At 40.5% G+C, this 115,343-nt stretch carries 96 protein-coding genes, 1 other RNA gene and 1 pseudogene (2 of these 98 cut by a window edge); 63 read left to right on the forward strand and 35 right to left on the reverse strand.

All coding sequences use genetic code 11. The features are described 5' to 3' along the window. The 8 genes from BC349_RS01450 to BC349_RS01485 all read right to left on the reverse strand — a co-directional run. A protein-coding gene (locus BC349_RS01450) for an Eco57I restriction-modification methylase domain-containing protein (protein ID WP_187254974.1) crosses the window boundary here: on the reverse strand, nt 1–2,779 show its 5' portion. 2,726 nt of this gene lie to the left of the window's left edge; 2,779 of the gene's 5,505 nt are visible here — the first part of the coding sequence; it begins with the start codon at nt 2,777–2,779; the stop codon falls past the left edge of the window. Beyond that, complete coding sequence (locus BC349_RS01455) at nt 2,751–3,233, reverse strand: hypothetical protein (protein WP_187254975.1); 483 nt, start codon at nt 3,231–3,233, stop codon at nt 2,751–2,753. Before BC349_RS01455 ends, BC349_RS01450 begins: the two co-directional genes overlap by 29 nt. Nucleotides 3,234–3,244: 11 nt before the next feature. Next, the gene (locus tag BC349_RS01460; protein WP_187254976.1) at nt 3,245–3,565 is read right to left on the reverse strand and encodes a DUF4134 domain-containing protein; all 321 of its coding nucleotides are present in this window, start codon (nt 3,563–3,565) and stop codon (nt 3,245–3,247) included. 100 nt (nt 3,566–3,665) lie between these two features. Further along, nucleotides 3,666–4,124 carry a hypothetical protein gene (locus BC349_RS01465; RefSeq protein ID WP_187254977.1) on the reverse strand — a complete coding sequence of 153 codons (459 nt, stop codon included), beginning with the start codon at nt 4,122–4,124 and terminating at the stop codon, nt 3,666–3,668. 123 nt (nt 4,125–4,247) lie between these two features. Continuing rightward, nucleotides 4,248–4,481, reverse strand: a complete 234-nt coding sequence (locus tag BC349_RS01470; protein ID WP_187254978.1) for a helix-turn-helix domain-containing protein — start codon at nt 4,479–4,481, stop codon at nt 4,248–4,250. A gap of 345 nt (nt 4,482–4,826) precedes the next feature. Continuing rightward, the gene (locus BC349_RS01475) at nt 4,827–6,038 is read right to left on the reverse strand and encodes a hypothetical protein (protein WP_187254979.1); all 1,212 of its coding nucleotides are present in this window, start codon (nt 6,036–6,038) and stop codon (nt 4,827–4,829) included. Nucleotides 6,039–6,163: 125 nt separating this feature from the next. After that, a complete protein-coding gene (locus BC349_RS01480; RefSeq protein WP_187254980.1) occupies nt 6,164–7,144 on the reverse strand; it encodes a helix-turn-helix transcriptional regulator in 981 nt (326 codons plus the stop codon). Between the two features lie 15 nt (nt 7,145–7,159). Beyond that, a complete protein-coding gene (locus tag BC349_RS01485; protein ID WP_187254981.1) occupies nt 7,160–7,729 on the reverse strand; it encodes a GNAT family N-acetyltransferase in 570 nt (189 codons plus the stop codon). Between the two features lie 553 nt (nt 7,730–8,282). Here BC349_RS01485 and BC349_RS01490 point away from each other — a divergent pair. The 12 genes from BC349_RS01490 to BC349_RS01540 all read left to right on the forward strand — a co-directional run bounded on the left by BC349_RS01490 (nt 8,283) and on the right by BC349_RS01540 (nt 25,973). After that, the gene (locus BC349_RS01490) at nt 8,283–8,672 is read left to right on the forward strand and encodes an HYC_CC_PP family protein (protein ID WP_187254982.1); all 390 of its coding nucleotides are present in this window, start codon (nt 8,283–8,285) and stop codon (nt 8,670–8,672) included. A gap of 89 nt (nt 8,673–8,761) precedes the next feature. After that, nucleotides 8,762–9,643, forward strand: a complete 882-nt coding sequence (locus BC349_RS01495; RefSeq protein ID WP_187254983.1) for a DUF3347 domain-containing protein — start codon at nt 8,762–8,764, stop codon at nt 9,641–9,643. 65 nt (nt 9,644–9,708) lie between these two features. Next, nucleotides 9,709–11,982 (forward strand): multicopper oxidase domain-containing protein, encoded by a 2,274-nt coding sequence (locus BC349_RS01500; protein WP_187254984.1) that lies wholly within the window; start codon nt 9,709–9,711, stop codon nt 11,980–11,982. Between the two features lie 94 nt (nt 11,983–12,076). Next, nucleotides 12,077–12,394 carry a DUF6660 family protein gene (locus BC349_RS20215; RefSeq protein WP_379802208.1) on the forward strand — a complete coding sequence of 106 codons (318 nt, stop codon included), beginning with the start codon at nt 12,077–12,079 and terminating at the stop codon, nt 12,392–12,394. Between the two features lie 227 nt (nt 12,395–12,621). Continuing rightward, nucleotides 12,622–16,941 (forward strand): CusA/CzcA family heavy metal efflux RND transporter, encoded by a 4,320-nt coding sequence (locus tag BC349_RS01505; protein ID WP_187254985.1) that lies wholly within the window; start codon nt 12,622–12,624, stop codon nt 16,939–16,941. 10 nt (nt 16,942–16,951) lie between these two features. Continuing rightward, nucleotides 16,952–18,160 carry an efflux RND transporter periplasmic adaptor subunit gene (locus tag BC349_RS01510; protein WP_187254986.1) on the forward strand — a complete coding sequence of 403 codons (1,209 nt, stop codon included), beginning with the start codon at nt 16,952–16,954 and terminating at the stop codon, nt 18,158–18,160. A 217-nt stretch (nt 18,161–18,377) separates the two neighbouring features. After that, a complete protein-coding gene (locus tag BC349_RS01515) occupies nt 18,378–20,507 on the forward strand; it encodes a heavy metal translocating P-type ATPase (RefSeq protein WP_187254987.1) in 2,130 nt (709 codons plus the stop codon). Between the two features lie 55 nt (nt 20,508–20,562). Further along, a complete protein-coding gene (locus tag BC349_RS01520; RefSeq protein WP_187254988.1) occupies nt 20,563–21,237 on the forward strand; it encodes a response regulator transcription factor in 675 nt (224 codons plus the stop codon). A gap of 3 nt (nt 21,238–21,240) precedes the next feature. Next, nucleotides 21,241–22,512 (forward strand): sensor histidine kinase, encoded by a 1,272-nt coding sequence (locus BC349_RS01525; protein ID WP_187254989.1) that lies wholly within the window; start codon nt 21,241–21,243, stop codon nt 22,510–22,512. Nucleotides 22,513–22,830: 318 nt separating this feature from the next. Continuing rightward, nucleotides 22,831–24,333, forward strand: coding sequence for a trypsin-like peptidase domain-containing protein (locus BC349_RS01530; protein WP_187254990.1), 1,503 nt, complete (start codon nt 22,831–22,833; stop codon nt 24,331–24,333). 352 nt (nt 24,334–24,685) lie between these two features. Then, the gene (locus BC349_RS01535; RefSeq protein ID WP_187254991.1) at nt 24,686–25,189 is read left to right on the forward strand and encodes a hypothetical protein; all 504 of its coding nucleotides are present in this window, start codon (nt 24,686–24,688) and stop codon (nt 25,187–25,189) included. A 223-nt stretch (nt 25,190–25,412) separates the two neighbouring features. Next, complete coding sequence (locus tag BC349_RS01540) at nt 25,413–25,973, forward strand: MFS transporter (protein WP_187254992.1); 561 nt, start codon at nt 25,413–25,415, stop codon at nt 25,971–25,973. A 4-nt stretch (nt 25,974–25,977) separates the two neighbouring features. On the opposite strand, the gene BC349_RS01545 is transcribed toward BC349_RS01540, so the two are convergent. From BC349_RS01545 to BC349_RS01575, 7 genes are all read right to left on the reverse strand, one after another. Further along, nucleotides 25,978–26,727 (reverse strand): polysaccharide deacetylase family protein, encoded by a 750-nt coding sequence (locus BC349_RS01545; RefSeq protein WP_187254993.1) that lies wholly within the window; start codon nt 26,725–26,727, stop codon nt 25,978–25,980. A gap of 237 nt (nt 26,728–26,964) precedes the next feature. Beyond that, nucleotides 26,965–27,537, reverse strand: coding sequence for a LysE family transporter (locus tag BC349_RS01550; RefSeq protein WP_187254994.1), 573 nt, complete (start codon nt 27,535–27,537; stop codon nt 26,965–26,967). A gap of 48 nt (nt 27,538–27,585) precedes the next feature. Next, a complete protein-coding gene (locus BC349_RS01555; RefSeq protein ID WP_187254995.1) occupies nt 27,586–27,912 on the reverse strand; it encodes a hypothetical protein in 327 nt (108 codons plus the stop codon). Continuing rightward, on the reverse strand, nt 27,909–28,763 hold the full coding sequence (locus BC349_RS01560) for a sterol desaturase family protein (RefSeq protein ID WP_187254996.1): 855 nt from the start codon (nt 28,761–28,763) through the stop codon (nt 27,909–27,911). Before BC349_RS01560 ends, BC349_RS01555 begins: the two co-directional genes overlap by 4 nt. A gap of 8 nt (nt 28,764–28,771) precedes the next feature. Further along, nucleotides 28,772–29,224, reverse strand: a complete 453-nt coding sequence (locus tag BC349_RS01565) for a DUF2147 domain-containing protein (RefSeq protein WP_187254997.1) — start codon at nt 29,222–29,224, stop codon at nt 28,772–28,774. 19 nt (nt 29,225–29,243) lie between these two features. Further along, nucleotides 29,244–31,811 (reverse strand): DUF5686 family protein, encoded by a 2,568-nt coding sequence (locus tag BC349_RS01570; protein ID WP_187254998.1) that lies wholly within the window; start codon nt 31,809–31,811, stop codon nt 29,244–29,246. Nucleotides 31,812–31,947: 136 nt separating this feature from the next. Further along, nucleotides 31,948–32,826 (reverse strand): DUF4382 domain-containing protein, encoded by an 879-nt coding sequence (locus BC349_RS01575; RefSeq protein ID WP_187254999.1) that lies wholly within the window; start codon nt 32,824–32,826, stop codon nt 31,948–31,950. Nucleotides 32,827–33,061: 235 nt separating this feature from the next. Between BC349_RS01575 and BC349_RS01580 the strand changes: the two genes are divergently transcribed. The 26 genes from BC349_RS01580 to BC349_RS01705 all read left to right on the forward strand — a co-directional run bounded on the left by BC349_RS01580 (nt 33,062) and on the right by BC349_RS01705 (nt 63,781). After that, the gene (locus tag BC349_RS01580) at nt 33,062–33,640 is read left to right on the forward strand and encodes an RNA polymerase sigma factor (RefSeq protein WP_187255000.1); all 579 of its coding nucleotides are present in this window, start codon (nt 33,062–33,064) and stop codon (nt 33,638–33,640) included. Between the two features lie 11 nt (nt 33,641–33,651). Next, nucleotides 33,652–35,220 carry an outer membrane beta-barrel protein gene (locus tag BC349_RS01585; RefSeq protein WP_187255001.1) on the forward strand — a complete coding sequence of 523 codons (1,569 nt, stop codon included), beginning with the start codon at nt 33,652–33,654 and terminating at the stop codon, nt 35,218–35,220. A 53-nt stretch (nt 35,221–35,273) separates the two neighbouring features. Then, nucleotides 35,274–35,693, forward strand: a complete 420-nt coding sequence (locus BC349_RS01590) for a hypothetical protein (protein WP_187255002.1) — start codon at nt 35,274–35,276, stop codon at nt 35,691–35,693. Between the two features lie 86 nt (nt 35,694–35,779). After that, on the forward strand, nt 35,780–36,415 hold the full coding sequence (locus BC349_RS01595) for an HD domain-containing protein (RefSeq protein ID WP_187255003.1): 636 nt from the start codon (nt 35,780–35,782) through the stop codon (nt 36,413–36,415). 66 nt (nt 36,416–36,481) lie between these two features. Next, nucleotides 36,482–38,764, forward strand: coding sequence for a TonB-dependent receptor (locus tag BC349_RS01600; RefSeq protein WP_187255004.1), 2,283 nt, complete (start codon nt 36,482–36,484; stop codon nt 38,762–38,764). A gap of 10 nt (nt 38,765–38,774) precedes the next feature. Further along, nucleotides 38,775–39,680, forward strand: coding sequence for a DUF4249 domain-containing protein (locus tag BC349_RS01605; RefSeq protein ID WP_187255005.1), 906 nt, complete (start codon nt 38,775–38,777; stop codon nt 39,678–39,680). A 13-nt stretch (nt 39,681–39,693) separates the two neighbouring features. Further along, a complete protein-coding gene (locus tag BC349_RS01610; RefSeq protein ID WP_187255006.1) occupies nt 39,694–40,506 on the forward strand; it encodes a phosphatase PAP2 family protein in 813 nt (270 codons plus the stop codon). Between the two features lie 21 nt (nt 40,507–40,527). Continuing rightward, a complete protein-coding gene (locus BC349_RS01615) occupies nt 40,528–41,439 on the forward strand; it encodes a phosphatase PAP2 family protein (protein ID WP_187255007.1) in 912 nt (303 codons plus the stop codon). A 76-nt stretch (nt 41,440–41,515) separates the two neighbouring features. Next, complete coding sequence (locus BC349_RS01620; RefSeq protein ID WP_187255008.1) at nt 41,516–42,583, forward strand: serine hydrolase; 1,068 nt, start codon at nt 41,516–41,518, stop codon at nt 42,581–42,583. Nucleotides 42,584–42,692: 109 nt separating this feature from the next. After that, a complete protein-coding gene (locus BC349_RS01625) occupies nt 42,693–43,124 on the forward strand; it encodes a PepSY-like domain-containing protein (protein ID WP_187255009.1) in 432 nt (143 codons plus the stop codon). A 98-nt stretch (nt 43,125–43,222) separates the two neighbouring features. After that, nucleotides 43,223–43,666: a PepSY-like domain-containing protein gene (locus BC349_RS01630; protein ID WP_187255010.1), complete on the forward strand. Its 444-nt coding sequence runs from the start codon at nt 43,223–43,225 to the stop codon at nt 43,664–43,666. Between the two features lie 145 nt (nt 43,667–43,811). Further along, nucleotides 43,812–44,618 (forward strand): phosphatase PAP2 family protein, encoded by an 807-nt coding sequence (locus BC349_RS01635; RefSeq protein WP_222840045.1) that lies wholly within the window; start codon nt 43,812–43,814, stop codon nt 44,616–44,618. Between the two features lie 25 nt (nt 44,619–44,643). Next, nucleotides 44,644–45,171, forward strand: coding sequence for an ion channel (locus tag BC349_RS01640; RefSeq protein ID WP_187255011.1), 528 nt, complete (start codon nt 44,644–44,646; stop codon nt 45,169–45,171). A 27-nt stretch (nt 45,172–45,198) separates the two neighbouring features. Further along, nucleotides 45,199–45,624, forward strand: a complete 426-nt coding sequence (locus BC349_RS01645) for a universal stress protein (RefSeq protein WP_187255012.1) — start codon at nt 45,199–45,201, stop codon at nt 45,622–45,624. 5 nt (nt 45,625–45,629) lie between these two features. Beyond that, entirely contained in the window at nt 45,630–46,319 is a 690-nt protein-coding gene (locus BC349_RS01650) for a VIT1/CCC1 transporter family protein (protein ID WP_187255013.1), read from the forward strand. Nucleotides 46,320–46,447: 128 nt separating this feature from the next. After that, nucleotides 46,448–46,756, forward strand: a complete 309-nt coding sequence (locus BC349_RS01655; RefSeq protein ID WP_222840046.1) for a DUF1003 domain-containing protein — start codon at nt 46,448–46,450, stop codon at nt 46,754–46,756. A gap of 7 nt (nt 46,757–46,763) precedes the next feature. Then, nucleotides 46,764–47,642, forward strand: a complete 879-nt coding sequence (locus tag BC349_RS01660) for a PPK2 family polyphosphate kinase (RefSeq protein ID WP_187255015.1) — start codon at nt 46,764–46,766, stop codon at nt 47,640–47,642. Between the two features lie 19 nt (nt 47,643–47,661). Further along, nucleotides 47,662–50,064 carry a plasma-membrane proton-efflux P-type ATPase gene (locus BC349_RS01665; RefSeq protein WP_187255016.1) on the forward strand — a complete coding sequence of 801 codons (2,403 nt, stop codon included), beginning with the start codon at nt 47,662–47,664 and terminating at the stop codon, nt 50,062–50,064. Between the two features lie 104 nt (nt 50,065–50,168). Further along, on the forward strand, nt 50,169–52,703 hold the full coding sequence (mgtA, locus tag BC349_RS01670) for a magnesium-translocating P-type ATPase (protein WP_187255017.1): 2,535 nt from the start codon (nt 50,169–50,171) through the stop codon (nt 52,701–52,703). A gap of 142 nt (nt 52,704–52,845) precedes the next feature. Beyond that, nucleotides 52,846–53,427: a PepSY-like domain-containing protein gene (locus BC349_RS01675; protein WP_187255018.1), complete on the forward strand. Its 582-nt coding sequence runs from the start codon at nt 52,846–52,848 to the stop codon at nt 53,425–53,427. A 132-nt stretch (nt 53,428–53,559) separates the two neighbouring features. After that, nucleotides 53,560–54,777 carry a TolC family protein gene (locus BC349_RS01680; protein WP_187255019.1) on the forward strand — a complete coding sequence of 406 codons (1,218 nt, stop codon included), beginning with the start codon at nt 53,560–53,562 and terminating at the stop codon, nt 54,775–54,777. A gap of 4 nt (nt 54,778–54,781) precedes the next feature. Beyond that, the gene (locus tag BC349_RS01685; RefSeq protein WP_187255020.1) at nt 54,782–55,714 is read left to right on the forward strand and encodes an efflux RND transporter periplasmic adaptor subunit; all 933 of its coding nucleotides are present in this window, start codon (nt 54,782–54,784) and stop codon (nt 55,712–55,714) included. Between the two features lie 11 nt (nt 55,715–55,725). Beyond that, nucleotides 55,726–58,806, forward strand: a complete 3,081-nt coding sequence (locus tag BC349_RS01690) for an efflux RND transporter permease subunit (RefSeq protein ID WP_187255021.1) — start codon at nt 55,726–55,728, stop codon at nt 58,804–58,806. A 26-nt stretch (nt 58,807–58,832) separates the two neighbouring features. Then, a complete protein-coding gene (locus tag BC349_RS01695; protein ID WP_187255022.1) occupies nt 58,833–59,246 on the forward strand; it encodes an EamA family transporter in 414 nt (137 codons plus the stop codon). A gap of 78 nt (nt 59,247–59,324) precedes the next feature. Then, nucleotides 59,325–61,730: a TonB-dependent receptor domain-containing protein gene (locus BC349_RS01700; RefSeq protein ID WP_187255023.1), complete on the forward strand. Its 2,406-nt coding sequence runs from the start codon at nt 59,325–59,327 to the stop codon at nt 61,728–61,730. An 83-nt stretch (nt 61,731–61,813) separates the two neighbouring features. After that, nucleotides 61,814–63,781, forward strand: coding sequence for an LTA synthase family protein (locus BC349_RS01705; protein ID WP_187255024.1), 1,968 nt, complete (start codon nt 61,814–61,816; stop codon nt 63,779–63,781). Between the two features lie 51 nt (nt 63,782–63,832). Here BC349_RS01705 and BC349_RS01710 read toward each other — a convergent pair whose 3' ends face one another. Continuing rightward, entirely contained in the window at nt 63,833–64,258 is a 426-nt protein-coding gene (locus tag BC349_RS01710; RefSeq protein ID WP_187255025.1) for a hypothetical protein, read from the reverse strand. Nucleotides 64,259–64,310: 52 nt separating this feature from the next. Continuing rightward, nucleotides 64,311–66,008 carry a DUF262 domain-containing protein gene (locus BC349_RS01715; protein ID WP_187255026.1) on the reverse strand — a complete coding sequence of 566 codons (1,698 nt, stop codon included), beginning with the start codon at nt 66,006–66,008 and terminating at the stop codon, nt 64,311–64,313. A gap of 243 nt (nt 66,009–66,251) precedes the next feature. Between BC349_RS01715 and BC349_RS01720 the strand changes: the two genes are divergently transcribed. The 7 genes from BC349_RS01720 to BC349_RS01750 all read left to right on the forward strand — a co-directional run bounded on the left by BC349_RS01720 (nt 66,252) and on the right by BC349_RS01750 (nt 73,927). Further along, nucleotides 66,252–66,758 carry a gamma-glutamylcyclotransferase family protein gene (locus BC349_RS01720; RefSeq protein ID WP_187255027.1) on the forward strand — a complete coding sequence of 169 codons (507 nt, stop codon included), beginning with the start codon at nt 66,252–66,254 and terminating at the stop codon, nt 66,756–66,758. A 594-nt stretch (nt 66,759–67,352) separates the two neighbouring features. Beyond that, nucleotides 67,353–67,751 (forward strand): single-stranded DNA-binding protein, encoded by a 399-nt coding sequence (locus tag BC349_RS01725; protein ID WP_187255028.1) that lies wholly within the window; start codon nt 67,353–67,355, stop codon nt 67,749–67,751. 66 nt (nt 67,752–67,817) lie between these two features. Beyond that, the gene (locus BC349_RS01730) at nt 67,818–68,852 is read left to right on the forward strand and encodes a DUF932 domain-containing protein (RefSeq protein WP_187255029.1); all 1,035 of its coding nucleotides are present in this window, start codon (nt 67,818–67,820) and stop codon (nt 68,850–68,852) included. Between the two features lie 155 nt (nt 68,853–69,007). After that, a complete protein-coding gene (locus BC349_RS01735) occupies nt 69,008–70,057 on the forward strand; it encodes an HNH endonuclease (protein ID WP_187255030.1) in 1,050 nt (349 codons plus the stop codon). 234 nt (nt 70,058–70,291) lie between these two features. Further along, on the forward strand, nt 70,292–70,765 hold the full coding sequence (locus BC349_RS01740) for a JAB domain-containing protein (protein WP_187255031.1): 474 nt from the start codon (nt 70,292–70,294) through the stop codon (nt 70,763–70,765). 217 nt (nt 70,766–70,982) lie between these two features. Then, the gene (locus BC349_RS01745) at nt 70,983–72,479 is read left to right on the forward strand and encodes an SMEK domain-containing protein (protein ID WP_187255032.1); all 1,497 of its coding nucleotides are present in this window, start codon (nt 70,983–70,985) and stop codon (nt 72,477–72,479) included. Next, nucleotides 72,479–73,927 (forward strand): argonaute/piwi family protein, encoded by a 1,449-nt coding sequence (locus tag BC349_RS01750; protein ID WP_187255033.1) that lies wholly within the window; start codon nt 72,479–72,481, stop codon nt 73,925–73,927. The genes BC349_RS01745 and BC349_RS01750 overlap by 1 nt, the downstream gene beginning before the upstream one ends. A 37-nt stretch (nt 73,928–73,964) precedes the next feature. Here BC349_RS01750 and BC349_RS01755 read toward each other — a convergent pair whose 3' ends face one another. Next, on the reverse strand, nt 73,965–74,234 hold the full coding sequence (locus tag BC349_RS01755; RefSeq protein WP_187255034.1) for a hypothetical protein: 270 nt from the start codon (nt 74,232–74,234) through the stop codon (nt 73,965–73,967). 268 nt (nt 74,235–74,502) lie between these two features. Between BC349_RS01755 and BC349_RS01760 the strand changes: the two genes are divergently transcribed. The 8 genes from BC349_RS01760 to BC349_RS01795 all read left to right on the forward strand — a co-directional run bounded on the left by BC349_RS01760 (nt 74,503) and on the right by BC349_RS01795 (nt 83,794). Next, on the forward strand, nt 74,503–74,898 hold the full coding sequence (locus tag BC349_RS01760; RefSeq protein ID WP_222840047.1) for a plasmid mobilization protein: 396 nt from the start codon (nt 74,503–74,505) through the stop codon (nt 74,896–74,898). After that, the gene (locus BC349_RS01765) at nt 74,883–76,163 is read left to right on the forward strand and encodes a relaxase/mobilization nuclease domain-containing protein (RefSeq protein ID WP_187255035.1); all 1,281 of its coding nucleotides are present in this window, start codon (nt 74,883–74,885) and stop codon (nt 76,161–76,163) included. Before BC349_RS01760 ends, BC349_RS01765 begins: the two co-directional genes overlap by 16 nt. 16 nt (nt 76,164–76,179) lie before the next feature. Further along, a complete protein-coding gene (mobC, locus tag BC349_RS01770; RefSeq protein ID WP_187255036.1) occupies nt 76,180–78,147 on the forward strand; it encodes a conjugal transfer protein MobC in 1,968 nt (655 codons plus the stop codon). A gap of 79 nt (nt 78,148–78,226) precedes the next feature. Then, nucleotides 78,227–78,805 carry a protoglobin domain-containing protein gene (locus tag BC349_RS01775; protein WP_187255037.1) on the forward strand — a complete coding sequence of 193 codons (579 nt, stop codon included), beginning with the start codon at nt 78,227–78,229 and terminating at the stop codon, nt 78,803–78,805. Nucleotides 78,806–78,915: 110 nt separating this feature from the next. Continuing rightward, nucleotides 78,916–79,179, forward strand: coding sequence for a DUF2024 family protein (locus BC349_RS01780; protein ID WP_187255038.1), 264 nt, complete (start codon nt 78,916–78,918; stop codon nt 79,177–79,179). Between the two features lie 91 nt (nt 79,180–79,270). Next, nucleotides 79,271–79,777, forward strand: coding sequence for a MarR family winged helix-turn-helix transcriptional regulator (locus BC349_RS01785; protein WP_222840048.1), 507 nt, complete (start codon nt 79,271–79,273; stop codon nt 79,775–79,777). Nucleotides 79,778–80,050: 273 nt separating this feature from the next. After that, a complete protein-coding gene (locus BC349_RS01790; protein ID WP_187255040.1) occupies nt 80,051–83,140 on the forward strand; it encodes an N-6 DNA methylase in 3,090 nt (1,029 codons plus the stop codon). Beyond that, the gene (locus BC349_RS01795) at nt 83,141–83,794 is read left to right on the forward strand and encodes a hypothetical protein (protein ID WP_187255041.1); all 654 of its coding nucleotides are present in this window, start codon (nt 83,141–83,143) and stop codon (nt 83,792–83,794) included. It begins immediately after the preceding gene. Nucleotides 83,795–83,867: 73 nt separating this feature from the next. On the opposite strand, the gene BC349_RS01800 is transcribed toward BC349_RS01795, so the two are convergent. Continuing rightward, nucleotides 83,868–84,968: a PDDEXK nuclease domain-containing protein gene (locus BC349_RS01800; protein WP_187255042.1), complete on the reverse strand. Its 1,101-nt coding sequence runs from the start codon at nt 84,966–84,968 to the stop codon at nt 83,868–83,870. Between the two features lie 251 nt (nt 84,969–85,219). Between BC349_RS01800 and BC349_RS01805 the strand changes: the two genes are divergently transcribed. Further along, on the forward strand, nt 85,220–86,095 hold the full coding sequence (locus BC349_RS01805; protein WP_187255043.1) for a dienelactone hydrolase family protein: 876 nt from the start codon (nt 85,220–85,222) through the stop codon (nt 86,093–86,095). A gap of 34 nt (nt 86,096–86,129) precedes the next feature. Here the strand turns inward: BC349_RS01805 and BC349_RS01810 are convergent, their stop codons facing one another. Continuing rightward, complete coding sequence (locus BC349_RS01810; protein WP_187255044.1) at nt 86,130–87,866, reverse strand: phytoene desaturase family protein; 1,737 nt, start codon at nt 87,864–87,866, stop codon at nt 86,130–86,132. Nucleotides 87,867–87,941: 75 nt separating this feature from the next. On the opposite strand from BC349_RS01810, the gene BC349_RS01815 reads away from it, so the two are divergent. Next, on the forward strand, nt 87,942–88,184 hold the full coding sequence (locus tag BC349_RS01815; protein ID WP_187255045.1) for an acyl carrier protein: 243 nt from the start codon (nt 87,942–87,944) through the stop codon (nt 88,182–88,184). 1 nt (nt 88,185) lies between these two features. Here BC349_RS01815 and BC349_RS01820 read toward each other — a convergent pair whose 3' ends face one another. Both BC349_RS01820 and ppsA read right to left on the reverse strand, forming a co-directional pair. Continuing rightward, complete coding sequence (locus BC349_RS01820) at nt 88,186–88,623, reverse strand: DoxX family membrane protein (protein ID WP_187255046.1); 438 nt, start codon at nt 88,621–88,623, stop codon at nt 88,186–88,188. A 108-nt stretch (nt 88,624–88,731) separates the two neighbouring features. Continuing rightward, nucleotides 88,732–91,149, reverse strand: coding sequence for a phosphoenolpyruvate synthase (gene ppsA / locus BC349_RS01825; RefSeq protein WP_187255047.1), 2,418 nt, complete (start codon nt 91,147–91,149; stop codon nt 88,732–88,734). Nucleotides 91,150–91,359: 210 nt separating this feature from the next. Here ppsA and BC349_RS01830 point away from each other — a divergent pair, with 210 nt between their 5' ends. Beyond that, complete coding sequence (locus tag BC349_RS01830) at nt 91,360–91,956, forward strand: c-type cytochrome (protein WP_187255048.1); 597 nt, start codon at nt 91,360–91,362, stop codon at nt 91,954–91,956. Between the two features lie 95 nt (nt 91,957–92,051). Here the strand turns inward: BC349_RS01830 and BC349_RS01835 are convergent, their stop codons facing one another. The 3 genes from BC349_RS01835 to BC349_RS01845 are packed head-to-tail and all read right to left on the reverse strand — an operon-like array spanning nt 92,052 to nt 94,920. After that, nucleotides 92,052–92,738: a hemerythrin domain-containing protein gene (locus BC349_RS01835; protein WP_187255049.1), complete on the reverse strand. Its 687-nt coding sequence runs from the start codon at nt 92,736–92,738 to the stop codon at nt 92,052–92,054. A 10-nt stretch (nt 92,739–92,748) separates the two neighbouring features. Beyond that, on the reverse strand, nt 92,749–93,534 hold the full coding sequence (locus BC349_RS01840; RefSeq protein ID WP_187255050.1) for a DUF5602 domain-containing protein: 786 nt from the start codon (nt 93,532–93,534) through the stop codon (nt 92,749–92,751). A 45-nt stretch (nt 93,535–93,579) separates the two neighbouring features. Beyond that, the gene (locus tag BC349_RS01845; protein WP_187255051.1) at nt 93,580–94,920 is read right to left on the reverse strand and encodes a glycosyltransferase; all 1,341 of its coding nucleotides are present in this window, start codon (nt 94,918–94,920) and stop codon (nt 93,580–93,582) included. 234 nt (nt 94,921–95,154) lie between these two features. Here BC349_RS01845 and BC349_RS01850 point away from each other — a divergent pair, with 234 nt between their 5' ends. Beyond that, nucleotides 95,155–98,220, forward strand: coding sequence for a ligand-binding sensor domain-containing protein (locus BC349_RS01850; protein ID WP_187255052.1), 3,066 nt, complete (start codon nt 95,155–95,157; stop codon nt 98,218–98,220). A 19-nt stretch (nt 98,221–98,239) separates the two neighbouring features. Here BC349_RS01850 and BC349_RS01855 read toward each other — a convergent pair whose 3' ends face one another. The 4 genes from BC349_RS01855 to BC349_RS01870 form a co-directional block, all read right to left on the reverse strand. Further along, the gene (locus BC349_RS01855; RefSeq protein ID WP_187255053.1) at nt 98,240–99,019 is read right to left on the reverse strand and encodes a LytR/AlgR family response regulator transcription factor; all 780 of its coding nucleotides are present in this window, start codon (nt 99,017–99,019) and stop codon (nt 98,240–98,242) included. A gap of 95 nt (nt 99,020–99,114) precedes the next feature. After that, nucleotides 99,115–100,149: a sensor histidine kinase gene (locus BC349_RS01860; protein ID WP_187255054.1), complete on the reverse strand. Its 1,035-nt coding sequence runs from the start codon at nt 100,147–100,149 to the stop codon at nt 99,115–99,117. A gap of 347 nt (nt 100,150–100,496) precedes the next feature. Beyond that, nucleotides 100,497–101,420: a DUF1338 domain-containing protein gene (locus tag BC349_RS01865; RefSeq protein ID WP_187255055.1), complete on the reverse strand. Its 924-nt coding sequence runs from the start codon at nt 101,418–101,420 to the stop codon at nt 100,497–100,499. A gap of 23 nt (nt 101,421–101,443) precedes the next feature. Continuing rightward, nucleotides 101,444–102,505 carry a saccharopine dehydrogenase family protein gene (locus tag BC349_RS01870; RefSeq protein WP_187255056.1) on the reverse strand — a complete coding sequence of 354 codons (1,062 nt, stop codon included), beginning with the start codon at nt 102,503–102,505 and terminating at the stop codon, nt 101,444–101,446. A gap of 360 nt (nt 102,506–102,865) precedes the next feature. On the opposite strand from BC349_RS01870, the gene BC349_RS01875 reads away from it, so the two are divergent. The 6 genes and pseudogenes from BC349_RS01875 (at nt 102,866) to BC349_RS01900 (ending at nt 107,309) form a co-directional block, all read left to right on the forward strand. Next, on the forward strand, nt 102,866–103,438 hold the full coding sequence (locus tag BC349_RS01875) for a YceD family protein (RefSeq protein ID WP_187255057.1): 573 nt from the start codon (nt 102,866–102,868) through the stop codon (nt 103,436–103,438). Between the two features lie 28 nt (nt 103,439–103,466). After that, entirely contained in the window at nt 103,467–103,661 is a 195-nt protein-coding gene (gene rpmF / locus BC349_RS01880; RefSeq protein WP_039132760.1) for a 50S ribosomal protein L32, read from the forward strand. Between the two features lie 33 nt (nt 103,662–103,694). Then, nucleotides 103,695–104,642 carry a phosphate acyltransferase PlsX gene (plsX, locus tag BC349_RS01885; RefSeq protein ID WP_187255939.1) on the forward strand — a complete coding sequence of 316 codons (948 nt, stop codon included), beginning with the start codon at nt 103,695–103,697 and terminating at the stop codon, nt 104,640–104,642. A 22-nt stretch (nt 104,643–104,664) separates the two neighbouring features. After that, nucleotides 104,665–105,600, forward strand: a complete 936-nt coding sequence (locus BC349_RS01890) for a CPBP family intramembrane glutamic endopeptidase (RefSeq protein WP_187255058.1) — start codon at nt 104,665–104,667, stop codon at nt 105,598–105,600. 162 nt (nt 105,601–105,762) lie between these two features. Beyond that, nucleotides 105,763–106,152: pseudogene (arfB, locus tag BC349_RS01895) on the forward strand (alternative ribosome rescue aminoacyl-tRNA hydrolase ArfB); the annotation flags it as partial. Nucleotides 106,153–106,208: 56 nt separating this feature from the next. Then, on the forward strand, nt 106,209–107,309 hold the full coding sequence (locus BC349_RS01900) for a DNA alkylation repair protein (protein WP_187255059.1): 1,101 nt from the start codon (nt 106,209–106,211) through the stop codon (nt 107,307–107,309). Here the strand turns inward: BC349_RS01900 and rnpB are convergent. The 6 genes from rnpB to BC349_RS01930 all read right to left on the reverse strand — a co-directional run. Next, nucleotides 107,310–107,722: RNase P RNA component class A (rnpB, locus tag BC349_RS01905), an RNA gene on the reverse strand. A gap of 11 nt (nt 107,723–107,733) precedes the next feature. Then, nucleotides 107,734–108,762, reverse strand: coding sequence for a Smr/MutS family protein (locus BC349_RS01910; RefSeq protein WP_187255060.1), 1,029 nt, complete (start codon nt 108,760–108,762; stop codon nt 107,734–107,736). 41 nt (nt 108,763–108,803) lie between these two features. Further along, complete coding sequence (locus tag BC349_RS01915; protein ID WP_187255061.1) at nt 108,804–110,480, reverse strand: amino acid permease; 1,677 nt, start codon at nt 110,478–110,480, stop codon at nt 108,804–108,806. 69 nt (nt 110,481–110,549) lie between these two features. Beyond that, nucleotides 110,550–111,515, reverse strand: a complete 966-nt coding sequence (locus BC349_RS01920) for a polyprenyl synthetase family protein (protein ID WP_187255062.1) — start codon at nt 111,513–111,515, stop codon at nt 110,550–110,552. A gap of 34 nt (nt 111,516–111,549) precedes the next feature. Beyond that, complete coding sequence (locus BC349_RS01925) at nt 111,550–113,169, reverse strand: serine hydrolase domain-containing protein (RefSeq protein WP_187255063.1); 1,620 nt, start codon at nt 113,167–113,169, stop codon at nt 111,550–111,552. A gap of 128 nt (nt 113,170–113,297) precedes the next feature. After that, nucleotides 113,298–115,343: the 3' portion of a carboxylesterase family protein gene (locus tag BC349_RS01930; protein WP_187255064.1), read on the reverse strand. The gene runs 513 nt beyond the window's last position; only the last 2,046 of its 2,559 coding nucleotides appear in the window; its start codon lies off the right edge, out of view; it ends in the stop codon at nt 113,298–113,300.

Raw genomic sequence — 115,343 nt, forward strand, 5'->3', positions numbered from 1 at the left:
CATATTCTCTCAGCACATAACAGTTGAAAGTATCATTGTACAGTTTTTCTAATTCTTTCTTATCAGCATCAGGTAATTCTTTCAGCCAGCCAATAAAACCGTTGCGTATGGATTCTATTTTCTGATGAGCCAATTGTATGGCTTCGCTATCAGGTACTCTTATTGCTTTATCACCTGTTCCAATTTCATAAGTGTAAAGGGGAGTGGTATTTTCTAAAGCATACTCCAATAGTGAATCGCCATAAGTAGTTTTTCCACTCTTTGGGGTTACAGCATATTCCTGGTTTATTTTTGCATTGGTAAGCCTTGCTTTTACTTTGAAAGTGTCTAAAGAAGGAAAATAGTTTACTTCCGTATTCAGTTCAAAAAGCTGTGAAGCAAAACGATTGTAGTAGTCAAGCGGAATCCATCTTTCACCCAGGTTAAAATCGAGCAATTCAAAAGGTATTTTCTCTGGTTGAATCTTTTGTAAACCATGAAGGCTTTTAAGCAGTTGAACATTATCAGGATTTTTCTCAACAACTTCAGTTGCTGCTTTTAATTTGAATACCACATTGCCGCTTAACAACTGGTCAGCAGTTTCCCATTGAAATGTGGAAGGATTAAGATAAATATTGTTGCCTAATGCTTCAATTGTTTCTGCCTCTGTGCTATCGGTGGCGGCTGCAATAAATTCAATATCTACTTTACCCTTATCGTTCAGGCTTTTTGCTAATGCTTCTAAAGGGTTGTCAGTTGTAAATACTTCCTGCTTTGGTACTAAGGACTGTGTAAGTATATCGGCTTTTACAAATTGTTCGCCTTCTTTTCTTTCCAATGAAGAAAGCATGGTTAGCCCAAATGCTTCATCTTTTAAAATCCTTTGCCTGTTAATAGATGAGTTCAGCAAGCCATACCCTTTCGTTAATGATTCATAAGCTTCATTCAGTTCTTTTCGCAAATCATTATGCTCCGTTTGTTCGGTTGTTTCTTTTTCAAACAATTCAAAATAGATATCCCTAACCATAGTGTATTGTTCGTAAAAGCCAAGGTCTTTTTTATCATTGAGGCTGGGCATAAATACAGGCTTGCCATCATCCGATGCCAGGTAGGAAACAAAGCCGACACGGCTATTATGTACAATCAGTGTACCTTCTTTATGTAACGGATTAGAATCTTTTAATGCTTCCAGTTTGTCATCATCTCCCAATGAAATATGAAATACTGCTTCGCCATCATTGTAAAATTGCTGGTCATATTTGTTTAGCCTATTGGTTATGCCAGCCAGTTCATGCTGTAGTAAAGCCGCATTCATCCAGTTAGCAGAGAACTGTAATTCTTCGGCATTTGAGTAAAGCTTATAAACATATTGTTTGAAGGCTGTTGATTTGGCCGTCATTAATACAATCAATTCATGCTCCGGTTTGTCTTTAGTTCGGATGATGTTTAAAATTCTTACCGTCTTTTTATCAACTACTGTAGCATCAGCAGGGTTAATGTAAGCCGCAGCCCGGTTAATGGTATTGGAAGAGCCGGTATCAAACAAACCTAATTGCACAGAAGAATTGTCGGGTTTATTTTCCGGCATATCCGTATAAGTAAGTTGTTTGCCTTTAGGTTTCTCAATTTGCTTACTTACTTGTTTGAGATTTTCTGCATTAAATCTTTTATCAAAACCTTCGCTGATAGTTCTGCTCAATGCAGGTGCAATCAAATTGATGTCACCGGTTTGCCAGATGGTTTCATGTGCCTTGCCGTACTGGTCTTGGCCGGGTTTTATTTGATTACCCAGAATTATTTCAGGATGTAAAACGATGTATTGATTCAATGAATAATTGCCGAATTCGTTTTGCTGTTCGACTGTATTTAGTAACCGTTTTTCTTCTGCGGAAAGTGACTGTTTGGTTTGATTTTTTTGAACAATCAATAAATGGCTTGGAGCTTCTGTGTTGCCCGTTTCCTTCATCAGGTTCTCCGGCATTACATTCAGGCTGATGAAATCTGCATGATTGAAAAGATATTCCCTTGCAGTATGGTTAGATGGACTATTAAGAAAAGCATCGGTTGTTATATAAGCCAGCAAACCACCATCTTTCAACTTATCAAGTCCTTTTGCAAAAAAGTAATTATGAATTCTATCTTTCAGCTCTTTTACCTGTATGCTTTCATCATACACTTTAAAATTGCCAAAGGGAATATTGCTGACCACTAAATCAAATTGTCCATTTTCCGTAGCAGGGGTTTCTTCAAAACCTTTAATTTGAACAGTAGTAGAAACTGAAAATGAACTGCTTAATGCAGTTAACACTTTGCCGGTTAGAAAATCTTTTTCTACTGCGTTGACAGTTTGTAATGATGGGAAGGCCGCCGCCGCTTCTGTTACAAAAACACCTGCACCACTACTGGGTTCGTACATAGCAGTAGGTTCAATGCCCTTTTCTTTGAGAACAGTAAATAGTGATTGCGGAATTATTTCAGGAGTATAGAAAGCGGTGAGGATGCTGTTACGGATTGAATCAATTGCTTGTTTATATTCTTTCTCTGTAAGTCGCTGCTCCAATAATTTATGCAACTCCATTATCTGCGGATGCAGTTTTAAATCTTCTTTTGAAGCGTTTAGTTTCTTCCATTCTTCTTTAGAACTATTTGGAAACAGAACTGCTTTTAACCCACCAAAACCGGCATAGTTCTTTAAAGCAGAAATCTGGTCAGCAGTTAATTGTTTTTCGGCTGACCAGTTTAAGGCAATACGAATAGCCTCAATATTGTCTTTAAGTTTCTGCTGACTGTTGTAACTCATTGCTCACATTTTCATTCACACGGTTACTTTCCACGTATTCACTTACGGCTCCGGTTATGGCATAGCGGATAAATTGATTATCCTCGTTTTCTTCTGCGAATCGTAAATCATCAAAAGTGGAGTTGCAATAGTTAATCATATTGACAACTTCATGCTGAAGCAATCCCGATTGAAAAAGCAGCTTATAGTCAGTTTCAAATTCAGTTTCCAGGATATTCAGTATGTAATTATACCTTGATGGTCGAAGCTCTTTAGTAATCTCTTCAAAGCAGGTTTCTACAATGATATATTCTGGCTGGCTGCCATTCTTCAATTGCTTTATTAGTGGCCCGGCGGTACTTACCTTATCATACAGCCAAACACGGAGTTTGTCTTCTGCTTCTAAAGCAAAGAGTATATCAGGATTGTTATCCCTGATATACTCCAGTAATTTGCCAATTAAGACTTCTTTCATACGCAAAGGTTTTATACACCAAAGAATGAACGGATAACGGTAGCTACAATTACCAGGAATACGCAACTGCCAAACCAGGCCGCAGCTACTTTTCCGGTATCATGGTCGCCACTGTTCCACTTTTGATAAACCTTCACGGCTCCAATCAAACCTACAATGGCGCCTACTGCATACATAAGATTTACCCCAGCGGCAAAGTAGCTTCTTACTTTCGTGTTGGCTTCATTTATACCGGCGTTGCCATCTTGCGCAATAGCTGAAGCAGTAAGGAGCACCAATACAAAGCAGATAGTGCCACTAATCAATTTTCTTCTTGCAATCACTTTTTTCATACACACATTATTTTTGAGAAATGAATAAAAAAAGAATGCTTCATTATACTAACCCATCCGCACTTGATTTTCCTGCACGCAGATAATGAAGCATTACTTTTCAATGCCAGATATATTGGATGTCAGCCATTGTAAACTTTTCAGGAAAATATTGATTTAGCAACCCGGATATTGTAGTTTCTACTTCAGCTTTATTTTCCGTGTTGTTTAAGTCTGGATATTTGTTCAATATTTGCTGAATAGCAAAGCAAATTTTTTCTTTTGGGGCTTGTGGTTTTATTTCAGACAGGTAAGCATTCACTTCATCCCAAAATGGTTGCAGTTTACTATTTACTTCAAAAAGCATTTCCTTTGGTAAAAAATCTGCATGGTTGCTGGCAGTAAACTGTTTTTTTATTTCAGCTACCGGAATGGCTATTGCTTTGTCGTTTATTTTTTTTATACCTATTATGGAAAGTATTTCCCAGCGAAAATATTTGTACGCTACATAAGTGTAATATATAATTATTGATAACAACAGAGTGGAGATGTATTGGCTCCATGATATTGATTGTAACATGACCCGTTAATCTTTAGTGATGAATTTGTATAGTTAACAGGAATACAAAAACACTTCCAAAAACCGAAAAATGGAGATAGGTTCGGTAGGACTACCTTAATGGTGAAAAGTATGAACGGAGTATTATTCGTAATCAGTTTTCAGCAATTCTGACGGAGAAATTTCCAAAGCCTTTGCTAACTGTAAAATTGTAGTAAAAGTTATATTGATTTGGCCTTTTTCTATTTTTGAAATTTTGCTGTTATCAATATCACAGGCATACGACAGTTCCCGGAGACTTAGATTTTTCGCCTCCCGGAGCCTTTTAATATTTGTACCCAGCTTTTTTAGATTGCCTTTGTCGCTTTGCCGAATCATGTTAAACAATGAATTGGCAAGATGACCTAATCAGGCATAATAATTGCGGTCTAATAAGGCCGCACTTTGCAATTACATGAAGATTTTAGCAATGAAATTTGAATTATTCATAAAAAGTCCGCTACAAAATCATCCCTTAACTCCGGGATTTCAGGACCTGTGCCGCCGTCTTTGCTTTAATAATATGGAACAACTGCTTAACTGGCCGGTCAGTCAACTGTTGAAGTTAGATGGTTTTACATACCACCATTATCAGGAACTGTGGAAGTATCTTGATAAGAATAATCTTGTGAAGCTATTGAAATATTGATTTCATTTTTTCAATGTGCCAGAGCATGTGATGTTTTACAATTTGCTCAAAATATGAATCCATTTATGGAGCATATCCTTCATCACATCAATTGTTGCTTTATCAGGTGCATGATATTTTGTTTCTAAACTGCCAAATGAAATTTCTTCCCGCTGCAAAGTGGTGAAAGTTTTAGCAACAGTACGCAGCATCGGGGCAACTGTACGATTAATAACAATTTTATCAACCACCAAAAGCCGGATGAGCAAGCCTAATTTGGCAACAGACAATGTTGTATTGATTTTGTTTTCAGGCTCAGTTCCGGTTGAATTTGCTGCCGGAGTAAAATGGCCAGCCTCACAGTATTTTATTTCTTCTGTTATCCATGTACTTACCTGTTCTTTTAACGAAGGCATATTATCATCGAAATAATAATTTATTCTTACTGGTAATTGATTTATAATTTTTAATTCAGAGCGAAGCATTAATATCTTTTCAGATTTTGTTGTAATTGCTGATAGCAGATTAACCAACCTGTCAAATTCATATATAACAAACGCTGAAGAATTAAAGTTATAGTAGTACAATAACTTTCTGATACTGTCGGTTGCAGGATTCACTTCTTTTGAAAGTTCCCGTAGCAATTCCTTTTCATAAAAATGCAACCGATATGTAACCGGCTGATTTTGATTTTCAAATGAACTTACGAAATGATTATGCAGTGTTTCTGTTAGTAATTGTTCCATTAAACCTGTTGAATTTAATTTAATCCGCAGGGATTCTGACAAGGTATTAATTTCTTTTTTGTAGAATGATATTAATGCATCCGGCACTCTTTCATTTTTATCAAAATAAGTTCCAAAATATTCTTGTATAAAATGAAGTGCCTTTAACAATTCCTGTGTTAACAAACCGGGTTGTTTATCATTTATAGAAATTGAGGAACAGGAGCAGACTAAAGAAACCTTGTCTAATAATTTTGTCAGCATTAATTGAACCATCCTGATGAATTCCTCTTTATCCTTTGCATAGTGCCTGCCAATCATTTCATCTAAAATCAATCGCTGCAGATTTTCGGCGGTATTACTCCACTTATTCAATAGCTCAACAAAAACGCTATTATCCGGTATAACAGAACTGTTATCCGCATCGGCAAAACCGTCAGCAAGTGATAAGTTCCATTGGTGAAGTATTTCTGTGGCAGATGTTAACTCCATTTTCTCGGTTGCTTCTGCAACAGAAGCAATGCCATTCTCTCTTTTTGACATGATGTATAATTTGGTATTACGAATACCAAATGACTATCAAATTATAAACCCTTTGCTATACGCAAAACTTACTATTTCCCTGCGTAAAAATGACTATTTTATTCAATTCAGCCCAGCTACGCATTTTATGCCATATCAAGCTTTCTGCTGAGTTCTAAACGATTAGAAACTTGCGCCTTTTCAAAGATATTCTGCACATGCTTGGCCACCGTTCTTTCCGCTATAAACAGCATCTCGGCTATTTGCTTGTGTGAATAACCTTTGTACACCAATATAACAATTTCAATTTCTCGAGTTGTAAAGCTGTATAGTTTACAGTTTTGTGCCAGCCGTTCTTCCCGGGTTAAATTTTCCAATTCCTGTGTTCTTTTTCTCACCTCTTCCTGAAGTTGCTCATTCCATTTCAGCAATTGGTCTTCAGAATCAATCAGCCGCTGATGCTCAGCTTTTACCTGCGTAATATGCTGCTTTAGCTGCAGGGCAAGCAGCAATAGAAATCCGGTATTGGTAGTAGTTGCTTCAACTGCCTGTCCAAAATTGAAATAATCAATTACTGGTAACCCAACCCACGGCGTAAGGCTCAGGAAAAGAACTGCAACTTCTTCTTTTGCGGCCTTAGTTTTAAAGTTATTTTGATATTTAAACTTTACGGCGCCTGTTAAAGTAACAATGACCCATACAGCATATAGCACAGGAATTATAAGCAGATTTTTTGCCACATCTAAGTTGCCTGAAACAACAAAAAGCAAAACAAAAATCAGGTAAGGAATTACAAGGAAAAGTATGACACCTTTGTAGGCATGAAACCTCATTTTTTGCAGCGAAAAGGCGTTAAAGACATAGTACGGGAAATAACAAGGGGTGATAAACCCGGTTGCATAGGCAATAGATAATTGTACATAGTAAGAGCCGGGGATATTAGGGTCTGGCAGAAAACCGCCTGTGACATTATAGAGAATTAATAATAAAATCAGAATGATGTTGAGGAAAGTTGATTTATCATCCGGCCGTGCCATACGGTAAATGACAAGGTATAAAAGAATAACTGTTTCTATGCAAATGAACAGAAACGTTATAATATGCATTTGGGTACCCGGCAAAAGCATAACCTTGTATTTTTGTTAAGGCGTTTTCATGCAATACAGCTTATATCCGAAGTCTAATTCCCGGTATGTTTTAAAACCATGCTTTTCATACCAGGGTAAGTTTTTAATGGTAGATGTTTCCAGGCAAATTGTTCTGTTTTCTGAAAGACCTTTTTGAATAATTTCATCGAGCAACTTACTGCCAGTACCATGTCCTTGCTTCGAAGGCTCAACGCCTATAAACCATAAATAATAAAGTGGGGCATTAGGGTGTATTTGTTTGATAGCAGATTCACGGCTGATGGCTTTCTTAGTGTTTGAAAGCCCTGTAACTAAAAGGACCAGTTTTATGTCGAGCAATATTGATTTTAGGGTAACTTTTTTTCTATCGGGAACAAGTACCAGAGCACATGCTTCTCTATAATCCGAAATAAAAACATCACCAAATAAATTACAGAAATCGAATGAGTATTCCATCAGGTGTTTCAAACGCTGGTCTCTTTTCCCGTCTTGTTTAATTATGTAATTGACACTTTTATTGTCAATAAAAGACCGGGTTAGTATATCTACCACCAATTGCTTATCGTTTGGTTTGGCCCTAAACATAAATCAAATTATAGCTTCTAAACATTTGATAATCAATTTTTATACCATTATTTAATTTCATGTAATTTGTGATACTATCTTGTTGAAAAACAGCAGGTGTTTTAAACAAGCCGATATAAAAAGTGCTGATAAAAAGTAAAATTTCAATACTTCACCTAACAAAATTCGAAGTCGAATAACCAAATCAGTAAGTGTTTTTACCTATGATGGTATTTATCAAAAATATGGTCTGCAACCGCTGTGTAATAGTCGTAAAGCTGGAATTGGAAAAGCTGGATTTGCTTCCGGCATTGGCATTATAACATTTCTTGCTGGTTTTTATCCCTTCATTAAAAATGTAGTCATATTTGCATTGCTGATGTAAGCTTAGTTGATGTCTTACAAAGCGTATTTAACCAGCATAAAATAAAATATGCCAGTTTAGCAGCAGTTTTGAACCTGCCCGTAGGTATTGTTGCTTTTATAGAAGACACTTTAATGATTAACATGAGTGGTATAATGCTGATAACAATGTTATAAATCCAGTATGTTTTAAAGGTATATCTTTGCAGAGGTGAAAAAAATAGTCGTCATATTGCTCCTGTTAATCTATGGTTCCGCAACAATGGGAGCTACTATTCACCTGCACTACTGCATGAACGAATTTGTTGGATGGAGTTTATGGCATGGTAAAAAGGATAATAAGTGCGGAAGATGCGGCATGAAGGAAAAGAAAGATGGATGCTGCAAAGATGAACACAAGCAGGTAAAGGTTAAAACCGAACATCAAAAAAGTGCAACAGCACAATATATTCAATTTGCAGATGTTCCGGCATTAGTTATTCCCATCACTGATATTAGTTTTAAGGGAATCGAAGTATCACTGCATTTTCCTGTATCAAATGCCCCGCCCAAAATCCCAAGAGAACGGCTTTACATGCTGAATTGCGTTTACTTAATTTGATTTAGTATTAGTTAATTTTTGCCGACACTTTAAAGAAGTGCTTCGGCTTAATGTGCATCTTATAAATCAATAAATTAAATTCAAAAGAAATGAAGTCAATCATATTAATGGTGTCAGTTGGTTTATTTTCAATTACACCGTGCCAGTCTCAAATTAAAAATGCAAAATCAGAAACCATAAAAGTGTACGGCAATTGCGATATGTGCAAGTCAAAAATTGAAAAAGCCGGAACGGAAAAGGGCATTAGTAAAACAGTATGGGATGAGAAAACAGACATGGCAACTATAAGCTATAATTCAAAGAAAACATCAACAGATGCGGTGCTTAAAAAGATAGCCCTTGCCGGTTATGACAGTGATAATTTTTTAGCCCCTGACGGAGCTTATAATGTCTTGCCTGGTTGTTGCAAATACGACAGGGTTAATAAAGTGGCTGTAATTATACCTGTTAAAGACCAGGCGATGGAAATGAACATTAATCACAGTGAACATAACATGAAGATGGACACGGCTAAAATGAATATGCCTTTGCAGGAAGCTAATCAGTTGCAGGCCGTGTACGATAATTATTTTGGCTTAAAAGATGCGTTGGTAAAATCAGATGCCATAACAGCGGCTTCTAAGGCTGCGGCAATATTAACCGCTATTAATGCTGTACAGATGAACAAAATGAAAATGGAAGACCACATGGCATATATGAAAGTGGAAGCTGACCTTAAAAAAGATGCAATTACCATCAGTACAAAAAAGGATATAGCCGTACAACGGGAGGCATTTGCCAATCTTTCAAAAAATATGATAGACCTGATAAAGGGTGTTAAACCAACTGAAGCTGTATATCTGCAGCATTGCCCAATGTACAATGATGGTAAAGGAGCAGATTGGCTGAGTAAGGAAAATGGAATAAAGAATCCTTATTACGGCAACATGATGCTTAATTGCGGTAAAACAGTTGAAACTATAAAGCAATAAAACACATGGCATTGCTGGAATAACAACAGTGCCTTAATTAATCTCACACAAATGAAATTTTTGAAATGGCTATACAGAAAACTATTTATAAAAAAGTGTTGCCGTTAGCAATACTTTTTACATTTCTTATATTAGATTTATTTGCTCAAAAAGTTGTTCGTTACGACTTGTATGTAAAAGACACCATTGTAAATTTTACCGGAAAAGAAAAGAGAGCCATCGCAGTAAACGGGCAAATTCCTATGCCCACGTTAATATTTACCGAAGGCGATACAGCAGAAATTTATGTACACAATTTATTGAAGGAAGAAACGTCATTGCACTGGCATGGCTTATTCTTACCTAACAAAGAAGATGGTGTGCCTAACCTTACTCAAATGCCAATCAAGCCGGGCGCAACTCATATTTACCGTTTTCCGATTATACAGCATGGCACACACTGGTATCACAGCCATTCGGGTTTACAGGAGCAAATAGGGATGTACGGAAGCTTTGTAATGCTGAAAAAAAGTAACGGCACAATACAACGGCCGGGCATTGATGATTTACCCACCGTACCGGTTATATTAAGTGAGTGGACAGACTATAAAGCGGAAAATGTACACAGGATGCTGCATAACGCCAATGATTGGTTTGCCTTAAAGAAAAATGCGGTACAGAGTTATGCAGAAGCAGCAAGAGCCGGGCATTTTAAAACCAAACTGAAAAACGAATGGAAACGGATGCTGGCGATGGATGTAAGCGATGTGTATTATGACAGGATATTGATGAATGGAACGCCTGAATCTGAAATAAAATCGGTTGATGGAAAACAGTTAAACGGTGGTGATAAAGTAAGGTTGAGAATTTCAAACGGCGGGGCATCCTCTTATTTCTGGCTGCGGTATGCAGGTGGTAAAATAACGGTTGTGGCAAATGACGGCAATGATGTGGAACCGGTGGAAGTAGACAGGCTAATAATTGCTGTTTCAGAAACCTACGATATAGTGGTTACAATACCTGTTAATGGTACCGCCTTTGAATTAATGGCTACAACGGAAGACAGAACTAATGCTGCTTCTTTATATGTTGGTAATGGCATCAAGCAACTTATTGAGCCCATGCCAAGATTAAAATATTTTGAAGGTATGAAGATGATGAATGACATGATGAAGATGAATGGCCGGCTTGATGACATGGGAATGAGTATGAGCCTTAACCAAATGGATATGAATGTTGTTATGTACCCGGAAATTACAGGTTGGGAAAAGAAGAAAGGCGACAGCAGCATGAAGGGAATGGATATGAGTAGTGACCCCAACAGGTATAATGCAAATGCTTTAGGTGATATCGTTACGCTGAATTATTCCATGCTGAAAGCTCCTGCAAAAACCACTTTGCCCATAGCCGAAACAAGAACATTAAAATTTGAACTCACCGGCAATATGAATCGTTACGTATGGAGTATGGACAATAAAGTGGTGAGTGAGGCTGATAAAATTCTGGTTAAGAGAGGGGAAAACCTGCGGCTTATTCTTTATAATGGCTCTATGATGCGCCATCCCATGCACCTGCACGGTCATGACTTCAGGGTTGTTAACGGACAAGGAGAATATGCTCCACTTAAAAACATTATTGACATTATGCCAATGGAAACCGATACGTTGGAGTTTAATGCAAATGTTGAGGGTGATTGGTTTTTCCATTGCCATATCTTATACCACATGATGAGTGGCATGGGCAGAGTGTTTAGTTACCAAAATCAGGCAGCCAATCCATTAATTCCAAATCCTAAACTGGCGCAGCGTAAATTATTTGCAGATGACAGGAAAATGCACTTCATGTTTTTAAATGATTTTGCTACAAATGGCAACGATGGTGAAATGATGCTGCAAAACACCCGGTGGAGCATTGGTGGCGAATGGCGGCTTGGTTACAATGATATGCATGGTTATGAAACCGAGACACATATTGGCAGGTATATTGGAAGGATGCAATGGTTTATGCCCTTTATTGGTTTCGATTGGCGGTACAGGAAAACGGCTGCAGGCAAAACAGAAAAAAATCTCTTTGGGCAAAGCAGCACAAAAGATAACAGGGCTTTGCTAAGCGCCGGATTTAATTATACTTTGCCTATGCTGGTTCGCTTGCAGGCCGAAGTATTTACAGACGGTATCGTTCGTTTTCAATTGAGAAGAGATGATATACCTGTTACAAAAAAAGTAAGGGCCTCTTTCATGGTTAATACCGATAAAGAGTATATGTTGGGTGTAAATTATATACTTGGCCGAAATTGGTCACTCAGAACACACTATGATAGTGATATGGGGTTTGGGGCTGGTATAAGTTTTAGTTATTAGTCATTTTGCCGGTTGTTTTAAACACAACCGGCAATACTTTTGCAACCATGTGGCAACCTTCTATTTGTAAACCTTTGTTTCTATATTTGCAGCAGTGAAACCGTTTTTCTTCATACTCAGTTGCTTTATGCTCTACATGTCTTTCTTGCCATGTGGGGATAGTTTGGAGTGTAATGCCAAAACTGAACTGAGTATAAAAGCAAACGACAATCACCAGCAGCACCAACATCAGTCAGAAGCCTGTACGCCGTTTTGTACTTGCTCCTGTTGTGCAGCATCTGCTTTCTATTCTCCGCTCTCAAAAATACAGGCATCAAAAATTGTTTTTCTCTCAGAAAAATATCCATTACTTAATGAAGATGCCGAAACAGATACTTTCTCCTCTATCTGGCAACCGCCCAAATTATCTTAATTACTTTTTGTTGAATTTGTTGCATAACCTTACGGGGTATGTACTGCATTATCCATTTTCAATTATGTAAAATGGCAACTATCAAAAAAACTAAAAAGGCAAAGCCGCCTTTATGGTTAAGAGTAATTAAAATCATTGTTATAGTACTGTGTTGTGCCATTCTTTTAGCAGCCATTGCAGAAAGAATTTATCACTTCTCCAGGCATATAACCAAATAGTAAACCGACATGCTCAATAAAATCATTCATTTTAGTATAAAAAATAAACTCATCATTGGTGTAATGACACTGGCTCTAATTGTTTGGGGTTTGTGGAGTGCCAAACAATTACCGGTTGATGCTTTACCGGATGTTACAAACAACCAGGTGCAGGTTATTACCCGTGCCCCAACGTTGGCTGCACAGGAAGTAGAGCAATTTATAACCTATCCCGTGGAAAGGTCTTTATCCAACATTCAAGGCATTGTGGAAATGCGTTCCTTTTCCCGTTTTGGATTAAGTGTTATAACAATTGTTTTCAAAGAGAACATCAATATCTATTTCGCAAGGCAACTAATTTCTGAAAAGTTAAAGGAAGCTGTGCAACAAATCCCCAAAGGGATGGGAAATCCTGAACTGGGGCCCGTAACAACAGGTCTCGGAGAAATCTATCAGTATGTTATTCACCCCAAAAAAGGCAGCGAACAAAAATATTCTGCAATGGATTTGCGTACCATGCAGGATTGGATTGTTGGCCGCCAGTTAACCGGGATTGCCGGTGTGGCAGAGGTCACTGGTTTTGGTGGCATTAATAAACAATACGAAGTAGCGGTAAATCCAGACAGGCTGAAAGCAATGAATGTTACCATTCCTGAAATATTTACCGCCCTTGAAAAAAACAATGAAAATACTGGCGGCGCTTATATTGACAGAAAGCCCAATGCTTACTTTATAAGAGGTGTGGGTTTGGTAAAAACTTTTGCTGATATAGAAAGCATCGTCATCAAACAACAAAACGGTATTCCCGTATTGATAAGGGATGTGGCAACCGTACAATTTGGTTCACCGCCACGTTACGGCGCATTAACTTACAATGGCGAGAAAGAGGTTGTTGGTGGCATTGTGCTGATGATGAAAGGTGCAAATAGTGCCTCTGTTGTGGAACTGGTTAAGGAAAGAATGGAAACGGTAAAAAAATCATTACCGGAAGATGTAGAGATTGAAGCATTTTTAGACCGCACCAATTTGATTGACCGGGCCATCAATACGGTTAAAACAAACCTTGTTGAAGGTGCGTTGATTGTAATTTTAATCCTTGTTTTATTCTTAGGAAATTTAAGGGCAGGTTTAATCGTAGCTTCTGCAATTCCATTGTCTCTCTTATTTGCATTAGCCTTAATGAATTTATTTGGTGTAAGCGCCAACCTGATGAGCCTGGGTGCAATAGATTTTGGGTTGATTGTAGATGGTGCTGTAATTATTGTGGAAGCAACACTCCATTTTCTGGGTGCAAAGAAAATTACCGGCAAACTAACGCAGCAGCAGATGGATGAAGCCGTTGAGGGAAGTGCGAAAAAAATGATGAGTTCCGCAGCGTTCGGGCAAATCATTATTCTTATTGTGTATTTACCCATTCTTTCTTTACAGGGTGTGGAAGGAAAAATGTTCCGGCCAATGGCAGAAACAGTTGGCTTTGCCATATTGGGCGCATTGTTGTTGTCGCTTACTTATATTCCGATGATGAGTGCTTTATTTCTTTCAAAAAACACCAGCCATAAAAGAAATTTTTCCGACAGGATGATGGATTTCTTTCAGCGGGGATATGCACCGCTTTTACAGGGAGCAATTAAAATTAAATATGCTGTAGTAGGTATGGCAGTAGCCTTATTGGTTGTGTCCATTGTAATATTTAAAAATATGGGCGGTGAGTTTATACCTACTTTAGAGGAAGGTGATTATGCCATTGAATTTGTATTGCCGCAAGGTTCATCCTTATCGCAAACAACAGAAACAGTGATGATGGCACAGCGGATGCTGCGGAAATTTCCTGAAGTAAAGATGGTAGTTGGAAAAACCGGCGCTGCTGATATAGCGACAGACCCTATGCCGCCCGAAGCATCAGACCTGATGGTGATAATGAAACCTAAAAGTGAATGGACAACTACTAAAGATTTTTATGCGCTGGCTGATATAATGAGGGATAAACTCTCTGAGATACCAGGTGTAATAGCAGAGCCAAGCCAGCCCATTCAAATGCGATTTAATGAACTGATGACAGGCATTAGGCAGGATGTGGCCATAAAAATATTTGGAGAAAATTTAGATACATTAGTTGCTTACGCAGATAAGGTTTCAAAAGTCATCAATCCCATAAAAGGAATAACACAGCCACAGGTAGAACGGGTAGATGGATTACCACAGATTACGATTGAGTACGACAGGGCAAGGCTTGCAGGTTATGGATTAAATATTGAAGATGTAAACCATGTTATAAGTACTGCCTTTGCAGGTGAAGTTGCAGGAGTTGTTTTTGAAAACGAAAGAAAGTTTGATTTGGTAGTTCGTTTAGACAGCACCCACCGTTCTTCATTAGAAGATGTTAGCAATTTATATATACCAATGAGAGACGGAAATCAAATCCCCTTATCACAAATAGCAACGATAGCATTTAAAACCGGCCCTGCACAAATAAGCCGGGAAGCTGGCAAGCGGCGGATTTATGTAAGCTTTAATGTAAGTGGCCGTGATGTAAGCAGTGTTGTAAAAGAAGCACAGCAAAAATTAAACGATAAAGTAAAATTGCCACCCGGTTATTATTACACCTATGGTGGCACATTTGAAAACTTGCAGAAAGCATCTGCCAGGTTGATGATTGTTGTGCCGCTTGCATTGCTTCTTATTTTCTTTATGCTATACCTCACCTTCCGTTCAATTAAAGAAGCCTCACTGATATTTACTGCAATTCCTATGAGTGCTATCGGTGGTGTATTTGCATTACTGATAAGAGGAATGCCTTTCAGTATTTCAGCAGGCATTGGATTTATTGCATTGTTTGGCGTTGCAGTGTTAAACGGTATTGTTTTGATAAGCACATTTAATCAATTAGAGAAAGACGGAATGAAAGATATTATGCAAAGAGTGAGAGAAGGAACAAAAATTCGTTTGCGACCAGTATTGATGACAGCAGCGGTAGCTGCCTTGGGATTTATACCAATGGCATTAAGTAGTGGTGCAGGTGCAGAAGTACAAAAGCCTTTGGCAACTGTTGTAATTGGCGGGTTGATAACTGCTACATTTTTAACCCTGGTGGTTTTACCATTACTCTATATAATTTTTTCATCAAAAAGAGAAATGAAAATGAAACCGGTTGCAGCAACCATTGTAATTGCGTTTATCATGTGCATATCGAATAATGTGCAGGCACAGCAGCCTGTAACAAAAAGAGTAAGCAGCAGCGAAGCCATCGCATTGGCAAAAAACAACCTGCAATATGAAGTAAACAATCAACAGGTAAACAAAGGCAAGGCCCAAATTAAAACAGCAACAGCTTTGCCCAAAACAGGTGTGTTTGCAGAAAATGAAGATATGCGGCCAAGTGATAATACTGGTATTTTGAAAATTGGTGTTTCGCAATCACTATCATGGCCGGGTTTGTATAAAGCACAAAAGAATTTGTATGGGGAGCAGTTGAAGTATTACAATCTCGGTGCTGCTGCAATTGATGTACAATTGAAAAGGGATGTGAGAACAGTTTATTACCAGCTTTGGTACTTGCAGGATAAGCAGCGATTGTATCACCGCTTAGACAGTATTTATAAATCACTGAACGCTGCCGCTATACTAAAAGTAAAAACCGGCGACAGCCCCGGCCTTGACAGCATTGCTGCCAATGTACGAATGAGAGAGCTGCAGGCATTAATAACACAGATGAGTAAAGAAATGCAGATACAGCAGCAATCATTAATGCAATTACTCAATACAACAGATGCTTTGCTTCCGCAGATGATACCAATGGAAAAATTGTCCATGCCTGCTATGGCAAGTGATAGCACTCATCCTTTATTGGCTTTGCAATCACAAAACATCAATATAGCCAATGCAGGTATTAGTGTAGTAAAGAATGAAAATAAGCCAGAGTTTTCAGGCCGTTTCTTTTCTCAACGGTTATGGGGAGCTAAAGACCCCTTCACCGGTTTTTCTGTAACAGCAGCCTTTCCATTGTTCGGCGCAAAAGCATACCAGAGCAAAGTAAAAGTGGCACAGGCTGACATGGCAGTACAGCAAAAGCAATATGAGTACGAAACACAGGTACTAAATACACAGAAATTACAAATGCAGCAGGAAGTGGAAAAAAACCGAAGCATGTTGTCATTTTATGAAAGCACCGGGTTAAAGCAGGCGGAAGAAATCATTAAAGCCGCATCATTGGCATACCGTGCCGGTGAAATAAGTTTTGCCGAACTGTCTCAGTTTTTAACACAGGCTATTGAGATACAAAAGAATTACCTCGAAAATCTCAATGCGTACAATCATTCAGTCATTCAATACAATTATTACATCAATCAATAAAAATAAAAAGATGAAGAAGTATTTTATAATAATCACAATTCTCACCATTACAGCAACCTTTGTTTCATGCGGTGGTAAAGACAAAGAGGAAGCAGCCAAGCCAGAAGAAGTTCATACAGATGAACATGCTAACCCAAATATGGCAGTATTGAGTGAAGAGCAAATAAAAAGTATTGGTATAGAGCTGGGCACTATTGAAGAAAAGCAACTAACTGCCGCACTCAAAACAAATGGTGTGCTGAAGGTGCCTAATCAGAACAAAGCAAAAGTGAATTCTATATACAGCGGTGTTATAAAATCATTGCTGGTTCAGCCCGGTAACCTCGTAAGAAAAGGACAAACAATTGCCACTATTGCCAATCCTGAATTTATACAGGCACAAAGCCAATACCTGGGCGTTAATGCAAAAATTTCTTTTGCCGAACTGGAAGTAAAACGGCAAAAGGAATTGAACGAAGGCAATGCAGGGGCATTAAAAAATTTACAATCGGCTGAAACAGAATTAAGAAGTTTACGGACTTTAAAATCAACATTGGCACAGCAAATACAATTAATGGGTATTAATCCTGCACGGCTTAGCAATGGTAAACTAATTTCAGTACTGGCAGTAACAAGCCCTATCAGTGGCGTAATAAGTAATGTAAATGTAGAAATGGGCAGCTATGTAGATGTAACAACTACAGTTGCAGAAATAGTTGACAACAGCCAGTTGCATCTTGATTTATTTGTGTATGAAAAGGATTTGCCAAAATTAAAAAACAACCAGACAATTCACTTTACAGTAACCAATAATCCCGGTAAAGAGTATGATGCACAGATATTTTCACTGGGCTCATCATTTGAAGGCGAAAGCAAAGCCGTTTCGGTTCATGCAATGGTTAAAGGAGACAAAACAGGATTGATTGATGGCATGAATGTTACCGCCATTGTGAGTTTAGACAAAACAACAGTTCCTGCAGTACCCAATGAAGCTATTGTAAGAGTGGATGGACAGGATTACATTTTTGTTTTGGTTGATAATATTGCGACGGACAGTCCTAAGCAGAAGGAAACAAAAGAAAAAACATTTGAAAGGATTCCCGTTGCAAAAGGCACAGCAGACATTGGATACACAGAGATAACATTGATAAAGGAAATTCCTAAAGGAGCTAAAATTGTTACAAAAGGTGCATTTTTTGTTTCAGCAAAAATGACCAATACAGAAGGCCACGAAGATTAACAAGATTTAAACTGCCAGCTATGTATTTTTACATTCATAAAATTTACAAACATGAAAATGAACAGGCTCAATTGCTGGAAGTGTGTAGTAATGCTGGCTTCCGTTCTGGGAATGGTAAGTGCTTTCAGGGCTTAACAAAAAAATACACATTATAGTAAAGGTTGTGGATGGAAACATCTGCAACCTTTTTTATTGTCCATTTCAAATGAACAGAAACATGATAAATAAAACCCCCAATCATAAACATACTTACGATGCACAAGGCAAACAGCTTTGCTGCACACAGGAAGAAAAAATAAACCTGAAAGCAGATGAAAAGTTGATTCAGGAGCATGGCAATGGAGCATGTTGTGTTGTGGATGAAAAAACCCGGCAAAGCCATTTTAAAGGCGATGGACATAACCACGGCATTAGGTTTAAAAAGGAATTAGACCACAATGAACATTCAGACGATGACGGTCATGACCATTCAGGCAGTGAGAACAGCAGCACATTTAAAATGTTTCTACCAGCCATTATCAGCCTGGTCTTATTGTTATCTGCTATTGCATTTGATAACTGGTTTACTCAAACATGGTTTACCGGATGGGTTCGTATAGTTTGGTATGTAATGGCGTATGCACCCGTTGGCTTTCCGGTTATTAAAGAAGCAATAGTGGCTATTGGCAAACGGGAAATATTTTCTGAATTTTTATTGATGTCCATTGCAACAGTTGGTGCCTTTGCCATTGCCCAATATCCCGAAGGCGTTGCGGTAATGTTGTTCTATGCTGTTGGCGAAGTGTTTCAAACATTGGCAGTAAAAAGGGCGAAGGCAAATATTAAATCATTGCTTGACCAGCGGCCTGATGAAGTAACCATTTTAGAAAATAACCAATCCAAAACTGTTAAAGCAGAGAGTGTAAATATTGGCGACATCATACAATTAAAGTCAGGAGAAAAATTAGGATTAGATGGAGAATTGATTTCTGAAACAGCCTCTTTCAACACCGCAGCCCTCACAGGAGAAAGCAAACCCGATACTAAAGTAAAAGGCGAAACGGTATTGGCAGGAATGATAAACCTGAATACCGTTGCACAGGTAAAAGTTACAACTGCTTATACAGATAGTAAACTGAGTAAGATTTTAGAACTGGTACAAAATGCAACAGCACAAAAAGCCCCGACCGAATTATTCATTAGAAAGTTTGCAAAAATCTATACTCCCATTGTGGTTTTGTTAGCAGTACTCATTTGTGTTCTGCCAATGCTGTTTGTAGAAAATTATGTATTCAGTCAATGGCTTTACAGGGCATTGGTGTTTTTAGTTATCAGTTGCCCTTGTGCATTGGTTATTTCAATACCGTTAGGATATTTTGGCGGCATTGGTGCAGCCAGCAAAAACGGAATACTATTTAAAGGCAGTAACTTTTTAGACATCATTGCCAACATTCAAAATGTAGTGATGGATAAAACAGGTACAATGACGGAAGGTGTTTTCAAAGTGCAGGAAGTAAACATAAAGCCAGAGTACAATAAAGATGAAATACTGGCAATGGTTAATGCGTTGGAAAGCCAGAGTACACATCCTGTTGCAACAGCCATTCAACAGTATGTTGGTAATATCAACACCGAAATAAAATTAAATGCAGTAGAAGAAATTGCAGGGCATGGATTGAAAGCAGAAGTTTATGGCAAAGAGTTATTGGTTGGTAATTTTAAATTGATGGACAAATTCTCCATCAAATACGACATTGAACCTTCAACTATTGTTTATACCCTGATTGCAATTGCTTACGATAAAAAATTCGCAGGCTATCTCACTATTGCTGACAGTATAAAAGAAGATGCACAGGGAGCCGTAAACAAACTGCACGACATGAATGTAAAAACCACGATGCTCAGTGGCGATAAATCAACCGTTGTAAAATTTGTGGCAGAAAAATTAGGAATAGATAATGCCTTTGGCGATTTATTACCAGAAGATAAAGTAAACAAAGTAAAAGCCATTAAAGACCGCAATGAAACTGTTGCCTTTGTTGGTGATGGAGTAAATGATGCCCCGGTAGTGGCACTAAGTGATGTAGGCATTGCAATGGGTGGTTTGGGTAGCGATGCAACAATTGAAACTGCCGATGTTGTTATTCAAGACGACAAGCCAAGCCGGATGGCAATGGCCATCAATATTGGTAAACAAACAAAGAAAATAGTTTGGCAAAACATCATCCTTGCATTTGCAGTAAAAGCAATCGTATTAATATTAGGAGCCGGTGGCCTTGCTACTATGTGGGAAGCTGTGTTTGCTGATGTGGGAGTAGCATTGCTGGCAATTTTAAATGCAGTGAGAATACAACGAATGTCATTTTGAAGCATTTATTCAGAATCCCTTCAGAATTGTACCTTTATTTTATGAAAACTTTGAGATGAAATTACTGATAGTAGAAGACGAAAAAGAGCTTAGTAAGAGCATTGTGGCTTACCTTAAGCAGGAGAATTATCTGTGTGAAATTGCTCCTGATTTTAAGACAGCGTTGGATAAAACAGAGTCTTTCGACTATGACTGTGTATTGCTTGATATTACCCTGCCAGACGGAAATGGGCTGAATGTGCTGAAGGGATTGAAAGCCGATAATAAAACGGATGGTGTAATAATTATTTCGGCTAAAAATTCTATTGATGACCGTATTGCCGGTTTAAATCTTGGTGCAGATGATTACCTGGCAAAGCCATTTCATCTTTCTGAACTGAGTGCAAGAATTGCCGCAGTAATCCGGCGCAGAAGATTTGATGGAAATAAAGTACTTGTATTGAATGAACTAACTATTGATACCCTTGCCAAAACAGTTTCGGTAAACGGTAAAGGTGTTGACCTTACAAGAAAAGAATACGACCTGTTACTTTATCTTGTTAGCAATAAGAACCGGGTAGTTTCAAAAAATGCTATTGCAGAACACCTTTCGGGTGATGAAGCAGATGTATTTGATAACTTTGATTTTATTTATGCCCACATGAAGAACCTGAAGAAGAAAATGGTGCAGGCCGGTTGTGAAGATTATATAAAATCCATTTACGGAATGGGCTATAAGTTTGATATTTAACGAATGAAATTACTCAACAAGTCACTGAAGGGACATATTGTATACTCAGTATTGGTACTGTTTGTATCAATGCCGGTTTTCTATTTTGAGCTTACAAGTATTGTTGCTGAAGATGTGGACGAAGACCTTGTAGCCCAGAAGGCTGACCTGGTGGCAAAGATGGAAAAAGTAATTGCAAACAAACCCTTTGAGTATTTCCAGGTTTTTGAACCTGATATTCATATCAAACCTGCCAATACTAAAAGAACAAAAGATTCCATCTATACCATTTCATTTTTTGATTCTATTGCAAAAGAAAATGTACCACACCGTGTTTTAGAAAGCACTGTTGTGCTGAATAGCGAATGGTACAACATCACCATAAGTAAATCGCTGGTAGATAACGATAATTTGATATTCAGCATAGTCATGGTGCAGGCAATAATTTTAGTACTCATAATTATGGGTTTGTTATTTATCACCCGGTATCATTCAAAAAAACTCTGGAAACCGTTTTATGCTACATTAGGTAAACTGCATGAATACAAAATTGAAAGCGAAAAAAGTATCGAACTGGAAAAAACCGACGTTGATGAGTTTGCTGATTTGAATAAAACCATCAGCAATCTAACCAACCGAAATCATGAAGTCTATCTTTCACAAAAGGAGTTTACTGAAAATGCCTCACATGAAATGCAGACTCCATTGGCGGTATTTCAGAGTAAGGTTGAACTGCTGATGCAAACTACACCGCTTACCAGTGACCAGGCAGAACTCATTACAGAACTATCAGAGGCCGGCCAGCGGATGAACCGGTTAAATAAAACGTTGCTGTTACTTTCAAAAATTGAGAATAACCAGTTTACAGATAAAGAATCAGTGAATATTGACAAGGCAGTTCAAAAACTGGCAGAACAATATAAAAATGCACTCAATCAAAAAAGCATATCGCTTCATACAAGAGTGGCTGGTGATGCTATAATAAATGCCAATCAAACATTGATTGAAATTCTGATTGGCAATTTACTGTCAAATGCCATCCGCCATAATGTGCAGGGCGGCAGAATTAATATAATCATTGAACCCAATCAATTTAATATCAGCAATACAGGCAACACAAAACCATTAGATGCATCGCGGCTTTTTCAGCGTTTTCAAAAGCAAACGGCTGATACCAATAGCCTGGGTCTTGGGCTTGAGATTGCAAAGCGGATTTGCAGTTTGTATAAAGCTGACATTACTTATAACTACGCTGATAGTTTACATTCATTCAATGTAAGCTTTAACAATTCATGAATTAAGGTCTTCAGATTCCTTACAGTTTCTAACAATAATTTACAGGTAGTTAATGAGATGCTGCATAGCACAATGTGCAGTACTGCTATTTATTTTCTTGCTGTTGGGTTATTCAATTACAATTCTTAAAATTATTTTCTCAATAGTGTAAAATTTTAGGAGGAAAACCGGAAACCTGATGAGGCTCCAAGAAACGAGCAATCGTTAAAGAAGATGTAAAGCTAAGGTTTCCGCCCCGGCAGCAATGCCGGGGTTTATTTTATTCAGTTTTCTATCAGTATTGCTTTTGAAACTTTATCTAAACAAAAAAATTATACAATGAAAAGTAAAATGAAAATAGCCGCCCTCGCCTTTGGTGCTGTTGCCATCATTGGCGGTTATGCCTTATTTGCCAACAACAGCAAACCATACAACAGTGTGTTACAAAACAACAGTACTGCTTTTGTAAAAACGGCTTATACAGAAACCGGCTCTACCCCAATTGACTTTGAAAAGGCGGCCAGCAGTGCAGTGCCAACGGTAGTGCATATTAAAACTGTTACAAAGTTTAAAGAAACTGCAGGCCGCAATCAGCAGCAGCAGAATCCTTTTGGTGATATGTTTGGCAATGACGATTTCTTTAAAAAATTCTTTGGCGATGGCAGCCGGTCTTTTCAGCAGCCAGAGCAAAAAGCTTCCGGTTCCGGAGTTATCATCAGTAATGATGGTTATATTGTTACCAACAACCACGTTGTGGATGGTGCAACTGATATAACAGTTACATCTAACGACCGGAAGAATTATAAAGCCAAAGTAATTGGCACAGACCCTAACACCGACCTTGCACTTATTAAGATAGATGCAAAGAATCTTCCAGTGATGCCATTGGGTAATTCTGATGATGTTCATTTAGGCCAATGGGTACTGGCAGTTGGCTATCCGCTAAACCTTGATGTAACCGTAACACAGGGAATTGTAAGTGCCAAAAGCAGGAACATTGGCATTAACCGGCAAGGTACTGCACCAGTGGAAGCATTTATACAAACTGATGCTGCAGTAAATCCCGGAAGCAGTGGCGGTGCTTTGGTAAATACAAATGGTGAACTGATTGGTATTAATACAGCTATCGCATCTCCTACAGGTTCATACGCAGGTTACGCCTACTCCATACCCTCTAACCTGATGCAGAAGGTAATTGGTGACATCATGAAATTTGGTACCGTACAACGGGGCTACCTCGGCATAAGCATGGCACCTGAAGATTTAGATAATGCAAAGAAAAAAGAATTAGGTATAAATGATGAAGTAGCTGCTGTGTGGGTTATGGAAACAGACCCTGCCGGTGCTGCTGAAGAAGCCGGTATTATAAAAGGTGATGCCATTATTAAAATTGACAACGCCGCTGTAAATACAGGCGCCCAGTTAGCAGAACAGGTGGCACGGCATAAGCCCGGTGATAAAATAAATGTAACGGTACTCCGTGGCAAAGAAGAAAAAGTATTTGCAGTTACGCTAAAAAATAAAGTTGGAACATTTGCCAGCCAGAAAGCCGCCCTGGTAGAGTCATTAGGTGCTGTGCTGGCTGATGTAAGTAAAGATGATGCAAAGAAAATGAATATTACCGGTGGTGTGCAGGTTACAGAAATTGGCGATGGCATTATTGGTAACGAAACCAATATGAAACCCGGTTTTGTAATAACCAAAGTGGCAGGCATTGTTGTTAAAACAACAGAGGAACTGAGAGATGCCCTTGGTAAAGCAGGAAATAACTTCCAGATTGAAGGGTTATATCCCGGCAGCAGTGAACTGTATTATTATGGTATCAATGATTTTAAAAAATAAAGGAGGAATTCCAAAGATTAGAAAAGCCACATCTTAAGGTTGTGGCTTTTTCATTAGGATAATACGGCCTGATACTGGCTTTACTCAATTAATCTTCATCAGCAGTTTGTTGTCATCTTTTAACAATTCACTCCACTCAATATTCAGAATCCCTGCAGATTGCAGTAATAAATTATTATAGAATTTAATCAACTAAAAAAGTAAATTAATAATCATGAAATGGATAACATTTATGAGCATAATAATGATACCAGTATTGATGGTATCCTGCTCAAGTACATACATCACCTCATCATGGAAAGCTCCAAAAGGTTATAGTGCAACTAAAGACGATAAAATAATGGTATTGGGTATGCTGCCTGATAAAGACCGCAGTATGAGAGAAGCGGTAGAAACTGAAATGGTGAAAGCGTTGCAGGAACAGGGTTACCAGGCTACATCCGCTTTTGAGGCTTACGGCCCTAAATCTTTCCAGGGAATGAATGAACAGGAGGTAATGGCCGATTTAAAAGATAATGGTATTCAGGCCGTAATGACAGTTGCATTGCTGGATAAAGAAAAGGAACAGCAATACACACCGGGAAGAGTGGATTACCAGCCCCGTTTAGGGTATAATCCATTCTGGCGACGGTATGTATATTACTACGACAGAGTGTACACACAGGGCTATTATACCAACAGCACCAACTATTTTGCTGAAGGCAATTTGTATGATGTAGGCAGTAACAGGCTTATTTACTCTGTGCAGTCTAAAACATTTGACCCATCATCCATGGCAAACCTTGCAAAAGATTACAGTAAGGTGGTGGTGAAAGATATGATTCAGAAAAACATTATTTCCAGTCATAAAGGTTAATATAAAAAGTATATTTCGTTTGCTTCCATAGTTAAATGCCGCTTCGTTTTCGGAGCGGCTATTTTATTGCAAGTTGTAAAAAGTAATTTTAGGAATGATTTTAAATCAAGGTCTTTAATTGATTTGCTACCACACTTTTTTCATTGATTTTTTATATTTTTAGTTCCAGTAAAACTGCTCTTAATCTATAAATTTATTTGCAGGCAGAAGAAGCTTTTTCAGAATGAAACTCTCGGGCACAACCAAAATATTATTACTTGGAGCAAACATCTGGTATTTCGCAGAAGGAATGCTGGGGCCATTATTTGCAGTATTTGCACAAAAAATTGGGGGAGATATACTTGACATTACATGGGCCTGGGCAACCTACCTTATTATCACAGGTATCCTGTACATTGTTTTTGGCAAGCTAATTAACGGCAGGGAGAATAAAGAAAAGATTATGGTGCTTGGTTATTTGCTAAACGCCTTTTTTACTTTTGGTTACCTGTTTGTCTCAAACCCCATCCAGCTTTTTATAGTGCAGGCCGGATTAGGTATTGCAGAAGCAATGGGTACACCGGCATGGGACTCATTATATGCAAAAAGTCTTGATGATACAATGGACTCGTATGCCTGGGGACTATCAACCGGCCAGGCGCAAATATTTACAGGTATTGCATTTGCCATTGGTGGACTCATCACTCATTTTATTTCATTTGATGTACTTTTTATTACAATGGGAGTAATTCAAATTATTGCTGCGGTGGTAACAGCACAACTTCTTTTGAATAAAAAAAAGTAAGTATTCATTTTGCAGATATTTCCGAAACGGTATAAAACTTCAATCCAAGTTCTTTTGACCGGTTAACGATATGTAATAATCTTGAAAGCGAAACTTTTAGGTTCGTATCACCTTCTTCAATCCTATGACCTACTAAAACCAAACAATTACGGTTTTCACTTGCAGAATGTAACATCTCATCATACATCCACTCTTTTCTTTTAGAGCTGTTATCCATACCCATTGCAAATAATATTCTTTCATTCATTGATGCAGTAAGGCTTCGGGAAAGATTGGGAGAACCATTAAGGGCCCTTAAACTTTTGAAATACGGTCTTAATGCCTGGTCGGTTTCTTTATTGTGAGAACCGAATGGGTATGCAAATACAACCGGGTTGAAACCATCCTGTTTCATTAAAGAAAGGTCGGGATAGATTTCAGAATGCAGAAGGTCCTTCTCACTATGGTTTTCCAAATATTTTTGAATGTTCTGATGGTTTGTAGTATGATAGGCAATTTCATTGCCATGCTGCATGATTGCTTTTAATTTAGCAATTTGTGTTTGTGATAAATTGTGATAACCTGAAATGTAGAAAGTTGCTTTAACTCCAAGTGAATCTAAAAGCGGAAGGTACTTATACCAATTATCTACATAATCGTCATCAAAAGTCATGGCAATACCGGGTTCGGTTAAGGTTCCGTATTTATCTGTTTTACGACAAGATGCAAAACTTATGATTATGAGAAACAGAGTTACTCTGCTTTTAGTTATCATCGTTAATAGTTTTTGTGACTAGAAGCCAATTTCGAAATAGCTTGTACCCCTTCCTCATTGCCAGAAATCAATATTCAATTAAAATTCAAACCGACGATTTATTCCTGCTCACATAATTTATCATGAATTGTATAAATAATCTTATCTGCTCTTTCAATTGGGTTTATGTATCCGTAACTTTCGGATTAAAATACCTATAGACCTGTATGCCTGCCGTTGCCAGCAGCACAGCTCCAATTATCCTTTAATAATGTATTGGTTTGATTTTATGGAACTGATAAAATAGTCTCCCCCATAAATAAAAATGATGAAGCCCAATAATGAACCAACGCCAATGCCTGCGGTGTAATAATTATAAAAACTGCTTTCAGGAATCAGTATTTTTTTACCCAGCAAAAAACTGCTCCATAAAAACCAGAACGGTATTTTCATAGGGTCAATGGCGCTGATGGTTATACCAGACCAAAATGGGAAATTTATATCGGCTGGCATAGCTGAAGTAAAGCCTGTGTTTTTGTAAGCCGCAATAAAACTATATACCGCAAGTATCAGAATGATGAGTATGGTAATCCATTCCAATGTTTTAAACAACCGTTGTTTACGGCTAATCCACTCCATAGATACTACAGCAAGGCGTACAAAAATTAACTCTGTAAGTATGCAGCCTGCAGCAAATGCAAAGCCTGCAACTGTGCCTGTTGATACCGAGACATAAGTCGTGATTAGGTTTAAAGGCCCCAACGGCAGCGACCCTAAAAAACTTATCAGCAACCCCCAGCTAAATACTCTTATTAATGGCTGTAGTTTCAATGAAGTTCAGTTTTGTGCCGCTATTAGTAAAATACACTTCCTGATAAGCTAATTAAATCTTGTCACCCTGCACATATACTTCCACAATAAGGTTGCAAGGTCTTCCACTGTGGAATAATTATCCATTTGCAAAATCAGGTTGTAAGAGAATTTTACTTTTAGTTCTTTAGCGGCTGCTAATATCAGTTCAATAATATCCCCAACAGAAAAAGGCAGCTCTGTAAACAACCTGGTTTTTACCGTAATTGCAATGTTACAGGAAACTGATTTTTGCTTACACTCTTCTAATACTAATTGGCAAACCACTTCCCGGCCTGCTATATATTCCATTATATCCGGGGTATAAAGCGGCATTATAAATGCTGTGTGTTTCATTTTAAAATAGTTGAAGTAGTATTTTCCTCATCTGCTTTTATTTTACGGTATTTACCAAACGGGAGTTTAACCAGGGAATAAAAATTTCTTGTTTCGTTTTTATCCATGTAAGTATCTACTCCAAAAACAAGTTGCTCGGCCGGTAGTCTTTTCAGTGTACCAAACATCCTGTCCCAAATACTCAATACATCTCCATAATTGCAATCAGTATAGGGCTGTTTGTAATGATGGTGTACCTGGTGCAGGTTAGGCGTTATAAACAGCAGGCTGATTAATTTGTCGGCACTGTCCGAAAAGCGGTAATTCATGTGGGCAAATAAAGTAGTTATTGCCTGTATAATCTGGCGCAGCATCAGCATCCAAAATGCAGTGCCGGTTATAAACACCCATAAAAGGGTAAAAGACATCCTTACTATATTTTCTCCGGGATGCTCCCGTAATGTGGTAGAAACATCCACCACATTATCGCTGTGGTGTACAGCATGAAACATCCACAACCTTTTTACTTTGTGCATCACTACATGATAGCCGTACTCACCAAGGTCGAGTAAAATAAAAGATGCGATAAATACCCACACCGGATTTGTATTTTTTGGCAACAGGTATAAAATGCCGAATTGATGCTGGGTTGTCCATTCAATGGTTTTAATGAATGCTAAACCCAGCAGCAACTGACCGGGAATACTTGTTACAATAAACGGGGCATTGGAAAAAGCATGTTTCCATTTTTTGTAGTTGAACAGTACACCAGCCAGGTTTTCAACATTCCAGATAAATATAAATAGCAAAATAAAAACCCAAAGCTGTACCTGGTGTCCGTTTGCTGCTATAAAATGTTTAATTGATTCCATTTGTTGATTTAGTTAGTTTTTGTAAAACACATATTTTGTCCAAAGATTTCAAAATGCCAATAGCCCCTTACTTTCAGCATTCCTTCAGTAGTAAGCCATGCCTTTGCAGCATACTCCTTACCGCTCGATGGGTCGTAAATATGCCCGCCCTGCCATTCTTCTTCATCTGCATTATAAGTAAGGCCGGTTAATACTTCAAGGCCAAGCAGTTTCCTGTTGCGTAAAGATTTATCCGGATTCTTTGAGTCACATCTTGTTGCCATTGGCCTTGCTTTATCATCACTGTCATCAAACCAAACAATTTTGGCTTTATACTCATTGCCGGATTTATAAATTTGAACGATTACATTTTTATCCTCATTGGCGAGCCACTTGCCTACAATTTTATCAGCATTATACTGCTTCGGAGTTTTAAACGAAGTCATTGAAACAATGATGGCAGCAAGAGCAACGTATTTCATAACTGGCTATTTATTTAGTTTAAAACATAAGGGTTACCCCTACATAAATTCCATCTTTCTTTGCGTATGGATTATTCAGGTAATTCAACCTCCTGTAATATTCAATACTCATTACATGAAAAATGTTTTCGATGCCCACACTGGCTTCCATAAACGGGGCTTTACCAACCAGGTTAAAATTTGAACTCTTGTTATAATCAACATTCGCTTTACTCATATTTCCCCAATAGGAATTAAACGATAACCGTTCCCGCCAGCCCAATTTTCGCAGTAAAGGAACCTTGTCGAACAATGTACCGCCGAGGTATAACCTGGTATGTAGGCTTACATATTTATCGGCAGCAAATTCATACGGTGCCATTGTGTTAAACTGGTATTTGCTTGCTACATAATATTCATTACCTGCCGGAACATTTAATAACAGGTATGGTATAGTACCGAATACTTTGCCTGCTTCCAGTTTATAGTACAGCATCATTTTGGGCGGCAGCCTCAAGCGTTGCTCCATACCGATATTTATCTTGTGATATTCAAACTGTGCTTTGCCCTGTTCAAATCCATAGGTATAGTTTGCATACAGAATAGGAGAAAAAGTGCCGAGCCGTATGTTATCATAATTGAGAATAGTTGTTCGTTCCTTATGTGCATACCGGATTCCTATGGATGCTTCTGCAACCGGAAGTCTTTTGGCAAACACACTATCGTAAGGTTTATCTATTGACGGATTTATCGGCCGGTATTGAAAATCAAACACCGGGTTCAGCTCTTTATATGTTAAAGATGCTTTGGCGGTAAAGTTGGGTGACAGGTATTGCTCATGCTTCAATAAAGCCTGCTTAACATACATTCTTGTAAAAGGAATATTCTTTCTAAACAGGGAGTTGACAATATTGTCTTTATCCAGTTCATCGTCCTGGTCAATAATAAAATCATAATCACTGCCGTAAGAAATGGATGTTTTAGTCCACCTTGCTTCATTCCATACATACTTTAAGCCCAGCATTCCTTTTAGTTTCTGGTCTTTTGTACCGTAAGCACCATAACCGTAAAGGTTTATTTTTTTGCTGATGCCGGGCATGGTCCAAAAGCCTGTGCGGAAACGCCATCCTTCAATTGGGTTGCGGCTTACAAATGATGAATAAGGCCCAATGCGTACATACTTTCCAAAATCCCAATAGCCGGTACCTGCAAATGCAATCAGTTTTACATCCCGTTGAAAACGGTTATTCTCTTTTAAAGAATCCACCATTTTGTAAATATTTTTCTCGTGGATGGTTAATGAATCCGGTCTGTTTTGCACCCAAAACATTTCTGATTTATCCCAATTTGTAGTTTGTTCTTTTTTTATAAGGCTCGATAATACTACTGATGGCTCTGATGTATTTAATTGTATTTTGTCAGTTACGGTTGTATTCTTGATGATAAACTTCATTCCGTTTTTATCTTCGGGTACAGGCAGGCCGAGTAATGCCAATCCACTTTCAAATTTTACTTCGCTGGTAAATTTGTAAGGCATGTACACCAGTTTATCACTGGCACTATCATACACCTGTTTATAATCCTGGCTGTAATTAATATCGTTTACAAAATTCAGGTTGGCAGTTTTGCTCAGGTGCATATCCACGGTTTCCACCGCCAGTGTTTTAGTGTTTATCCATAATGTGCCGCTGAAAGCCCTTTCATAGGCATGTAAAGGTGTAAACCTGATTTGCTGCAGTGTATCGCCATTATCAGAAAGCATGGTGCTGCCTTCAAAATATTTGTAATAAGAAAAAGCATTGGAGTTTAACGGGCTCACATAGGTCTGGTCGAAAATGGGAAGCCAGTCATCATACACATTGAAGAAGAAATAGAATTTGTCTAACTTACTTAACAGATTATCTGTTTTAAGTCCAAGATTCTTTTTGGCAATAATATTTTCCCTGTCAATATTAGGTGAAACGGAGTGGTAACTGTTGGCAAGCCGCTCCGCAAAATAAATGGGCAAGTCTTTATCGTCTTTTGCATTACTGTCGAGTTTGCTGTAAGTTTTTAGCATCAGGCTTTTTAAACCACTGCCCTTCGCTTTTTCATAATCAATATGGTCAATATCCAGTTCATTTCTGGTGTAACGCTGGTAGCTGTAACTACGGAACCTGGAAGGATTGTTATTGGCTTTATGGTCAATTACTTTTTCCATAAAACTTTTACCCGGCTTTTTAGTAACACCAATTACCACTTCCTGCAAAGCATTTGCCTTTGGTTTCATATTTACAGCAATGCCTGATGTGTTTCCTTTTTGCAATGCAATGGTGAAATGCTCAAACCCCACAGAGGTAATTTCAAGGCTGTCGTACCAGTCTGTAATATGCAACCGGAAAGAGCCGTCTATTTTTGATAAAGTACTGTAAGAACTGCCCTTTAAATGAATAGTGGCATTCTGCATGGGTTTATTGGTTCCTTCTTCAGTAATCTTACCTGAAATAATAAAACCGTTTTGTGAGAATGCAGCGGCGGCATTCATTAGCAGAAAGATTATGATTAGATATTTCCTGGTCATGTTGTTGGTGATGTATTGTGTAAAGCGAATGGGTAAAGTTGATGACATTCTGAATTTGTAATCCTGATAAATCTCTTTAACGTTATTTTATTTATCTGCACTTTTATAATTTGAAAAGTTGGGGCAAAAAAATACCGGCTGCGGTTTTGCAACCGGTAATATAAACCACACCCATGCTTGAACCTTATTGATGAAGGGTAATCAGCGGCAACTTCTTTTCCTGCCCTGCTGTTACCTGTATATTATTGATAGTGGTGTCACGGTAGGGAGCTGTTGCTTTGTATAACACTGAGTAAATGGCCGGTTTTAATCCTCTGATTTTATACTCGCCATCTTCTTCCGGTATGGCATAAGCCGTATCTGTTGCGTTATAAACTTTTACCAGTGCTTTTGCCGCCTTCGGTTTTACAACTCCTTCAATTTTACCGGTTGTATTATCACTGTAACTTTTTAATTTAGGTTTCAGGCAATACACTCCGTTTTCAAATTCAATAGATTTTGCCACATCAAAATCTATACGAATCCTAATCTGTCCGCCGGGCAATGTTTCTATACTGTTACTTTTAATTTTTACATACAGGTAAGGGTTATTATCACATAATGGTAATGGATAAGAATGTGTGCTGTCTGTCCATACCGTATTATTGCTGCCCAGCGTAATTCTAACCTTGGTAATTTTTCCGCTGTTTGCATAAGCATTGGCAATAAGTGTATCTACGCCATTCTTCAGCTTCAGCAAATCATAAATTCTTGGTGTAACACTCAATGTATCCCAACGTCCGTAACGGTCATGGTGTTGGTGGTCATCATCGCCATCGTTGTCGCCATTATAATAATCATCATCATGATGTACAGTACCCGTATCAATTTTTACTTCCACATACCTTATGTCCACCAATACTTTTAAAAGATTTGGTACAGGGTCGTCATTAAGATACACAGCTACACTTTGCTTACCAGCCGGGGCTGTGGTACTTGTTGATGTTTCTTTCTTGCAGGATACGATAGCAATAGCTATCAATACAGATAATGCAATTGCTGTTTTAATTTGTTTGGTTTTCATTTTATACAAATGTTTTGTGTGATGAATACTGCTTTTAATAAGCAGGTTACTGATACAGACAACAGCATTCTAAAAAATAGTTGGGTGATAAATGAATTCTAACATCCTGCAAACCTTTGCATAAAGTTTTGGCAAAAAACTAATCCGTGAATCCCGTCAAATTCAGTTTCCCTACAGACTTGCAGGCTATTCTTGATTTTTTTTTTGGGACACCCGTCTAAAATCAATCACCTGTATGTCTATACCAGAAATAAACCAACACTTGGCAGACGGCCACCAGTTATTAATTAAAGGCTGCTTAGCAGGCGACCGGGCTTCCCAGGGAAAGCTTTATGAAAGCTATTGCCGTAAAATGATGGGTATTTGTATGTGGTACGCAAAGAACCGGGAAGAAGCAGAAGAAATATTACAGGATGGATTTATGAGGGTGTTTAAATACCTGAATACTTTTACCGGTGAAGGTTCTTTTGAAGGATGGATGCGGAAAACAATGGTAAGTGCGGCACTCTCCAAGTACAGAAATAAATCAACACACCTGCGGCCCGTTTTAGAATTCAGTACTGACTATCATGATATTTATGAAGAACCAACTTTTATTACACAGTATGATGAACGGGAACTGGTAAAACTGATACAAACATTAAGCCCTGCCTACCGGCTGGTTTTTAACCTGTATGTTTTTGAAGGTTTGAAACACCGGGAAATTGCAGCCTCTTTGAATATTTCGGAAAGTACTTCCAAAAGTAATCTTGCTGATGCAAGAAAAATATTGCAGGCTGCATTGACAGTAAAAAAAAAGACGGCAACCATTTAAAATAAAAGAGTATGGATAAAAATCTACAAAATATTGACGAAGCATTTAACAAGGCTTACCAGTCTTACGAAGATGAGCCATCTGCTGCTACATGGGAAAAACTGAGTGCCGCACTGGATAAAGAAGATGCAGAAAAATATAAACGCCGTTTTATTGGCTGGAAACGGATAGCTGTTGTGTTGCTTTTTCTGCTTTCTGGGTTTTTGATTTATGAAACCGGTGTGGTGATAAAGAGAACGAATGATAAGGAACTGGTAAAGCAAGGAAATGATACAGATTCTGCAATGGTGACAGATAACACCGGCGCAAACAAAGAGAAAACAACTGTTGAGACTGGCACAAAAGAGAGAAAGGAAAATAGTCTTCCTTACGTTTTTGACAATCAGGTACAACAAGCACCTTCTGATGTATTGATTGAAACAAATGAAAAAGAAATTCTTGCGCCAAAATCTAATCAACAAATCATTACTGCCTTTGAACAGTCCGGAATTGATATAAATACATCAAAGATTAAAAAGGCCAATAAGCAATCAGCAATGGATAAAACTAAAATCACCATCAGGCCAGGTGCAATATCTGAAGATGAAATAGGAAGCATTGCTGACAATAATGTACCAGAAAATAAAAAAGGCAGCAGTAAAATAAAAGATGACCAAACGGCAATTGTCTCAGGTATGGAAACGGATTCCATCAGGAAACGTTTTACTTCACCAATCACTTCTATCGCAAGAATTGAAATATCAAAACCCAAAATTTCAGACTTAAAAATTAAGGAACCAGTACTGCCCGTTTTAAACACCACCGCCAGTATCGCTTCATCAAAAAAGAAAAAATCTTCATCTTCATTCAAACCCTTCTGGTCGGTTACCGCATTTGCAAGTAATGATTGGGGGCAATATACAATTGATAATGATGTACACGACAATACCGGCAATCAACAGGATGAGAAAGAAGAAATCAACCGCCGTGAAAAACATGAAGGTTCATTTTCAACAGGTGTATTAGCAACCAGGCAATTCACTAAGCATATTGGTGTAAAAACGGGCCTTATTTACTCCAACACTGCAATAGGTATTTCTCCGCAGGAAATGTATGCTGCAAAGAAAACTGATGGCAGTATTGCTTACAAATACATCACATCATCAGGCTATGGTTTTGTAAAACCAGGGTTTGGTTTGCCGCCTGCAATTGGCGACAGCATAAAATCTACAGAAGCACAACATAACCTGCAGGTGATAAGTGTTCCATTAATGGTATCATACCGGTTTGATAAAAAGAAATTTTCGGTGATACCTGCGGTGGGCTTATCAGCCAATTTCATTACCAGCGCTAATGTAAAAACAGAAGTGACGGATGCACTGAACAAAGAATCCGTTACCATAAATGGATTAGATGGCATGAGGAGTTTTTATACCGGGCTGATGGCTGATGTAAACCTGCAATATAATTATAACAGCAAATGGTCCTTTAGTTTGTTGCCCGGCTTTAGATATGCTCTTACACCTATTACAAAAGGCAATGTGGTAAAAACATTTCCATACAGCTTTAACATAGGTGCAGGCATATCGTATAAATTTTAAAATACTCCCAACTAAAATCAAATAACCTGTTGTCTATTCTAAAAAGTAATATCATGAAAAAAGCAATGTTTTTTACAACCGCACCTTTAGTCATTGTTGCAGCTATTGTTACAATCAGCAGCATGATGTTTTTTGCAAGTTGTTCCAAAGACGGAAAGAAAGATGGCAATGAAAACGAAAATCACTGCCCGATAATTGCAGCAACTGCTGTGCCGCAGATAGTAAAAGATTCTTTTGCTGTCCGATATCCTTCATTAACAGTGGATACCTGGTTTCAAAAAGACAGTATAGGCTACTGTGCTTATTTTATTCAACCGGTAAACCAGAAAAAATTAGCTGAGTTTACAAAAACAGGTTCCTTCATTATGGAAGAGATTGACCTTGACCTTGACGGAAATTTTGAAGATTCAACAGGCCATTCAAATCCCAAGGCTCCGGGTGTTTGCGAATGCGAAATACCAGAGGTAAAATAGTTTTTCATTTGCACTTTTAGGGTAAGCTCCCTGATTTTTTCAGGGAGCTGTTTTAAACCTTATTGGATTAACGAAAATACCAGTACATGACGGACTCCAATTTAAAAATAATCGCCTCTGTAAAAAATGAAGTAACGGCGTTACTCTCCACAAAGCTTGACCCAAAATTTGTATTCCACAACCTTACACATACCATGCAGGTTGCAGAAGCTGTTGAAGGTATTGCTACTTTCTATCAGTTTAGTGAGGAAGAAAAAGCTATTTTAATAATTGCTGCATGGTTTCACGACACAGGTATTATTACCGGCCGTATAGAAGGGCATGAAGCAGAGAGCATCAGGATTGCCGAATCATTTCTCTCCAGGCATTCTATCCGTCAGCCGCTAATTGCTAAAGTGTCAGCCTGCATCCTTGCTACAAAAATGCCACAGCACCCATTAAGCGGAATGGATAAAGTGATATGCGATGCCGACCTCTTTCATTTAGGCTCAAATAATTTCAAAGAAAGAACAGAGTTGTTAAGGTTGGAACTTCAGGATTATTATAACACATCTGCTTCTGAGAAGGAATGGGACATGAACAATATTGAATTCTTAAAATCCCATCATTATTTCACTGGCTTCGGCCAGCAAATGCTGGAACCTGTAAAGCAACAGTGGATTAAGAAAATTGAAAAACCAAAACGTCAAACTTATAACAGGCGAATGCAAATTGTGGTTTGATAATGAACACAGGTCTTTGGTGTTTTCAAAACTGCTTTCTGAAAATAATTTTAAACCGGATAAAGGATGAAGAATATTTCATTGCTGTTTTTGCTGGCCCTCAGCCTGCATAGCACTGCTCAAAAAATTACCATTAGCGGTTATGTAAAAGATGCTGCTTCCAAAGAGGCACTAATCGGCGCTTCTGTGGTGAATGTAAATACTAAAAGTGGCACCAGCACCAATCAATACGGCTTCTTTTCCCTCACTGCCAATGTAACTGACACCATAGAATTGCTGATTAGTTACCAGGGTTATAAAATCAATGCAAAAAAAATTACAGCAAAAGAAAATGTACAGCTTGATGTGCTACTGGAAAACAGTGCAGGCAGTTTAGGAGAAGTGGTTGTAAGTTCTTCAAGAAATAACCGAAACGTACAGAAAGCACAGATGGGAGTTATTGATGTGCCTATTAAAGCGATAAAGAATTTTCCGGTGTTGATGGGTGAAAGGGATGTGATGAAAATTATCCAGTTGCTGCCCGGTGTACAGGCTGGCCAGGAAGGTACGGCCGGCTTCTATGTACGGGGCGGCAATCTGGACCAAAACCTGGTGCAGTTAGATGAAGCAACGGTTTATAATCCCAATCACCTCTTTGGCCTCTTCAGCACATTCAATGTAAATTCTATTAACCATGTACAATTAATTAAAGGCGGTTTTCCTGCTGAATATGGCGGCAGATTGAGTTCAATACTCAACATCACTATGAAGGAAGGAAATAAAACAAAGTACCAGACAGAAGGCGGTATCGGATTACTAAGCACCAATCTTACATTTCAGGGGCCCATTCAAAAGAACAAATCATCGTTTATTGTTAGTGCAAGAAAAAGCTACATTAATTTATTGCTGAAACCAGCCACATCTAAAAGTACCAACTATTCCTTTTATGATTTTAATGCCAAGATGAATTATGAGTTGGGAAAGAAAGACCATATTTTCCTAAGTTTTTTTAAGGGTAACGACAATGCAGGATACACTGGTGCCAACAGTTTAAATTATAAAACAGATTTTGGAAACACCACAGGTACATTCAGGTGGAACCATATTTTCGGGAATAAAATATTTTCCAATACCTCACTTATTTACAATGATTATCATTTAGGGTTGGGTACTACTCAAAACAATTACTACGAAGTGCTTTATACCGGTATAAAAGACCTGAGTGCTAAAACAGATTTTACATTTTCCCCCAATAATAAGCATAAAATAAAGGCAGGGTTCGCTTATACCTATCACACACTCTATCCTTCGGCGGTGTCTTCCAAAGTTCCCCGCCGGGGCAACCAGATAACTATTAATAAGGACAGTATCACAAAAAGATTATCCAGTGAACTGGCTTTTTATCTGAATGACGAGTATGATATTTCAAAAACCTTGTCAATAAATTACGGCGTTCGTATTCCTTACTTCAATGGCGGCGGCGCTTCGTATGCAGGCATAGAACCCAGGATTACAACAAAAGTTTCTCTTAATTCTACTACCTCAATAAAAGCATCGTGGACGTTGATGAACCAATTTCTTCATGCAGTACCAAGCAGTACAGCATCATTGCCTACGGATACATGGTTAAGCAGCAGCAGCCTTATTAAGCCACAAAAAAGTTCGCAGGTAGCTGTTGGATTATTTAAAAACTTTAGTGATAACGGCATTGAGGCAAGTGTAGAAGCTTACTACAAAACAATGGATAACCAGGTGCTTTTTAAAGAAGGCTCTCAGATTGTGTTAAGCACCAACCTCGACAGTATCCTCACTTTTGGTAAAGGCAAATCTTACGGCATTGAATTATTTGTAAAGAAGAATGTGGGAAGGTTGACAGGATGGGTAAGCTACACACTGAGCAAAACAACGCAACAGTTTCCCGAGCTAAACCGTGGTGCAATGTTTCCTGCATCATTCGACAGAAGACACAATTTATCAATTGCAGGAAGTTATGAACTTAACAAACACTGGACGGTATCAGCAGATTTTGTTTTCTATACAGGCCGGGCATTTACTTTACCGGCGGGCCGGGTAACCGTTCCTGTAAATGGTTCATTGTATGATGGAGTTTACTATGATTTCACCAGCCGTAATAATGCAAGGCTCAGGAGCTATCACCGGCTTGATGTAAGTTTCTCCAATAAACAAACAGTAAAATTCTGGGGTAAAAAATATGAACGAGAATGGGTATTTGGTGCTTATAACCTATACAGCCGTCTCAATCCCTACTTTGTATATCTCACCACCAATGCAGATACCAAACAGCCCGAAGCAAGACAGGTATCATTACTCCCGTTTATTCCCAGTGTAAGTTTCAATTTCAAATTTTAACAACAGCAGCATGAAGAAAGTATTTATTTATACAATCATTGTTTTGTCCGCAGGTTTCATTTTTTTATCCTGCGAAAAAACAATTACAATAACTCCGCCGCCTTACACAGGTAAGGTAAGCATTCAAAGTATGCTGGAGCCAGACAGTGTTGCAATCGTTTATTTCAACCGTACCGTTCCTTACTTTGATAAGAAAGTAAGCTTTGCTGATTTGGTAGTTCGCAATGCTGTGGTAAAAATCAGTGATGGCTCAAATACAGACATATTGAAACTTGACAGTGCTTACGACAAACTATACTGTCAATACAATTACTATTATAAGGGCAACACAACTGTGCAATTAAATAAAATTTATACATTAACAATCAGCAGCGGAACAGATACTTACACTGCTACTGCTTCCACAGCAAACCTTTCAAAAGCCACAATAGACAGCACTTCATTTACCCCAGTATTTAAAGATTTATATGGAGAGCATGAAGGGGTGATTGTATATTTTAAAGACATCCCTTCTCAAACTGATTATTACAGGTATGAAATGGAACGGTATGTTGACACCAGCACCCAATTGGCAAGCCAGAAAATTGCCAGTGCCTGCCTGGGCCGGGATAGTGTGAAAGTACATGAATTAGGCCGCTCAGTATATAATGATGCAGGCCAGAACGGTCAGCAATTTAAGGTGGTAATTGAGCCAGCTTATTCTCATAAGCCGGGTACAAAGGGTTGGGTGTACATCCAAACAATTGATAAAAATGCTTTTGATTTTTTTGACCAGTTGGATAAACAAAAACTGGCGCAGTTTAATCCATTTGTAGAGCCGGTGTTTTTGAGAGACGGTCAGTTCGGAAGTAAGGCAATCGGTTATTTTTCTGCGATGGTAAAAAGCAATCCTGTTGTTTATATATATCCTGAATAATAAAACACCGAATATGCAAAAGTTATTTACAATAATGCTGTTTACACTTATTAATTCAGCATTGTTAAATGCACAGGTTTCTGACAGCACCCACCTGAACAATGCACAGGCCCCGGCAAAACCTTTTGAATCATTCAAAACAAGTATGACCGAAATGAATGAAAAGGGTAAGAGAATTAAGTCGTTGCTGATACCAGCCGGGTTAATTACCTATGGATTTGTTGCACTGGAAAATGATGGATTGAAAAATTTTGACAACAGTATCAAAGAAGAAATATGGACAGAAAAACCTCACAAACCCATTACGATAGATAATTACCTGCAGTATGCACCCGCAGCGGCTGTATATGGCTTGAATGCGATGGGTATAAAAGGTAAAAACAATTTCCGGGACAGAACAATGATTTATCTTTTGTCCAATGCCATGATGGGTATTACGGTGCAATCTTTAAAAGCCATAACAAGGGTGCAACGGCCTGACGGCTTTGGCACCAATGCATTTCCTTCAGGCCACACGGCAACGGCATTTGTGGCGGCTGAATTTCTTCACCAGGAGTACAAAGATGTGTCGCCCTGGTATGGAATTGCTGGTTACGCCATGGCTACTACCACCGCCTACCTGCGAATGTATAACAACCGGCATTGGTTCCGGGATTTGGCACCCGGTGCAGGCATTGGCATCATCTCTACCAAGCTGGCCTATTGGATTTATCCTTCCATTAAGCGGACTTTTTTTAAAGACAAGCCAATGAACACAATGGTGATGCCTTACTATCAGAATAAAACTGTTGGCTTTTCACTTGTTCATTCTTTTGCAGGAAAATAATCATAACCCTCTTTTAAATTAATGAAGCAAACAGTCATTTTATTTTTATTTCTGATAGCATGTAGTACATCTTCACTTTCTCAGCACCGTATTCAGCGAAATCAAATTAATGATACAGTTCAGTATTTCTACAAATCTGATACACTCACTTTTTCAAAACCAAATTTGTTCAGGAACCTTGCTAAAGTTCCTGCTGATTTATGGTATATAACAAAGTCGCCAATACAAAAACGAAACTGGATTGGCCTTACTGCGGTTGCAGCCAGCACTGCCATATTTATAGCAAAAGACCAGGAGATAATTAATTGGGTAAAGAACAGAAGTAATGATATAGGATTGAACCCACAGACCGATTATAACATCTTGCTGAAATTCGGTACAACAAAAATTATTAAAATACCCAAAAACCTGAATACTGCATTGTACCAGATTGGGGAAGGCGGTACAAGCATGATGCTTGCCGGTGGCTTATGGATTTATGGAAAAATAAGAAAGGACTGGCGGGCAATTAATACAGCAACAGATTTGGCGGAGACATTTATTACGATGGGAGTAACCACTCAAATTATAAAACGCATCACTGGAAGGGAAAGCCCTTTTATGGCTACACAGAGTGGAGGACGATGGCAACCGTTTCCATCTTTTGGTGACTATCAAAAAAACACCAGTGCTTACGATGCCTTCCCATCGGGGCATCTGTCCACCATGATGGCTACTGTTACTGTGCTGTCTTATAACTATCCCGAAAAGAAATGGATAAAACCTGCTGGATATACATTAATAGGATTATCAGCATTTGCAATGATGAATACAGAAGTGCATTGGGCTGGCGACTATCCGCTGGCTATTGCAATTGGATATCTGTCGGGCAAGGTAACCACCTGGTGGCACAGAACTAAAGCAAAACAAATCAGAAAAGCAATTCCACTATAAAATGAACCGGCACTTTACCATACTAACTTTCTGTTTTTTACTGGCAGTATGCTGCTCCTGTAAAATAATAAAACCGGTGTATTACAATTTGCCCGATGAAAAGGATGCAAAACGTTTCCCTTACCGCACCGTATTACAGGGGCCATATTCTTCCATATTCAATTTTAAAAAAACAAACGATACACCCGATGTGGTAAAGCATATCCGTATCGAAAACAAATCACTTAACGCAACAGGTGTTACCTTAAATCAATTTGTAAAACTGCATAAAACAATTTCTTTTGCTGTTATAAGAAACGACAGTTTATTGTTCGAGTACTATGCTGGCAATTATTCAGCAACCAAAAATGTTACCAGTTTTTCCATTGCAAAAGCATATATCACCATGCTTGTTGGTATTGCAATTAAAGAAGGTTATATAAAAACTGTAAATGACCCAATAACTGATTATATAACTGAATGGAAAGACAAGCCCGGTTATAATTTAATCACCATAAAAGATTTGCTTCGGCACACATCAGGATTAAAATTTACGGAGAGTGTATTTAATCCTGAATCAGACCAGTTACAGTTTTATTATGGCACCACACTTAGAAAAAATATTCTGGCATCAGCCATCAGGGAGCCGCCGGGTTTACATTTCGATTATCAAAGTGAAAATCCATCCTTGCTGGCATTAATACTTGAAAGAACAACTGGCAAAACAGTCAGCAATTACCTGCAACAAAAAATATGGAATCAAATTGGCACGGAAGCCCCTGCATTATGGAGTACAGACAGGAATGACAGTGCCGCCATTGAAAAAGCATTTTGCTGCCTGAATGCCCGGACACTTGATTTTGCAAAATTTGCAAGGTTACTTTTAAATAAAGGGAACTGGAACGGAAAGCAGATAATTCCTCAACAATGGATTGAGGAAAGCATCAACCGCAATACTGAACAGGGGGGCAAAATTTCTTATGGTTATAACATGGGCATCGGGCCTGTGGCCTATAACAGTTTTTATCCAATTGGTTTGTATGGGCAGTTATTGTACATCTACCCGGCAAAGAATATTATTATTGTGCGGTTTGGAAATGCAGATATTAATTACAACCCAAATTACTGGAAAGAAATGATGCTTCAGTTGATAGACCAGTTGTGAGAATATGATTGCATTGCTTTTGATTTTATTTAACATCAATGCTTTTAAAATTCAGTATTTGTACAGTATGCAGGTATAGTTTTATTCTATCAAATTAAATCACAAGGTTATGAAACAATTATTAGCAGTTGGCCTTTTGTATTTTAGTTTAGCTGCGGTGCAGGCGCAAAAAATAACGGATTCAGGAGTGCCGGTAGTCATCAAAGAAGCGTTTGCAAAAATGTATCCCGGCATTAAAAAGGCATCCTGGAACAAAGTGGATACACTTTATATAGCCAGTTTCTCCGACGGTAATTACAAAGGGGCGGTATCATTTAACAATGATGGAAAATGGTCAGAAAGGGAAACAGTCATTTCTGTAGCATCTGTGCCTGCAGGTATAAATAGCTACGTAGAGAAAAATTATAAAAATGAAAAAATAACCGGTGCAGTAAAAATCAGAAAGTCTTCCGGAGAAATCAGGTATAGAGTTGCTGTTGGAAACAAACAAATCCTGTTTACAAAAGAGGGCAACTTCATAAAAGTCAGCCAACCAATTTGAGGAAACGTTAAAATCCTTATTCTGTTAAAATCTACAGTGTTTCTACAGAATTGAAATAAAGCTTTACAATTATATTTTAAAAATTAAAAACAAACAAAATGAAAAAGTATCTTATGCTGATGGTTGCAGCAGCTTCTATTACAACCGCCACTTTTGCACAAAATCATGAAAAAAATGAAAAGAAAGAACATGCAAATGTTCCTGCCGCAGTAAAGCAGGCATTTGAAAAGCAATATCCCGGCACAAAAGCCAAGTGGGATAACGAAGACGGTAAGTACGAAGCTGGCTTCAAACACAACGGGCATGAAATGAGTGTGCTGTACAATGCTAACGGCACGGTGGACGAAACCGAAATGGAGATACCTGTTACCCAATTACCAGCAGCGGCCACCAGCTATGTAACACAGCATAAAATGGGTAAAATAAGTGAAGCTGCAAAAATCACAAAGGCAAACGGCGAGGTGAATTACGAAGCCGAAGTAAAAGGTAAAGATGTGATTTTTGATGCCGCCGGTAAATTCTTAAAAGAAGTAAAAGACTAATTTTTCATGGTTAGGTTTTTCATATACTAAGGTTAAGGGTCAATGGCAAAGGGGTGTAGCAATACATCCCTTTTTATTTACCTTCTTAGTTCTCATTCAGTTTTTGTTCAGAATTCAACTATACGTTTACATTAATTCAATCATCATGCAACACTCTAAATCAACCACTGTTTTTCTAATGTCGCTATTCATATTGGCAGCAAATGCCAATGCACAAGTTACTGATTCTACTGCAAGCAATTTATTTGTAAAGGATTCAACACGGCGAAACCTTTCCTGGCGGCTGCCACCTCACAAAAAATCATTCAACGCAAAGTCTTACATCATACCCGGCTTAATGGTAGCTTATGGTATTACAGCCATTGAAAATGACGGACTGCAAAGATTAAACGGAGAATTTAAAGACGAGATGTATGCCGAACATCCGCACAAACAAATTCATATAGACAACTATCTGCAATTTGTACCGGCAGCAATGGTTTTTGGTTTGGATGCTTTTGGCATCAAGGCAAAGCATAATCTGAGAGACAGAACCATGCTTTTTTTAATGTCGAACATTATAACGAATGGAACAGTCTATTCAATGAAATCAATATCGCACCAATTGCGGCCCGATGGTTCCAAATATAATTCTTTCCCATCTGGCCATACCGCAGAAGCCTTTGCCAATGCCGAATTTTTACGACAGGAATACAAGGATGTTTCACCGTGGTATGGCGTAGCAGGCTATGCAATGGCGGCTACCACCGGCTATTTAAGAATGTATAACAACAAGCACTGGCTGAGTGATGTGGTAGCTGGCGCCGGTGTTGGTATAATTTCTACTAAACTGGCTTATTGGCTCTATCCGAAAATTCAGCACAAACTTTTTAAAGATAAACCAATGAATACAATGGTAATGCCTTCCTATCAGAATGGCAGCATTGGATTGGGTATGGTTCACCGGTTTTAAATATAACAGCATTTTATTTTAGAATATGGGGCACATCAAATCAACATATAAATATTTTACAGTCATCCTTATTGGGCTTTTTATTTTTCTGCTGGATTATTATGGATTAGCTGACCCTGTTACCAATGAAGTATTGCTCTTTGTTCTTAGTATTGCAAAAGCTGCGTACTTTATATTCTTTGTATTTCAAACTATCAAAGAAACTGCCCATAAAGAATTCTTTTTTCATGAATTTATGTCTTTTGTAGTAGTAAGTATCCTTTTAGTAATTGTTTCTTTTGCTATTGATTATTATTGTCTGTTCAGGATAAGTTCCGATTCTTTTGCCGGTACTATTCCAAAAGAAAATATCATTACAGAATTCATCAGCTTTATTTACTACAGCATTTCAGTGTTTACCACCGCAGGTTTTGGAGATATAAAACCCAACAGTACCAATGCACAAATATTTGTTTCTATGGAACTGATGATTGCTTTCTTTTTTACAATACTCGTCATTGCAAATATTACACATATCAGAAGCTCATATTCAAGAACAGTTAAAAAACCATAACAGATGTTTATACTTAAATAACACATTATGAAAAAGATTTTAATTGCAACAGAAGGCGGCCCACTTACAGAAAATGTGGTACAGCACGGCATTGAACTGGCAAAATTGTTAAATGCCGAAATTGGTTTTATATATGCAGCCGATGCTACAGGATTTATAGGTGAAGGTGGTTATACAGCACAGAATTACCTGGAAGATTTACATAAAGAAGCAAGGGAATTATTTGTGAGATTGCAATCGGAATTTGGCATCAAACAGAACTGGACATTTATTAAAGATGGTAAACCTGCCGCTAAAATTGTAGAAACGGCCAATGAGTGGGATGCAGATTATATTGTAATTGGCACCCATGGCAGAACGGGTATATCACATTTACTATTGAGCAGTGTGGCCGAGCATGTTATCCGCCACAGTAAAGTACCGGTATTGGTAATTACTCATGAGCATAAATAAGCGAAATGATACATCCGGAGAGGCATTTAAAGAGTTCTGATTTTATTACAGATATAGTTATCGGCATGAGTGACGGACTTACTGTTCCATTTGCCCTTGCGGCAGGTATTAGCAGTGCAGTGTCAGATAATCATATAGTAACTACAGCAGGTATAGCAGAAATCATTGCCGGAAGTATTGCAATGGGATTGGGTGGTTATCTTGCCGGCCGTACTGAGTGGGACCATTATAAATCAGAAATGGCTAAAGAGAGTTATGAAGTGGATAATATGCCGGAAAAAGAAAAGGAAGAAGTAAGAGAAATATTTGCCGAATATGGCTTTAGTGCAAATGCCCAGACGATGCTTGCCGATGAATTGTCAAAGGATAAAGAGAAGTGGATTAAGTTTATGATGAAGTACGAACTGGGCTTAGAAAAACCGGACTATAACAGGGCAGGTAAAAGTGCTGCTACTATTGGTTTGTCTTATGCTGCCGGAGGTTTAATACCACTACTTCCTTATTTCTTTACGGCTACGCCAGATGAAGGTTTGAAAATCAGTGCAATTGTTGCACTGATTTGTTTATTTATATTTGGTTACTTCAAAAGCAAAGTAACAGGACAACCGGTTTGGCAAGGAGCTTTTAAGGTAATGATAATTGGAGCCTTGGCTGCAGCCGCTGCTTTTGGTGTGGCAAAATTATTTGGAGCTTAAAAAACAAGAAATAGAAATAAAACATAATGAAACCTACCGTTTCTTTAAAAAATGTAAATGAGTACCACAAAAATTCTTTAAGCAGGTCACAACGCTTTGCCTCGTGGATAACCGGGAAGATTGGTACAATGACTTTTTTTTATGTCATTTTTTCCTGGACAGCAATCTGGCTGTTATGGAATTTGATGGCTCCCAAAACCATGCAGTTTGACCCGGCCCCGGATTTTCTGCTCTGGCTTTTTATATCTAACATGATTCAGATTTTCCTTATGCCATTGATAATGATAGGGCAAAACATTCAGGGAAAACATGCAGAGATGTTGGCAGATAACGATTTTGAAGTAAACAAAAAGGCTGAACAGGAAATAAAGGAATTGAAAGAAAAACTGGAATACCTGACGGAACTTATTGAAAAAAGATTGCCAGAACTTAAATAAAAGAATCATGCATGAAAAATTTAAGATAAAGACAGGCGACCACATACGGTTGAGCCAGTTGGAAACAAAGGGCTCTCAACATTTTTTTAAGAGTGAAGCAGAAGCAAAAGAAATGCTGGTGAATGACGTAAAGAAAATGCAGCATCTGCAACAAAAAATGTACGCCGAAGGCAAAAAAGCAATCTTGATTATTTTTCAGGGAATGGATACAGCTGGTAAAGACAGTTGCATCCGTCACATATTTTCCGGTATCAATCCACAAGGTTGTAGTGTAACAAGTTTTAAACAACCAACAGCAGCAGAACTGGCTCATGATTTTATGTGGCGGCATTATGCAGCTTTACCGTTAAAGGGATTTATAAGCATCTTTAACCGCTCTTATTACGAAAATGTGCTGGTTACAAGAGTTCATCCGCAATTACTGTTGAAAGAAAGTTTACCAGGCATCGCTACAACTGATGATGTGAACGCTGAATTTTGGGATAAGCGATTTGAAACCATTAATTCAGTTGAAAAACAATTGACGGCATCCGGTACAACAATTTTAAAATTCTTCTTACATATTTCAAAAAAAGAGCAAAAGAGCAGGTTATTGCAGCGGATTAATGATGATGATAAAAATTGGAAATTTAACTATAGTGACTTAGGAGAAAGAAAATTATGGGATAAATACCAGGATGCTTATGGAAGCATGTTAAGTCATACCTCAGTACACAATGCTCATTGGTATGCCATCCCGGCTGATGAAAAATGGTTCAGCCGGGTTGCTATAAGCCGCATTATTGTACATGCACTGGAGGAAATAAATGTAATTTATCCTGTTGCAGATAGTGATAAAAGAAAACAACTTGTAAGCGCCGCCGCAGCGTTAAATGATGAAACTTAATAAATATGCACTACTAAAGATGCCCGGATATAATAACTATAAAGAAACCAATAAAGAAAATGCTCCGCTTATTTTAGCAACTAAACCTTTAACAGGTTTGTCTGATACTGATGTTGCATCACTCCGTTTGCAATATGGGTATAATGAAGTAAAAGAAAAGCACACATCACCAATTATTTTATTGCTGCGTAAATTCTGGGGCCTGACCGCATGGATGCTGGAAGCTACTATCGTTATTTCATTTCTGCTCCATAAAACTTTTGATGGCTTTGTTATTGCCGGTTTGTTACTATTTAACGGGTTCATTGGCTTTTTTAATGAGCTTAAAGCCGTAAGGACGGTGGCTGCAATCCAGCAGCAATTACAGATAATGGTAAGGGTACTCAGAAATGGGAACTGGAAGCAAATTCCATCAAGGGAACTGGTGCCGGGAGATGTAGTACGTATCCGCATGGGTGATTTTTTAACAGCGGACATGCAACTGCTGGAAGGAGAAATAAGGGCTGATAAATCGGCCCTGACCGGAGAAACAGCGTTGATTGAAACTAAAGAAAACGATATACTTTATGCAGGCTCTGTAGCTAAAGGCGGCGAAGGCACTGCAATAGTTACGTCAATTGGTATTCAAACTTTCTTTGGAAAAACAGCAAAGCTGGTAATGACAGCCAGCCACAAAATGCACATGGAAGAAGTAGTCGCCAAAGTGGTTCGGGTATTGTTCATTGCCGTTATTTCTATTCTTGCCATAACCACAGCAATAGGATTAATTGGCGGGCAAAGTTTTCTTTCCATCCTTCCGCTTATTTTGATTTTACTGGTTTCTGCTGTACCGGTTGGGCTTCCGGCCATGTTTACCATCAGTATGGCAAAAGGTTCAAAAGAACTGGCTGAAAATGGGTTACTGGTAAGCAGGTTAAGCGCAACAGAAGATGCTGCTACCCTTACTACATTATGCATAGATAAAACAGGAACAATAACTAAAAACGAATTAACATTACAGGAAATCATCGCTGCCGGTACTTTTTCAAAGGAAGATGTTTTAACTTATGGTACGATGGCATCGGTAAAGGCCAATGAAGATGTAATTGATATTGCCTTTATTAATGAAGCAGAAAAACAATCACTACTAAAAAAGGCATACAAGCAGGTAAAATTTACTCCCTTTAATGCAATACTAAAACATACAGAAGCGGTAATAGAGACTGATGAAAAAACAATTACTGTTGCAAAGGGGGCATATACGGCAATTAAAAATTTATGCGGAGTAAAGGAATTTTACCTGGATGAAAAAGTAGATGAATGGGCACATAAAGGGTTTAAAACAATTGCAGTTGCTGTGACAGAAAGAAACGACCAATTTGCTTTTGCCGGTATTGCAGCACTGTACGACCCTCCCCGTCCTGATGCCTATGAAATGCTTGCAAAAATAAAAGACTTGGGTATTGATATTAAAATGCTGACAGGCGACGCATTACCGATTGGAAAGGAAATAGCAGAACAGGCTGGTATTGGCAACAATATAGTTTCTATTGCGGATGTACGTTCTCAGTTTGCAAATGACGCTGGCTATTCAGCCATACAAACCCATAACGGATTTGCAGAAGTACTACCCGAAGATAAATTTAACATTGTAAAAAAGCTGCAACTTGAAAAGCAGGTTGTGGGAATGACCGGGGACGGTGTAAATGATGCCCCTGCACTTAAACAGGCAGAAGTTGGAATAGCTGTTAAAAATGCTACTGATGTTGCCAAGCAGGCCGCAAGCATTATTTTATTAAAAGAAGGGCTTCAGCAAATTCTTGAATTAATCAAAGTAGGCCGAAGTATCCATGTAAGGATATCCAATTATACGGTTAATAAAATTGCAAAGACAATACAAACCATTTTATTTGTTTGTGTATCATTTATCGTTACCAAACAATTTGTTGTGGCCACAATTGATATGGTGCTGATGCTTTTTTTAATTGACTTCGTGGTACTGGCATTATCAGTGGATAAAGTAAGCTGGAGCCGCCAGCCGGCCAACTGGAATATAAGGCCATTAATAAAAAAAGGGATTTTTATAGGATTTCTGTTGTTTGCAGAATGCACCGTATGGTTCTTTTTTGCCAAATCATTTTTTAACCTTACTGACACCGGTACATATCACTCTCTGGGTTTCGCCTGCCTGTTTTTTTCAGGTATTATATCTATACTTGTTATTCGCACAGATAAACGTTTTTATAAAGAACGGATTAGTATGACATTGCTAGCAATAATTATTTCTGATATTATTATAGTTTGCATTTTACTGTTATTGGGCTTTAAGGGATTTTCAAACTTGCCTGTTGCTGCAGTTGCTGCAACACTTGGCTTTTTTCTTTTTGCTAACTTAATAGTTAATGATACAGTTAAGCTTATGATGAATAAATCAGTTAAGTAAAATAAACAATTAACGAAACTCGGTTTATTTATGACTAACTTAATTGCAAATACAGAGAAGTCATCAATGAATATCAATAAAATAAAAGTTTTAACTGCATAAATATGAACGTCTCCCCGTATAAAACAACTCAATCATTTTGGTCTTTAAATAGTGATGAAGTATTTCTGGCTTTACAATCAATGAAAAACGGGTTGTCAGATGCCGAGGCTGCAATGCGGTTAAAAATAAATGGACCCAACACCATTAAACAATCCTCCAAAGTTTCGGGGCTGCTGTTGTTTTTATTGCAGTTTAAAAGCCCCCTTACCATATTACTGATGCTTGCAGTCATCTTGTCTATTATTCTGGGAGATAATACAGATGCTGTTATCATCTTCATAATTATTTTCCTGAGCAGCATATTAGGCTTTTGGCAGGAAAAAGGAGCTGCCAATGCAGTGGCTCAATTGCTGAAAATGGTACAGATAAAATGTTCAGTACTTCGTAATGATGTAACAAAAGAAATACCTGTTGAAGAAGTTGTTCCCGGAGATATTGTGCTGCTTTCGGCCGGGGATATTGTCCCAGGCGACGGGCTGCTTATTGAATCAAAAGAATTATATGCAGATGAAGCTGCTTTTACCGGGGAAACATTTCCGGTTGAGAAAAATGCCGGTATCGTAAGTGCAGAGGCTTCTCTTTCGCAACGAAGCAATACTGTATTTATGGGTTCTCATATCATCAGCGGTACAGCTAAAGTGGTAGTAGTGGCCACAGGTAAGCAAACCGAATTTGGAAAAATATCTGCCAGGCTGCTGACAAAGATTCCCGAAACTGATTTTGAGAAAGGTATTCGGCATTTTGGTTATATGCTCATGGAAATTACATTGGTTCTGGTTGTCATCATTTTTGCTGTAAATGTTCTGTTACATAAACCGGTGCTTGATTCATTTCTTTTTTCATTGGCATTAGCAGTAGGCCTCACACCTCAGCTTTTACCTGCAATCATTACTATCAATCTGTCTAAAGGTGCATCCTCTATGGCGAGGAAAAAGGTAATAGTAAAGCGGCTGTCGTCTATTGAAAATTTTGGGAGCATGAATATTTTATGCTCTGATAAGACAGGAACCATTACTGCCGGTAAAGTAAATGTGAAGGATGCATTGGGTATTGACGGGAATCGGTCAGATAAAACAATGTATTATGCATGGCTAAATGCTTCGCTGCAAAAGGGCTTTCATAACCCACTTGACGAAGCCATTTGTAATAGTTACAATGAAAAGAAACCTACAGCACAGGTGCAAACAGAAATTCCTTATGATTTTATCCGTAAACGGCTCACCATTCAGGTGGCAGTTGATGGTAAAATGATGGCCATTACAAAAGGGGCCTTTAATAATATAATGGAAGTTTGCAGTTTTGCAGAAACAGGACCATGTGAAATCGTAGCATTGTCATCTGTAAAAACCGGATTAATTAAGCAGTATGAAAACTTAAGTGCTGATGGATACAGAACATTGGGTGTTGCTTATAAAAATACAGATAACAGAGATTTTACAAAGCAGGATGAAAATGAAATGACCTTTGCCGGTTTTATTACTTTGTATGACCCTCCTAAAAATGAAGCAAAGCAAACTATTGAAAATTTACGAAAGGCAGGAGTATCTTTAAAAATTATAACAGGCGACAATGCCCTTGTTGCAAAAAACCTTGCTCAGCAAATAGGGATGAATGATGCCATCGTCATCACTGGTTCGCAGATTCGGCAAATGAGTGATGCAGCTTTTATCCAGCAAGCACAAACTGCACATATTTTTGCTGAGGTAGAACCGAATCAGAAAGAAAAAATAATATTAGCCTTAAAAAAGGCAGGCAATGTGGTTGGCTTTATGGGTGATGGAATAAATGATGCCCCCGCTTTACATGCGGCAGATGTAGGCATATCGGTAGATACGGCTGTGGATGTTGCTAAAGAAGCTGCAGACATTGTATTGCTCAACCAGGATTTACAAGTACTGGAAGCCGGAATTTTGGAAGGAAGAAAGACATTTGCCAATACCATGAAGTATGTGTTTATGGCAACCAGTGCTAATTTCGGCAATATGTTCAGCATGGCAGGAGCTTCTTTATTTTTACCTTTTTTGCCATTGCTTCCCAAGCAAATTTTACTTACAAATCTGTTAACCGATTTTCCTGAAATGGCAATTGCAAGCGACACGGTTGATACCGAAAGCATAGCTACACCACACAAATGGGATATCCGTTTTATTAAGCGTTTTATGATTGTGTTTGGCCTTATCAGTTCAGTGTTTGATTATTTAACTTTTGGAGTGTTGATATATTATTTAAAGGCCGGAGAAAAATTATTTCAAACGGGTTGGTTTTTAGAATCGGTAATTTCTGCCACATTAATCGTATTGGTTGTACGTACCAGGTTACCCTTTTTTAAGAGCCTGCCGGGTAAATATTTAACTGTAGCAACATTGCTGGTAGTTGCATTTGTATTAGTGATGCCATTTACCCCTTTAGCTAACCTGTTTGGATTTGCTGAACTTCCGCCCGTTTTTTATCTGTGGATGGCAGGTATTGTAACCTGCTATATTATTACGGCAGAATTAGCAAAGAAATGGTTCTATAAAAGATTAATGCCGCATTAATAATAAGGGTTCATTTGTAATACAAACTCTTGGTTATATGAGGGGAAAAGGTATAAATCTTATGTAAACATTCAGATTTTCTTCAGAATTAGTTGTGAGCTTTACTATGTAAAATTATTCTACACCTATAACTTTAAAAGAAATGAAACTGAATAAAATGTTCCTGCCCGCCTTAGTAGTCACTTTTGCTCTTTTTGTTACCAGCTGTGATAATGAGAAAAACGAAAAAGATGAAAAGGATGAAGCTACAGAAACAATGCAACAGGAAAAAACAGAAACTGATAAAAAAGATACAGCTCTTGCAACTACAACTGTTTTACCCGCAGGTGAAATGCCACTGCAAAATTTGCCAGTTGGTATAAAAAAATTTATAGAAATAAATTATAACGGTTATGCAATGACAAAAGCGGTATCTGATCCTCTTTGCCAGGGTGGCGATGCGATAGATGTTGCTGTTACAAAATCGGGGGCACCAAACTTGTCTTTGATTTTTAAACCCGACGGTAGCTTTGTGCAGCAGGAAGAAGATGTGCCGATGAAAACGGCTCCTGATAAAGTAAGGGATGCCATAACCGCAAAATATGCTGACTATAAAGCCGGTGAGCAAATTGAAAAACTGCAACTGGCAGATAAAACTGTGCAGTATCTTGTTGACCTGACTAAAGGAACAACTACCAAAGAGGTTATTTTTAGCAAAGAAGGTGCGATAGTTTGCGACCACTAATTGAGTATTGATAAGTAAAGGATATTTAATGGCAGCTACTGGTGGTTATCGCCATAATTTACCGGTAGCTGCATTTTTTTTATTTTAGCAGGTGGTAAAATGTTTAAGCCAATGGGTAAATATTTTTTAGTAATGTTCATGCTGATAATAGCCGGACATGCCGGGGCACAAAAGACCCTGGATTATTATATTAACTCTGGGCTTCAAAACAGCCCGTTGCTGAAAGATTACCAGTACCAAGTGCAAAGCAATAAGATAGATAGCCAGCGATTGCGGGCAAACTTTCGGCCACTGGTAAATGGCAGTACGGCGGGCACTTACGCACCAGTAGTTAAAAACTGGGGCTATGATGGAGCCATCACGAATATTCATACTTACAACGCATTGGTGAGTGTATCGCAAACGATAGTTGGCAAACAGAATTTAAACAATCAATACCTCGCCATACAATTACAAAATCTGGGCTTGCAGAACCAGGGAAAAATATCGGAGCAGGATTTAAAACGCAGCATCACCCAACAATACATTACCACCTACGGCGACTTGCAACAAATTAATTTTAACCAGGAAATGCTTACCCTGTTAAAAGAAGAAGAAGCCATTTTAAAACGACTGGCAGAAAAAGGAGTTTACAAACAAACCGACTTTCTTTCTTTTTTGGTGAATGTGCAGCAACAGGAATTATTGATAAAACAACTTCGGATTCAATACCAGAATGATTTTGCTACCTTGAATTATATTACCGGGCTTAATGATACAGCGTTTACTGTGTTAAATGCACCGTCCGGTTTAGACATAAACCTGCCTCCAATTGAACAAACTGTTTTCTATCAGCAGTTTCATATTGACAGCCTTAAAATTATTGCTGCAGACAAGCAGATAGATTTTGCTTATAAGCCACGTATGGGTTTGTATGCGGATGGCGGTTATAATTCTTCATTTATCGCCACACCATTAAGAAACTTTGGCATAAGTGCAGGAGTTACAGTTACTGTTCCTATTTATGATGGCAGGCAGCGCAAAATGCTGCATCAGAAAAATAGTATTGCTGAACAGAACCGGCAGAATTACCGTGATTTCTTTTCTAAACAGTATCAACAACAAATTATCCAACTGCAACAACAGCTTTCGCAAACGGAGCAACTGATTGAACAAACTTCTACACAGATAAAGTACGCCGATGGCCTGATTAAAGCACAACGGCAGCAATTAGTAACAGGTGATGTAAGGATAGCTGACTATATAATAGCTATTGGCAACTACCTGAATGCAAAAAATATTATCACTCAAAATTCAATAGCCCGATTGCAGATACTTAACCAAATCAATTACTGGAACAGAAAACAATAGAAACATGCAGGTAAAACTTAAACATATTGGCATATTGTTATCCCTTGCAGGGATGCTTGCAGGTTGTGGCGAAGATAAAGCTGCACCAACAGCTAATGAGATGAATGCAGAAGCAGGTACACCGGTAACAGTAACCAGCATCAGTACTGGTCCGTTAACTGAAAGTATTGAGTTAAACGCCACCTCAGCTTTTCAGTTGAAGACTTTTATAAAAGCGAATGCCACCGGTTATTTACAATCTGTAAATGCCCAGCTTGGAAGGTTTATCAACCGTGGCCAGGAAGTTTTTGTTATTAAAACCAAAGAAGCCGAAGCTCTCGGTAATACTATCAATGTGCTGGATTCATCATTCCGATTTACGGGTATAATTCATATTAAATCACCGGGAACAGGCTATGTAACCACACTTAACTACCGTGATGGAGATTATGTAACAGACGGCGAACAGTTGGCCATTATCAGTGACAAAAATAGTTTCTGTTTTTTATTAGACCTTCCTTATGAATTAAAGCCATTTCTGTCAGGCAACAAAAATGTTTTGTTGAAACTGCCTGATGGTACACAACTAAACGGATATGTAGCTTCTCAAATGCCAACGGTTGACCCCGTATCTCAAACACAAAGCATCGTTATTAAAGTAAACAACAGCCAGCAAATACCCGAAGGATTGATTGCAAAAGTGATATTGGTAAAAAAGAGTAAGCCCAATGCCTTATCGTTACCGAAAGATGCCGTATTGACTGATGAAACGCAAAGTGAGTTTTGGGTAATGAAGTTGATTGACAGTGTTACTGCCGTAAAAGTGCCAATTAAAAAAGGATTGGAAAACAGCAGCAGTGTGGAAGTACTCTCCCCTCAGTTTTCTATGGCAGATAAAATTTTACTTACTGGCAATTATGGTTTAGGTGATACGGCCAAGGTAACTATTCAGCAATAACAAAAAAGGCAATGAAAAATTATTTTGTTTCGCATAAGAACCCCATCACCATCATACTGGCCATCATCATTATGGCTGGCATCTTTTCGTATGGCAAAATGCAGTCTGCATTGTTTCCCGAAATTACCTTTCCTAAAATAAAAATTATTGCAGATGCCGGACAGCAGCCGGTAAATAAAATGATGATTACTGTTACCCGTGAACTGGAAAATGCAGTGAAGCAGGTGCCCGATTTAAAAATAATCCGCAGTACTACCAGCCGTGGCAGTTGCGAAATCAGCGCCTATATGGACTGGAAGGCCAATATGGATGTAAGCCAGCAACGCATCGAATCAAAAATAAGCCAGATAAGAAATATTCTGCCACCAGATGTGCAGATAACAGTGGAGCGGATGAATCCATCTATTCTTCCGGTTATAGGATATACATTGGAAGCCCCTAACCTGTCGCCAATTGAAGAAAAGCTATTGGCACAATATACCATCAAACCTTTCCTGTCGCAGGTGGATGGAGTAAGTGAAATAAGGGTTATTGGTGGTAAGACGAAAGAGTACTGGCTTACCCTGGATGTAGGGAAGATGAGTACCCTCGGTATTACTCCTGATGCCATCATCACCGCACTCAATGCCACTAACTTTATAAAATCCAACGGGTATTTGTCTGACTACCGGCAAATGTATTTGACTGTAACCGATGCCGTGGTTGATACGAAAGCAGAAGTTGAAAAATTAGTTATCAGTAATAACGGAAAACGAATTGTAACGCTGCAGGATATTGCAGCGGTAACAATTCAGGAGGCAAAAGAATATGTAAAAATAAATGCGAACGGACATTCTGCAGTTTTATTGGCGGTAGTAAAGCAGCCCAACGCAAACTTGGTTGACTTATCGGGCAAGATGCAGAAAAAAGTAGATGAATTAAGAAAAGTATTGCCAAAAGGTGTAACTATTTCTCCTTTTTATGTGCAGGCTGATTTTGTAAAAGACTCTATTAAAAGTGTTACAGATAGTTTGTGGATTGGGCTGGCTTTAGCAATAATTGTGGCGATTATTTTTCTGCGTTCACTTAAAGCAAGCACCGTAATTCTTATAACTATTCCGGTTACATTATTGCTTACATTAATCGTACTCTATGCCACCGGGCAAACGTTTAATATTATGACCCTTGGTGCAATGGCGGCAGCCATTGGTTTGATAATAGACGATGCTATTGTAGTGGTGGAACAGATACACCGCACCCACGAGGAACATCCACAGGAGCCAACAGGAACGCTTTTGCAAAAAGCCATTCAATATTTATTTCCGGCAATGGTTGGTTCTTCACTTAGCACCATTGTTATTTTCCTTCCCTTCATATTAATGACAGGTGTGGCCGGAGCTTATTTTAAAGTGATGACCGATACGATGATTATAACACTGGTGTGTTCATTCTTTGTTACATGGTTAGGGTTACCAGTCATTTATTTATTATTAAGCAGAACCAAGAAAAAAGTATTGACTGCTAAACAGCGTTTAAAAAGATTAAAAGAATCCACTCATCCCCACACAGTTCATAATCAAAAATGGGTAGGCTTCTTTATCAAAAAGCCGTACATCAGTGTATTGTTTATGCTTTTACTGGCAGCCAGTATTTATTATGTGCTTCCAAAACTGCAAACAGGTTTTTTACCAGAGATGGATGAAGGAAGTATTGTACTGGATTATAGTTCGCCACCGGGTACATCGTTAGAAGAGACCGATAGAATGTTGAGAGAAGCGGAAAAAATATTTACATCAATACCTGAAGTAGAAACTTATTCAAGAAGAACAGGAACGCAGATGGGCTTCTTCATTACAGAACCCAACCGGGGCGATTACCTGATACAGTTGAAGAAGAAACGAAAGAGAAATTCAAACCAGGTAATAGACGAAATAAGGGCAAAAGTTGAAGTATCGCAACCTGCCCTGCGGATTGATTTTGGACAGGTAATTGGCGACATGCTCGGAGATTTAATGACATCGGTGCAGCCTATTGAAGTGAAAATATTTGGTAACGACCTGAAAAAGCTACAGGAGCTTTCTAAACAGGTAAGCAATGTTGTTACCAATGTTAAAGGCACAGCCGATGTATTTGATGGAATCGTAATTGCCGGGCCTTCTATTTCAATTGAGCCAGATGCTATAACATTGGCACAGTATGGCATTACACCTGCCAGCCTGCAATATCAGTTGCAAACAGCCTTAGAAGGAAATATAGTAGGTACTGTTTTTGATAAGCAACAACTTTCTTCTTTACGGGTAGTTTTTCCAGGCAATAGAAACCTGAGTGTGGAAGATATAAAACGAATGCAGATTTTTTTACCGAACGGTAAGTTGAAACCCATTTCCGATTTAGCTGATATAAAACTGAATCCCGGTGATGCAGAAGTAGAGAGAGAAGATTTACAGTCAATGGGTGTGGTAACCGGCAGGCTTGATAACCGTGACCTTGGCAGTGTGATGAAGGATATACAAAAGGAAGTGGCCGCAAAAGTAGTAATGCCCAAAGGGTATCATATTGTGTATGGCGGTGCCTATGCCGACCAGCAAAAATCTTTCAGTGAACTGTTGATGATTTTAATAACAAGCAGCCTGTTGGTTTTTTGTGTTATCCTTTTTTTATTCCGTGATTTTAAAGTGGCATTGATGATTTTATTGATTGCAGTCTTGGGTATCAGCGGTAGTTATATGGTGCTATATCTTACCAATACCCCGTTAAATATTGGAAGCTATACCGGTCTTATTATGATTGTAGGTATCATTGGCGAAAACGCCATTTTTACTTTTTTGCAATTCAGGGATTCGCTGCTGCAAACAAAGAATGTTGACAAAGCTATTATCTATTCCATCTCTACAAGGTTGCGGCCTAAATTGATGACTGCACTTGGCGCAATAATAGCTTTGATGCCAATTGCATTGGGTATTGGCACCGGTGCACAACTGCACCAGCCGCTGGCCATCGCTGTAATAGGTGGTTTCATTGTGGCGCTGCCATTGTTGCTGATTGTATTGCCCAGCCTGATGCATGTGGCGTATAAAAATAAAAAGTTTGCACCGGATAATGTAGCAGCATAATAATATAAAAACTTAAATCTCATACCATGTGGTGGTTCTACGCTTTATTATCTGCGCTGTTTGCATCTCTTACGGCCATCTTTGCAAAAGTTGGTATTGCAGGAGTAAACTCAAACTTAGCAACAGCTATCCGTACCATAATTATTTTGATAGTGGCATGGGGTATTGTATTGGCAAGAGGCGAAACGAAAGGAATAGCCGCTTTATCAAAACAAAATATCATCTTCCTTATTATCTCCGGCATCGCCACCGGCTTATCCTGGATATTTTATTTTAAAGCATTGCAGATTGGTAAAGTATCGCAGGTAGCACCCGTAGATAAACTAAGTGTGGCACTCACGATTATTTTATCTGTTATATTTTTGGGAGAGGCTTTAACAATAAAAACTGCGATTGGCGCAGTGTTGATTATAGCAGGAACTTTTGTGCTGATACTTTAAAAATTATCTTCGCATAAGCGGATAAATTCAGTTTCTTTTCAGAATCACGGTTATACTTTGCACATAAAAATTTATTTGATGAGATACTTCTTAGCATTGGCATTTGTATGTTTTTCAATAATGGCTTCGGCACAATCCGGTAATGCCGTATTATCCGGTACGGTTAAAAATGGTACTGATAAATCTGCATTGACTTTTGCGAATGTAGTTTTGAAAAAAGCGGCAGACAGCAGCTTTGTGGCCGGTGTAGTAACGGATGAAAAAGGACAGTTTTCTATTCAGAATATAGCAGAAGGCAATTACTTTCTGGAAGTTAGTATTGTAGGTTATGTAACAAAAACTGTCCCCTTTCTGGCAGGTAAACTCAATAAGTTCTTTGATATTGGTATCATCGAATTAGCCCCTCAAAGTGCTGCCTTAAGCGAAGTGGTGGTAACTGCAAAAACGGATGCAGTAACTGATAAAATGGATAAGAAGACATTCAAATTGTCTGACAATATCAGCCAGGCAGGAAGTTCGCTATTACAATCTATGAAAAATCTACCGGGTGTTACCATAGATGAATCTGGAAAAGTATTGCTAAGAGGCAGTAACCGGGTAACTATTCTTATTGATGGCAAACAAACCGCCTTAACAGGATTTGGTAACCAGGCTGCATTGGATAATATTCCGGCATCTGCCATTGAAAGAATTGAAATCATCAATAATCCTTCATCAAAGTATGATGCAAACGGTAACGCAGGCATCATCAATATCATTTATAAAAAATCCAGGCAAAACGGATTCAATGGTAAGGTTGGTATTGCCACAGGTCTTGGTGCATTATGGATGAAGGAGAAAAGCTTTCCGGGCATCAGACCACAATACAGCGGTACGCCTAAAATCAATCCGTCACTAAGTCTCAATTATCGCAAAAATAAAGTCAATGCTTTTTTCCAGGGTGATTATCTGTACAACAAAACCTTAAACAGAAATGATTTTGCGGAACGGTTTTATTCAAACGGAGATACGGTGCGTCAGCAGGTGCAACGAAATCGCATTACCACAGCAGGCACTGTCCGCACAGGTATTGATTGGTTTATCAATAATAAAAACACACTTACTATTTCCGGCCTCTACAGCAGTGAAGCCGTAAAGGACAATGGTGATATTCCTTATTACAACAGCAAGCTTACTGAAAGGAAAAGGCTCTGGCAGTTTTTTGAAGATGAAGTGAACACTGCAGCCACCGCTTCGGCCATTTACCAGCATAAGTTTACTCAGCCAGGGCATGTGCTTAACATGAGCCTGAACTATACTTTTCACCGGGAAGATGAAAAATATTTTTTGACCAATATTATGCCTGCATATACAGGTAAAGATACTTTCATGCTTATTGCCGATGAAAATGTAACCGACTTTACCATTGACTATACAAAACCTTTAAAACATGGACGGTTTGAAACCGGAACAAAGTTCAGGTGGCGGTATATTCCTACCAATATGCGGTTCTTTCCCGGTATTAATTCGCCGTTAGATACAAATGCAGCCGGTTGGGCAAAGTATAAAGAAGTGATACCGGCTGTTTACGGCAATTATATTTATGAATCAAAAAAGTTTGAGTTGGAAGCAGGGCTGCGAATGGAGTATGTCAATCTTCAATACGATGTCAATCCCAATCACAACACCTATAAAAGCGATGGCTACAATTATTTTCAGCCTTTCCCAAGTGTGCGGCTGGGTTATAATTTGAATGAGCATAACAAACTGTCGCTTTACTACAACCGCCGGGTGGACAGGCCTGACGAAGGCGATATCCGCATTTTCCCCAAATATGATGAACCGGAAATTTTAAAAGTAGGTAACCCTGCTTTACGGCCCCAGTTTACACAAACCTTAGAAGCTGGTTATAAGTCGAGCTGGAGCAATGGATTTCTCTATACAGCCCTGTATCACAAATTTTCAAAACAAACTATTACAAGAATTGGTACAACGGTTCCCGGAAGCAATATCATCTATTCTGTATTTCAAAATGCGGATAAGGCATGGAACACTGGTGTGGAGTTAATCGCTAATCAAACTGTGAACAAAGCTTTTAGTTTTAATGTGAATGCCATGCTGTATAAAAATACCATCGGTGCATTTACCGCTGTAAACAAGTACCCGGTTCCTGTTACTTATAGTGCCGCCAAAGAATCAGCATGGTCAGGAAATATAAAATTGAACGGCCTTGTAAAACTTCCTAAAAATACCGACCTGCAGCTTACCGCTATTTACCTGGCGCCGGACATTATTCCGCAGGGCCGAATTGCTCAACGTTTTTCGGTGGACTTCGGTGCTAAAAAAGCCATTCAGAAAAATAAAGGCGAACTCTTTTTAAATGCCACTGATATTTTTAATACCCTTCGGATTAAAAAGGATATTCAAGGCACCAACTTCAGGGTTATCAGCAGGGACTATTATGAAACACAGGTTTTCCGGGTTGGGTACAGTTACAAGTTTTAATTAAAATGGGAGAAGAAGCCCAAAAATTCAGAATTTATTCAGATTGCTGTATGATGTTGCGGTTTTAACCTTAGTTCATCATCATGCTATCAAAATACCTGAAGGGAACATATTCTCTCTTATTCCGTTTTGTGCTTTGTTTTCTTTGTGCTTCATTGCTGCTGCGTTTTGTGTTGCTGTTAATGTCTTTCTCCAAACTGCAGTTGACCTTACCAGCAGTATTGAAAATATTTGGAGAAGGCCTTTTATTTGATTTTGGAGTAGCAGTATTTTTTTGTGTGCCCTATGCGTTGTATTTGCTGCTGTTTCCTGTTAAGTGGAGCAATACCATCATTAATAAAATCATCACCTATACCGCATTTTTTATTGCCGTTCTCATAATCATGTTTTCCTTTTTTGCCGAAATTACTTTCTGGCAGGAGTTTGAAAGCCGTTTTAATTTTATAGCCGTTGATTATTTGATTTACACTTTTGAAGTGATAAATAATATCAATGAATCCTATCCATTGCCAATACTAATTAGCACCATGTTAATTGCCGTTTCAATAATAGTATGGGCTTTTTACAAGAAAAAAATATTTGCAAACACCTTCAATGGCAAAGAAGCTTTTGTAAAACGATTAGTGATAAGTGGAACTGTAATTGGATTAAGTTTTATTTATGCCTTCTTTATAAAAAATTCGTTGGCGGAGAATGGCAGTAACCGTTATCAGGATGAACTTTCAAAAGCTGGTATCTATTCCTTTTTTGCTGCATTTAAAAATAACGAACTCAGCTACGACCATTTCTATAAAACAATTGATAACAGAACGGCATTTAATCTGGCAAGAAATCAATTTGCCGACAGCAATACTGCTTTTGTAAACGATGGATTGTCTGTTGAAAGAAAAATAGGCAACAATGCCAGCCCTCAAATGCCGAATGTAATTATGGTTACCATCGAAAGTTTTAGTGCCGATTTTATGGGCCAGTTTGGAAACACCAATAAACTTACCCCCGTGCTGGATTCATTGGCAGGTGAAGGTGTTTTATTTACCGGCATGTATGCCACCGGCACACGGACAGTTCGTGGCATGGAAGCATTAAGCCTTGCCATACCGCCTACACCGGGCAGCAGCATTGTTAGAAGACTGAATAATGACAACCTTACCACAATCGGTTATATCTTTCAGCAAAAAGGCTACGAAACCGGGTTTTTTTATGGGGGTGATGGCTACTTTGACAATATGAACATGTATTTTGGAAACAACGGTTATGCAGTTACTGATAAGCGGCGCAACACACTGGTAAAAGATAACTTTAAAGCCACCCGTACCACAATCCCGGATTCATTCATTCAATTCAAAAATGCCTGGGGTATTTGTGACGAAGATTTATACGATGCTGTGATAAGAGATGCTGATGCAAAAACAAGCCAGCAGAAGCCTTTTTATGATTTTGTAATGACAACTTCCAATCACCGCCCTTATACTTATCCGGAAGGCAAGATTGATATACCATCCGGAACCGGCAGAGATGGTGCTGTTAAATACACTGATTATGCAATAGGGCAATTTCTAAAGAAGGTAAAACAGAAACCCTGGTTTGCCAATACCGTCTTTATTTTTGTAGCCGACCATTGTGCCAACAGTGCTGGTAAAAATGAAATTGACATAGCCAAATATCATATCCCTGCCATCATCTATAATCTGCCGGCGCAAGCACCTTCAACCATTACGGCAATGTGTTCACAAATTGATTTGTACCCTACACTCTTTCATTTACTCAACTGGAATTATACCAGTAATCTGTATGGTCAAAATGTACTGTCCAATAACTATACACCCCGTATCCTTTTGGGTACTTATCAAAAATTGGGATACCTAAAAAATGATACATTCATTATATTAGACCCACAGCAAAAAGTAGAAGCTTATCAGTATAACAAAATAAAAAACGAACAAGTTCCATTAACAAAATCCCCTGATAACTTAGCAAACGAGGCGATTGCAAATTACCAAACGGCGTATTACTTATTTAAAAATGGTGGGTTGAAGCAGGGAAATAAATAAATGTTGAACTACTCAAAAATCTTGTTGTAAGCATTATTTCACAATCAACCACTAATCTGATTTTATAATAGTGGCAGTTGTTATAAATTCAGAACTTAGTAGTTCTAAAGGATTCTCATCCGGGCAATATCTGTTTGATTCTATCAGGTAAACAATGTTCAGGTTCGTAAGCGGCTGTAACCATATCAGGTACTCCTGCAAATGTTCTGCTATCTGCTTTACTTTTGTGTTAGGCTTTTCCTTAATTACCAGTACCAATACACCTTTTTTCTCATTGCTTAAAAACCTTGCAGCTTTCAGCATTGCACCTAAATATCCTTTTCTGCTGGTTCCGGTATCACATTCCATAATAATGTACTCATTGCCCTTTTGCAATACTGTGTCGGGCTTATATCCTTTAACAAGCTGCCCACCTGAATTGAGTACCGAATAACCTTTTGCATTGTGCAGGAGATTCTTGAATAATTTGTCTTTCATTGCCTCTCTTAAAATAGTTGATTTTAGGTATTAAAACAGCCAATTCCAGAACCTATTTTAAATGGGTTAAAATACAATTGAATATCAGGTTTGCTCTTGCAGTTGCGAAGTCTTCAAATCTGTCCTCTGTCCACAATGTTTCATCAACCGGAATTAAATGCCGCTTTATAAAAGCTGCTTTGTCATCTACATGGCTATTAATCCAATCCTTGAAAGGACTTGCATTCTTCAATCCCCTGTTGGTACTGAAATCTATCAATTGAAAATTTCTGATGCTATTGATTTTGGCTGACTCAATCTTCAGAGATTCTAATAGTGATTTAGGCATGATATGGTCAATGTCATTTATTCGTATGGTCTGCCCTCTGTCGTACATAAGATAATAAACAAATGAACTTTCCAATTCATCGAGATTGCCAATAGTATATGTTCGGGTAAATGTTATCGGATGGTCGGCATAAACCTGGAACAATTCATCGGTTGGAAAATCTTTGTTCTTAAAATACTGCATCTTATCCAGCAACTTACGGATGCCTGTTTTATATGGTATCCACCCTGCACCTTTACTTTTGAAAACTCCATTAATCAGGGAGTGATACATCCATTTCTCCATTTTGGGGTGTTCAGTATTCTTAGCATCAAAATTTGCAAAGAATTTTTCCAATTCTCCATCGCTTATCTGCTTATGAAAAAGATGATAGGCGATAAAAAATAATGGAATAAATGAACGGTTGGCGTCTTTATAATAATAATACAGTTTGCAATTAATGAGAAACTCTTTAAGGCATTTAAGTGTAATTCTTATTCTTTCCCTGTTCTTAATGGCAAACTGTGCATCCGGCGCTTCAATTGCTGCCATCTCTTTCTTATGATTGTCCTGCAACAGAAATATTAACTTGATAAGGTTATCCTGTGTTAATCCTATTTCTTCATAGCTCTTTAATGTTTCTTCCAGAAAGCCTTCCATTTCCCATTCAAAACCTTTGAGTACCGATGCTACCAAATCAAAAGAAGACAACTTGGTGCCGCCATCATTTAATCTTCTAAACAGTTCAACTATTCTTTGTTTGTTGGTTATTTCATCAAATGATTTATTTACAGACACTTTTGAAATGCCAAGACAATCTGCTGTCAATGTATTTTTATAAAAAGCCTTTATATTTTTCTCAACATGCTTTCTTTGAATGGCATCTTGTATATTCTGCGTCTTTATTATCTCCTCTGCTACCTGGTCTTCATCGTTGGTATCTTTTAATCTTTTCAATAATGAACTGGCAAGATACCAGTTATGTTCAGCTATTGTTCTGTCTTCATTTCCTTTTGATTGCCTTGGAAGTTTACTTTCCTCTTTCTCAAACTTAAATTCAAATTCGGTATTATAATCGCTGTACAAATCAAAGTACAACACCTTACCATTGAAACTTCCTTTCAATCCAATATAGAAAGATTGCAATCGCTGTTGCCCGTCAATAACGAAATGCTGCAATTGAGTAAGTGAATCTACTTGCCTTGAATTAATGATGCCACCATCTTTTGTAAAAGAGCGGTAATTAAACAACGGCTTACTTCCTTTTTCTTCCTCAATCACCATTATACCACCAAAGGAATCTCCTTTCAAGAGTGTATCAAACAGTAACTCCATTTTTTCCTCATCCCAAACCAAACGCCTTTGTATTACGGGGAGAACGAATTTTTCTTCTTCTATTTCATTGATTACATCTGATATTTTATACGATTTCCAGATTGCCATAAACAGGTAGTTAGTGAACTGCTAATTTAAACTGATTTTCTCAATTATAAGGGAGACCCGGCACAGTCCTTCTGTCTTTTCAACTATTCTCCATTAATAAAAAGATAACAGAACCACTGTGCCGGACAATGAAAATGGGAATTGAGTTTGGCTATCGGCAGATATACATAACCTGTCCTGCCAAACACAATTCCAGATAACCAAAGAAGCCATGTAGATTTGTATTCTAAATCTGACTGCTATATGTTGATTTTTGCTTACGGCTCTAATATGAATTTAAACAGGCTTACACAAAGGGTTCCTTCAGCAGTGAAAGTTTGTAACGTATTTCTTCCGGGATATAAATTAGTTTGTAATAAGGTTAGCAAGAAAGACGGGTCTGCAAAAGCGAATATTGTAAAGACTGATAATCTTGGTGAATTGGTTTGGGGAGTTTTGTTTTACATTAACAGTAATGAGAAACCTTTGCTTGATAAAGCAGAAGGTTTAGGTATGGGTTACAATGAGGATACATTGACATTTTCTGATGAAACCAATAACCCTTACGTTGCCCAAGTTTATATTGCCGATAGTAAAACGATAGACAATAATTTGCTGCCCTTTGATTGGTATAAAGATTTTATTGTAAGCGGAGCCATTCAAAATAAATTACCTGTTGAGTATATATCTCAACTAAAGTCTATGGGCTTCGTTCATGACCACGACGAAAAAAGGCGAACAGAAAACTATGCTATTCTTTCAGGCAAGTAGTATTTTGTTGTTATCAGCTTTAAATCTTTGTGCATCTTCTGTTGCGACGCTCCGTTCATCGTTCTGTTCTTCTATCATTAATAGAACCGGCGCAATCCTTGCCCGTCCTGTCAGACGGGCTTTCACCGTTTACATAAATCGTTACTCCTTCGTCATAACGAAACGGCGAAACCATTACGCCGGGTAAAGATTATTGGGAATTGAGATTGGCTTTTCTGCCAGATACACAAAAACTAACCTGCCAAACACAATTCCACACATCCAGGTATTCCAGATACTTTAAAGAATCCTTTTCTCATCTCTAAAGAAAGAATCTGCAAATATTATTAACCCGTTTTGTAAGAAAATGGGTAAAAGCGAAAGCGAAGTTATGCGGCTGCGATAATGATTTATCAAAGTGCAAAAAGACTACGGCATAAACAAGCATATCCCACACTACTTAAGATTTTATTTATTCCGTTTCCTTTTTGCTTCCCTGCAGCCGCCTTACTGTAATGCTTTCTTTTTTTCCATTTTTTCTTTTACAAAACATTTTTTTTTCATCATCAGAACACAATTAAACAATCATTTTTTAAACATTTAAAATTTCATGTTATGGAAATCATCGGACGAGTAACAGCAGACGCAACCGTTAGCGAAACAAAAGCAGGGAAAAAAGTGGTGAACTTTTCTATTGCTATTAACGACACCTACAAAACAAAAGGCAGTGATGAGGTACAGAAAATTACAACCTATGTAAACTGTGCTTACTGGATTAATCCGGGCATAGCACCGTATTTAACCAAAGGCTCATTAGTTGAGTGCAATGGCCGTGTTGGTGCAAACGCCTGGACAAACAAAGAAGGCGAAGTAAAAGCCAGCCTTACCTTTCATGTAAACAGTATTAAACTACATGGCAAACCAAACGGCGGCAGTAATACAACTGCACCAGTTGTACCAATGAGCACTGCATCAGCAGCCCTTTCAGAAGTTGCAGAAGACTTACCATTTTAAACAAACAGGCATCCCGTCAAAAGGCGGGATGCTTTTCATTTTTTAATCAACCAAAAATTTACAACTATGGCACACAATATCAATTTTAATGAGCAAACAGGTAAACACAGTTTTTTTTCAGTAAAAGAAAAAGCATGGCACGGTTTAGGGCAGATAGTGCAGGACTATCCCAACAGCGCAGCAGCATTGCAATTTGCAGGGCTTGATTTTGAAGTTTGCAAAAGACCCAATATTCACCGGCTTGATAATGGCAATGAGATTATTTCTACCAGTTCATTTTATACTTACCGCCCTGATACCAACGCAATATTAGGCGACCGTTTAGGGAAAGATTATGAAGTAGTACAAAATGTAGATGCCTTTAGTTTCTTTGATGCGATTGTAGAGGGTGATGGCATACAATACGAAACTGCAGGAGCATTAGGCAAGGGTGAAAAGATTTTTATTACTGCTAAATTACCGGGTTACATTAAAGTAGGAAGTGATGATATGATTGAAAAGTATTTATTTCTTACCACTTCACATGATGGGTTTGGCAGTATAATGGCGGCTTTTACGCCGATAAGAATTGTTTGCAACAACACCCTTAATGCTGCTTTAAAAAGCTGTAGCAATGCTATTAAAATACGCCACACCGCCAATGTAAAAGAACGGCTGGAAGAAGCCCATAAAGTAATGGGCATATCCAACCAGCTTTCTGTACAGTTAGAAGGCATTTTTAACCAATGGGCAAAAGTTAGTATTACAGATAAAGAAGTGCAGAAATTGATACAGCTTGCAATGGTGCCAAACAAAGAAGTGTTGCAGAACATTGAAAAAGGTGAACTGGATGAACTAAGTACCTGCTTTAAAAATATGTGTGAAGAGGTATATGAATACAATATGACCAGCCCATCGCAACAATATGAAACCACAAAGGGAACTGTGTTTGGTACATACAATGCCATTACCGGCTATTTTCAAAATGTGCGACATTACAAAGACGATGAAGCCAAAATGAAATCATTATTGTATGGCGGCACGGCACAGTTAAGAACGCAAAAAGCATTTCAGCTTTGTGAGAGTTTTGTAAAGTGTGAGTTCGCAGGTAACTGGAGTTAATTAAAGTTTAAGGGGCATTGTAAGATGCCCCTTAAACTTATAAAAAAGCTGCCCCGCAACATTATAATAGAGTTTATAAAATGGCGGGGCAGCTTGGTTTTTTTGTAACTTTAGCTAATTTATTTCAGTTAACGCATAGTCTTAAATAAATAAGAATGTTTCGTCTAAAATATACCGAAATACCTGGCAATCCCAGTAAGATAAATAGAGAATTCATAGGAAATCCGACTAATGAATTCACAGAAATGTATGAAAGGTTTACTGGGTTTTATGCAATTAAGAACCTAATTGCCGATGATGAATTACATAGACGGCCTTTAAAACTTAAAAAAGATAGAATATGCAGGTTTTGTAAAGCAAAATATAGCAAAGAAGAAAAATTTAAGTCAAAAGCACACCTGTTACCTGAGTTAATCGGAAATAAATACCTTCTTTCAGATTTTGAATGCGATAAATGTAATAGTCTGTTTGGCAAATATGAAAACGATTTGGCAAATTTTATTGGGGTAAGTCGGGCCTTCAATTTTTCTAATGCGAAAGCAGGTGGCCTTAAATTTAAATCGCCTGATAAAACATTCATAGTGCAAAAAGATTATGAGGCAGCAGATGACATTGCTAAACTAAGAATTGAATCACACGAACAAGAAAATAATCATTTTACTTTAGATGCCGAGAACAAAAAGGTTACTTTTCATACTATACGACCGTCTTATAATCCCAACAATGTTTACAAGTCATTTTTAAAAATGGGGCTGTCGGTTTTGCCTGATGAATTGGTTGATGATTATGAAATCGCTTTTGCAATGCTTCAGTCAAAGAGAAAAAATGAAGAGTCAGACAATCCACTCTATAAACTAAATGTATATGTACATCCAGGCCCAGCATTCCCATCGCCAATGATTATTCTTTTTGAAAAAAAGGAAAAGACAGAGATGGTGCCAATGCATATAGTTTGTATCATGTTTCATAATTATACCTATCAACTAACGCTTCCATTAAACAAAACTGATAAATGGATGTTTGATGGAATAAAAACAGTTACAGTACCTAATATACCGCCATTTATAGATAAGCATTTTGCTGAAAAGTTTGGAATGCCCAAAGGGCATCGTCTCAATTTTAATCTTGATGAACTAAAAAGAAATGAAAAACACGATGTGACGTTTTCATTTGAAGATTTCACAGATACCCGGCTAAGTGAATAGCTAATTAATAAATCCGCAACGCTGATTTAATACTAAAGAAATAGTATTAATTTTTCTTCATTAATTTCCCACAAAGTTCCCCTTTTGTCTCCGTGGCGGCAATGAAATTCCGGCATAAAGAAAACTATTCCTACATAGCTTTAGATACTATTTATTCCGTTGCTTCATTGCCTTGGTCGCCAAAAGGCGGGTGAGGTTCCATAATTAATTTCTAAACCTTTAAAATGAAATGTTATGGAACAGTTAGGAATGAATTTTCCAGAATGGACAAGAGTAGCAGAAGTAGAATTGGTTTATAAAACAACAGTAAAAGCTTCTGAAAGACCAAAGATTAGCAGCGTTAAAGATTGCTATCAATTGCTGAAAGAATTATGGAATGAAAACACCATCGAGATGCAGGAAGAATTTAAAGTGATGTTATTAAACAGAGGCAACAAAGTAATTGGTGTTTATGAAGCATCTGCTGGTGGTTTAACTGGCACAGTAGCCGACCCAAGATTGATACTGGCTGCTGCTATTAAATCTTTAGCTGTGTCAATCATACTTTCTCACAATCATCCTTCAGGAAATTTAAAACCAAGCCGGGCAGATGAAGAATTAACCCAAAAAATAAAAGCTGCTGCTGCATACCACGATATAAAAGTGATAGACCACATTATTATCACCAGCGAAGGATATTACAGCTTTGCGAATGAGGGGCTTTTATAGCCCTTTTTTATGCTCTCGAAATGCTGTAAGTGGTTGAAATTGCCCCTTATAAGCTATATTTACAACTAACTCCTTTAGTAGGATGCCATTAAGCTGGAATGAAATAAAAAGCAGGGCCACCGCCTTCAGCAAAAATGGGGAAATGAAGTAAGCGAAGGTGGTCAAGCAAAATTATTTTGCATGGTTACTTTATCAATTCTTCAACGGGATACAGGATATGAATAGAAAGGATTATATAGATAAAATTGCCAAATACCTTGCAAGATTTGTAGAGGAGGTAAAGTCATATAATGACATGAACCTTTATGATATAAATATTCACTCCGAAAATGCTTTGATACCAATATTAAATGCAGTTTTTGATATAAAGCTTGAAAATGCCAATTCTTCCCACAAAAAAAATTATCCATCTGTTGATTTAATTGATGATGCAAATAAAGTTGCATTTCAGGTTACATCCACTGCAAGTTTAGAGAAGGTGAAAAATACCTTACAGAAATTTGGGGAAAATAATCTCCAGGCAAAATACGAAACGCTTTACGTTTACATTTTAACCCAAAAAGAAGAAAAGTATTCGGAGAAGATTATTAAAGAAAATACTCCTGAAGGTTTTGACTTTAATATTGCTAACCATATTATTGATATTAGTGACCTTAGAAGCAGAATTACCTATATCCAATCATTAGAAAAACTTGAGCACATTGCAAGGTTATGTGAGCATGAATTTTCAGATGTTCAAATAGAATCGAGGAATAAAAAATTCCAATCTGGGTTCTTAAAAAACGAACCCGAAAATCTTCACCTGAATTTTCTTCCAATAGGGTTTCCTGATAAAATGTATGTCGCTGACCTTAATCTTGATGAAGAATTAATTATAGAAAACTTAAATCAATGGAGAGTAGATAAAGGGTTAAGAAAAAGAAATAGTTTTCGGACAGATGAGCTTTTAAGAAATGCAATGATAGCTAAAGAAGTTTATTTGCAAGATTACATTCTTAGAGAAAATAAGCTGTTAACCTTACGGGATTTGTTTGACTCCAAAGACCCTTTGTTTCAGTTTGTAGATAAAGGAACAATAACAGAAATTGACCCAGCAGAATATTATACTTCCAGCGAGGTATATGAGAGAAATTTTAAAAACCTTTTGCGTCAGCACTTAATTGAAAAATGCAAGAGCAGGAATATGGAATGGGTCGGTAAAAAAGGCTTGCTACGGTTTAGAAATAGTAAGGCAAATCCAAATGAAAAGAAGGTAAGATGGAAGGGGAAAAATGAATCAACAAAAACGGCCATTTTCAAAATGATAAATAAAAAGGAGGGCCACGTTATTTGCTTCAGAAGCATGGCATTTAGACCTTCCTTTGAACTGATTGGAAAAGATTGGTTTTTGGTTATTAATCCCACTTGGAGTTTTTCAAATCCTGGTGGATTTAAACCTTCAAGATTTGAAGAAAGTTATTTATCCGGTCTTAAACGGCAGGAGAATAATAATACTGTTTATTATCAGTATCGGTTTTTTGGCTATTATCTGGCTTATCAGGATTTATTTACTGACAGATATCCTTTCATTAAGATAAACAGGCTATCGCCGTTAAGTTTCATTCCAAAATTGGATGATTCCAAATGGTTGCCCCCGAAAGAATTTGTCCCCAAAAATGAGCATGAAATTAATCTGAATCCAGACATAGAACTATCAAAATCATTATTCGATTGATGAAGCTAAGATATATCGAAGAGCCCTCTTTACAGTTCGGGTCAAATCAACATGTTTGTCCCAAAGGTGGTATTGTTTCATATAATCCGTTTGACATCAACAATGTGAGACCTGAGAAGATTGTTTTGGGATTCGTTGGTAAAAGTGAAAGTGTTGATTTGGTAGCAGATTGGGTTAAGTCTTGTAAGTATGAAATTGAAGGCAAGAAACCCAAAAAAGGTAAACGAATTATTACAAATCTTTTTCCTGGATTTTGTGGCTTTAATAAAAATGCTGGTTTCAAAAGCGAAGTAACATTTGATGATACTTATTTACGAAAAATCAATAACTCAGATATTGAAGATATTTTAAAGAAAAATGACAGCCTTGAAAAAATAATTCAGTTAATTGCTGACCTGTATTTAGCAGAAATAAAATATCTATCGAAAAACAAAAGCCCGGATGTTATTCTTTGTGTAATAACAGAGGATTTAGTGAAGCATCTTGTAGAAGCAACTTTTGAACCTCAAACAGATGAAGAACTTATTATTTCGAAAGAAGAAATTGAAGACGATGTAACTGAAAAAGAAAAGAACTTTCGCCGGTATTTAAAGGCTAAAGCGATGCAATACAATATTCCCATTCAGATTGTAAGAGATAGGATTGCAAACCCAACTGCAGAAATGCAAGACCCAGCTACCATTGCTTGGAATTTCTTTACAGCGTTGTATTATAAATCTTCAGGAACTCCGTGGGCTTTGATAAGAAAAGATATGTCCGAAACTACTTGTTACGCTGGAATAAGTTTTTATAAAAGCAGGGATAAAAAGACAACACAAACAAGCATTGCACAAATATTTAACGAATTAGGCAAGGGGGTTATTTTACGTGGAGAAGAGATAGTAAAGCCCAAAAATGATAATATTCCGCACCTGAAAGAAGAGCAAGCTTTTAACTTGCTTGATTTATCGTTAAAAGAATATCACGATGCGGTAAAACAAACGCCGAAAAGGCTTGTACTCCATAAGACTTCAAATTTTAATGAAGCTGAGATAGAAGGGTTTAAGCAAGCTGCAAAAAAGTATTTCATCCATCAGGTAGATTTAATTACAATAATTGATTCGGACTTCAGGCTTTATCGTGAAAATTCATACCCACCTTTAAGGGGAACTCAATTAAGTTTTAGCGATAAACATCATCTGCTTTACACAAGGGGTTCTGTGCCGTATTTTGAAACTTATACTGGCAAGTATATTCCAAGCCCTGTTGAAGTAAGGTTGTATGAGTATGATGAATCACCAAACTTAATTTGTGATGAGATACTTGCTTTAACCAAGATGAACTGGAATAATACTCAATTTGACCGGCGATTACCAATCACTATTGAGTGTGCAAGAAGGGTTGGGGAAATTTTGAAATACTTAGATGAAGGTGATGAAATGGCATTGCGCTACAGCTTTTACATGTAATATTTACTTTCAAATCTTCCAGAAAAAAAAGTTTTTTTTATTGATTATCCATTGCCAATTTTAAAGCCCTTAAAATACTATTATTTCCGTTTGGATTTGCTGCTTCCATATCATACCAATTCCCCTCTTTAGTCTTATGTAATTTGTAATTTTCACCGACAGAACTTGTAATAAAATATTCATCCAAAACAGCAACTGCTGCACCTAAAGTATTGATGATTTCTACCTGCTTTATTGTGTAAAAAAACCGGCTATCATCGTCCAAAACAATCTCCATAATTTCTGCAATTTTTATATCCATTTCCATATGGTAAAAATAACACTTCTGCAGCTAATGAAATCTTAAGTGTTGTCTGACTAAAAATTAGCCAAGCAAACAGCAATGCTGGTACATTTTTTACACATGTTTTACTATGACTTTACAAGGGCATAAGATATTCTCAACGGATAGATTTTACAAAGGCATAATGTGCCGTGTCTTGCACATGGCAAGATGTACAAACGTTATACGTTTGGGTCATCTTGCCCTTCACTCCGGAGTCGCTTCGGGGTATTGAAACAGAAAACGACAAACCATGAAGAAAAGTGAAAAAGAAGTGAGGCGGAAAATGGTAGTGGTGAGAATGAATGAAACTGAATTCAATCAGCTTGAAAAATTTCAACAACAAACTACCGAAAAAGATACCAGCAGTTATCTGCGGAAAGTAGTACTGCAAAAACCTGTTACAGTGAAGTACAGAAATGAAAGCGCAGATGATTTTTTACTGGACATGCTAAGCCTGAAAAAAGAACTCAATGCAATCGGCAATAATTTTAACCAGGCTGTCCACAAACTGCACCTGCTGGATAAGATACCTGAATTCAGGCTGTGGGTGCAACAGTATGATAGCTTACAAAAAGCACTAATCGGTAAAGTGGATGAAATCAAATTACGGATGAACCAACTCTATGAGCAATGGTTGCAAAAATAACCATACCGAAAAGTATTGAAGCTGCACTCAACTACAACGAGAAGAAGGTGCAGAAAGGGAACGCTGTTTGTCTTCATGCAGCCAATTATCTTAAAGACGCAAACGAAATGAATTTTTATCAGAAGCTGGGTGGTTTTCAAAGACTGAATAGTTTGAATGAAAGAGCCACCACCAAAACATTGCATGTCTCACTCAATTTTGACCCATCAGAAAAGCTGCCAGAAAATAAGCTGTTACAGATTGCAAGCGACTATATGCAAAAGATTGGATTTGGTGAACAGCCTTACTTAGTTTACAAACATGAAGATGCCGGACATCCGCACATACACATAGTAAGCACTACTATCAAAGCTGATGGCAGCAGGATTAACACCCACAACATCGGCAGAAACCAGGGTGAAAAAGCAAGAAAGGAAATTGAGCAAACCTATGGATTGATAAAAGCAGAAAGGCAACAGCAATTAAGAAGCCCCGGCATTAAAGCTGTTGATATTGAAAAAGTGATTTATGGAAAGCATGAAACTAAAAGAAGCATTTCAAATGTAGTAAGCGCTGTTTTCAGCAGCTATAAGTTTTGTTCATTGCCGGAGTTTAACGCAGCACTCAAACAATTCAATGTAGTTGCTGACAGAGGCAAGGAAGATGGAAGGATTTACAAGAACCGTGGATTGGTTTATCGGGTGCTGGATGCAGATGGAAACAAAGTCGGTGTTCCTATTAAAGCAAGTTCTATTTCCTGTAAGCCAACTTTGGATAACCTGGAGAAGAAATTTACAGCAAATGAAACAGCAAAAGAAACCCTGAAACCTTTTGTAAAGGTCAAGCTTGATGATTGCCTTGCTCAATCACCGGCAACTATGAAAGACTTGATTGAGCATTTAAAGAATAAAAATATTTACACATTGCTTCGTCAAAATACCGAAGGCAGGTTGTATGGAATAACGTTTGTTGACAACCAAAATAAATGTGTGTTCAATGGAAGTGATTTAGGCAAGGGTTACAGTGCGGCGGCTATTCAAAGCAATCTCTCAAATCCTTCACTTGATAAAACAGTCAGGCAGGAAGAAAAGGAAAGCAGCCATTCCTCAGGCAGTGTTGGTAAGGAAATGTTTGTTGCAAAAGACAAGGAGAAGGCAAATACAATCCCTGCAACTAAAGACAACCTGCTTGATACATTGCTATCAACAAAAGAGCAATTTGGAAACACGCCTTACTCACTGCTGAAAAAGAAACGGAAGAAAAAAAGGAAGAATCCAAATTCATAATTCTAAAATTAGTGTCATGTCAGTTACAGGAGAGAATGAACAGGGGCTGCGGAAAATAATTGACCTCACCAGGTTTGCCAGCATATTTATTTTGCTGCTGCATTTTTATTATTTCTGTTACCGGGCTTTTGAGCAGTGGGAAATCACCAGCACTATTACAGACAGGTTGATGAAAAATATCAGTCAGACAGGATTGTTTAGTGGAGTGTTTGTTTCAAAATTAATTGCGGTGGGTTTGCTTATCATTTCCTTGCTGGGAGCACAGGGCAAAAAAGATGAAAAAATAAACAAGCGAAGTATCGCCGCATATCTGTTGATTGGCTTGCTTCTTTTCTTTGGCAGTAGTTGGTTCTTTCGGTCGAACGAAACGATTGAAATAGTTGCCGTGGTTTACATGGTTGTCACCGGTATTGGTTTTTTATTAATACTCGCCGGAGGAAACTTACTGAGCCGTTTAATCAAACTCAATCTTTCAGATGATGTATTTAACTCACTCAATGAAACCTTTCCGCAGGAAGAACGGTTGCTCACCAATGAATACTCCATCAATTTGCCCGCCAAATACTATTTGAAAAGTCAGATAAGAAAAAGTTGGATAAACATCATCAATCCATTCAGAGGACTTTTAGTTATTGGCAGCCCTGGCGCAGGTAAAAGCTGGTTTGTTATTCAGCATGTCATCAAACAACATATAGAAAAAGGCTTTGCCATGTTTGTGTATGACTTTAAATACGATGATTTGAGCAGGATTGTTTACAACTGGCTGCAGCAAAACAAACACAACTATTCCATTAAGCCATCTTTCTTCGTCATCAACTTCGACAACCTTTCTGTATCACACCGCTGCAATCCGCTTGACCCAAACAGTATGAATGATATTACTGATGCTACAGAAAGTGCCAGAACAATTTTATTAGGGTTGAACAGGGAATGGATTAACAAGCAGGGAGATTTTTTTGTGGAATCACCCATCAATTTTGTCACGGCTGTTATATGGTTCTTACGAAAGTATGCCGATGGAAAATATTGCACCCTGCCGCATGTAATAGAACTGATGCAGGCAGAGTATGATGAATTGTTTCCGGTACTAAACACACAGCCAGAAATTGAAGTGCTGGTAAATCCTTTTATTACCGCTTATCAAAATGATGCGATGGAGCAATTGGAAGGACAAGTAGCTTCTGCAAAAATTGGTATGGCAAGGCTTGCTGCTCCACAGTTGTATTGGGTATTATCGGGTAATGATTTTACGTTGGACATTAACAACCCTAAACATCCAAAAATTGTTTGTGTGGGCAACAACCCGGAGAAGCAGCAAATCTATGGTGCGGTTTTGTCACTCTATGTTTCCCGGTTGGTACGTCAAGTAAACAAAAAAGGGATGCAGAAATGCAGTTTGGTCTTTGATGAATTCCCCACCATCTATTTCAACAATATTGACAGCCTTATTGCCACCGCAAGAAGTAATAAAGTTGCCACCACTCTGGCCATGCAGGATTTTAGTCAATTGAAAAAAGATTATGGCCGGGAGCAAGCTGATGTAATTGTAAACATCACTGGCAACATCATCAGCGGCCAGGTGATGGGTGAAACTTCAAAACTGTTAAGTGAACGGTTCGGAAAAATAATGCAGGACAGGCAGAGTGTTTCCATCAATCGTATGGATACTTCCATCAGCCACAGCAAACAATTGGATGCTGCCATACCTGCCAGCAAAATTGCTGCCCTTTCTTCCGGTGAGTTCGTTGGTATGGTTGCCGATGACCCGTTAGAGAAAATCAAACTTAAAATGTTTCATTCCGAAATTATAAACGACCATGAAAAGCTAAATGCAGAGGTTAGCAACTACCGGGATATTCCTGCTGTTTCCAATGTTACCCAACAGCAGGTGCTGGACAATTATTACCAGGTGAAGATGGATATTAAGCGGTTGATTGGGGAGGAAGTGGAGAGGTTGAAGGCCGAGAAATCTGGTACTAAATAATTGAAGGCAAAAACAAAAAATTTTATTAGTTAGGATTCCTTACTATATTTGTTCTTTCAATAACTAAAAATTTTATACAATGTCAGAACAAATTAAGGGTTATGCCTATGGGCAAGTGGGACAATCACCAGTAAGTATTGCCGATTTAGAACTGCTTAAAAAAACAGTGCTGTTTACCTCTGAAGATGAGAAGAATCTGCGATTGGCGGGGGAAGTATTAAAAGACCAAACCAACGAAGTGCTTGACCTCTGGTATGGCTTTGTTGGTGGCAACGAACACCTGGTTCATTATTTTACCAGGAATGGTCAGCCAAACATGGACTATTTAACTGCTGTAAGGGCAAGATTCGGGCAATGGATTATGGATTTATGCAACCGGCCATACGGCCAGGACTGGTTAAACTATCAACACGAAATTGCTTTGCGGCACCATAGCAGCAAAAAGAATAAAACAGATGGTGTAGATACAGTTCCCATTATTCATTACCGCTATATGGTAGCATTTATATTTCCCATTACAGCAACTATAAAAGGTTTTTTAGCCAAAAAAGGACACAGCGCTGAGGCAGTTGAAGCAATGTATGCTGCATGGTTTAAAGCCGTAACCCTCACAGTCATTCTCTGGACGTATCCGTATATCACTAAAGGTGAATTCTAAAATAACATCATATTTTAAAAGAATAGGAATAGCCGGATTTATTTTCTTCCTGCTAAAGGGGTTAATCTGGCTATTCATCTTTTTATTTTTAAAATCTAAAATTTAGTAAAATGAGAGTTGCTGTTTGGGATACTTATATAACAAGGAAAGATGGCAGTATAATGCACTTCGACATTATTGCACCAGATATTATAAAAGATGAAACAATAATTCATACATTTGGTAAGGATTACTTACAATCTAAAAATCAGGATGGACAACCATTAACGGCTAAAGAGTGTCGCTTTTGTCATATAGAGGCAGCTACTCCTGAAATGGAGGCCGCCATCAACAGAAAAGGGTATTTTATATTAGAAATGGAAAATTGCAAATAGCATGTCGGTCTTTAACTTAAAAGAACAAAACGCAAACCTCGATAGCAAGATTGTTGTCGGGTTGGAACGGCTATCACAGGTATTCAGGATATTGTTATGGGAAAAGGCAAAACAACATCGATTAAGCCCTATACAAATTCAATTGCTCATTTTTATAAAGCACCACTCTGCCGATAAATCCACCATCAGTTACCTGGCACAGGAATTTAATGTAACCAAGCCCACCATCAGTGATGCTATAAAAGTGCTGGAGCAAAAAAAGATGATTAAGAAACTGGCCGATGAAGTGGATACCCGGAGTTACACCATTCAGCTAACTGCTGCAGGAAAAAGTATCGTATCCGATACAGAACATTTTGTAAATCCCGTTACAGAAATTATAGTTGACTTTAACCTGCCTGAAAAATTAATGCTATGGCAAAACATAACAAAGCTTATAACCCAACTCCATCAATCAGGGGCCATCAGTGTACAACGTACCTGCCATTACTGTAAACATTTCTCCACAAAAAACGAAGCTCCTTACTGCAGATTATTAGAGCAAAAACTGCTACCGCAGGATGTCAGAATTGATTGTGCTGAGTTTGAGGTGGTTTAGTTATTTTTTAATACTTCTAATACTTTCCATGTTCAGCAACAGCAGGTGCTGGATAATTATTACCGTGAAGATGGATATTAAGAGGCTGATTGGGGAGGAAGTAAGGAGGTTGAAGGCGGAGAAGGGTGATAAATAGTTGAAAAATTGATGCTTGCTGTCCATTTAATTGACCTCTAAACCCTTGTAATCCATTATTTTTGACCAAAGAATGATGAAATACTAATTATTTTAGTATTTTTGAACTAAACCAATTACTCTCAGGCTTATAAACTTATGACTCCAAAGGAATTCTATATTGATTTTGATTTCACAGAGGTTCAAAATGTGCGTAAAGAAAACCTCTCTTCCGATTTGGAAGAAATAAGTTATTTAGGGGTTGATAAGGTTTATTTGTCCGGTGATTATCCTGCTATTTTATTTAAAGAAATAAATCATTTCGATGAAGGTACATTAAAAGACATTGCCCGGATTCAACACCTATGTTGGAATTATCGAAAAGTTATTTTTTTATTTATTTTATCCAAAACAGAAATTAGAATTTATAACTGCTCTAAAAAACCGTTCAATTACGAAAATACAAGCCTTAAATTATCTGATGAATTAGAAAAGTTAGAAATCATTCGTTCTGATTTTGATAATTTGAAAGCACTTCATAACATCAAAGAACTATTTTCCAGGGTTGCTGTTGATTGCGGCCTTCTATGGACTACGGAAAACAAACTAAGAGATAAGATTTCATTACAGGAAAGAATTGATAAATATTTGGTTAAATCACTTTTGAATGCTGCAAAGCAGCTTAAGAAATTAGAATTATCAGACGAAGTCATTCATAGTTTATTGATGCGTTCTATTTTCATTATGTATTTAGAAGATAAGGGGGCAGCAAAAGAAACCAATTTATATAAAAAAATATTGCCTGGTGCTATCAGCTATATTGATATTCTTGCAGACAAAGATTCCACCTATTCAATTTTTGAAAAAGTGGAAGACCACTTTAATGGTAATGTATTTCCATTAATACCTGGAGAAAAGAAGACGGTTACAGAAAAACATCTTGATGTAATAAAAAAATGCCTTTTTGATGGTGATTTAACTGGTACACCAAAATTGTTTAATGAATGGAGACTCTTCCGGTTTGATATAATTCAAATTGAATTACTAAGTGAAATCTATGAGCATTTTCTGGAAGAGTTTAAAGAAAGTCAAAAAGAAAAAGCAGGGCAGTATTACACTCCACCATCTTTAGTGGAATTAATACTGAATGAAAAACTAAAATTTAAAAACGAAACCCAGTGGCAATTTAAAATCCTTGACCCAGCTTGCGGTTCAGGAATTTTCTTGGTTGAAAGCTTCAAGCGGTTAGTTAAACGATGGAAGAATGCTCACCCTGGTCAACAAATAAGTTTTGGTGATTTAAGAGAAATTCTTGAAAAAAATATTTTTGGGATTGAATATGACCGATTGGCAATCAGGGTTACAGCTTTCAGTTTATATCTAGCAATGCTGGAACATTTAAACCCGAGAACTCTATGGATTGATAAGCGATATAGATTTCCTTATTTAATTTTCGACCCGAAAGATAAAGCCTTAAAAAAACAAGGCAATAATTTACTCAGACAAGATAGTATTGGTGAGGTGGCGGCAGATTGTTTTGGCGATATTGATTTAGTGGTAGGAAATCCTCCGTTTGGTTCTAAAATTGACCTCCCTTCTATTAAGGATTACTGCACCAAAAATGACTTTGGGCAAGATATGGTAATTCCTTTTTTACATAAATCAATCAGTTTTGCTCCAAGGGGTTCAATAGCTTTGATATTTAATACCAAGATTTTAACCAATAAGGAAGGTACATTTAAAAATTTTAGAAGGTGGTTATTTAATGACACCTATGTCGAAAAGGTTTACAACTTCTCAATATTTAGAAAGACACCGAAAACATTTGGGGGGCAACTTTTTTCCTCTGCTGTAGGCCCTGTTAGCATTGCATTTTATCAAAGTAAACTGCCACAAAAACAAAGTGCTACTATTGAATACTGGGCTCCTAAAACTTATGTGAAAAGCAGTTTGACAGAAGGAGTAATAATTGATTCTACAGATATAAAATTTCTTCCAAGAAATGAGTGCCAGAACCCCTCTACACAAATTTGGAAGATTGCTATGTGGGGAACATTGGAGGATTTTAATTTGATTACCAAGTTAGAAAAGCTGTCAACCCTCTCTGACCTGTTTAAGGAAAAAAAACTTAGTAAAGGGCTTGGATTGCAATTTATGGACAGCACAACAGAGAGGCCTATTCGTAACGAAGAGATTTCCAAACTTCCATATTTGAAACCAGAAAACATTAAGCGATACTTTACTTCACGAAATGAGTTTAGCAAGTTGATTGATGATGTAACAGAAGCCTCAGCCCTTATATACAAAAAATTCTATAAAATTCAGGGAAATAATCCTTTAAAAGAAATCAAAGACTTCAGGAGACTAAATAAAAAGGAAGTATTTTATTCACCCCACTTAGTAATTAAAAAAGGATTAAGTGATAAAAAATTATGTGCCTCATACCTTGATAAAAACTGCACTTTCAATAGCAAGGTTTTAGGTGTTGCAGGAGGCTCAAAACAACTTCTGCAATCTATCGCATCAATTGTTAATTCGACTTTAGCAACATATTATCTCTTTCTTATTTCATCTTCCATAGGAATTGAAAGAGAAGAAATTCAAACAAATGAGGTTTATAGCTTACCCATAAACTATGATGAGAAAATCTACGAGCAATTAGCAGAAAAGTCAGACGAAATAAAAACCCGGATAACGGAAAATTTTCCAATGAACATTGATATTTCTGATTTGGAAAAAGATATCAATGGTATTGTTTTTAATCTTTTTTCTTTATCGGCTAAAGAACGCATCTTAGTAGATGATTTTATCAACACAGGCGTTAGTCTTTTATTTGATGGGCATAAATCATCAGCACTAAAGTCCATTACGGGAACAGAAAACAAGGCTTATGGAACTACAATTTGTACAGAGTTAAACGAATACCTCTCTTCAGAAAAACTGATTGTTAATTCTTCCGTTTTTGAAATTCGAAAAGGAATTCCTTTAAATATTGTAAAATTAACTTTTGATAAAAAGAAGAAGGAAGTAGAATCATTTGGTTCGGAAGTCTACGAAGCGTATCTATCTGCAATAAATAAATATACTCTCAAAGCATTAGCAAAGAACATTTATATTCAAAAGCAAATAAAATATTATGATGGGAATGACATTTACATAATCAAACCAAATCAAAAAAGATTTTGGAGCAGTTCAATGGCCATAAATGATGCCAGGGAATTAGTGAGTGAAATCTTGAAAATGTCATAAATGAACGGCAAGCTAAACCAAGATATAATAAATCAATTCAAACTAAAATTCGAAGGTAATTGCATTTACCTTCTATTGGACGCCTATAATTCTCTCCGAAACTCAAATCGTAAAGTAAGTGAAGAAAGTGAAAATAATATAACGGCACAGTTGATTGGATTTATGATGGAAAGCCAACTCAGGTTAGATTTGCAAATCACTTTAACAAGGGAAAACTATCTTGATACAGATGAAACTTATGATGGCCTGAAAGATGCAGACAAATCTCCACGAATTGATTTTAAATATTCTGTATGGAGTTCAAATGCTGAATTCGAATATTATATGGAAGCTAAAAATTTAGCGGAAAATAACTGGACTAAAAACTCAACAGGAGCAATTGTGGATGCTTATAAACTCAGGAAAAGATATATTGAAACGGGAATAGATAATTTTACCAGTGGCAGATATTCTAATGGTTGCCTTCTTGGTTATGTATTAGAAGGCAAGAGTCATAAAATAGTTGAGCTACTAAATCGAATACTTATTACTGAAAAGAGAGCTAAAGAGATATTGGTTAATAATAAGGCTCACAATGTTAGTTACAGTTACTACTCAAAACATGACGGAACTTCAAACCCTTTGTTGAAACATTTCATGCTTGATTTATCCTGATGCCATTCTAACCAACCAATGAAAGGATTGCAACGATGATGCCATGAAATACTGAAGCTGGTATCAAAAAAAATCACTCCAATAACTTCCCCAACTCATCCGTATCAGGCAATATCCCGTTCATTTGCACCGGTGCTTGTTTACTGGTTTTATAAGTAGCCACACCCATTGCTTTGTCAAAACTCTTAATGGCAAACTCAACAACCGTATTATTTTTCTCCTTGCAAAGCACAATACCAATACTGCTGTTTTCTTGCTGCAGTTTTACTTTTTCATCCAGTACATTCAGGTAAAAATTAAGCTGCCCTGCATCTGCAGGCTTAAATTTTCCTTTCTTCAGTTCAAAAGCCACCAGGCATTGGAGGTGGCGGTTAAAAAACAGCAGGTCAATAAAAAATTCATCACCATCCACTTCCAGCCTATATTGGTTGCCAATAAAGCAAAAGCCTTTACCCATCTGCAAAATAAAGTTGCGGATGTTTAAAACCACCTGCTGTTCAATATGGCGTTCATCATCCAGTTCATCACCGGCAATAAAATCCAGCAGGTATTCATCTTTAAATACTTTTAGTGCAGAGGGCTTCAGGGTCTCCGCCAAAGTGGCATCAAAATTGTTGGGCAGTTTCCCTTCCTTACCAAACAGGTTATTTTCAATATGATGTTCCAGCACCGTCAGCGACCAAAAATTTGCCGCCGTAGACTGGATATAGAAAATCCGGGCTTCCCAAGCCTTTACTTTAGTGATAATAGTAAAATGATGTGAGAAGCTGATGCCCGTAAAAGCCTCATAAAAGGCCTTATTTTCAATTAGGTTCGACAGTGTCGAACTAATTGAAAAAACCTCACTGGGGTCAGCCAGCCCTAATTGGTTCGACGGCGTCGAACCAATTACCAGATGGGGTGCATAAGCCTCCGCAAACAGCCTTATTTTCTTCAGGTTTCCCGACGAAAAACCTTTTAGTCCAGGCAGTTCCTTTTGCAGGTCTGCTGAAATCTGGTCAAGTACTTTAGCACCCCATTTCTGAGCCTTTATCTTCTCCGAAATCATCACCCCGGTTTTAAAGTACAACATCAGTTGCTCCCTGTTGGCCAACCTGGCTGCCACATACCGGCTTTGTACAATTTGCCTTTTAATAGACTGTATAAATTCAGTATAGCCTTTATCAATTTTCATTCTTCACAATTTTATCGTTTTTAAACTGCTTAAAATCAGGCACTAAAAAAGACCTGCAAAATTCTTATGCAGTCATAAGATTCGCAAGTCTCGTTAAATCAGGTATAAAGTGGTTCGAGAATTGTACAGTTTGGGGCACGTAAAAAGGTTGTAATTCATTGAATTACAACCTTTTTCTTTTACACTCACTGTCCCCAACTTTTTATCGTAAATTATGTTATAGGTTTTCTCTTTCATCAAAGCCAATTATCATGTTCAAACTCATCATTACAGGATTCGGTTTACTGCTGACCACTTTAGGTCTGATCAAGCCTTCTCCGACGGCACACCTGAAAAACGCGGTGTATTGCCACCCCGATGCAGCAATTAATGGTCCTGCCACTGGCATGGAAGCTTTCGCAAATGACCCTGCCTTCCAGGCCCTCCACCCTTCGCCACTCCTCATCAACTACAAAGGCAATGGAGACATGATCAGTTTTCCTACTCCCGATGGCAACAATGCCAGCGGCTACCTGGTGAAGGCAAAAAAGAAATCAGACAAATGGCTCTTTGTTTACCAGGAATGGTGGGGATTGAATGACCATATCAAAAAAATGGCGGATGTGTTTTATACTGACCTGGGTGGCGATGTGAATGTGCTTGCACTGGATATGTACGATGGCAAGTCAACATCCGATCCAAAGGAGGCAGGACAAATCATGCAGGGGCGCGACCAGAATCGCCTTCAGAATATCGTGAAAGGAGCCTACCAGCATGCCGGCAAAAAGGCAAAAGTTGCCAATGTGGGCTGGTGTTTCGGCGGTGGCTGGTCTCTTCGTTCTGCACTGATCGGTGGCAGGAACAATGTTGGTTCCGTCATTTATTATGGTATGCCGGTACGTGATGTAGAGCAATTGAAAACCCTTAACAGCGATGTGCTGGGACTCTTTGCCACTGAGCAGTATATTTCAAAAGAAATCATTGAGGACTTTGCCGCAAAGATGAAGGAAGCCAATAAAAAGCTGGAATACAAAATATTCGACGCGGTTCATGGTTTCTCCAATCCCAGCAATCCCAAATACGACGAAGAAAAAAGTAAGGAGGCTTATGGTATGGCCCTGGCTTACCTGAAGCAAAAATTCAGTTAATCGTTCGTCGCGGTTTTGAAAAACACCGGGGAAATTAACCGGCGTCAGTTATTTCTGTTACAGGTTCCTGAGCAGCCCTTGCACTGGCCCTTTGGGCAGGGGTTGGTACAGGTACCCAGGGTTTTTCGCTTTGCCTGAAACAGCCCGATGCCTGCAATTTTTCTAAAGACGCCTTCCCGTCCATATAATCTGCCAGCAGCCGGAACGCCTCAGGTTTTTCCTTTCTCAGTACCAGCAGGCTCGCATTGGTGCCGGCTTTAACGGCAATGGGAACACCGCCGCCCAGTTCTGCCCAATGGCCGCCCAGGATCAGGTTCTTCACCGGTGTCTGGTAATGCGCAATATTATTCTGCATATTTTCCTTTCCCGGCCTGGCGCCCATCATGGTGCCATTTTTATTGCCGGTATAACGCCAATGAGTAACCGGAGTTGCCACTTCATAAAAAAGGATATGCGACCTCAGTCCGGGCGCAACCTTCTCCTCCACCCTTTTCAGTAGCTTTTCGGCGATCTCTGTTTTTAGTTTCTTATACGCTTCACCCCTCACATAATTCCCGTTTTCATCCCTGGTAGTCATCCATTCTCTTTCATACTCCATATTGGCCGGCATATAGATGGTAAGGGTTCCCTGGTGTTCAGGCGCCAGTGATTTATCACGTACCGTTGCTGCCAGGATATTGACTTCAACGGTATCCGGATTGCCATTGGAATAGGCTGCATGTGGCAGGTTCTCATCAATAAGGTGTACCATTTCTTCATTGAAGCCCAGTGCTTCTGCAGGGCAATCCAGGGCAATGGAAAGGGTTACTGATGAACTGTAAAGTTCGGCACTGCGCAATTTTTTCTTCAGCTTTTCAGGTATAATATCGGCGGGCAGCATTTTTTCGTACAGGGTCTCAATATCACAGGCCGCGATCACATACTTGCTTTTCAACTCGCAGGATTTTTTGCGGTGCTCAAACCGAACGCCTACGCTGGTATTATTCTCAACCATTATTGAACTCACCCTGCTTTGGAACAAAACAGTACTGCCAAATGACTCTATATTATGCTGCAGCCATTTGGGGATCATCTGACTTCCACCATGCGGCGGGCTCTGGAAATCGCCGTAATACGCCCAGCCGATCGGCACAAAACAGCCGATCAATTCTGACTCGGCGGAAAAAATCCGCTGTAATCCAGGATCCCTGAAAAACTTGCTGAGACCTTTTTTCACGCCTTTATCGCCCTTATACATAACATAGGGTATAAAGGGAAGTACGAATTTCAGCATGCCCCACTTCGATTTTATTTTTTCCCAGGTGGTCATGGTTTCACCGGAACGGAATACACTGTTGAAATGTTTGAAGGATTTACCGATCTTTTTGGCGCTGGCAAAAAATTTCAACAGACCTTCCTTCTCATGCGGGAACTCAGCGATCAGCTGGTTGCGAAGTTCATCGGGATTATTTGTCAGCAGGTAACTGTAGTTGTTACCCTTCATCAGCCTGATTCTCTTTTGGGGGATGGCAACCGGATAGTCTTTCCCGATCACATCGAAAATCCGGCAGATCATACCGCCTGGTCCATATTGGTTGAGCCAGTGGATGGCTGTATCAAATAGGAAATTCTTCCTGCGAAACCCGGCCAGGTAACCACCCGCATGAGGTTCCTTCTCCAACACACAAACGGAGAGCCCCGCCTTGCTCAAAATGGCTGCGGCAGTTAACCCACCTGCACCTGCGCCAATTACAATCACATCATAGGAACTGTTTAAATCTGGTTTCAGCATGCGAGGAAATTACTAAACAGTTGGCATTAGTTGTACATTTGAGTAGGATATTATCTTAAAATAACGCCATTCGTTATGACAGAGACCGAAATCATTGAAAAAATAAATAAGTTCCTGGTGGAAGAATTTGAGGTAGATGCCGACAAGATAACTCCGGATGCCAAATTGAAGGAAACACTGGAACTGGACAGCCTGGATTATATCGACCTGGCTGTAGTGATAGAACATAACCTGCACTTCAAGGTTAAACCGGAGGATTTTACCCGTCTGGTAACAGTTCAGGATTTTTACAATTTTGCCATGGCGCACACCGATTAAATCATCGCCCGGTTTTATCATCCGTTTTTATAATCCATTGGCCATCGCCCGCAACCAGGAAATACACCAATAGCAGTAAAACCACTAAGGATACAATCAATTCAGGAAAGGGCCGCCATAGCTCCCTGGAAGAATTGACAAAGAAAATTGCGCCCAGTACAATCGGAATTTGAATGAGACTGGCAATGCGGGTGTATGCACCCAGGACCAACAGGATGCCTCCCAGCAAATGAGCCACAAAAATATAGTGTCCCAATACAACCATTGCAAACTCCGGCATGGGAAGATTGGCATCCACACGTGCCAGCAATTCGCTCATGTTGTAAACGAACTGCACCCCTTTTATGCAAAGGAAGATTCCCAGTGCTATCCGAATAATGTCCATCCAGCGGGGATGATGCCTGTCACCCCATAATTCAACGCGGTGTAGGAGATTCATATAGCTTGCTTTAAGGTGAATAGAAAGAACTCACCTGAATATACGAAATCTTCCGTACATAACCTGAACTACCTTCAGGGTGGACCCGGGAAATGTCACCCGTTGCTTTCACCCGTCGGGTGCCACCCGTCGGGTCGCACCCGACGGGTGAAGTTTTTCCGCAGCAAGGATGTTTTCAATCCCCTTCAGAACGGCATCGGGGTTGAATGAAATGCTGGAAATGCCCTCTTCCACAAGGAATTGTGCAAACTCGGGGTAATCACTTGGGGCCTGCCCGCAGAGACCCACCGGCCGGCCGGCCTTCCGGCCCCTGCGGATCATATCAGCGATCATCGCCATCGGAGCAGGATTGAGTTCACTGAACAGGTCGCTGATGATAGCCGAATCGCGGTCTATGCCAAGGGTTAGCTGCGTTAGATCATTGGAACCAATTGAAAAGCCATCAAAGAGTTCAGCAAAGGATTCTGCCATCAGGACATTACTCGGGATCTCGGCCATCATATATATTTCAAGGCTGGGATCCGCCTGCCTGTCGAGGCCATCTTCTTTCATTACCTGCAGAACCTTTTTGCCTTCCTCAACCGTGCGGCAGAACGGAATCATCACTTTGGTATTGATCAGGCCCATCTCTTCCCGTACTTTTTTTACCGCCAGGCATTCCAGCCTGAATCCGTCGCGGTACATGGGGTGGTAATATCTCGAAGCCCCCCTGAATCCCAGCATGGGGTTCTCTTCCAGTGGTTCAAAAGCTGTTCCGCCCAGCAGTCCGGCATATTCGTTGGTCTTGAAATCACTCATTCGCAGGATCACCGGCCTGGGGTAAAATGCTGCAGCAATGGTGGCAATTCCCTCTGCCAGCTTATCAATAAAATAGGCCGGCTTATCGGTATATCCGCAGGTCAGGTTGGTGATTACCTGTTTCACCGTTTCATCCTTTACTTTATCAAACTGGAGGAGTGCCATCGGGTGAATCTTCACCGAGTGGGTAATGATAAATTCCATGCGCATCAATCCCACCCCATTATTCGGATAAAAAGAAAGGGAAAATGCCTTTTCAGGGTCACCAACGATCAGCATAACCTCTGTTCTTTCCGGCAGACTGAATGTGGAACAATCTATCTCTTTTGCACTGACCGGCAGAATACCATCATATATAAACCCGGTCTTACCCTCACAACATGACACTGTTATTTCCTGCCCGTCTTTCAATGCATCGGTAATATTTCCGCATCCGACTACCGCAGGCACACCCAACTCACGTGCAACAATAGACGCGTGACTGGTACGGCCACCTTTATTGGTTATTATGGCTGCTGCCTTTTTAAGGATCGGGTCCCAGTCGGGGCTGGTGAGGTTAGTGACCAGAATTTCCCCGGCAGCCAGCTTATCCGACTGAGCGGGACTATCCAGCAGCCTGACCTTACCGGTAGCCACTGCTGATCCCACCGCCTGGCCGGAACCCAGCCTGGTTCCTTTTTTTCCAATAGTGTACTCGGTGATCAGGGCATTATTTTTCCTGCTCTGGACAGTTTCTGGCCTTGCCTGCAGGATATACAACAGCCCGTCATTGCCATCTTTGGCCCATTCGATATCCATTGGCCTGCCATAAAGGTCCTCAATATTCAGGCACCAATTACCCAGCTCATTGATCTCCTCATTGGTCAGTACAAATTTCCTCCGCAGGTCTGATGGCGTTTTTCGGTTAGTGGTGGATGTTACCCCTTCGGCGTTTTTTTCATACACCATCATCCATTCCTTATCACCCATTCTTCTTTGCAGAATAGCATTCTTCCCCTGCCGAAGCGTGGGTTTAAAGAGGAGAAATTCATCGGGGTTGACTATACCCTGCACAATGTTTTCACCAAGTCCCCATACACCGCTCAGGTGAATCAGGTCGCGGAAACCTGATTCAGGTTCCAGAGTAAAGGCAACACCTGAAGAGGCAAGATCGGCGTGAACCATTTTTTGTACTCCGGCACTAAGGGCCACCTGTGAATGCGGAAAGGAATTGTACTCGCGGTATTTGATCGCACGGTCTGTGTACATAGATGCAAAGCAGTTTTGCACGGCTTCAACCACCGCATTTTCGCCGCTGATATGAAGGTAGGATTCATGCTGCCCGGCGAAACTCGCTTCGGGCAGGTCTTCCGCCGTTGCACTACTACGGACCGCCACTTCCCTTGCACCTTCCCCAACCAGTTCACTGTAGGCTGAACGAATCTGGTCGGCCAGGTCTCGCGGCATTTTGGCACTATGAAACAATTCCCTGATGGCGGCACCTGTTTCCACCAGGTTGGAATAAGATGGTCTTTCCAGTTTTTCCAGCAGGGCAGAAATCGGTTCTTCAAGACCGTTAGTTGACAAAAAATACCTGAAAGCCGCTGCCGTGGTTGCAAATCCATCCGGAATTCGAATATTGACATTCGTAAGGCTGCGAATCATTTCACCAAGTGAAGCGTTTTTACCGCCAACTTTCCCCAAATCCGTGCGACTGATCTGCCTGAAAGGAAGGATAAAGTTTTCCATTTCCCTGTTTTTCACAATTTAACGCATCCTGTGAACAGGTCAACTGAGTGCAGTCAGGATAAAATATGAGTAAGCTCACACCAGAAAAAACCGCCTTCATCCCTGAAAAAACACAATTCATCCTAAAAGCATATGCAGCACCTGGGAGCTTACCTAACTTGCGCCTGAATTAAACCTTATAAGTCAACCTAAAAAACAGCAAGGAACATTATGAAAAAAATCATGCTGACAGCAGCCGGATTGACCGTGGTAATGGCAATTGCCCTGGTAGCGTGCAAGGAAGCACCTGCCAATGAAAAAACCACCGTTGAAACCGCTGCTGTACCATCCAAAGAAGATATGATCAAAAGAGGTGAGTACCTGGTGAATACCATCGGGTGCGATGATTGTCATACACCGAAAAAATTCGGACCACAGGGGCCTGCTCCTGATATGGAAAACCGTTTCGCCGGCCACCTTTCCACCAGGCCTGCCATGCAGGTTGTGGAAGAAGCTATGAAAAAAGGATGGGTATTGATGGGCCCGGAACTGACCATGGCAGTTGGTCCCTGGGGCACTTCCTATGCAGCCAATATCAGTTCTGATTCCACCGGCATTGGTAACTGGACAGAAGAACAATTTTTCAAGGCAATGAGGGAAGGTAAATACAAGGGACTTGACAACAGCAGGCCTTTGTTGCCGCCGATGCCCTGGTTCAATTTTGCCAAATTGAATGATGAAGACATGAAGGCCATGTTCGCTTTCCTGAAATCAACCAAGCCGGTTAACAACGTAGTACCGGCACCAAAAGCACCTGGTGTTTTATAAGTAATCCATTTGTCTTATTGTATCTGAAAGCCCCTTAACCGGGGCTTTTTTCAATTGCTGCCATGTTGTTTTTATCAGGCAGCCCTAAACAATTTTCAGGCAACCATCAGCTTGTTTTGCAGACCATTCTGAACATTGCTCCAGCGAAGCAGGGGAATTTTAGCAGATATTCGTTCCACCAGTAATTCATACACCGGTACCGGAAGGGTGCCCCTCACTGACAGGAGCCATTTTGCGATCTCCTCATCAGACATATCCTTCATCATCCATTCACTGCTGGAAAGCCATTCGGACATGGTTTGCCTTCCTTCAACCTGCAGTTGTAAACGTCTTAATGCGTCGTCGGAATAATAGGCCCACAGCAAAGGATTCAATTGATCTTCCTGCGCCTGCATACCTGCAATGACATACTCCGCAAACCGCCTGAAACCATTCATCAGCAAACCGGGTGCAAACCTTATGGCCCGCCTGGAACCGGCTTCTTTTTCAAACAGGTCCATCCTGCGCAACAAACGCATTGCGGGCGAACGGAAACCTTCCTCAACTGATGCGAAACCAGCATTTACTTCTTTATTGAACACCAGAATGGCCGGAACAATGTACCGGCATTCTTCTTCAGCCTGCCGCTGGCAGGCGAGCACCAACTCCATTACCTGGTCGAAAGTGCCCTGTACCTGCTGCGCACAACTGAAATCTGTAAACTGGATTTGCAGGCTTGTATCCAGCAATAGTGACCTGAGTGCACTATGTGATGTTTGGAATATATTGAACCTGCGCATCATGGAAAGTTTATTAGTTTGCTTTTTGCCTGTAGATGAAGTCTTCCAGGGTTACTTCCGTTGCATGAGCGGTATGCCTGATTCGCATTTTCGTCGGATAATAACCGGATTCCTGGAATTTAGCCGGCTGGGGAATAGCCCTTTCATAGGCAGGCTGGCTTTCAATGAACTGCCTGGTAACCATTGGCTCCATAAAATTTACCTTACCGTTATATGAACCATATATGAATGTCTGCGTAAAAGTTGCTCCGCCCAATTCGGGAGAAGTCGCATCCAGCCAGTGTTTGCCCATTTGAGGCACACCACCGCCCGGGTCAAAATAATTAACGGGGAAAAACTCAGCAGCCGGTTTTGCATCGAAGCCGGCCGGATTCACTTCGTATGGCGGGATGGCCAGCCTGTCGGGCTCATTCATCAGGTAATAATGAAAATCAAAATGGGGCAGTGTATACACATTGGCTGGTTCATGTCCTGCCGGGTTCCAGTCAAGACCAATATGTTTGAAGACAGTTGTAGCCAGCGCCTTTTCATGCAGTTTAAGTGTTACACTGTTCGCATGATCATGACTTCCGTCTCCGCCCACAGGTAAACTTTCCCATGCAGCTTTGTCAATGGTGATTCCCAGTTTTTCGGGTTTGCCCTGGTTTGAAATCTGGACCCAGGAAAATGCTTTCCCATCATGAAAGGCAGATTCGGGTCCCTTAAAAATTCCTGCAACCTGCTGGTCATCATTTTTATCACATGATGCCATGCTTAAAACTGCTCCTGCGAGCACTGCTAATTTGAACATTCTTTTCATAACGATTGATTTAATTTGCCCCTTTCGGGATATTTGAAAAAAAACTTAATAGACGGGGGAGTCGGCCACCACAAAAGGTTTTCGGCTGGCCATGATCATCAGTTCATTTATATAGCCTTCTGCCATTGTAAGGGGATTGTATTGCCTGAACTCCATTGAAAGTTGCTGAACATTCCTGCGATAGGAACCGTCAGCAAAAACCTGCTGCACGGCCTTTTTCAATTGATCCGGATTCGGCTTTTCCGTTCGCAGGTTAATGCCCAGCCTGAAATAGCCGATCCTTGCGTTGATTTCGTTTTTGCCTTCATGGATACCGGCAACAACCATGGGTAACTGGTTTTCAATGGCCAGCAAAACACCTCCGTATCCTCCGTTGGTGATGTAAACATCCGCGTATGGCATCACCTCCGAAAAAGGTATCCTGTCCTCAATGATGAAATTTGGCTGATTAAAACGCCAGCGCAGTTCTGCCGTTCCTGCCCCGCCGGTGGTTACCACAACCAGGTAATTGCTGTTTTTGAATGCCTCCAGGGTCGGTATCAGCAATTTTCCCGAATCCTTTTCAACAGTGCCCTGGGTTACCAGAATCACCCTTTCATATTTATTCAGGCGCTCATCAAACCATGGTTTAGCTTTCTGTTTCCCTTCATATGGAAACAGCGGACCGATATACCGGATATTTTCGCTGAGATCAGTTCTGTCATACTCAAATCCAGGTGAACCACTTTGCAGTAATAAGGTTGATTTCTTTATCGCCAGGTCAAAAATATTCTCGCCATTATGCGGTATACAATGCCTGTCCAGTACCTCGTGTAAAATCCTGATCGACTTCCTGAACATTATCTTATCTGCCACCCAGCGCAAGCCGGCATGCACCAATTTCCCCGCGATCGTTTTGGCAGGATGTAATGCCAACCCGACCGGTGCCAGGTCCCTGGAATTTTCAATCAATGGCACCACTCCCACAGCCAACACCGGAATCTTCATTTTTTCCGCAACAAATGGATTCCCAAAAAAGAAACAATCGGCAACCAGGAGGTCAAAGGGAAATTGTTCGTGGATATCAAGCAGATCGAAATAATATTCCTCACCCCTCTTAATAAAGAGATGCTCCATATCAAAATTCAGCTTGCCGATCTTGCTCTTTATTCGCTGACGCTCCGGAAATATTTCAGTGAAATTTTCGGTATTCAGTTCCATTGCACGTTGAAAGGGATAATGCTGAATCCCAAGTTTACTGATCTTGTTGGCATAATAGGAAGAACTATACCATCTTACATCATATCCCTGGGACTTCAGGTGAACTGCCAACCCCGTGAGCGGGTTGAAATGCCCGTCACCCGGCACATTGGCGAACAGGATCTTCCTTGAATAATTATTATTCATTGCTTCAATTGATAAGGTTTAAAATGCGGTAGCAATATTACTGCGGTAAGCAGGGAAGAACCAGCAGTTCATAGATGAACGGTTAAAAACACGTATTCAATTGTATAGGTGTTTCCCCGGATACAATTGATACAGCTTTTTATACAATTCATCGGCATATCTGATTAAAGCGGGTACTGCATCTGTCTAATAGCCGGACAGTTATTTATATTTGAATTACACCCCAATATTGATTTGACAAGATTACTGATAAGCTGTTGGCTGCTGGTATTAACAGGCAACCTCCTGCAGGCACAGCAGGCAAGGCAGTTTTCATTTACCCATTACAACAGCAAGAACGGACTTGCTTCCAACAATGTGTACAATGCCTGCCAGGACAAAAAAGGTTTCATCTGGATTGCCACTGTTAACGGACTGCAACGATTCGACGGAAAGGATTTTTTAACATTCAGGCATAGCCGAAAAGCCCCCCGTTCCATTCCCGCCAATAATGTAGCCGCCGTTTTTGCAGACAGGAAAGGGCGGATATGGATCATCAACGAAGACAATTCGGTTGGAATTTTTGATACGGATAAATTTATATACCATCCCATAGATGTTGATTTGCGGGTGAAAAAAGCCAACATGTTTTTCCCTTCAAAAATCCTTGAGGACTGGAATGGGAAAATTTTCCTGCTGATAGTGGCGCATGGAGTGTACGAATTGAATGAATCGCAGATGGTTTTCAAACCAGTTGAAAATATCCTGATACCAAAGGGTTGGAACACACTTGAAATTGTACCGGACCGGGAAAAAAACTGTTATTGGATCGGTGCCGATTCCGGTCTGGCTAAGTATGATCCATCCACCCGGCAATTGAGTTACCGGCAGCACAATATGTCAAGGGATCCCATTATTGATGCATTCAGCAATGAACGGAATGTAGGTGGTATTATGCCGGTAAAGAACAGCAGGAGCTTCAGTTGCAATACCTGGCCACCGGAAAGCGGTCACCCGGTTTTGTACTGGTTTGACGGAAGAACAGGAAGAACGACCAGGCATATCATTGAAGATTATATACCCAAAACATACAACGAAATAAAAGGACAGTTCCAGCAATCAAATGGTCAGGTTTGGGTGTATGGGCTCCCATTCATTGCCTCCCTCGACACCATTAAACAACAATTGTCTATTCTGTCCCAACCGGCAGCACAGAATGTACAAATGCAGTTCGATCAGGCAAACAACATCTTTGAAGATCGTCAGAAAAATCTCTGGGTCTCCACCTCCGATGGATTGTTTGTCTTTAATCCGGAATCACAGGCATTCAACGCGTATTATCTGCTTCGCCCCGCAATGACCAAACCTATTGACGCCCCGGTAAACAGCATTATACAGTTATCAAACAGGCAGATATGGGTGGGCACCTGGGGCAGGGGACTGTATTGCTATGATGAAAACTTTCATCCCCTTCCGGTTCCGGCACCATTGGATGCAGTGAAGGACAAAATGACTATCTGGTACCTTCACCAGCATAGCAGGACCGGTCTCATATTTATCGGCGAGCAGGGAGGCTTCCTGAAAGTGTATGATCCTTTGACCGGGAAATTCATGAACGGCCGTCTGCCCGTTTTTGATAACCGGACGATCCGACAGATCACAGAAGACGGGGAAGGCAATCTCTGGTTCGGCACCCAGGGCGGGCGGCTGGTGAAATGGAATTACAGTTCAGCCGGAAGGGATTATACTACAGGTTATGAAATAGTGGCGCAACCCGGACTGGTCCACCGGCTTTATACTGATACTGATGGCAGCATCTGGGTAGCTACATTGGGAAATGGATTGTATCATATTGACCATAAAACGGGGAACCTAATTGAACAAATTACCAGCAGCGGAAAAAAAGGCTGGAAACTCAGCAACGACTCCCCTACCGATCTGATCCGGTACAATGACAGCCTGCTGATCATTGCCGCCAATTCTATAACGGTATTGAATACCCGAAATAAGAGTTCCCGCACTGTTTCACTGGATGACGGTCTCCCCTCCAATACAGCCTATTTTGTCCGCAAGGACCCGCAGGGGCACCTCTGGCTGGGTCTTCAGAATGGTTTATGCAGGTGGAACTTTGAGCAAAATTCCTTTACACTTTTTGACAGGCGGGATGGCATCCTTTATGATAACCTGACCACCGGTGGTGCATTCAGTCTGAGCAGGGGCAGACTTGCATTTGCTTCCAACCATAACTTCCTGGTATTCGATCCCGCACAGCTCGTACAATCTGCCAATCCTCCTGACATCACCATTACGGGCATTCATGTTATGGACAAACCTTTGCCTGTTGATTCGGTTGTTAAGCAGGGAAGTCTGGAACTGACCGCACAGAATAATTCCATTGTCATTGATTATTCTTCCCTGCAATACCTCAATCACAACCAGCTGACCATTTATCACATGCTGGATGGGCTCGACAAGGACTGGGTAAAATCAGTTTCAGGCAAAGCCATCTACAACTATCTGCCTTACCGCAATTATACTTTCAGAATGAAAAGTGTAAATGGGGATGGGCGCGAAACGGAAAGTAAAACCAGCCTGGGCATCCGGGTACGCCCCCCTTACTGGCAATCCTACTGGTTCCTGGCCATGATGGTATTCCTGGCAGTTGGCTTCCTGTATTGGCTTGACCGGCTAAGGATGCAGAAAATCAGGGCAACTGAAAGCATCCGCAGGCGCATTGCAGGCAGCCTTACAGAGGATCTCACCAATTCGCTCAGCAGCATTAATATTTCCAGTGAACTGGCTAAAACAAAACTGGAATCAGACACCATGCGCACAAGGGATTATATCCACCAGATCAGTGAAACCAGTAACCGCATGACCCAGGCAATGTATGATATGGTCTGGAGCATCAACCCCCAGAATGACCAGTTGAATAAAACACTGGAACGGATGAAACAGTATATCACGGAGCAGGAATCCATCCACGATATTGATATTTCTATTGATGCCGACCCTTCCATTATGGAAAAAGAATCGGATATGGAACACCGCTATGAACTGTTGTGCATCTTCAAGGAAGGCATTTCCAATTCTGTAAAACACTCGGAGGCAAAGATTATCAATGTACAGCTGAGGCTCAGGAAAAATAAACTGCTGCTGCTGATACAGGATGACGGGAAAGGATTCGATACTGGAACCGTGGCACTTGGCAGGGGTATTAATGATATGAAAAGAAGGGCCGAAGCCATTGGCGCCCAGATAGAAATACTATCAGAAAAAAACACCGGCACCCTGATCCGCCTCGAAATGGGACTCCGCTGACTTACCGCTCATGCCTCCATCACTTGCCCATCCACTTCTTGAAATCACTTACTTTCTCCCGGCTCACTATTGCTTCCTTGTCAACAGCCGGCTGCAGGTTCAGCAATAATCGGTTCCCGAAATAATCATGAATCTGTTCAACGCTTTCAATGGATACATAAAAGGAACGGCTGATGCGGAAATACCTGTCGGGGTCCAGCATCGATTCCAGTTCATCCATGGTATAATCAACAATGAATTTCCTGTTGTCGGAAGTTTTGAAAAAATTCACCCTGCCATCGCTGTAGAAATAGGCGATATCATCCACTTCAACGCTCACCAGTTTCTGGCCCTGTTTCACCAGGAATCTTTTCCTGAATTCCTTTGGCTGCAATCTTTGCTGCAATTCCTTCACCAGGCTGTCGACATTGAGGTTACCCTGTCCCTCAACCGAACCCAGCAGCTGTTTCATCTTTTTGAATTTTTCGAGAGCCGCTTCCAGGTCTTCTTTCTGCACTGGTTTCAGGAGATAATCCACACTGTTTACCTTGAACGCCTTTAATGCATATTCATCATAGGAAGTGGTAAATATAACGGTACTGTTCACCTCCACTTTGTCGAAGATCTCAAAACTCTGGCCATCGGCCAGTTCAATGTCCATGAGGATCAGGTCCGGTGCCTGGTTATCCTGCAGCCATTTCACCGATGACCGGATGCTATCGGTAATACCCACTACCTCTGCACCGGAATCAACGCTTTGCAAGGTTTTCTGCAATTTCCTTACTGCAAGGTCTTCGTCTTCTATGATGAGCACTTTCATGATAAAACTATTGCGTGTAAATTAAATCAAATGGAGCCCTTCCGCAAACCTGCCTGGTATCATTTGCTGAAATCAGCGAATGAATTGTTAATATATCAAGGCTGGATCAGGGGCACCACCACCGCGAACTCCTTACCATCATCCCTTATCATGATTTCTTCCTGTTTCATCAACCGGTATTTGTTGATGATATTATTGAGTCCAACTTTGGTAGAATACACCAGCCTGTCTTTTCGTTGCAGGTTATTGCTCACTACCAGCCGGTGACTGTTGGTGGTGAGGATCATGATTTTAAGAGGACTATCCCGCAGGATCATATTGTGTTTGACCGCATTTTCCACCAGCATCTGCAGCGTAAGGGGGGGCAGCAAATAATTCAGGTTAGGGTCATCGGCCCTGATTTCCAGTTCCAGCCCGTCACCATAGCGGGTTTTCAGCAGGTGGAAATAAGAGTGAATGAACTGAAGCTCCGTATCAAGGGTTGTGAGGCCGTCTTCGTTGGTCCTTAACAGGTATCGGTACACTTTACTCATCTCATCCAGAAACTTCTCAGCCTTGGCGGGATCTTCACTGATCAGGCTCGACAGGGAATTCAGACTGTTAAAGAGGAAATGCGGGTTTACCTGTCCCTTGAGTCCTTCCAACTGGCTCTGGAGGTTTTCCTTTTTCAACTGTTCAGCCTCATCCACCATACTCCGCCATTTTTCATAAAATGCCGCCCCTTCATTAAAACTGGTGGCCAGTAAATTAAATCCCACCCCCATCACCAGGGCCGTAAAATAAGTCCGGGTATTGATGGCATACCCAAGGAATCCGGTATAATCATAGCCCCAGAAAAGGATGCTGATTCCGGCAATCATCACCAGGATGAAAAGAAGCAAGCCGATCAGTATACGCCGGAAGGTCTGGCTGTAGCGTGGGTATTTATTATACAGCATGGTGGCGATCATGCCGCAGGTAACATAAACAAGGAATATAATTGCCAGCGTAACCACGGTGGCTATCAGGAAAGCAGGTAAAGAAATAAAATACTTCCTTCCGAAGATCAGGAAATTGGTCACCATCGAAAAGGGTGGCAATAGTAAGAGAGCGATCCATCTTTCCTTTTTTGAATAGCGTAAGAACGCCATACCATTCAGCATAATCCGGCCTTTGTGTCAAAATAGCCGATAATCGGGACTTGATAAACTTATTTGGGATGAACTGTCAGATTTGCGGTTGAAACGTAAAAGTCGCAGGCTGGTGGCAAGAATAAGGGGAATGGTTTTTGGCCATTCCCCTGGTGTGTGTGGCTATTGGTAGCGAGTTTGTACTTTAAGGCGTCTGACGTTTAGCATTACTGAATTCACCGGATGCCAACGTCAGACGCCTTTCCCGGAACACAGGTGTCTGACGTTTAGTATTACTGAATTCACCGGATATCAACGTCAGACGCCTTTCCCGGAATTCCGGTGTCTGACGTTTAGCATTACTGAATTCACCGGATATCAACGTCAGACGCCTTTCCCGTTTGGGAGCTATACGTGCTCTCGAAAATCTTATCTGCATTTCCCGCTTCGAAGCCTTCGCGACGGTGTTCGCGGAGGATGGCGGATTTGGGCAGGTGGCCAAATGGCTCCAGCACTTTGCGCTCGGCAAACTCCACATAGGAACCTGCGATTTCCTTCTCCAACCCGTCGGAAAATTGCGCTGTTACCATGCGGGCAACTGTGGATGACTGGGACAATTTTCCATCGGGACTGGTTTTAATCTTACCACCGGCATCATTCAGTTTAAAACCGTTGCGCTCAAGGAAAGCATTGAAATCCGCAATGGTATCATATCCTTCCTTCAGGTTGTGCACGCTGACGGTAAAATGATTCAGGTAATAGCGGTTATAGATCACCCAGGCAGCGTACTCACTTTCTGTTCCAAGGCGTTCAAAGTCGCTCCAGGTAGGCGTCCGCCACAATCCGCTGTGAAGGAATATATCTACCGCTTCCGCATTATCCAGGTCGAGTGAATCCACCGGGTCACTTGTTACTTCATCCGTATAAGACCGGATGATGGCCTGTGCTGCTTCACTCAGGTCCTTCACGCGCAATTCACTGATGAAGATGCGCGGAAATTCAGGTGAAGGCGGTGCATACCAGTTGGCATCCAGTTTTTTCTGCGCGAAGAAATAATGTTCCCGGCGCTCGTAACCGAAATGAAGGAAAATCTTTTCCAGTGACTGGATGCCCAGGTTCGGAACACCCATTGTCCTGAAAGCGATATGGTCATTTTCAATGTCGGACCCATCGTTGATCAGCCCTTCACGGAGCATGGCATCAATAACCAGCTGCACATCCGGAACCCTATCCCGGTAACGACGCATCAGTCCGCCCAGCACGATTTTCAGTCCATTCAGATCTGTAGTCATGTTTCAGGAATTTAAACGATTTATCAATGCTGGCTGGCATACAGGCTGCCGTTCTTTGTTTTGATGAAAGCATCATAGGAAATTTCTTCCTGCTTGATGAAACCTTTATTCGCCAGGGTGCCATTGGCAACCATTTCAACCACGGCGGCAACGGAAGCAGCGGTAGTCCAGCTGATCGCGCGCCATTCCTTTCCATGGATCGTGATCGGATGGTAAGCGTGGTAGAACTCTTCACGTGCCAGTTGGTCGCCCTTCCAGCCTTCCACAACAGCATATACATATACAACATCTTCCCGCACGGGTGGTTTTGCTTCGGTAAGAATTTGTTCCACCAGTTCGCGCTTTTCTTTCAGGATCAGTTCATACAGGAGGAAGCGCATCAGTTTGGCATGACCCGGATAACGCATGGTCTTGTAGTTCAGGGTGTCTACTTTGCCGGCCAGGGTTTCGCACATGGTACCGAGACCGCCGCTGGTGCTGAAAGCTTCAAATTCCTGGCCTTCGATATTGATCATTTCGATTCCTTCCAGGGAGGGAACCATTTTGCGTTCACCATTGTGGATCACTTCGGAATCATTGATGTATTCGTTGATCACACCGGCCGGAGACCAGGTGAAGGAATATCCCATCAGTCCGTTCGGGTATCGGGGAAGTGCCCCCACGCGCAGTTCCACGTCGCGCAATTTGGTAAAACGGTTGTAGAGATCAGCCCCCACGATACCGATGAAACCCGGTGCCAGTCCGCACTGCGGTGCCATTACTCCCTTGGATGTTTTGGCCATTTCACGTATAGCGGTGGTAGTGGGAACGTCTTCTGTAAGGTCAAAATAATGAATACCCAGTTTATGGGCGGCCTGGGCAACAGGCAGGTTCAGGTTATAGGGAAGGCAGGAAACTACTGCGTCCTGGGACGATAAAAAGGCTTCCAGCTGGGCAGCGTCTTTTACGGAACCGGTTTCAACTTTAAAAGGAACTTCGGTGGCCGGTTGTTTCTGGTCAAATCCGGTAACGGTAAACAGGTCGCTCAGCAGGGTACCCACGAGGGAACCTACCTTGCCAAGTCCGATAACAGCAACGTTCTTCATTTTTTGAAGTTTAATATGTAAATAGATGTAATTCAGTAATAAGTGAAGCATGAGGGAGGAGAAGTGATCTGTAGCCAATATGACTGTTGCATGGCGTAGCCATAACAAAATCAGTAATCCGGATGCAGGGAACCCGGCCGCAGTCTGCAAAGCACCAATCCCAAACTTATCTTGTCAGGGAACGTTCGCACAGGCAGACCGGAGAAAGGCCAGAAAGGCACCAAATATGTTAACTATAAGGTTCATGCCTGTGAATGATGTAATTTTGGATTCGCCGACGAAATTAAGGGAATTGAACAAAAAAATCCCTTTTATTGATTAAAATTTTACTACCTTTGCCAACCTTTTAAAAAGGTACTCATGAGCAGCAGACGGGAATTTGATATTGCATTTGTGGGATTGAAGCCCGGCATTCATGAGTTTGAGTACGCCGTAAACGACCGGTTCTTTGAAGAGCGACAGCAGTCAGATTTCCAGAATTGTTCGGCACAGGTAAAACTGTCGCTGGATAAAAAGAATGGATTTATGCTGCTGAAGTTTGAAATCGGCGGGAAAGCGGAAGTGACCTGTGACCGTTGTGGCAGCACTTCTCTTCCCTGGAATCTTTGGGATGAATTCAACATCGTGGTAAAACTGGTGGAGAATCCCGAAGAGATGAACGAGCAGGAAGAAGACCCTGATGTACATTATATATCAAGAGGAGAAAGTCACCTGCACGTAGCCGATTGGATCTATGAATTCATTTTACTGAGTCTTCCCATGCAGAAAATGTGTGCGGAAGAGGAAGCAGGCAACCATCCTTATTGTAATATTAAAGGACTGGAATTGCTGAAAAAACTGAAAGCGGGAGAAGAGAGAACGGAAGCAGAGAAAAAGGAAGCGAGCAATCCTCTTTGGAAAGGGCTCGAGAAATTTAAGGACCTGGATAATTGATTTTGAATATATATTAAACTGTTGAAAGATGCCAAATCCGAAACGCAGACATTCCCAGCAGCGTAGTGCCAAGAGAAGGACTCACTACAAGGCCGCAGCAGCTACCCTGAGTACTGACAGCACAACTGGTGAACTGCACGTACGTCACCGTGCTCACGTGAGCGAAGGGAAATTGTTCTACAAGGGAAAACTGGTGGCTGAAAAATCGCCCATCAAGAAGTAATTAACCTGTACTCAATTTTATAGTTTGCCGGAGATGAAAATCGGTCTGGACATGATGGGTGGAGACTTTGCGCCGCTTGAAGCGGTGAAGGGACTTCAGTTATACCTGTCTGAAACTGATTCTCCGGCAAATATTTTTTTGTTCGGTGATGAAGAGCAGATCAATCCCCTGCTTCAGGAATATTCCATTCCAGCCGAAGCTGTCACAGTGGTTCATGCGCCCCAGGTTATCGGAATGCACGAGCATCCAACCAAAGCGCTGAAAGAAAAACAGCAGTCATCCATCGCCGTTGGTTTTTACTATCTCGCAAAAGGCATGGTCGATGCCTTTATCAGTGCGGGTAATACCGGTGCCATGCTGGTAGGCGCCCTGTACAGCCTGAAATCGATCGAAGGGGTATTGCGCCCCACCATCTCTACCATCATTCCCAAGGAAGATGGCAAAACCGGCCTGTTACTGGATGTTGGCCTGAACGCCGACTGTAAACCGGAAAACCTGAACCAGTTTGCCCTGCTTGGCTCCCTTTATGCCCAGCATATCCTGGGTATTGACAATCCCCGCGTTGGACTGATCAATATTGGCGAAGAGGAAGGAAAAGGTAATATCCTGGCCCAGGCCACCTATCCCCTGCTGAAGGATAATGACCAGATTAATTTCATTGGCAATGTCGAGGGCCGTGATGTACTGGTTGACAAGGCAGATGTAATGGTTTGTGAAGGTTTCACCGGAAATATCATCCTCAAACTCGCCGAATCCCTCTACGAGATCACCCACCGCAAAACCATCGAACACGAATATTTCGACCGGTTCAATTTTGAGAACTATGGCGGCACGCCGGTACTTGGCATCAACAAGCCGGTAATCATCGGGCATGGTATTTCACATTCCAGGTCTTTCAAAAATATGCTGAAACTGTCGGCAAAAATGATCAACAGCGACCTGATGCAAAGGATGCAGGCGTCTTTTGGTGAGGTGAAGTGACAAGGCATATAATTCCCAGCCTATGTTTTTTTCCTATTTCCAGGATTTTTTTTCGCAGGTTAACAAACCTTATCTGTTGTTCTGCACCATTTTTGCAGCAATATTGATAATTGCCAATTACAAGCTGGGCATCGAGGTGAAGTGGTTGAACAACCTGCCCGGCAGACCTGTAAAGTTTATCGGTTTTTACCTGGTTTATCTCCTGGCCTTTTCACTGCCCTGGTTGTTTTATTTCTGGATCCAGCGCCCTGTACAATTTCCACTTTTGCTGAAACTGCTGATACTGCTGGCCCCGGCGCTGTTTGCATTGAAAGTATCTGCCGGCGGATGGCAGGAAATTATCAGTACCTGGATACCTGGCAATATCGGCAGGTTCTGGGCTATTGTTGCCGACTGGCCAATTCGATTATTGATTACCGTTAGCATGCTGTGGGCGCTTAAATTGTTTATGGACAGCCCATCCTTTAGCGGAGCGGAAAAGGGTTCATTTTACGGGTTTACAACAGCGAATATTAAGTGGGCGCCCTATCTGATCCTGCTGGCAGCCGTCATTCCCCTTGTTAGTTTTGCTGCCACCCAGGCCGATTTCCTTCAAACCTATCCCAAGCTGAAAGCGCTTCGTTTTTTGTCGCCCGACGGCCCCGCCCCCTGGCAGAAACTGCTTTATGAACTGTCCTACGGGAGTGATTTTTTCACCATTGAACTATTCTTCCGTGGCTTTCTCGTAGTGGTTCTGGCCCGCTTTGCGGGTCCGGCTGCCATACTGCCCATGGCCGTTTTTTATTGTTCCATCCACTTTGGCAAGCCCCTGCTGGAATGCATTTCCTCTTATTTCGGCGGTATTCTGCTGGGCGTTGTAGCCTGCTATTCGCAATCCATCCTGGGTGGCATCATCCTGCACCTCGGACTTGCCTGGATGATGGAGATCGCCGCCCTTCTTGCCCACCACCGTCATTAAGGTTATCAGGTGTCTGACATGTAGTGTCTGACATCAGTAAAAATGTCCCTTTCCAACAAAGATGTCAGACACTACATGTCAGACACCTGATAAACAATTAATTTTACAACACATGTCAGACACCACATGTCAGACACCTATAACATGCAACCTGATATCACCAATGAAATAGAATTCCAGACTGCACGCAGCGGAGGCAAAGGGGGACAGAACGTAAATAAAGTGGAGACCATGGTCCAGGGAAGATGGAATCCCATGAAATCCAACTTTTTCAGTCCCGAACAAAAAGAACTGCTGGCACTGAAACTGGCCAACCGACTGACCTCCAGTGGCGAACTCATTGTAAAATCCCAGGCAGAACGGACGCAGTCCGGCAACAAAGCCCTGGTGATCAAAAAAATCAACGAGCTGGTAACTGCAGCCCTCACTAAAAAGAAATCCCGTATCGCAACCAGGCCTTCCAAAGCTGCAAAGGAAAAAAGGATCGAACACAAGAAACAACATGCGGATAAAAAACAATCCAGGCAAAAACTGCGTCGAGGAGATTTTTAACATCTGGAGAACCCTCCTGACATAGGGCTGTCATCCACCCCCACTATATTCGCTTCATGGCTACACTACTGAAAGACCTTTATTCGCCCTTTTTCTACCAGCACCTGGCCACAGTCCTGGAAACTACGGTCCCAGGTTTTGATAAAAAACAGTACATCCGGCTGGTGTTTGACCAGGGCTGGGAAGAGAAGGAACTAAAAGCCCGGATGCGGCATACAGCCACCACCCTGCACCGTTTCATGCCAGCCAATTTTAGCGAAGCAGCACCTATATTTGAAACCATCGTCCGTGCCATCGCATTATCCCCAATATCGAAAGCCAGCCTGGAATGCATGTTCCTGGCGGATTATATCGAACAGTATGGGCTTGCTTATTTTGACGAGTCGGTCCGTGCCATGGAACTGACCACCGGTTTATCCAGCTGCGAATTTGCCATCAGGCCTTTTATCCTGCAATACGGGGAGCGGATGATGGTACAAATGAAACTTTGGTCCCTGCACCGCGATCACCATGTGAGAAGACTTGCTTCCGAAGGCTGCAGGCCCCGGCTTCCATGGGCTATTGCATTATCACCCTTCAAGAAGAATCCTGCGCCCATTCTTCCCATCCTGGAAAACCTGAAAACCGATCCATCGGAATATGTGCGCCGCAGCGTTGCCAATAACCTGAATGATATCGCCAAAGACAACCCCGAAATAATTTTGGCAATTGCCAGAAAATGGAAAGGACTTTGTAAGGAAACTGATGCCATTATCAAACACGGTTGCCGCAGCTTACTCAAACAGGGCCATCCTGAAATACTGGATTATTATGGTTTAAAATCACATCAGTTACAACTGCAAAACCTCCGGATCCATACGCCAAAAGTCAATGCCGGGGAAGATCTAAGCTTCTCTTTCACCCTGGTAAACCAATCCGGGAAAACTACGGTCATCAGACTCGAATACGCCATTTATTTCCTTAGGCAGAATGGCAGCCATTCAAAAAAAGTCTTCAAGATCAGCGAAAAGCAGGTCGCCGCCGGAGATAAAGTGACCATTCACCGCAAACAAAGTTTCCGTCCCATCACCACGCGGAAATATTATCCCGGCAGGCACCGTGTATCAGTTATTATGAACGGAAAGGAGTTTGATGCCCTGCCCTTTGAATTGAAATAAAAAATCTTCTCTCCTGTAAGCCGGATTCTGTTTCACCCGCTGCGGCGGAAATCCCGCCGCAGCGGGTGACCGCTATCATTTATCTGGCCGTACCATTACTGGCACGATCTATCTGCCTACCCTCCGGCGTTGACTCCTTGCGGAATCATCGGGCGAGCCGCCCTCAGCCACCGGTTTACATGGCATTTCAGCATACAAGGTTTACCCGCATTGCCCATTACTGAACAACACCGTAGGCTCTTACCCTACATTTTCACCCTCACCCCCAAAGCTGAAGCTTTGAAGGCAGTTATTTTCTGTGGCACTGTCTGTGAACGGTTGCCCGCCCCCCGGCCGTTAGCCGGTGTATTGCCCTGCGCTGTCCGGACTTTCCTCGACGGGCCAAAGCCCGCCGCGATAGCGCGGAGAGAAGAATGCAAAGATACTAATACTGAAAGTAAATTTCGGTAGCTCCATACCCGTAACTGGGATGGTACTGATTCACAAAATATTTCACGGGTTTGCGATGCCGCAGGATATCATGGATCTCATCCCGCAGGCGGCCGCTGCCAAGACCATGAATAACTGTCAGCATGGGCTGGTAATGCGCCAGCGCCAGCTCGTAATACTTCTCGAACTGATCTACCTGGAACTGAAGAATCTCAGCGTTGCTCATACTTTTCCATCCATCGGTCAGCTTTTCGATATGCAGGTCAACCACGGTCCTCGCCGGCGGCAGGTGCTGTTTCGCCTTTGATGCTTCATACATTTTAAATCCAGCTGCAGCCAGTTTGCCCAGTTCCATTTTTTCTTCCTCCACCTTTAATGGATAATCCTTGAACAACTGGTAAGAGAAAGTAGGTTCACCTTTTTCCTGTATCTCCTGGATCTTCTGGAAAATCTGTTTGGGTTTCAGTTTCAGGCTGGCCTCAAAATAGGGGGCTTTATGTTTATCAGGTGTGAGCAGGCTGAATTCAAAATGGTAAGACGGACTGTCGTTAAGATTTGAAAACGGAATATCGTGGAGGTAAAAATCCTGATGACCCATCACCTGGTTCTTTAGTTCAAAATCTGCCTGACCGAAGTACTTCAGGTCGTAGGTGAAAGCATATCCTTCGTCATTCTGGTTATGCAGATGGATCTTTAACAGGGTAACCACATCATCGCCGAAATCGTCCTGTTCAAATTTCGGGATAAAGGTAATCCATACCCCGTTGGCTTCCCTTTTTGGCATCTGCCGGATCTTTTCTTTGGGAACCTGATCTATAAAGGTTTTGGGGGCAGGCTTTTTTTCAGGTACCAGTTTTTGTTTGGAAAACTGCTTGAAATAAGGGAAATCCAGCTGGTCATTGTATGCCGGGAATTTAACACCCCGAACATCCACCATAACCATTTTGTCATTGATAATATCCACCACCTCCGCATCCTCATTGGTGATGCGAATCACTACTTTGTCACCGACTTCAAATTTCATGCGGCAAAGATACAACGATGTGCCATTCCTTAGCCCCTTTACTACTCATTAGCCAGGTTACTTTTCCTGTATCCGTACAGGAAATAAATGGCCAGTCCCAGTCCCATCCAAACAAAAAACACCAGCCAGCTTTTGGCGGGGATCTCGATCATCAGGTACATGCAGCAAAGCATGCCAAGAACCGGAATCAATGAGTAATTGCGCAGAAAGGAAAATATTCCGATCAGCCAGGCAGATACCATGAAAACGAGGAACAGGACTTCCTGGTAGCCTTCATTGCCCAGGTTGCTGAACGCCTCGCTGATACGTACGCGGAAAAGAAAGGTAGCCAGTATCACCAGGACAGGCACAATGAATTTCGCATTTACATAAGGCAGATTGAATTTTCCCGGCTTATTAGCCATCCTGGGCAACACAAGTACACCACCACAGACAAGCACAAACGCAAACAGGGTTCCGATACTGGTCAGGTCAGTCATCAGTTTATCATCCGCTATCAAAACAGGGATTCCCACTACCAAACCGGTGATGATGGTAGCAAACCAGGGGGTTTGATATTTGGAGTGGATCTTAGAAAATGATTTAGGCATCAGGCCATCACGGCTCATACTCATCCAGATCCGGGGCTGGCCGATCTGGAATACGAGCATTACGCTGGTAGCAGCTACTACTGCACTGAGTGAAATAAAAGTTCCGACTTTCTGCATATTGATCTTGTCAAATACAAATGCCAGCGGATCGGTAACCCCTTCAAACTCTTTGTAGTTCACCATTCCGGTGATCACAAGGGTTGTCACCACGTATATCACCGTACATATAATAAGTGAATTGATCATGCCACGGGGCATATCACGCTGCGGATTGGCACATTCTTCCGCGGTGGTAGAGATCGCGTCAAAACCAATATAGGCAAAGAATACAGCAGACACCCCCTTTAGCACCCCTTCCATCCCTTTGGGTAAAAAGGGGGTCCAGTTCCCTGTCAGGTCATCCGTAAAAATGATATAGATTCCAATCACCGCGATGAACAACAGTACCACGATTTTCAGGCCCACCATAAAGTTGGCCGTGTTCTTACTCTCCTTGATTCCGATATAGGCCAGCAGCGTTACCAGCACCACAATCACGAACGCGGGGATGTTTACAATAAAAGGAATTCCCATGAATTTTGGTGCTGTGGCGTAGAGCAATGCATCTGTCGGTTGTCCGTTAGCGATAGCATCAGTATAAACATGTTTCGCTGTCTGGTAACCGGTAGTAAGGTATTCGGGCAGGTTTATATGAAATATGTTCTGCAGGATATTATTGAAATAGGAACTCCAGCTGATGGCCACCACGATGTTCCCTATGCTGTATTCCAAAATCAGTGCCCAGCCAAGGATCCAGGCAATCAGTTCGCCGAAGGTTACATAAGAATAAGTATAGGCACTGCCGGACACGGGCACACGCGAAGCAAATTCAGCATAACAGAGTGCGGTGAACCCACACGTGATGGCGGTAATGATAAAGAGAAATATTACACCCGGACCGCCATTGAATGCTGCTGAACCGATGGTGGAAAATATCCCTGCCCCGATCACAGCAGCCACACCCATCAGGGTAAGGTCACGCACGTTCAGCACTTTTTTCATTCCGCCGCCATGACCTTCAGAAAGCCCCTGTTCATGATCACTTATAATCTTGTCAATAGATTTTTTTCTGAATAAAGAATTCAACATGCAGTTCGTTTAGGTCGCCAATATAGGTAATAATTATTGTACAAAAAGCCGTTAAAGGGGGCAAATTGCCTAGTAATCGCGCTGTACAAGGAAGTTCGCCAGGCTGCGAAGGGGCTCTTTGCGCTTACTCAGTACTGCTATATCATCCAGATGCTGGAAGGCCGCAGACAGGTATTGGTCCTTTAATGTCTTCGCCCATTCATCCACCCCGCAAGCCCGGAAAATAGCCAGCACTTTTTCCACCTTATCGGGATGATTGCTTTGCAGGAGTGCGTCCAGTTCAGCTTTCAGTGCGGGGTCTGCAGATTCAAGCGCCTTTATGAGCAGGAATGTTTTTTTATTGGCCATTATATCACCACCTACCTGTTTGCCAAATTTATCAGGATCACCAAAAGCATCCAGGTAATCGTCCTGCACCTGGAATGCGATGCCCAGGTTGCGGCCGAATTCGTAAATATGATGCAGGTTGCCCTCTCCCGCCCCGCCAAGAATAGCGCCCAGTTTAAGGCTGGCGGCCAGCAACACGGAGGTTTTGAGCTCAATCATTTTGATATAGGCGTCCAGCGAAACGGTTTCTGATTTTTCAAAATTCATGTCCAATTGCTGCCCTTCACATACTTCCCTTGCAGTGCGGTTGAACAACTGGATGATCCGGTGAAAATGTTCGGAACGCACTTTGTTGAGGTAGTCATAAGCAACCACCAGCATCACATCGCCCGCCAGCAGAGCCGTAGGTTCTCCGTATCTGGAATGTACGGTGGCCATGCCCCTTCGAAGCGGAGCCTTGTCCATAATATCGTCATGGATGAGGGTGAAATTATGGAATAATTCGATCGCAGTTGCCACCTGCCAGGTATCCGGCAAGATCTCATCAAAGAGCTCATTTCCCATCAGGCAACAAACAGGACGGACCCTTTTACCTCCAAGTCCCAGGAAATAATCCGCGGGCTGGTAAAGGCTGGCGGGCTGGTCCGGAAAATGAGACTTCTGGAAAAACGCTGCAAAATCTTTCGACAAGGATTCAAAGGAATGCATATGGTTGTTATATCGAAAGGCTAAAATAGGGCATTTAAAGTTTCCTGAACAAGATCCGCCTGGCCCTACCCACCGACAGGTGAAATCCCGTCACCTGTTTTTTGCTATTGCGGATGAACCGGATATGTCCACCCGGTACTTCAAACCCATCCCGGTAGGAAGGCCGGAGATTATCCAGGGTTGTCGGCAACTGCTCCCATTGAATACCATTGGCGCCATGCCTGATGCGAATGGTGGCATTGGCTTCCTCACTGGTAAATGTTCCGGTAAATCCGGTAAGGTATTCTTTGTTCACCACGGGTGCAACTGCCGCTTCAAACAGCACGGTATCGCCCGTTTCCTCCTGGTCTACCACAAAATAGTCCACCCTCCCCTGGTGGTTCCTGAACTGCAGGTGATAACCCTGCATGCCAAACCTTCCCCCGCCTAAATATTCAAGTGCTTTGCCGGATGGCAATACCAGTACGCTGTCTTTCTGCGCAATTAATATGCCTTCATCGGAACGGGTATTCCTGTACCAGCCGGCAAGGGGCTTTAATTTGACCGGATCAGATTTGGCCGAATGGATTATGGAATTTTCTGTTGGCGGTGCAGGGAAAAACAGTGCTGCGATCTTTTGCGCCAGGTCCACGGGCGAAGTTCCGCTGGAATTGGACAGGAGGGCGATGGAAAGTCCCTGAGCCGGATAGTAATCCAGATTGGCCCGGTAACCCGCGGTGGCACCGCTGTGGGTAACCAGGTCCTGCCCGTTGAAAGTTCCGATGCGGAGACCGGCGGCATAGGCCATCTCACGCCCGTTATTATACCTTCCCCTTTCCAATTGCTTCTGTAATAACTGCTGACCTCCTAACTTACCCGCATGTATATACGCCGTCCAGTTTACCAGGTCAGCCGGAGTGGTAAGCAGTCCGCCATTTCCATGTGCATCTTCAAAGGGCATGAGGGTTTTAAAACCGGTCATGGTTGGCTGATACGCCATGGCCCTGCGAGGTACCACCTGCCGGTAATCATGGCGCCAGAGGGTATGATGCATGCCGGCTGGTTCAAAAAGATGTTTCCGGCAGAATTCCTGGAATGACGTACCGCTGACTCTTTCGACGATGATGGCCATCAGGTTATAGTTGCTGTTGCTGTAGATATATTCCGCACCAGGCACATTGTTCAGGGTTTTCTGACGGCTCATGATCTGCAGCGCATGTGCATTGGTGTGAGCTCGGGTGGAACGGGGCCAGCCCTCAACTTCCGCCACTGCTCCCCAGTCGCGCAGCCCGCTCAAATGATGAATGAGGTGATAGATTCGGACGGGGTGGCCGTAGTCGGGCATCTCCGGCACGAACTTACGGATATCATCCTGCTGTGAAAGTTTGCCCTGTTGTTCCAGCAACAGGATGGCCGCCGCCGTGAACTGTTTCGATACCGAACCCGCTTCAAAGATCGTGGCCGTATCATTGTGTACAGCATGTTCCAAATCAGCCATCCCCACAGCATTGGCATAAACCAGTTGCCCATTCCGGCTGATAGCTATTGATACGCCCGGCATGTTTTTTCCGGACCAGGGATTCAGGATTTTGTCAATTGCCCTGGCAGTATCTGCAAATGGTTGCTGAGCCTGGAGTGCCAGCGGAAAACAAAGTACAAACAGGAATTTTCGCATACCTGAAACTACTAAATTTACCCTCCCCCAATATTTCCCTTGAAAAAAAGAAATCTTCCCAGGCTGTATTTGTCAAATGGTTTGGGCCTTATTGGATACGCTTCACCAGGCGGGTGGTTTTATTACCCCTATTCCTGTACCGCCATTTGATCATCCGCCAGTTTCCATTCATGGTCGAAAAAGCCTGTCAATTTCAATGCAGCAGCCCCTTTGTGAAGGATGTCAAACCCGAAGAGCATGAAATCGGGAAACCCGCTGGCTCCCGCAAAATACTGGTTGGCTGTTGCTGCCTGCATTCCCTTTATTCCGGTGCCGGTGATCACTGCTACAGAGGCTTTATCGGACCCTTTGATCGGCCATACAAAATATGCCGCCAGGTCATCGCCTTTCCAGGTGCGACCGCCGGCCGAAACCTGGTTCCTTTCAACCTGGATGGGGCAGTCCGACAGCAGTGCAGACCAGGCAACATTATTGGATTTGTTCCCGAAAAGGATTACTCCCCTGTCCTTGTACAGCTCAGTTGAATATTCTTTGTCGGTAATGATGTCCACCGCGCCATTGCCCCGGTAATACCAGGTCTCGGCATCATAAATAGCTTTGTTTCTGTTCCATTCATTCTCCTCCCTGGTACCATTAGTTCCCACTACAAACACCATGCGATGATTAAAGGCATCTTTCAGGGTACCGTAACGATGTGGTCCTTTCTGCCAGGCAGCCGGACGGGAAGCAGATCTCCACCCGGTGGCGGTCTTTTCCAGCACAAGGCGCCCGCCCTGGTTGGCAACAGTGTGTCTGATGACAATTCCGCTGTCGAGTTGCACTGTCCACAAGGATCCCGAAGGAAAATCAGCCAGGTCAAGTTCCAGCACCCTGGCATTCTGCGTACTGCCGGTAATGGTGCGATTCTGCAAATCCCTGCTCAACTGCACCCTGCTGTATTCCAGTGAACGGCTTTGCTGCAGGATGGTAACCCAGCGTGAGGTAGCGGATATGCCCGGATTGGCGGTGGTGAAATCTATGGCATGCACTGTGCTGTCGGGCAGGCGGCGGTGCCATTTGAAAAAATCAAACAAGGGGCCCCAATCCACACTGTGATCGCCAAACCAGTGACTTCCGCCCGGATACTCGTAATAACTGAGGTCGGTATGAAAATCACCCAGGATACCACGCATCTGACGGGCATATCTAACCGAAACGGTGCGGTCGTCATCACCATGAAAAATATAAACTCCGTGGTGTTTGTAATTCGAAGCCAGTTGGATTACATCACTCTGGTTTCCCGAGCGAAGTAATAACTGCTCCTGGGGATTGCCGCTACTGTCGGGTATCAATCCATCCGCGGAACCATATCCCTTTAAAGTGGGATAACCGGCACAGGGAGCAATGGCTGCCCATCGATCGGGGTAAGTGGCTCCCAGGAACCAGGTGCCGTGGCCGCCCATCGAGTGGCCGGTCAGGTAAATCTTTTGCGGATCCGGCTGGAAGCGTTTTCTGGCAATATCCAATACTTCCAGGGCATCCAGCCTTCCCCAGTCTTCCCAGTTGAATCCCCTGGGACGACGGTTGGTAGCGGCCACCAGCGTGCCCCAATCCTTGGAACGGTAAGCCCGGGCCTGACCGATGGCTTCCACACCGGCGCCATGAACGGAAAGGAACAATGCATTACCGACAGCAGGCTTATTCCCGGCTGGAAGTTGCGGCCTTACGGCATAATACTGCAGGCTGCCGTCTATTTCACTGGTGAAAGTGCTGCTGTAAGCATCTTCGGTACCTACAGCCTCCAGCCGGATCTCCCTTTCATCCAGCAATAGTTTACCTATACTCAATTGAAGCCGGCAGGCATGGATTCCCTTTTCCCGGATCTCTGAACTGTTGAAACGGAAGATTACTTTTCGTGTAGTCATCGCCGGTATATCAGGCAGCGCGCTGCTTTCAACCTGCCCGCCCAGGCTTGATTGCAGGGTCAGTCCCTTCAGCATGCTGTTTCCTGCATTCATGATTACCACGGCGCCCTCCTGGATGCCCTGCTGCCGGCCCGGCACAATATGCGGCAGGGTCGGGTCATCGCCCTGGATCATCACCGGTTTGGAGGGAAAGAGGAGCCTGGCTTCCGCCGAGGATCCACGCAGGTAAAATTCGTTCACCCCTTTTTTCAGTGCTATCGGCAGGTTGAG

Origin of the sequence: Flavihumibacter stibioxidans (assembly GCF_014332695.1) — a bacterium.
Classification (GTDB): domain Bacteria; phylum Bacteroidota; class Bacteroidia; order Chitinophagales; family Chitinophagaceae; genus Flavihumibacter; species Flavihumibacter stibioxidans.

Excerpts from the sequence above, each read along its gene's own strand:
- BC349_RS01720 (WP_187255027.1), top strand. The coding sequence starts at position 66,252 with ATGTTGATTTTTGCTTACGGCTCTAATATGAATTTAAACAGGCTTACA.
- BC349_RS01830 (WP_187255048.1), top strand. The coding sequence starts at position 91,360 with ATGAAAAAAATCATGCTGACAGCAGCCGGATTGACCGTGGTAATGGCA.
- BC349_RS01585 (WP_187255001.1), top strand. The coding sequence starts at position 33,652 with ATGGATAAAAATCTACAAAATATTGACGAAGCATTTAACAAGGCTTAC.
- BC349_RS01630 (WP_187255010.1), top strand. The coding sequence starts at position 43,223 with ATGAAAAAGTATCTTATGCTGATGGTTGCAGCAGCTTCTATTACAACC.
- BC349_RS01755 (WP_187255034.1), bottom strand. The coding sequence starts at position 74,234 with ATGGAAATGGATATAAAAATTGCAGAAATTATGGAGATTGTTTTGGAC.
- BC349_RS01815 (WP_187255045.1), top strand. The coding sequence starts at position 87,942 with ATGACAGAGACCGAAATCATTGAAAAAATAAATAAGTTCCTGGTGGAA.
- BC349_RS01465 (WP_187254977.1), bottom strand. The coding sequence starts at position 4,124 with ATGTTACAATCAATATCATGGAGCCAATACATCTCCACTCTGTTGTTA.
- BC349_RS01700 (WP_187255023.1), top strand. The coding sequence starts at position 59,325 with ATGAGATACTTCTTAGCATTGGCATTTGTATGTTTTTCAATAATGGCT.
- BC349_RS01845 (WP_187255051.1), bottom strand. The coding sequence starts at position 94,920 with ATGAATAATAATTATTCAAGGAAGATCCTGTTCGCCAATGTGCCGGGT.
- BC349_RS01565 (WP_187254997.1), bottom strand. The coding sequence starts at position 29,224 with ATGAAATACGTTGCTCTTGCTGCCATCATTGTTTCAATGACTTCGTTT.
- BC349_RS01735 (WP_187255030.1), top strand. The coding sequence starts at position 69,008 with ATGTTTCGTCTAAAATATACCGAAATACCTGGCAATCCCAGTAAGATA.
- BC349_RS01820 (WP_187255046.1), bottom strand. The coding sequence starts at position 88,623 with ATGAATCTCCTACACCGCGTTGAATTATGGGGTGACAGGCATCATCCC.
- BC349_RS01510 (WP_187254986.1), top strand. The coding sequence starts at position 16,952 with ATGAAGAAGTATTTTATAATAATCACAATTCTCACCATTACAGCAACC.
- BC349_RS01595 (WP_187255003.1), top strand. The coding sequence starts at position 35,780 with ATGACGGACTCCAATTTAAAAATAATCGCCTCTGTAAAAAATGAAGTA.
- BC349_RS01645 (WP_187255012.1), top strand. The coding sequence starts at position 45,199 with ATGAAAAAGATTTTAATTGCAACAGAAGGCGGCCCACTTACAGAAAAT.
- BC349_RS01780 (WP_187255038.1), top strand. The coding sequence starts at position 78,916 with ATGAGAGTTGCTGTTTGGGATACTTATATAACAAGGAAAGATGGCAGT.
- BC349_RS01485 (WP_187254981.1), bottom strand. The coding sequence starts at position 7,729 with ATGTTTAGGGCCAAACCAAACGATAAGCAATTGGTGGTAGATATACTA.
- BC349_RS01860 (WP_187255054.1), bottom strand. The coding sequence starts at position 100,149 with ATGGCGTTCTTACGCTATTCAAAAAAGGAAAGATGGATCGCTCTCTTA.
- BC349_RS01805 (WP_187255043.1), top strand. The coding sequence starts at position 85,220 with ATGTTCAAACTCATCATTACAGGATTCGGTTTACTGCTGACCACTTTA.
- BC349_RS01600 (WP_187255004.1), top strand. The coding sequence starts at position 36,482 with ATGAAGAATATTTCATTGCTGTTTTTGCTGGCCCTCAGCCTGCATAGC.
- BC349_RS01555 (WP_187254995.1), bottom strand. The coding sequence starts at position 27,912 with ATGAAACACACAGCATTTATAATGCCGCTTTATACCCCGGATATAATG.
- BC349_RS01540 (WP_187254992.1), top strand. The coding sequence starts at position 25,413 with ATGAAACTCTCGGGCACAACCAAAATATTATTACTTGGAGCAAACATC.
- BC349_RS01750 (WP_187255033.1), top strand. The coding sequence starts at position 72,479 with ATGAAGCTAAGATATATCGAAGAGCCCTCTTTACAGTTCGGGTCAAAT.
- BC349_RS01470 (WP_187254978.1), bottom strand. The coding sequence starts at position 4,481 with ATGATTCGGCAAAGCGACAAAGGCAATCTAAAAAAGCTGGGTACAAAT.
- BC349_RS01480 (WP_187254980.1), bottom strand. The coding sequence starts at position 7,144 with ATGCTTTTGCCGGGTACCCAAATGCATATTATAACGTTTCTGTTCATT.
- BC349_RS01900 (WP_187255059.1), top strand. The coding sequence starts at position 106,209 with ATGGCTACACTACTGAAAGACCTTTATTCGCCCTTTTTCTACCAGCAC.
- BC349_RS01725 (WP_187255028.1), top strand. The coding sequence starts at position 67,353 with ATGGAAATCATCGGACGAGTAACAGCAGACGCAACCGTTAGCGAAACA.
- plsX (WP_187255939.1), top strand. The coding sequence starts at position 103,695 with ATGAAAATCGGTCTGGACATGATGGGTGGAGACTTTGCGCCGCTTGAA.
- BC349_RS01520 (WP_187254988.1), top strand. The coding sequence starts at position 20,563 with ATGAAATTACTGATAGTAGAAGACGAAAAAGAGCTTAGTAAGAGCATT.
- BC349_RS01610 (WP_187255006.1), top strand. The coding sequence starts at position 39,694 with ATGCAAAAGTTATTTACAATAATGCTGTTTACACTTATTAATTCAGCA.
- BC349_RS01740 (WP_187255031.1), top strand. The coding sequence starts at position 70,292 with ATGGAACAGTTAGGAATGAATTTTCCAGAATGGACAAGAGTAGCAGAA.
- BC349_RS01915 (WP_187255061.1), bottom strand. The coding sequence starts at position 110,480 with ATGTTGAATTCTTTATTCAGAAAAAAATCTATTGACAAGATTATAAGT.
- BC349_RS01495 (WP_187254983.1), top strand. The coding sequence starts at position 8,762 with ATGAAGTCAATCATATTAATGGTGTCAGTTGGTTTATTTTCAATTACA.
- BC349_RS01920 (WP_187255062.1), bottom strand. The coding sequence starts at position 111,515 with ATGCATTCCTTTGAATCCTTGTCGAAAGATTTTGCAGCGTTTTTCCAG.
- BC349_RS01655 (WP_222840046.1), top strand. The coding sequence starts at position 46,448 with ATGACTTTTTTTTATGTCATTTTTTCCTGGACAGCAATCTGGCTGTTA.
- BC349_RS01505 (WP_187254985.1), top strand. The coding sequence starts at position 12,622 with ATGCTCAATAAAATCATTCATTTTAGTATAAAAAATAAACTCATCATT.
- BC349_RS01625 (WP_187255009.1), top strand. The coding sequence starts at position 42,693 with ATGAAACAATTATTAGCAGTTGGCCTTTTGTATTTTAGTTTAGCTGCG.
- BC349_RS01910 (WP_187255060.1), bottom strand. The coding sequence starts at position 108,762 with ATGAAATTTGAAGTCGGTGACAAAGTAGTGATTCGCATCACCAATGAG.
- BC349_RS01575 (WP_187254999.1), bottom strand. The coding sequence starts at position 32,826 with ATGAAAACCAAACAAATTAAAACAGCAATTGCATTATCTGTATTGATA.
- BC349_RS01460 (WP_187254976.1), bottom strand. The coding sequence starts at position 3,565 with ATGAAAAAAGTGATTGCAAGAAGAAAATTGATTAGTGGCACTATCTGC.
- BC349_RS01925 (WP_187255063.1), bottom strand. The coding sequence starts at position 113,169 with ATGCGAAAATTCCTGTTTGTACTTTGTTTTCCGCTGGCACTCCAGGCT.
- BC349_RS01710 (WP_187255025.1), bottom strand. The coding sequence starts at position 64,258 with ATGAAAGACAAATTATTCAAGAATCTCCTGCACAATGCAAAAGGTTAT.
- BC349_RS01615 (WP_187255007.1), top strand. The coding sequence starts at position 40,528 with ATGAAGCAAACAGTCATTTTATTTTTATTTCTGATAGCATGTAGTACA.
- BC349_RS01695 (WP_187255022.1), top strand. The coding sequence starts at position 58,833 with ATGTGGTGGTTCTACGCTTTATTATCTGCGCTGTTTGCATCTCTTACG.
- BC349_RS01665 (WP_187255016.1), top strand. The coding sequence starts at position 47,662 with ATGCCCGGATATAATAACTATAAAGAAACCAATAAAGAAAATGCTCCG.
- BC349_RS01690 (WP_187255021.1), top strand. The coding sequence starts at position 55,726 with ATGAAAAATTATTTTGTTTCGCATAAGAACCCCATCACCATCATACTG.
- BC349_RS01570 (WP_187254998.1), bottom strand. The coding sequence starts at position 31,811 with ATGTCATCAACTTTACCCATTCGCTTTACACAATACATCACCAACAAC.
- BC349_RS01590 (WP_187255002.1), top strand. The coding sequence starts at position 35,274 with ATGAAAAAAGCAATGTTTTTTACAACCGCACCTTTAGTCATTGTTGCA.
- BC349_RS01795 (WP_187255041.1), top strand. The coding sequence starts at position 83,141 with ATGAACGGCAAGCTAAACCAAGATATAATAAATCAATTCAAACTAAAA.
- BC349_RS01875 (WP_187255057.1), top strand. The coding sequence starts at position 102,866 with ATGAGCAGCAGACGGGAATTTGATATTGCATTTGTGGGATTGAAGCCC.
- BC349_RS01475 (WP_187254979.1), bottom strand. The coding sequence starts at position 6,038 with ATGTCAAAAAGAGAGAATGGCATTGCTTCTGTTGCAGAAGCAACCGAG.
- BC349_RS01605 (WP_187255005.1), top strand. The coding sequence starts at position 38,775 with ATGAAGAAAGTATTTATTTATACAATCATTGTTTTGTCCGCAGGTTTC.
- BC349_RS01635 (WP_222840045.1), top strand. The coding sequence starts at position 43,812 with ATGCAACACTCTAAATCAACCACTGTTTTTCTAATGTCGCTATTCATA.
- BC349_RS01855 (WP_187255053.1), bottom strand. The coding sequence starts at position 99,019 with ATGAAAGTGCTCATCATAGAAGACGAAGACCTTGCAGTAAGGAAATTG.
- mobC (WP_187255036.1), top strand. The coding sequence starts at position 76,180 with ATGTCAGTTACAGGAGAGAATGAACAGGGGCTGCGGAAAATAATTGAC.
- BC349_RS01560 (WP_187254996.1), bottom strand. The coding sequence starts at position 28,763 with ATGGAATCAATTAAACATTTTATAGCAGCAAACGGACACCAGGTACAG.
- BC349_RS01515 (WP_187254987.1), top strand. The coding sequence starts at position 18,378 with ATGATAAATAAAACCCCCAATCATAAACATACTTACGATGCACAAGGC.
- BC349_RS01790 (WP_187255040.1), top strand. The coding sequence starts at position 80,051 with ATGACTCCAAAGGAATTCTATATTGATTTTGATTTCACAGAGGTTCAA.
- BC349_RS01580 (WP_187255000.1), top strand. The coding sequence starts at position 33,062 with ATGTCTATACCAGAAATAAACCAACACTTGGCAGACGGCCACCAGTTA.
- BC349_RS01660 (WP_187255015.1), top strand. The coding sequence starts at position 46,764 with ATGCATGAAAAATTTAAGATAAAGACAGGCGACCACATACGGTTGAGC.
- BC349_RS01525 (WP_187254989.1), top strand. The coding sequence starts at position 21,241 with ATGAAATTACTCAACAAGTCACTGAAGGGACATATTGTATACTCAGTA.
- BC349_RS01715 (WP_187255026.1), bottom strand. The coding sequence starts at position 66,008 with ATGGCAATCTGGAAATCGTATAAAATATCAGATGTAATCAATGAAATA.
- BC349_RS01800 (WP_187255042.1), bottom strand. The coding sequence starts at position 84,968 with ATGAAAATTGATAAAGGCTATACTGAATTTATACAGTCTATTAAAAGG.
- BC349_RS01500 (WP_187254984.1), top strand. The coding sequence starts at position 9,709 with ATGGCTATACAGAAAACTATTTATAAAAAAGTGTTGCCGTTAGCAATA.
- BC349_RS01535 (WP_187254991.1), top strand. The coding sequence starts at position 24,686 with ATGCTGCCTGATAAAGACCGCAGTATGAGAGAAGCGGTAGAAACTGAA.
- BC349_RS01765 (WP_187255035.1), top strand. The coding sequence starts at position 74,883 with ATGGTTGCAAAAATAACCATACCGAAAAGTATTGAAGCTGCACTCAAC.
- BC349_RS01705 (WP_187255024.1), top strand. The coding sequence starts at position 61,814 with ATGCTATCAAAATACCTGAAGGGAACATATTCTCTCTTATTCCGTTTT.
- BC349_RS01455 (WP_187254975.1), bottom strand. The coding sequence starts at position 3,233 with ATGAAAGAAGTCTTAATTGGCAAATTACTGGAGTATATCAGGGATAAC.
- BC349_RS01685 (WP_187255020.1), top strand. The coding sequence starts at position 54,782 with ATGCAGGTAAAACTTAAACATATTGGCATATTGTTATCCCTTGCAGGG.
- BC349_RS01840 (WP_187255050.1), bottom strand. The coding sequence starts at position 93,534 with ATGAAAAGAATGTTCAAATTAGCAGTGCTCGCAGGAGCAGTTTTAAGC.
- BC349_RS01890 (WP_187255058.1), top strand. The coding sequence starts at position 104,665 with ATGTTTTTTTCCTATTTCCAGGATTTTTTTTCGCAGGTTAACAAACCT.
- ppsA (WP_187255047.1), bottom strand. The coding sequence starts at position 91,149 with ATGGAAAACTTTATCCTTCCTTTCAGGCAGATCAGTCGCACGGATTTG.
- BC349_RS01775 (WP_187255037.1), top strand. The coding sequence starts at position 78,227 with ATGTCAGAACAAATTAAGGGTTATGCCTATGGGCAAGTGGGACAATCA.
- BC349_RS01530 (WP_187254990.1), top strand. The coding sequence starts at position 22,831 with ATGAAAAGTAAAATGAAAATAGCCGCCCTCGCCTTTGGTGCTGTTGCC.
- BC349_RS01675 (WP_187255018.1), top strand. The coding sequence starts at position 52,846 with ATGAAACTGAATAAAATGTTCCTGCCCGCCTTAGTAGTCACTTTTGCT.
- BC349_RS01865 (WP_187255055.1), bottom strand. The coding sequence starts at position 101,420 with ATGACTACAGATCTGAATGGACTGAAAATCGTGCTGGGCGGACTGATG.
- mgtA (WP_187255017.1), top strand. The coding sequence starts at position 50,169 with ATGAACGTCTCCCCGTATAAAACAACTCAATCATTTTGGTCTTTAAAT.
- BC349_RS01810 (WP_187255044.1), bottom strand. The coding sequence starts at position 87,866 with ATGCTGAAACCAGATTTAAACAGTTCCTATGATGTGATTGTAATTGGC.
- BC349_RS01545 (WP_187254993.1), bottom strand. The coding sequence starts at position 26,727 with ATGATAACTAAAAGCAGAGTAACTCTGTTTCTCATAATCATAAGTTTT.
- BC349_RS01640 (WP_187255011.1), top strand. The coding sequence starts at position 44,644 with ATGGGGCACATCAAATCAACATATAAATATTTTACAGTCATCCTTATT.
- BC349_RS01760 (WP_222840047.1), top strand. The coding sequence starts at position 74,503 with ATGAAGAAAAGTGAAAAAGAAGTGAGGCGGAAAATGGTAGTGGTGAGA.
- BC349_RS01730 (WP_187255029.1), top strand. The coding sequence starts at position 67,818 with ATGGCACACAATATCAATTTTAATGAGCAAACAGGTAAACACAGTTTT.
- BC349_RS01835 (WP_187255049.1), bottom strand. The coding sequence starts at position 92,738 with ATGATGCGCAGGTTCAATATATTCCAAACATCACATAGTGCACTCAGG.
- BC349_RS01650 (WP_187255013.1), top strand. The coding sequence starts at position 45,630 with ATGATACATCCGGAGAGGCATTTAAAGAGTTCTGATTTTATTACAGAT.
- BC349_RS01870 (WP_187255056.1), bottom strand. The coding sequence starts at position 102,505 with ATGAAGAACGTTGCTGTTATCGGACTTGGCAAGGTAGGTTCCCTCGTG.
- rpmF (WP_039132760.1), top strand. The coding sequence starts at position 103,467 with ATGCCAAATCCGAAACGCAGACATTCCCAGCAGCGTAGTGCCAAGAGA.
- BC349_RS01745 (WP_187255032.1), top strand. The coding sequence starts at position 70,983 with ATGAATAGAAAGGATTATATAGATAAAATTGCCAAATACCTTGCAAGA.
- BC349_RS01680 (WP_187255019.1), top strand. The coding sequence starts at position 53,560 with ATGTTCATGCTGATAATAGCCGGACATGCCGGGGCACAAAAGACCCTG.